This is a genomic window from Qipengyuania sp. CAU 1752 (assembly GCF_054482615.1).
On the sequence record NZ_JBTLRE010000001.1, the window covers coordinates 673109 to 783673 of the forward strand.

Genomic DNA, 110565 nt, shown 5'->3' on the forward strand with positions numbered 1-110565 from the left:
TCGACGAGCCGAGCGACTGGCTGAAGCAAGTTCACGTCGAGCCCGTTACGAAGCAGGTTACCCACGACGCCACCTGGCAGTTGCAGAAGCTAAGGGACCGGCTGGCCCAGAAGCACCGCGAGACATTCTGGGTGCATGCCCACTGCCGCGGGAAAGGAGAGGACGAGGAGTTCCACTACCACGCGGTCGAGCACACGCGGGCACCAAAGGTGAGGAACCTCGAGGCCTTGATCGAGGCCGGCGTCATCTCGATGGACTACACGCTCTCCAAGATTTCGGATACGCGGGCGAGGGACCATGGTTACCTCTTCAAGATCCACCCCTCGAACCTCGGGGCGCTCTTCCCGCCGTCGGAGCGATACGCGCTCGACGGACCGCCTGACCCCGGGGCAAAAGCGCAAGCTCACCCTGCTCGCCCGCGACCTGCGCCAGTGGTCAGTCCACGCGGGCCGGACGTTCCCGTGGCGGTCCAGCAAGACCTCGACTTACGAGGCGGTGGTGGTCGAGGTCCTGCTCCAGCGGACGACGGCAACAGCGGTTAGCCGTTTCTACGAAGGCTTTTTCGCCCGGTTTCCACGTTGGGATAGCCTCGCGGCGGCAACCGAGACTGACCTCCAGGTTTTTCTACAGCCGCTTGGCCTTTGGAGGCGCCGTGCAGCGTCGCTGGTAGGACTAGCTCGCTACGCGGTAAGCCGTGGAGGCAAGCTCCCCGCGGACCCGGCCGAACACGTGGAAATCCCAGCCGTCGGGCAATACGTGTCGAATGCCGTACTCATGTTCCAAGAAGGCAAGGCGACGCCGCTGCTCGACGTCAACATGGCGCGGGTGATCGAACGTTTCGTGCGGACCCGGCGGCTGGCGGACATCCGGTACGACCCGTGGTTACAATCCGCCGCGCATTGGCTTGTGCGTCGCGAGCCGGCGGCGACCAACTGGGCAGTGCTCGACTTCGCGGCACTGGTTTGCAAGGCGAGGGCGCCCCGGTGCAGCGAGTGCCCGGTGTCGTCTCGCTGCGCGTATTTTCAGTCGAAGCGCAGAAGCGGGTAACCGCCGAGGCTACGCGCCTCACCCCGCTGGGAACTTCTCTAGTTTCTTGGCCAGTGCCAGCTTCGAGGGGCGCTGTGAAGGCTTGGCCGGGTCGGCGATTACATGCCCCGCGTACTTGGCGTACTCGGTTTCTACGAGGCTCGCGACAACCGACACCGCGCGTGTCTCGGGGTCGATCTTCAAGAGCCCTAGGTCGAACAGCGTGTGGATGTCTGCACGTAGCAAGATCCCGTTCGAGACGTGGTTCGACTTGGGGCCATTGTAGGGCGCTACGTGCGCTGCTTGCAGCGTTGGTGCGACCGCGCAACCCGACACCGCGCAGGTGCCGCTATAAGCTTGCACGAGGTCGTCGCGGAACTTGGCCTGCCCTTGCCGCACGGCGACCTCCCGTAGGACCTTTCTCCTGCCGTCTTCCTCGTCGTCCGGCACGAACGGCGGCACTTGCTCGGCCTGCTCGGCGAGCTCGACCATGTTCGCAGCGTAACCGGCCTCGATCGCCGTTGGCCTGAGCATGCGCATCACCGGCAAGAACAATTCCAGCACGTGGACGAGCTCGTTCTCGAGCCGGTTACCGCCTTCCGCGACCTCCTCGAACCCGAGGAAGCGGTAGACCGAGCCGCCGCCCCTCGGCGAGCCTTGGCCCTTGAGATAGGAGATCACCGCGGGGAAGTCGGCAAACGAGGACACCGGTCCCTGCCGCGCTTTCTCCCCGTAATGCCAGCCTTGCTCGCTCGAGAGCACATTCTGGATTTCCTGCGCCAGCTCGCTCGTCGGCGAGGGCAGCTTGGCATTCACGAGCGGCACGATCGAGCGGTTCTTTCGCTTGAGCTCGGCGTTGAAATAGTCGTCCTCGTGGATGGTCACGGAGAACCCGACCTCGACCCCGTTTTCCGAGGCGATGACGTAGACCTGCGGGAACCTCGAGAAGGCATCGGAATCACGGTTGATAATCGATGCCCACAAGTCGACGGGCCGCTGGCCTTGCACGCCCCCGTCACGGCCGAACCGACAGTTCCAGTCGTCGAGCTCCGCGGCCGCTGGCGACCGCGCGATCGCGCCTGCCACCGCGCTGCGAAGGTGCTGGAAGACCCGTTCGTAGCTATCCTTGTCGGCCTCGCTGACCACCCCCTTGGAAAAGGCGTGACCGGGCGCGTCCTTGTAGGTCTCGAAGACCAGGAAGTCCTCCGCGTCGACGCTCACCGGGTTTTCCTTTCTTGGCCGGGCCCGTCGGCTGGAAACCGCTGCTCGTTAGAGGCGGTCTTCGCGAGCGCCGCCTCGACGGGATCGATCCCCAGGTCGCCGGCCAAGAGCACGAGGTAGATGAGGACATCGGCGATCTCTCCGGAAGCCTCCGCGAGGAATTCCTCGCTGGTCCGCCCGGCCTCGATGTCGGTCTCGGACTTCCATTGGAACAGCTCGAGCAGCTCGGCGCTCTCGATCGATACCGACATCGCGAGGTTCTTGGGCGAGTGGAACTTCTTCCAGTCGCGGCGGTCTCGGAACTCGACCAGGCGGTCGTAGAGCTCCTTGGTGGTGGTCGTGTTGTCCATGTGGTCCCCGTTTCGCGCCGCGCCTCGGCATGGTCACATTCTGCCAAGAACGCTTCCTTTTCAAGGCAATCGCTGTCTTTGCCGGTCGCTTCTCTGCAAGATGCGTCGACCCACGCGCGCTTGTAGACGAGAAACCGCGGTGTAGAAGCGCGCGGGGGGTCGCCGGTGTTTTTACAGCGGACGGGAACGAGGAGCAGGAAACCATGGCTAGGCTGGACGAGATCGCGGAGGGCTTGGCGCGCGTGCTGCAAGTCGCACCGGCGCCAGAGCCGCTGCCAGTGGACCTCGTCAACGAGACTCCCGCCGCGGCCACGGTGCTGGTGCGCGCGGTGATCGATTGCTGCAAGAGAAACGGCACGATGCTGTCGCGGGTCGGGATATGCCCGGTGCTTGGAGCCGGCCTACTGCGCGAGCACGGCGATGACGGTTACGAGGGCGTGGCGATATACGCCGACGTGGAGTTAGAAGGCCGGGTTGCCTTCTTCCGTTACCCGGCTGGCGGCGCACGGGGGAGGACTTGAGCGGACGCTGAGAATCGCCAGCGCGCTTGTCACGCGGGCACCTGGGGAGTACCCTTTGCAAGCGAGGAGAACGGCGTTTTCGAGGGGCGAATCCTCGGGGCCCGTATCGGGGCCCCGCATTTTGGGACTCCCATCTTCCTGATTTTTATCAAGTATTTGAACGACTTGTTCGGTGCCTCTTCTGGCACCATTAGCTTGTTCGCTGGTGCAATGCGTTTCTCACATTCCATGCCAATTTAGCACAGGCCGGATTTGGGCCTCAGACCGATCGAGCACTCCTGATAGGTTTTCGCAAAGAAATCCTGTGAGGTTCCGAGATGTTACCGGCGCTGTTTTTTGCCAGCCTTTCGATGCTGTGCTGCCTGCTGCTGCTCTATCCCTATCTTGTCTATCCGCTGTTGCTCGCTCGCTATCCGCGGCGGGAGGTTGCGCTACGTCCGGTCGATTTGCAGTTTTCGCTGTTGTTCTGCGTTTTCAACGAGAAAGCCTCAATCGCCGGGAAGATTGCAAATCTGCGCGAGTTGAAGGCGCGCACCCCCAACCTGCAGATCCTCGTCTATGACGACGGATCAAGCGACGGAACGGCCGAAGTGCTCGATCAGGCGAAGGACGTCGTCACATTGGTGCGGGGAGAGGGGCGACGCGGGAAAGCTGCGGGTATGCGGCGGCTGGCCAGCCTCGCAGTCGGCGAGATCCTCGTATTCACTGATGCCAATGTCCTGTGCCGTCCGGATGTGATCGAATGCCTTGCCCCCTATTATGGCGATGCCGGGGTCGGCGGCGTGTGTGGAACCCTGCGATACGAAAACGAGGAATGGAGCCCGACTGCCGAGATCGGGGCGCACTACTGGAGCATCGACGAAAGGCTGCGCAGCCTGGAATCGGCGACCGGCAACGTCATGGGAGCCGATGGATCGATCTTTAGCATCCGGCGCGGACTGTATCCGACATTTCCCGACACGGTACTCGACGATTTTGTTACTTCGATGAGTGTCGTTTTCGCTGGCAAACGGCTGATCAAGGCGCCCGATGTCATCGCCTTTGAGCAAAGCGTGGCGCGGGCCGACGAGGAATTCCGGCGCAAGATTCGTATCGGCACACGTGCAGCCCACACGCATCGGTGGATGCGCGAACACTTGCGCACCATGAGCAGGCTCGACCGGTTCAAATATGCTTCACGCAAGTTCCTGCGCTGGTTTGGTGGCGGATTCTTGGCGGCAAGCATCGCCAACAGTCTGGTGGCCATTGCCTTCGTTTCCGTGCTCGCATCGGCAATTGCGGCACTGGCTAGCCTTCTGAGCCTGGCAATCATCCTGACCGCGAAGAACGGACCTCTAGCGAAAGTCGGTGAGATCCTGAGAGCATTGATCGCTACTCAGATCGGAGTGTTGCGGGGGATGCGCGGCCAGACCGTGGTGACCTGGGCGCCGGCAGTGTCGCGATGATGCAGACACCGCAGCCCGTCGCACAAGACCAGCATGTGCCGCTGAGGATCGCCTACCTCATGCAGCAATATCCAGTGCCGACGCAGACATTCGCCAAGTCCGATATCGCTGCACTTCGCGAACAGGGTAACCGGGTCGACGTGTTCACGATCAAACCCGGCGCGACCGATAGCGGCAGCGATGTTGACGTGCTCCGTCCTAGCTGGCGCGGGATATTGCGATGGCCTTCGGCACTATGGGCAGTCAGGCGCGCTCTGCCGCTACTGGTCGCTGCCATTGCCAGACAGTTTCCGGTTGCTCCGAAGACCGCCATGGCGGCTTTGATGTGCCTGCCGCGTGCGGCGGAGATCGCAGCGACGATCAATGCCGAACGCTACGACGTGGCGCATCTGTTCTGGTCGCGCCATGCCGTGCTTGTTCTGGCCTTTCTGGAGCAATTCGAAACAACCACAATCCGCAGCGCTTTTATCGGCGCTTACGACCTTGTCGCCGACGATTTCCTGGTCGAGCTGGCCTTCGAAAACGCGCAGGTCATATTCAGCCACGCGCGAGCCAATCGTGAATTCTTGGAAGCGCGCGCGGATGCCGATACCAGGCTCGCGATCATCCCGCGAGGGATACCGCTGCTGCCGCTCGATCCGACAGCCCGGCCCAATCCGGCTTTGTGGGTGACCGCGTCGGGATTGGTGCGCGAGAAGAACGTCGAGGGGGTCCTGCGAGCCTTTGCCGCTGCGCGAGCTATGGAACCGCACCTTACGTTGGAAATATACGGCGACGGGCCCGACAAGCCCAGGCTGGAGCGGCTGGCCGGGACCCTCGGCTGCAAGCAAGACATAAGGTTTGAGGGCCATGTCGAGCGCGAGGAACTGTTTGCTGCCATGCAGCGCGCTGATATTTTCCTCCTGCTCTCGACCAAGGCATCCGAACGCCTGCCAAACGTGATCAAGGAAGCGTTGTGGGCCGGATGCCATATTATCTGTTCCAACTCTCCGGGAATCGACGAATTAGTGCCGAGCGAAGACTTCGGCCTCGTCGTGGACCCGCAGGATGAGGCCGCGATCCTAACAGGCATCCAATCGCTAATCCGGCGCGACAAGTCGGTCGACGAGGAACGAGCGCGTAGGGTGCGAGGCTTCGTCGCCGACCAGTTCAGCGCGGCTGTCAGCATGGGCCGATATGTCGATCAATGGCGCGAGATGATCGATCTTCAGGGCAGGATTGCGGCCGGAAGCGGAAGCACGCCGCGACCACCTGCTGATCAATCTTCCCTTGTCGAAGCAAGTCCACGATGAACCGCAAGCCACTCACGCAGGAAGCGGTCGGCAATGTTGGCTGGCAAGCGCTCGTCATGGGGTCCAATTTGATCCTCAAGGCAGGCATCCTGATCCTGCTCGCGCGGTCGATGCCGGCTGCGCAATTTGGACTGGTTGCGGCGGCAACGGTCATCACCAGTCTTGCAACCGACTTCAGCCAGATGGGGGTCCATCGCGCTTTGGTGCAGCGGCTGCGGCTCGATCCGGCGCATATCCGCACAGCTTTCGCGCTGTCGCTGCATTCCGGCATCGCGGCCGCCGTCCTGCTGTTCCTCGCCGCACCGTGGTTCGCTGATTTGCTGAGGATCGAAGGTACGCAAAGCCTGATCCGGTTTCTCGCCCTGACGCTATTCGTCAGCGGTATTTCATCGGTCTCGGCCTCGCTGCTGGAGCGCGAGCGTCGCTTCCGCACGCTCGGCCTGATCGACCTGGCGAGCTACTTCACCGGCTTCGGACTGGTCGCTCTGCCGCTGGCAATGTTCGACTATGGCGCATGGGCGCTGGCAATCGGTCATTTGACCCAAGCCCTGGTGCGCTGCATGGCGATGATGATTGTCGCTACGCCTAAGATGGCGCTGATCCCGCGCTGGCAGGAGAGCAAGGACCTGTTACGAACCGGGATTGGCTTCTCGGCCGGACAGATCGGCAATTACCTCGCCACACAAGCGGACTACTTCGTGGTCGGTCGGTGGCTCGGTGCCGAGGCACTCGGTCTTTACAGCCGCGCCTACCAGTTCCTGATGCTGCCGACCCACATGTTCGGCAAGGTCACCTCCACCGTGCTGTTCCCCACGCTCGCCTCGATCCAGGACCAGCCCGAGCGGGTTGCGCGTGCCTATGTCCGGGCGCTCGGCATCATCGCGTTGATGACCCTGCCGGTGGGTGGCGCGCTGGCCGTACTGGCGCCGGAATTGATCCTGGTCCTGCTTGGGTCGAACTGGACGGGGATGGTGCTGCCGTTCCAGATCCTAGTCAGCATGCTGCTGTTCCGCACCAGCTACAAGATCAGCGATTCTGTCGTCCTGGCGATGGGTTCAATGTATCAGCGAGCGAGGCTGCAATTCCTCTATGCCGGAGCGGTCGCGGGCGGTTCTCTGCTTGGCCTCGCCTATGGTCTGCCCGGAGTGGCTGTTGGTGTCGGCAGCGCAGTGGCGCTGAATTACCTGATGATGATGACCCTGGCGCGGCGGGTCACGGGGTTGCCGTTGGGCAAGGTCCTGGGGGTCCAGCTCAAGCAGTTGCCCGGTGCTGTCGCCATTGTCGCGCCACTTTGGATTGCCGCCACCGAAGCGCGACAGGCCGCATTTCCCGACCAATCGGTGCTGGGCCTTGCAATGCTTGCGGGATTGTTTTCGACTGCCTTCGCATGGGTTGTAGTGCCGGGCCTGTTCGGGGCCGAAGGTCGTTGGCTTCGAGACCTGGTGGTGGACCGGATCGAAACCTTGAGGTCGCGTCGCGGAACGGCGCCGGCCGAGTAATCAGGCGGTCCGGCGGGTCCTGAATGCACGGGGTGGACGCACCTGGCGCTGCTGGCTTTCGGCCATTGTGTCCCCCTCCAGCGCCGGTCGCATGGCCGAAATCGCGCCCACGACAAACCAGAATAACGTGTCGTTCCAGAATGGCCCGGTGTTGTGGAACAACGCATGGACGGCATAGGGAACGAAGACGATCGCCACATGGCGCGCTTGCCAGAGCAGCCGCCCGATGAGCGGCAGCGCAATCAGCAGGGTGAGACCGTAAGTCGTGAGCATGTTGAGCAGGTAGTTGTGCAGTTCCGCTTCGCGCACTTCGCCCGCGCCTTCAAAACGGTAGAGCTCCTGCCAATAGGGTGCCCAGTGTTCGTGAGATACGAAGTCGAAACCATATCCGAATGGGTTGTCCTGGAACAGCATCAGTCCGAAAGTCATTAGCGGAAGGCGACCGGCTGCCGAGTTGTCGCCGACACGGAAGACGCGGTTCTCGGCCCCTTGCATGGCATCGACAATCATCGGCGCCGCTATGACCAGCGCCACCCCCATCACCGCCGCCGACAGGATAGTCACGGCGGACCCGTTTCGCAGGGCGTAGATGGCGAGAAATACGGCAGCCCCCAGGATCGGGGAGCGGGTGGCAGACAAGAAGGCGACTGCGGCCATTACCGCCAGTGCCAATATGATTACCGGATCGATCCTCCCGGCCGTACCGCCGCTATATGCGCAAATCCGTAGCCGCCACGCGCCATAGGCGGCAAAACCAAGGCAGGCCTGCGTGGCGAGATGGATCGGTGAATAGGAAAGTCCCATCGGGCGGCGGTTGAGAAACGAGCTGTCCTCGTGCAACTTATGCCCCTGAAAGCGGCCCAGTGCTTCACGCAGGTTCCACCCTGCATCGAGGCCGATAAACTGGATAGCCGCAACAGCAGCGCTGATGACGAATGCAGCGCAGATGGCCAGCACGGCGGCGCGTGGCCCGGCGAGGTCGGCAAGCATGGCGGCCAGCAGCAAAGTCACCGCGATTTGCAGATGAACTTCCATCAACATCCGGCCCATGATCGCGGGATCGGCGCCGTTAATCAAGCTCACGAAAGTCCCCAGAAAGGCCAGCAGGCCAGCCAAAGCCAGGACTAGTCCGTGCCTGCGGATGGTATCGACGAAATGATCCGGCCGGACGAAGCCGAGCATTGCCAGCAGGCCAAGTGCCAGTCCCGACCGGATCGGGATCGAGGCAAAGTCTAGCGAGATCAGCGCGACATTGAATAGAACCAGCACGAAAATCCCGCCCGCCGCAGCGTGCCGGACCGCCGGAGAAATGGCGGGACGCGCAACGCGGATGGCTCGCGCGCTCATGTCAGGTGCGCGTGCCAGTTGCCCTTGCCATAACTATAGTAGCTTTCCGCACTCTGGCTGGCGCCTGCGCGGCGGGCATCATATTTTGTCAGGATTGCAGCCGCTGGAACTGTATCCGGGAGCCGTGCCAGTGCGGCATCGAGTTGTTGAACCTCGGTCCGGTTCGCCTCAACCACCATGATCACCGCCTCGACGCTTTCGGAGAGCAGCACGGCATCGGCCAAGCCCATGATTGGCGGGCCATCGACCAGGACGATGTCGGCGAAGGATTGCAGCTTGTCGATCACGGGCCGGACGCGCTCAGGAGCCAGCAGCGCGACGAGATCGCCGCGAGCATGACCGGCATCGATCGCGGCCAGGCCTGCCCGGTGGTTGACCCGCGCCAGTGACGTCAGGTCAGCTTCGCCCGCCAGAGCCTCGGCGAGTCCGGGGTCCGCGCTGGGATTGCGCAAATCGGCATGGACGACAACAACGCTGAAGCCGAGCGTTCGCAGTCCGCGAGCCAGGCCCCAGGCCGAGGTCGATTTTCCTTCGTTCGCGCTGGTGCTGGTGACGAGCATCGAGCGCGGCATGGTCGCACCGCCAAAGTGGCGCAGGGCGGCAGCGATGGATTTATAGGCTTCTGATTGGGGCGAGCCGGCCTGCCGCAGCGCGTCGGCCATCTCGCTCCCTCGCGCCAAAGCAGGGACCGCGCCAAGGGCCGAGAGATCGACCGCTCCCTCCAGATCGTCAAGCGAGCGGATTGGGCGACTGATGGCCTCGCGCAGTAGGGCAAGGGCCATGCCCGCGATAACGCCCAGCACCAACGCCAGCGCCATGATCCATGCAGGCCGGGCCGAGCTAGGGTCGAGCGGTGGCTCGGCGCGGTCGACCAGCATGACATTGGCCGATGGAGCACCCGACGCGGCGGATACTTCCTTGTAGCGTTGCAACAGTCCGTCATAAGCCATGCGGTCGGTTTCGACTTGCCGTTCGAGCGAATTGTAGCCGACACCGCGTTCCTGCTCGGCCATGGCCTCGCCGCGCAGCCGATTGATGGTCGCCTTGAGCTGTGCTTCCTGCTGCGCCGCAGCCTGGTAGCGCTGGCGGAATGAAGCCTTGATGTTGGCTGCAAGGGTGGCGATTTCGCGCTCGAGCTCGTCGACTTGAACCTTGGTTGCGGCCACGGTCGGATATTCGTCAGTATGGCGCTGGCGATCCTGCGCCAAATCGGCCTGCAATTGCGCCTTGCGGGCCAGCAGTTCCTGGTAGGCGCGATTTTCCTGCACTTGCGGCAATGTCCTGGCCGATGCACCCTGGACCTGCGCCCATTCCTGTTGCGCATCGATCCGCCGGGCCGTCGCTGCCGCCAGCGATGCCGACAATTGATCAACCTGCTGGCCGGGCATCGATCCGATCTGCGTTTCTTCTCCCGAAGTGGTGCTGGTGAGGCCAGCGGTGCGCGCATATGCGAGCATCCGGCGTTCCGATTCTTCGAGCTTGCTCTTGGTGTCGTCGAGTTGTTCGAGCAGGTATTTCTGTGCCTGGTTCGATGTTTCCACCTTGCCGCGGACATTGTCTGCCACCAGCGCCGCGGCATAGGCGTTGGCGATGAGTGCCGATGCGTTGGGACTGCGGCTGGTGAAGGAAATTTGTGCAAGGCGCGTATTGAGACCGAGGTCCGCCAGCACGCCTTCGCGCAGCGCCTCCAGCATTTCCTCTTCGGTCGGGTTTTCGAGGCCGAGTGCTACCTGCACTGCCGGCATCTGCGACAGGCGGATCATTTCGGCGACTTCCAGCGCCAAGGTCTTGCTGTGCACCCGGTCGAGCTGGGTTTGCAGGAAGCGGTTGGCATCTTCGGGTTCAGGATCAAGCCCGGGCGCTGCGATGATTTGCGGTGTTTGCTGTTCCAGCTGGACCGATGCTGTGGCTGTGTAGGATTGCGGCAGAAGCAGCACCGCCAGCAGCCCCAGCGCGAGTGCCGCGAGCAGCGACCCAAGCAGCACGAAACGCTGGCGATAAAGCACCGCCCGCAACTGTGCTGCCGCATTCGATCGCGGCGATGCGCGCATTATCGATGGCGCTTCGAGCGCCCGCGTCCCTATGGCAGGGATGACGGTCCGTTCCAAGGCTAGAGCATCCGGAAAAGGTTGAAGACCGGCGCGCCGAAATATTCGCGCCACGCTTGCTTCAGGGCGGAGAAACCGACCACGACTTCGTCGCCGGGCAGAAGAACCGGGTTGGGATCAATCCCGGCCCTGATGCGCCGGATGTCGAACCGGGCACCTGCACGTCGACCGTGGATGGTGCGGAACACGAAGATCTGGTCGTTGGCGGCGACGTGGGTCGGGCTTTCCGCCAGGGCCAGTGCCTCGATCAGCGTGGACGTGCCGCGGATCGGGAATACGCCGGGCTTGTTGACCGCCCCTTCGACCGTCACCGTCTGTCCGGACTCGACCAGCGCAATCGCGACCTGGGGCCGATGGATATAGCGGGTCAGCGCGCTTTCGAGATATCGGCCGAGCTCTTCGGGCGAGCGTCCCTCGGCTCGAACTGCGCCAAGCAGCGGGATCGAGACATTGCCGGCTGGATCGACCTGCAGCGATTCATAAGTTAGTTCGGGCTCGTTGAAGACCCGCAGGCTAATAGTGTCATTGGCACCGAGGAGATAACCGGCAGCCGCCAGTGAAGGATCGGCGGCTGGAATAACCGAATAAGCCTGGGCTCCCATCGGCAGCGGGCTCTGCACACCGCAGGCTGCAAGGCTGGCCAATGCGGCAAGTGCAAATCCCGTGTTGCTCGCGGAGCGAAGCGACAAGGATCGGCGGGCGGGGGTTGGACGTACCATTTTCAGCGCGCTCCGTGGGTCTTGAGCAGGGCGGGTACCGTCCGCAGGAGAATGGCCAGATCGAGCCGAAGGGATGCGTTGCGGACATAGGCGACATCGAGCGCAACGCGTCGCGGATAGGTGGTGTCGTTCCGGCCACTGACCTGCCACAGTCCGGTAAGCCCCGGCCTGACCGCAAGATAATGGCCCAGGTATCCCCGGTAGCGCGTGGCCTCGGTGGGAATGATTGGGCGTGGCCCGACCAGGCTCATGTCGCCCCTGAGGACATTCACGAGCTGGGGGAGTTCGTCGAGACTAGTCTTGCGCATGAGGCGTCCCAGACGCGTGATTCGCGGATCGTTGGCCAGTTTCTGGCGGCGGTGCCATTCCAGGCGAATACGCGGGTTTTCGGCAAGCAGCTTGCGCAGCACGGCGTCAGCATCGCTGCGCATCGTTCGGAACTTGTAGCAGTTGAACAGCTCGCCATTCTTGCCGATCCGCCGTTGGCGGAAAAGCGCCGGTCCGCCTTGCGCCACCAGCAAGCATCCGATCGCCAGCATGAGGGGGAACAAAAGCACGATCAGAGCGAGAGAAACGAGGATGTCGCAGGCCCGTTTGGACATCCGCTGGCTTGAGGGCCACTCTTCGCGTACGGCAATCTTGCGCAAGCCAGTCCGGTGACGATCCATGGGAATGACATCGCAGGATGGGACTTTTGGAGACGGGACAGAAGGCGAGAGCGGCTGAACAAGCGGATCGTCGATCGCGCTTGCGGAGACGAAGAACAGTGGGCTCTCTCCGTCGTCAACCCGGTCGGCCGGCGCGTTCTCCTGATCAAGGCCGGTTATTCCCAAATGCCGATCGGGGTCGCTGCCCTCCATGTTTATGGCCTTTCTGTCGCGCTGTGCATCGGGCTTGCGCGATGGGCGGATCGATGCCCTTTCGGTGCATCGACGGGCCCGGTCGCGCTAGCTACGCCGGTGCGTTATCTAATCCTGCTAACGGGTTACGCCGCGCGACTGGCTTTGGCAGTTTCGAAAAACCGGCTGTCTCTAAATGGAGCGGTTGACGCAGGGACTGTTGCCTGCCCCGTTCTGTCCGTCAGCGAGGCCAATGCTCGGGGCGGACTGCGCGCTGGGCGAGCGAAACTGGCGAAGGGTAGCGATGGTTCGCATATTCCGCGATCACACGGCCATCGATCCCGCCCGAAAAATACAGGCCCAGGTTCCAGTAGGATTGGGCGCTTTCATGCCCGATTGAGATATTTTCGCTATCGATGACCTGCTTGCCATCCAGCCAGACGGCCAAGCTGCCCCTGTAGGGGTGGATCACTATTCGATAGGTCAGGTCGTGACTTTCATCGAAGGAAAGCGGGGCTTCGTATCGGACGGTGCCGCCGGTATCGTGCTGGCCGCGCGTAGTGATGCGAAACAGGCCATCGCTTGTGCGGCGGAAAGCCAGCGCCGGCGATCCACCGAATTGCGAACCCATGTGAATTTGTCCGTACACGCCGCCGGTATGCCGCCGCATCGCGTCGGGGTCGGTCCACGCATGGTGGCGGAAGGAAAAGGCGCCCCATAAGGGCGTCGCGTTCACCAGCCGCTGCTTGTCGCCATACAAGCTGCCTGAAAGCTCGGCCCGCCGGACTGACGGTGCGTCGTTCGGTGACCGGTCGCGGTCGCTATTGCGCAATTCGAAGCGGATGACCTCGCCCGATGGGTCTGTCTGCACTGCATAGGCAAGATCGCCGTGTTGCACAGAACCAGCGTTCGCTCGCCAAATCCGCCCGCTCCAAAACGCCTCTGCCTCGGGCAGGGCCGCAATTCCAATGGCGCGAAACCCGCTCCGGTCCAATCGGGGAGGCTCGTTGATTTTGTCGGCAGATTCCTCGCCCGCCGGCACGCAGCCGGTCGAGAGGAGGATTGCGGATACGACGCAGAGCTTCCGCACAGGCCGCATCCTCATCGCGTCGCGCTTAATGCTTCGCTCGGCGTCGATAGATCGTCGAGCCACGCAAAGGCGGCGGAGGGACTGCGGAACTTGATCAAGTGCAGATGGGCATAGTCCGGGTGGGCAAGGACCTGCGCGTATTCGCCGCGTTCCGTCACGGTTTTCCTGAGCCGCACAAGCCGTTGCCGCCAGCTCGCGGAACCCGCCTTCGGATGCTCCGGACCGTGAGCGGCAGGGTCGGAACGACCGGCGAGATATCGCTTGAGTAGCTGGCGCGCCACCAGCGCGAGCGGGTAATCGAGATGGATTACAGTGTCCGCCCTGTACCAAACCAGGTGCCGAATGGCGCGGTAATGACCGTCGATAATCCAGCTGTTGCCGGAGACGGCCTGTTCGACTGATCGCACGAATGCGGGGGCGCGAGAGGAGTCGGTATTTCCAGATCCCTGGCGCATCTTATCCAGCTCGATATGCCGTAACCCCAGTTTACGCGCGAGCTCGCGAGCCAAATACGTCTTGCCGCTGCCGGTGCTGCCGACGATCGAGATGCGGCGGCCCGGAGCTCCGTGCTCCAAACCCGCGGTTTCTCGAATTTGTTCGCCAGGTTGAATTGGTTTCCTCCGCCTCAAATTACATGTCCACGAGCCTTAACAGCTTGGGAAGGGCTGCGAACGGCTTCGGATCCGACCGTCCCGGAATAGTGCAGGTGCCCGACGGCGTTGGCGCGGCAAGCGGGCATCGCATAGGATTCAGGTGCGTCACGATCGATTTCAAGCAATGGAGCAAGCACCTTCTTGGTTGCCAAACCATCCTCTGCCCACCGAACCACCCGGGTGGTCGAATTGTTCGGTCTTCCCGGCGCAGGCAAGACGACTCTTACCAATAGACTAGTGCTGCCCGGCGAGTTCCGCCGCCGCGAGGACCTGTCGCGTGCCTTGCGGAAACAATCGAACGCGCAATATGTCGGGCTCGCGCTGCGCACACTCGCTGATTGGCGCTGGCTGTTCGCGCTCGCAATTCTCGCCCTGAAAACGCCCATCTGGCGCTGGGAAAGCCTGCAAAGGCTGGTCCGTGTCGCCGTCCAAAAGACCTGGATGAGCTCGCAATCAGGGCTGGTAGTGCTCGATCAGGGGCCGCTGCAGGGCCTGTGGTCGATATTCTTCACCGAAAGTGTGTCCGACCCGCCAAGAGCGGCCTTGTCGCGGGTGTTGCGGCATCTTTACAGCGAAGTCGACATCACTGTGTTCGAGATCGATGTTGATCCCGAACTTGCTGCTCGCCGCGTGGATCTGCGCGATGTCGGGAACAGTCGACTTGACGATCTGCCGCTTGGGACCGTCCGTCGTAAGCTTGAAGAGGTCGCTGCACTTCCCCGCGCCATTATTGCCGCAGCCCAAGCGGGCGGAATTCCGGTAACGCGGCTGTCGGGAAAGGCTGATCCGGCCGTGTTGGTAAATCAGATCGAACAGGCGATTGGCAGCCCGGCGAGTGATCGGGTGGTCGTTAGCGGTTGATGGCGGCGAGGTGGTTCCAGCTTACTTCCAGCAAGTCGGCAAAGACCTGATCCTGTGCTTGCCGGGCGTCGACCGTAACGACTTGCGGATCGGCGCGGCGCATCCGTTCCATTAACGCAATTCGCGACGCGAAAGCGGCCGGTGCGATGTCGCCCGGCTTGCGCTGGTGCGACGTTTCGAAGTCGCAGTCGAGGTGGATGGCTAGCGACGGGTTTTGCGCAGCCATCGAGGCGTAGATCCGCCGTTCAGCTGACCAGATCAGGCGCGCGATGGGCATGCGGGCGGACGGTGCCACCGACGGCCCATCGAGAATGCCGGCCTCCAGGTCCTGCGGCCAACGATCGGCGATGACGATCACGCCTCTTGCGGCAAGACGCAGGGAACGGCGCTGGGCAATAAAGCGATTACACGCAATCAGCAGTCGCCAAAGCGCCGAGAGATGGGCGTGGAGCCAGCTGCGCCGATCAGCTTGGTTCGCGCCGGAGGACTCGTCTGAAACGACTTGCTTCCGAAAGAACGGCAGCCGCTGGCGGACACGCATCCAGCCCCCGTCGTTGGACCCGAGATAGATCGAAGCACAGCGAAACCTGCGCCCCAGGAACTTGGCAATCTCGCGGCTTTGCGTCGACTTGCCTACACCGTCGGGACCGATGAGTGCGATCACCGCGCCGGTGCGCAACCGGCGCTTGGTCGCGTTCGAGCCACCCGCCAGACGCGTTGCCCTCCGCCACAATCCAAAGCGGATACGGCGCCCAGCGTGCTGCATTATATGGCGAAGCGCGCCGAACCGGCTCGTTTCATTTGCCGCCCTGATAGCGCGGCGGATCGCCGCAAGGCTGCGTCGATAAACGAAAATACCCTCTTCGCTCCTGCGGATGCGACAGACGATATGCTGGTCACCCAGGCGCCAGGACAGGGCTGCGGTGCGAGAGAAAGGATCGAGGCTGGCAATGATTGCCTCGCGGCACTCGACCTCTTTCTGGAACAGGGAGCCCGGATTCCTGAAGGCGAGGCGAGCCAGAGCGAGCCGCGCCTCTTCGCCCGCTGGCAGAATGGGCATGTCGCCATGCCCGGCAATGGCTCGCGGATGCGACTTGGAAGGGTCGATATCTGCGATCCGGTAGGCCTTGCAGAACTTGGGGCCGACCTTGACGCTGTCGGCGATATCGAGATGCAATACCGTCTCGTTTGCGTCGAGCAGGTACCAATCCTCCCGCCCTGCCAGTGCGTTGTCGTAAAGCGGGTGCGGAAAGGCTCTTATCGCCCCTGCATCCAGCAACATGGACTGGAGCGCCGACATATCCTGGGTTCGTGCCAGCAGGTCGATATCCAGCCTCCCGGCAAGACCTTCGGGCAAGTGCCGCGTGTTCTTGTAAACCGCGACCGGTACCGAAGCTTTGCGCATTCTTGAGAGCAGACCATCAAGGGTCGTACGATCGCGGGTATGCTCCGAAAGCAAGGGCTTGCGCTCTCTTTCGACTTTGGATTGCTCGGTATTTGTCATGATCCGCACCGCAATCCGATGGTCGTTGGTGAAACAGGCATTGCCTGCCCCGCTATCAGAGGCGTGCAAGCAATTCCGCCGAAACCCACATGGCGTGTCGTTTTGGTGCAGTTGCAGCGAGGCTTTTAGCGCCGCATCAGTCGACGAAGTCGTCGACTCTCTCGACGATGATTGCCGGGGCCATCCCGCCGGCGGCGCACATGGTGACCAGCCCAGTCTTCTTACCCTGGCGTTCGAGTTCGTCGACGATGGTGCCGATCAGCATCGACCCTGTCGCGCCGATCGGGTGGCCGAGCGCAATCGCGCCGCCGTTCACATTGACCTTGTCCCAGTCGAGTCCGAGATCGCGTACGAATTTGGCGGCAACGACGGCAAAAGCCTCGTTGATCTCGAACAGGTCGATATCGTCCAGTTCCATCCCGGCCTTTTCCAACACGCGCTTGGCCGCCGGAACCGGAGCGTTGAGCATCAGGGTCGGATCGTCACCCATATTCGCTGTGGCAACAATGCGGGCGCGCGGTTTGAGGCCGTGCTTCTGGCAATATTCCTTGCTCGCCACGAGCACACCGGCTGCCCCGTCGACCACGCCTGAGCTGTTGCCGGCATGGTGGAAGTGCTCGATCTCGAGATCGGGATATTTCCGGTTGATCAGTCCGCGGAAGGTCGTGCCATCCTTGTCGAGCGGTATGTCGGCCAGCTTGGTAAAAGCCGGCTCGAGCTGGGCCAGCGTCTCCATGGTGGTTTGCGGACGCGGGAATTCCTCGCGGTCGAGAATGACCGTGCCGTCATCATCCACCACCGGTACGATCGACTTGTCGAAACGGCCTTCGGCGATCGCCTGCGCCGCGCGCTGCTGGCTGCGATAGCCGACTTCGTCAAGTTGCTCGCGGGTGAAGCCCTCCATGCTGGCAATGGCATCGCCGCACACGCCCTGGTGGCTTTGCGGATGGCTGGCCTGGAGGCGCTCATTGCCGCTACCCATGCGCGGAGGATCGATCCCGGCCTGCATCTTGGCCTTGGCCATCTCGGCGGTCAGGCTCATCATCTCTGTGCCGCCAGCCACCACGCAATCGGCCATGCCCGACATGACCTGCGCCGCAGCCAGATTGACCGAGGTGATCCCACCACCGCAGAACCGGTCGAGCGTCATGCCCGAGCTGGTCTCGTCGTAGCCTGCATCGAGCGCGGCCATCCGGCCAAGGTCGCCGGCCTGCTTGCCATCCTGCGTGCTGACCGACCAGATCACGTCGTCGACCGTGGCGGTATCGAGGTTGTTGCGATCCTTCAGCGCCTTGAGGACGGTGGCGGCGAGGTGCTGGGGATGCTCGTTTGCGAGCGCTCCCTTGCCGATCTTGCCAATCCCGCGCGGGGTCCGACAGGCGTCGATGATATAGGCGTCGGGCATGCTATCCTCTCCAAAGAATCGATTTTGGCTTGTGGCTTGACGTTTTCGTAAAGCTTGGCCAGCACCGACACAAGAAAAGTTTCAATTCGCAATGGAGAGGCGATCAATGAGCACCGAGACCACGAGCGAGCTGCTGACCGAGGAACGCGACGGCATATTGATCATCACGATCAACCGGCCCGAGGCCAAGAACGCGATGAACAAGGCCGCCGCCGAAGGCATCGCCGAGGCCCTTGATCGCCTCGACAGCGAGGAACACCTGCGCGTCGGCATTCTCACCGGGGCGGGCGGAACTTTCTGCTCGGGTATGGACTTGAAGGGCTTCCTGCGCGGGGAAAGCCCGGTCGTCGAAGGGCGAGGATTTGGCGGGCTGGTCCAGAAAAAACCGGCCAAGCCGTTGATCGCGGCGGTCGATGGCTATGCGCTTGCCGGGGGGCTCGAACTGATGATCGCCTGCGACCTGGTGGTGGCCAGCAGCGGTGCCAAGTTCGGCATTCCCGAGGTCAAGCGCGGCCTCGCCGCCGCTGCAGGCGGGTTGATGATGCTGCCCGACCTGGTGCCGCACAAGGTGGCGATGGAACTGGCCCTGACCGGTGAATTCATCACCGCCGAGCGGGCGCATGAGATCGGTCTCATCAACCGCGTGACCAATGGCGCAGCGATCGATGGCGCGCTCGAATTGGCCAGCGCCATCAACGCCAACGGCCCGCTGGCGGTGCAGATATCCAAGCAGATCATCGAGGAATCGCGTGGCTGGGACCTGGACGAGCGTTGGGACAAGCAAGCCCAGCTCGCGCCCAAGGTCTTCATGTCCGAAGATGCGCGCGAAGGCGCGGCGGCCTTTGCCGAGAAGCGCGCACCCAACTGGAAGGGCAAGTAATGGCGGACGTACAGGGCGGGCCGCTGTCGGGCATCCGCATTGTCGAGTTTGCCGGCATTGGTCCCGGCCCGTTTTGCGGCATGATGCTGGCCGATCATGGTGCCGAAGTGATCCGCATTGATCGCGCCTCGGGCCAGCGCGGCGGATCGCAGCCGGTCACCAGCAAGGACGTACTGGCGCGCGGACGCAAATCGATCGCGGTTGATCTCAAGAGCGCCGAGGGTGTCGCGCTGGCCCGCAAGCTGGCCGCCAGCGCCGACGGTATCATCGAGGGGTTTCGCCCCGGCGTGATGGAGCGGCTGGGGCTGGGGCCGGACGAATTGCTCAAGGACAATCCCAGGCTCGTCTACGGCCGGATGACCGGCTGGGGCCAGACCGGTCCCTATGCGCCCTATGCCGGGCACGACATCAACTACATCGCGCTCGCGGGTGCGCTGGCCCATTTCGGCCGGGCCGGAGGCAAGCCGACCCCGCCGATCAACATGGTCGGCGATTTCGGCGGCGGCGGGATGATGCTCGCCTATGGCATGGTCTCAGCCCTGCTCAACGTGGCGCGGGGCGGTGACGGCCAGGTTATCGACTGCGCCATGACCGACGGCACTGCGGTGCTGATGGGCATGATGCACGGGATGAAGAACATGGGCATCTGGTCGGAGCAGCTTGGCGCGAACATGCTCGATACCGGCGCGCATTTCTACGACACCTATGAAACGTCAGACGGCAAGTTCGTCTCCATCGGCAGTATCGAGCCTCAGTTCTATGCTGAGCTGCGGCGGCTGGCGGGGCTGCAGGAGGACGCTGATTTCGACGCCCAGCATGACCGCGGACAATGGGACGCGCTGAAGGACAAGCTGACAACGCTGTTCAAGAGCCGCAGCCGCGACGAATGGAACACGCTGATGGAGCATACCGACGTCTGCTATGCCCCGGTGCTGACCATGAGCGAGGCCGCGCAGCACCCGCACAACCAAGCGCGCCAAACCTTCATCGATGTCGGCGGCGATACCCAGCCAGCACCCGCCCCGCGCTACTCCGGTACTGCGAACACAAAGCCCGCGCCGGCTCCCATGCCAGGTGACGATACCGACGCGATCCTCGCATCACTGGGCATGGGCTCGGAGGACATCGGTAAGCTGCGAGAGGCTGGAACGGTGGCCTGAGGGGCTGCTCTGGGTCAAAACGCCCTCAAATGGGGAAAGTCCGCTAACGACCCAATTCGTGCAATAGCAGCCGAGTCCGGTGCCTACCAGAATCGGACTTGCCACCAGCAAATTCTTTGCGGTCGTTTTCCTAGCGATCCGGGCGCGGCGTGCGATCCGAGTTTCGCTTATCCGCAACGTAGCTATGGCCAGTCTCAGCCTTGAATATATCGAATAGACCAGTTGCCCCGAAAAGCTTCGGGAAGTTTTTTACGCCGTAGTTACGCGGATCGATCGGGGCCTGCCTCTTCGCTGCGCTGCCCGCGGCTGACATGGCCGCCCACCCATCGTCGTGAGCAGAGGCTTCGACTGCGCCCCGCAAGACGCGGATGAGCGCCGCATCCTGTGCAAGGATCTTAGCGGACTTCTGCGAACTGGTTGAAGGCTTCGAGACGGTTTCCGTACCGGTCTTACCCTTGGACCTTGGCTTAGCCGGAGGCTTTGAGTTGTCTTTTTCTTCCGGGTCTGCAGCGCTTTCATCGTCGAGACTGTCGAGATAGAGAAAAGTCGTACACGCGTTGACGAAAGGTTGGGGTGTTTTACGCTCACCAAAACCGTAAACTTCGTGCCCATTGGCCTTAAGCTGCATAATCAGCGGCGTAAAATCTGCATCGCTAGAAGCTATGCAAAACGCGTCCAGGTCCTGGGTGTAAAGCAATTCCATGGCGTCTATGACCAAGGCGATATCAGTCGCATTCTTCCCAGCTGAATAGCTGAACTGTTGTATCGGCCGGATCGCAGAATCGTGGAGTTTGCTTTTCCAGCCTTTTAATCCAGCACTTGCCCAATCACCGTAGGCGCGCCGGATGTTGGCCGTGCCGTACTTTGACAGCTCTGCAACTATTGCTGCGACTTTGGTATGCGACACATTATCGGCGTCGATAAGCAATGCGATCCGGCGGTCGGGTGTGCTGCTGGCGAGTTGATCAGGTTCCATGCTCATCTCTACATAGATAGCTTGTACGAATTGCGCCTACATTCGGCACACTTTCGCATGCGTCAACTCATCTTATCCGACATTCCTTCTAAGTTCCGGGCGAGAAATCGATCTCCCCAAGCTCACGTTCTATAGAGAGGTCAAAAAGCGGACATTCCGCTTTCCACCCAGACCCGGCCATTCGCGATTTTGGGGACGCCTCTTGCAAGCGGACAGGCTGTTCAGTCGATGAAGTCCTTCACTTCGATCAGGAAATCCTCGAACCGGTCGTGATGCACCCAGTGGCCGGCGCGCTCGTAGGCGCTGACAGTCACGTTGTCGCCGAAATGCTGCATCCGGCCGTCTTCCTGCGGGTTTGATGCCCAGCTGTCATCGCCGTAAACCAGCAGGCTGGGGCAGGTGATCCGGCCCCATAGCTCGGCCAGTTGGCCTTGCGAGATATCGTCGGGCGGCCAGGCGTGCAGGTGCGGGTCGAACTTCCAGCTCCAGGTTCCGTCCTCGTTGCGGATCGCGCCGTGGCGGGTCAGGTGCTCGGCCTGGTCGCGGCTGAGATAGCTGTTGGCCTCGTGCATCCGGTCGAGCGCGTCCTCGAAGGACTCGTAGCGGCGCGGCTGGCGGGCCGAGGCTTCGCGCTTCTTGTCGATCCACTGCTTGCGGTGTTCGTACCACGGCGTCTCCGCCATCTTCGCCTGCACCTTGGGGCTGGGGCCGAGCCCTTCGATCGCCACTAGCCGGCGCATCTTTTCCGGATACATCCCGGCATAGCGCATGGTGATGTTGCCGCCGAGCGAATGGGCCACGATCGTCACCGGGTCCAGTTCAAGCTGGTGTACCAGTTGGGCGAGGTCATAGACGTAGGAACTGATCGAATAGACGCCGGTATTGGTCCATTCGCTGTCGCCATGGCCGCGCAGGTCGGGGCAGATCACGTGCCAATCCTCGCGCAAGCGTTCGGCCATCCAGTCCCAGCTGCGGCAATGGTCGCGCCCGCCGTGCAGCAGGATCAGCGGCTGCGCGCCTTCATTGCCCCAGTCGGCATAGTGCAACCTTGTGCGCTGGCTGATGAGCGTCTGCGAGGTCGGGCCGATCAATTCCATTGTTTTCTCCGGCGAGGGCAGTCATTCGAATGCGTTGCAGTCCGCTACCGACATGATACGGTGCGAGGCAACAAGAAAAGGCGAGAGGACCCCAGCCAATGCCCGCGATCGATGTACCCCAGCCCGAATTCATGGAAGACGAGGAAATCTCGATATTCGCCGATGCGGTGGGCAAGTTCTATCAGAAACATGCGCCCGAGAAGCGCGTCCTCAAATGGCGCGCCGATGGCCAGGTCGAGCGTGAATTCTGGAACGAGGCGGGCGAAGCGGGGCTGCTCGGTGTGTCGGTGCCAGAGGAATATGGTGGCCACGGCGGCGATTTCCGCCATGACATGGTGGTGATCGACCAGCAGGCCAAGCACGGGGTAGAAGGCTTTGCGGCCAGCCTCCACAACACGATCATTCTGCCCTATCTGGTGCGTCACGGGACCGAGGAGCAGAAGAAGAAATACCTGCCCAAGCTGGTCACCGGCGAACTTGTCAGCGCCATCGCGATGACCGAGCCGGGAGTCGGCTCCGACCTCCAGAGCATCACCACCACAGCACTCAAGGACGGCAACGGATACCGGATCAACGGGGCAAAAACCTACATCTCGAGCGGACAGACCGCAGACTTCATCATTGTCGTTGCCAAGACCGATCCCAAGGAACGCGCGAAAGGCATTTCGCTGATGCTGCTCGAGACCGAGGGCGCCGAGGGCTTCCAGCGCGGCAAGAAGCTCGACAAGATCGGCCTGGATGCTGCCGACACCTCGGAACTGTTCTTCGACGACGTGTTCGTCCCGGCGGAAAACGTGCTGGGCGGCGTCGAAGGCAAGGGGTTCTACCAGCTGATGGGGGAGCTTCCGCAGGAACGGTTGATCATCGCCATGGGTGCGATGACCGGGATCGAGAAGGCGCTCGAAGTAACATTGGAGTTCGTCAAGGATCGCAAGGCTTTTGGCCAGACGATCTGGGATTTCCAGAACACGCAGTTCACGCTCGCCGACCTGAAGGCCCGCGGTACGGCGGCGCGGGTGTTCGTCAACGATTGCATCGCGCGCCACCTCAAGGGCGAGCTCGATGTCGCTACTGCCTGTATGGCGAAATACTGGGTTACCGAGCTACAGAGCGAGGTCGTCGACAAGTGCCTGCAATTTCATGGCGGCGCGGGCTATATCAACGATTACCCCATTGCGCGGATGTATCGCGACACCCGCATCGCCAGGATATTCGGCGGTTCGAACGAAGTTATGAAGATGGTGATCGCACGCTCGATGTAGGGGCGAGGGTAAGGGAGCGTCATTATCGCCGACAAGCCGGACAACCTCGGAGACCTACTCGGCAATGTCGAGGGCCTCGGCGAAAGCAGCGACAGGGTCTGCCTTGGCGATGCACTCGACGCGTTCGGGCGCCGCAGTTTCGCACCGCTGCTGATCGTCCTCCCGATTATCGCGATGACGCCGATTGGTGGCATTCCAGGCGTCCCGACGCTGCTCGCCGTCACAATTGCATTTATCGCCCTGCAATTGCTGATCGGGCGCGAGCATGTGTGGCTGCCTAATTTTGTCGAACGCCGTCAAACTGATGGCGCGGAGCTGGCCAAGGCGCTGCACAAACTCGATCGAGCTGCCAAGTGGATCGACAGCAAGCTGACTGACCGGTTCGATTTCTTCATTGAAGGGATAGGCGCGAGGGTCGCAGCTGCAGGCATCCTGCTGTTGTGCATCTCCGTTCCCCCGCTCGAATTCCTGCCCTTTGCCAGCGCGGTGCCAATGTTTGCAATCGCGGCGATCGGTCTGGCCTTGCTGGTCCATGACGGTCTGCTGATGATTGTCGCGCTGACGCTGGGGTGCGGCTCGATGATTTTCGCGCTCGCGAGCTTCGGAGGGGGGCTGACTTGACCAGCTTGTAGAAAGGAGCGACGCTGCATCGACTGGGGCGGTTTGATCGGAGGGGAACATGCGCAAGCGTTATATGGTGCTCGGTGCCGCGGTGTTGGCACTAGCCGGGGGCGCAGCCTGGTATACCGGCGTTTTCGAACCGACAGCGAGTGCAGCTCAGGCCGGGAACGGCGAGGGGACGGTAACGCTCGCCGACTATCCCGACCGGGTCTATTGGGGCGACACCCATTTGCACACCGACAATTCGGTCGATGCGTTCGGCTTCGGCGTCCGGCTTGGGCCAGAGGCTGCGCTGCGGTTCGCGCGCGGTGAAGCAGTTACTTCGACCACCGGACAGAAGGCGCAACTGGCTCGACCGCTCGATTTTCTTGTCATCGCCGACCACACCGATGCGCTGGGAGCAACCAAGCGGCTAATGAACGCGCCCAGGGCACTGGTGCGCGATCCCACCTTGCGGCGCTGGCAGAAAATGATGCGAGCAGGCGGCGACGAGTCGATTCGGGCGGTGGCCGAGTTGATCACCGCTGCTGCCAATGACACGGTGCCCGAGGCAATGCGTGATCCTGAGGCCAACCGTCAGGCCACAACCGACATCTGGCAGGCTCACCTGCGCACGGTCGACCTGTATAACGAGCCGGGCAAGTTCACCGCATTTGCGGGTTTCGAGTGGACTGCCATGCCAGACGGCAACAATCTCCACCGGGTGGTGATGTTTCGCGACGGCTTTCCCACCCTCGGCGATACCCTTCCTTTCCCCGGCCTTGGCAGCGACGTCGAGAGTCTGTGGGGCTACATGGCGGCCTATGAAAAGGGGACCGGAGGCCAGGCGCTGGCGATTCCGCACAATTCGAACCTTTCCAACGGCTTGATGTTTGAAATGACCGGCCCCGACGGCACGCCGATGGATGCAGATTATGCGGCCAAGCGGGCGCGGTGGGAACCGATCGTCGAAGTCACCCAGATCAAGGGTGACAGTGAAACGCATCCATTCCTGTCCCCGAATGACGAGTTCGCCGGCTACGGCGTGTGGGGTTGGGAGCTTGGCAATCTGCCGCTGACGGCCAACGCCACGCCCGATATGTATGCTGGCAGCTACGTGCGCGAGGCGTTGAAGCGCGGACTCTCGATCGAGCAGCGCCTAGGGGTCAATCCCTATCGCTTCGGACTGATCGGTTCGACCGATTCGCACACCGCGCTGGCCACAGCGGACGAGGACAATTTCTTCGGCAAGCACACCGGCAATGAGCCCAGTGCCGAGCGCGCCATGGCCGGGCAAAATCTTGGTACGCGCGAGGGGCGCTTCGGCTGGAATTACCTCGCCAGCGGCTATGCCGCAGCCTGGGCGCGCGGCAACACCCGGGCGGAGATTTTCGACGCCTTCAAGCGGCGCGAAGTCTATGCCACCACTGGATCGCGGATGAGCGTGCGGGTCTTCGGCGGCTTCGGGTTCGACGACGATAGCTTTGGCGCAAACTGGGTTGCCACCGGCTATGCCGACGGCGTCCCGATGGGCGGCGTTCTGGCGGATGCTGGCAATGCACCGACCTTCATGATCGAAGCGCTCAAGGACCCGGAAGGTGCCAATCTTGACCGCGTGCAGGTGGTCAAGGGTTGGGTCGACGCAAGCGGTGCCTTGCAGGAGAAGGTCTTCGACGTAGCCTGGAGTGCACGAACCATGGACGGCGCCTCTGACAGCCCGGTTCCGCCGGTAGGTAATACGGTTGATGAAGCCACCGCCACCTACACCAACACGATTGGCTCGGCGCAGTTGCGCGAAGTCTGGACCGATCCCGAATACGAGGCAGGCCAGCGCGCCTTCTACTATGTCCGGGTGATCGAGATTCCCACCCCCCGCTGGGTGCTGTTCGATGCCCTACGATTTGGTGCCAAGCTGGCGGATGACGTGGTCAAGACAGTGCAGGAACGCGCCTATACCTCGCCGATCTGGCTGCTGCCGCGGGCTGCTGCCCCGTGATGTCGAAGACTGTTGCGCAAGCTGCCTTGCGCGAGCCGTTGGTCCATTTCCTCCTCGGCGGGGCGTTGATCTTCGCATTCTTTGTGTGGCGCGGCGAGCCGGCTGATCCGGCCAGCCGAACGATCCTGGTCACGCCTGAAGTACAGGCCCAGGTCGCGTTGACTTACGAACGCACGATGCAGCGCCCACCGAGCGACAGCGAGCTGGATCGGCTAATCGACCAGTATGTGCGCGAGGAGGTGCTTTATCGCGAAGCATTGCGATTGGGACTCGACAGAGACGATCCCGTCGTGCGCCGGAGGCTGGCCAAGAAAATGGATTTCCTCGCCACATCCGCCGCCGAAACTGATGAGCCATCACAAGCTGAGCTCGAGGCATGGTACAACGATCATGCTGATCGGTTCTCGAATGGAACCCGTCTCAGCTTCGACCAGGTTTACTTCCCGAACCAGCCCGACCCGGTCGTCACGCGCCTCGAACTCGAGCGAGACTGGCGCTCGGTCGGAGAGCCATCTTCGCTTCCTGCCGCGGCCGAGGATCGATTGGCCGCCGATGTCGCGGCGCAGTTTGGTCAGGTCTTCGTCCAACGCCTGCTGGAGTTGTCACCTGGCACCCAGTGGCATGGTCCAATCCGTTCCGGGCTGGGCTGGCATTTTGTACGCTTGAGCGAGCGCAAGCCTGGCGTGCTACCGCCGCTCGAAAGCCAGCGCGGGCGCGTGAGCGAGGACTGGCGCCTCGGAACAGCCGAGCGGCGCAGGGACGAAGCCTATGCCATGCTGCGTGAGGCCTATTCGGTCCGGATCGACAGATGATCCGCGCCCTTCTGGCATTGGTGTTGCTGAGCCTTGGAGCACCTGTCGCAGCCGATGAGTTGCGGCCCGGCTACGTCGAATTCACCCAGCACAGTGCACAGGGTTGGCGCCTGGCCTGGAAACAGCCCCTGCCCGGACCAGGGCCAGCGAAACTGGCGTTACCGTTGCTTCCGGAAGGCTGCCTGGTCGAGGATGAGCCAATCGCCCGCCAAGCGGCGCTGGCGCTGATCGGGACGGCTGATGTGCTGTGCCGCCAATCCGTTGCGGGCGGTACGATCGGCTTTGCCTCGATATTCGGCGGCGGCGACACACTGCTTCGCGTTGTGCCGCTGGATCGCCCGGTACAAACCTATCGCCTGACCGAGAGCCAGCCGTCCGCCACCATCTATGCACGGCCCGACACCTGGCAGGTCTGGCGCAGCTATTTCACGCTTGGCGTCGATCACATTCTGTCTGGCTGGGACCATTTGCTGTTCGTCATAGCGCTCGTCTTGCTGGTGCGGCGCGGTTGGGCCGTGGCGGGGGCTGTTACCGCTTTCACGGTGGCGCACTCGCTGACGCTGGCCGGGGTATCGCTCGGGCTGATCGGCCTGCCAGGCAGGCCCGTGGAAGCTGTGATCGCGCTCAGCATCGTGCTGCTGGCTGTCGAAATCGTGCGGGGGAAAGAGCGGAGTTGGACCAGGCGCTGGCCGTGGCTCGTCGCATTTGGCTTCGGTCTCGTCCATGGCTTCGGCTTTGCCGGTGCGCTGCGCGCCATCGGATTGCCGGAAGGCGAAGTCCCGACCGCGCTGATCGCGTTCAACCTGGGGGTCGAGGCGGGGCAACTGGCGGTTGTTTTGACCGTGCTCGCCATTCTCGCAGCAACCCGCCGCTTGCGCCCCGCTTCACTGAATCCGGCGGTGCGGATGGCCAGCTATGCCATTGGTATCACTGGTTCCTATTGGCTGATCGACCGGCTGGTCGGTTGATCGCCGCCTAGCGCCAGCCACAAAAGGACACGCGCCCGTTCGGCTTGCCCGCGCGCAATGGCGACCCGCTCGCCGCTGGCATCGGCATTACGGCGCACTTCGAGTACGGTAAGGAAGTTCGACAGGCCGGCCTCGTAGCGGGTCTGGGCAAGCTTTGCAGCGCGGTTAGAACTGGCGAATTCGCGCGTTGCGGATTCCAATTGCGTATCAGCTGCCGCGACCAAGCCATAACCGGCCTCCGCCTCGCCGAGCGCCGTAAATACAGCTTCGCGATAGTTGGCGAAGGCAAGCTGCTTGCCCGCGGTGGAAGCATCGATCTCGGCCGCGATGCGTCCGAAATCCAGCAAGGGGCCCAGCAATCCGCTGCCGACGGATCCGACCAGCGATTTGTCGTTGAGAAGGCTGCCAAGATCGAATGCCAGCAGGCCAAGCGCGGCGGATAGAGTCACTTGCGGAAACCGCCGGGCCGCGCTGGCGGCAAGTTCGGCATCGGCCGCCGCGAGTTGAGCAGTTGCGGCTAGAATATCGGGTCGATTGGCCAGCAACTGTCCCGGAAGGGCTGATGGCGGCAAGGGCTGCGCGGAAACGGGAGCCGGTTGGACCAACACATCGAGCAGCCTTTGTGCAGGCTGTCCGGTCAGCGCCACCAGCCTGCCTGCCAGTCGCGCGCGTTCGCTGCCCAGTGCGGCGATCCGGCTGCGGCTGGCCGAGCTAACACTTTCGGCCCGCACCCGGTCAAAGCCCGGAGCGATACCCGCCCGTTCGCGCGATCCGGCCAATTGAGCCAGTCTTTCTGCGGAGGCGAGGTCTTCTTCGAGCGCTTCGAGCCGCGCTTCGAGCGTGCGCCAGTCGATCACGGCACCGGCAATCTCAGCCAGCAAAGCATTGCGAACCGCGGCGGCCTGTGCATCGGCGGCGTCGATCCGCGCCAGCGCAGCGCGTTCGCTTGCGCGCAGACGACCGAAGAAATCCGGTTCCCAACTAGCCAGCAAGTTGGCGCCGTAGCTGATCCGTTCGGAATCGAATGAGACACCTGGCGGCAGCGAAGCGCCGAATTGCGCCGGATTGCTACGCGAACCGGCGCTCGCGGCATCGGCAGTCAGCATCGGCAGCCGCGCTGCCCCGGCACCGCGAGCGCGCGCCCGCGCCTGTTCAATCCGCGCGGCGGCTTGCGCCAATGTCGGCGCATCGGCCAGTGCGAGCGCGGACAAGTCCTGGTATGCCGGATCGCCGACTGGCAGCAGCGCGGCGACCAAGGCTCCGACCGCCGCGTCGGGGGCGTAAGCGAATTGTCGGGGCAGCTCGGGCGGGGCGGTGGCAATCTCGGGCGGTGGACCGGCAACACAGGCCGCCAGCGCCATGGCTCCGACCAGCGGCACGGCCCGTCGAGCCATCATTCCCCGCGCTCCTCAGCCTTTGCCGGAATGAAGGCATCGACTTGCTGGCCGACCCGGAACAGTCCGTCGCTCTCGGGCAGGCGGTAAATCACCTGAAGCACGCGCACGTCGACCCGCTCGGCGGCGGCATTGGTCAACGAACGCTTGGGGACCACCAGTGGCTCGGCGCGCACGAAGTCGGCTTTCACCTGGCGGTTGGCCGCACCGCGAGGCGAGACAATCGCCTGGGCGCCCATGGCCAGGCGAGGCGCCTGCTCCTCGTCAATGTCTATCCGCACGTGCAGCGGGCGGGTCTGGCCCATCTCGATAAAGCGCAACGACCCGCCGCCAACGGTCGAGAGAAATTCTCCCGGCCGAATATTCACGGCCAGGATTTCGCCCGCAATCGGCGCCCGGACCGTGGCCCGGCCGAGCTCGGTCCGTGCCGAATTGCCCGCAGCCTTCGCAGCTTCGAGCCTGGCGCGGGCGAGTTGCAGCCTAGTACGCGCAGCACTGGCTTCGCCTTCAGCTCGGATGACTTCGGCGCGGCTGACAGCGGCCGGATCGTCGACCGAGCGATACAGCGCCAGTTGCCGACCGGCAGTTGCCTGCCCGGCCTGCGCTTCGGCGATTGCTGCTCGCGCTTCTGTGATAGACGCTTCGGCTTGGCGCAATTGCGACTCGATGGCGCGAGTGTCGACTGTGAAAAGCGGCTGGCCCTTGCTGACATAGTCGCCCGGTTGGACCCGCAGGTCGGTCACAAGGCCAGACAGGGCCGTGCCGATGTCGATGATTTCGCTCGACGGCTCTACTACGCCGGACCCGGCCACCCGCGCGGCATTGGCTAGTTCACCGGTCGCCCGCGGCGGTGTGCCTTCGGGTTGTGACAATTCGCGGTCGGGCTGACCGCTCCAGATGAAGAACACCGCCGCGAGCAGCCCGATTACGGCGATGATCGGCAGGCCCATGCGGGAGAAACTGAAATTGTCGGGAAGAAGCGCCATACGATGGGTCCTAGTGGCCGTCGGGCATCTCGGTGCCGTCATGGGTTATGTAACCATCCTCAAGCACGAGGATGCGGTCGGCGAGGTCGAATATGCGGTTATCGTGAGTAACGATGATGCAGGCCCTGTCGGGGGCCACCGCCACCTCTCGCAGCAGGTCCATCACGCGGCGCCCCGAACTGGCGTCTAGCGCCGCAGTGGGCTCGTCGCACACCACCAGTCGTGGTTCGTGCACCAACGCCCGGGCGATCGCGACACGCTGTTGTTGGCCGCCGGAAAGCTGGCTTGGCAATTTGTCGGCCTGGTCGAGGATATTGAGCTTGGCCATCAGCTCTTTCGCCCGCTCGCGCGCTTCCTCTCGCTTCATTCCCTGGGCAATGAGGGGCACGGCGGCATTGGCGGCAGCATCGATCGACGGGATCAGGTTGTACTGCTGGAAAATGAAACCGATATTGCGCAGGCGAAAGTCGACCAGCTCTGAATCGGAGAGCGCGTAGATATCGGTATCGAAGACCGTTACATCGCCCAGCGTCGGCCACAGGATGCCGCACATGATCGAGATCAGCGTCGTCTTGCCCGACCCGCTTTCGCCCACCACGAAGGTCATCTCGCCAGCGCGAATATCCGCATCGATACCGTGGAGCACGGTAATGGTCTGCTGGCCTGACTTGAAATCGCGGGTTACTCCGCGGGTGCGGATGGCGACGGTGCCGCCGTTGTCGAGCGTGGCGTCGAGACTTTGGAGTGGTGCCTGCTGCGCGCTCATCGGAAGACTGCCGCCGGTTCGGTTTTGAGAACATTGCGCAGGGCCAGCCACCCGGTCAGCGCCAGGATCAGGAACACCGCGACAAGACTCAGCAGTGGTATCTGCCACGGGATGTAAAATCCCTTGAAAGTCGGATCACCGGCAAAGACCAGGATGAACGCCACCGTGCCCAGGACGCCGAGGCCATAGCCGATCAGCCCCACCAGGCCCGCTTGCACCGCGACCATGCGGGCGATCTTGCCATTGGTCACTCCGATGGCCTTCAATGCGCCGAATTGCCTTATGTTGTCGCGAATGAAGAGACTGAAGGTAAGTCCGACGATCGCCACTCCGACTACGAAACCAAGAAACACGGTAATGCCAAAATTGAACGGAATGCCGGTATTCTCGATGATGAACTGCACCCCGTCGCGGGCAAATTCGTCGCGGGTCCGCGCCTTGAGACCGGTTTGCCTTTCGATCCGCTCGGACAGTGTCTTGGCATCAATCCCATCACTCGCGCCAACCAGCACGAAGGATAACCGGTTGCGGGTTCCCGGCACGTAGCGGAGCGCCTGACTGTATTTGGTATAGAGCACCACCGTGCTGGTAAAGCTGGGGATCGCGTCGGCCACACCGCGGATGACTGCGCGCTGGTCGTTTAGCTCCAGCCGCTCGCCGATCGGGCTGGCATCAGGGAACATGCGCGTAGTTCCGACATCGTCGATAATGACGCTGTCGGGCTGCGCGAGAACATCGGCATTGCCTTGGAGCATGCGTTTGGGGAGGCCGATCAGGGTCGCATCGTCGACCCCGATAATGGCGACACCTTCGAGGTCGCCGTCCTTGGTGCGGACCGATGCCTGCGCACGCAGATGCGGCACTGCCCACTCCACCCCCTGTACGGCGCGAACCCGGTCGAGCGCTGTCGAGGGCATGGCATAGGCGATGTCGGTAGTGCGGCTGACAGGATCCATCACCCAGACTTCGGCCTCGGCCACGTTGTAAGTGCCGCTGGCCCCGCGTTCGAGCAGGTTGACGAAGATCACCAATTGCTGGGTTATCAGCAGGGTCGAAAAGGCGATGCCGAACACCAGTCCATAGAACTTCTGCTTGTCACCGGTCAGCATGCGAATGGCGATCCAGAGCATGTGCCTGATCAATCCTTTGTCGGCGACGGGCTTGTCGAATCGAGCGCCAGGGGTCATTAGTGAACGGTATCGTTTAATTGAACGGAGCCGTTCACCTTGTCAACACAGCTTGAACCGCGGATCGGGCGCCCGACAGACTTGGCGAAGCGCACGGCGATCCTGTCGGCGGCCGCGCAGAGTTTCTTCAATGACGGCTATGCCGCCACTTCAATCGAGCAAATTGCGGCCGCAGCCGGCGTTTCAAAAGTAACAATCTACAATCATTTCAATGATAAAAGGGGGTTGTTCGCCGCCGCTGTCGAGCGCGAGTGCGAGAAGCTTCGTGGGGCCTTCAATCTCGAAGATTTCTCTCAGGGTAGTTTGCGGCAAAGGCTGACGGCTATCGGCGAAGCTGTGACCGGCTTCCTTGCGCGTCCGGAAATGGTTCAGTTCGAACGAAGAATTGCCGCTGAGACCGAGCATGAGCCGAGCATTGGCGAAGCCTTTCTCGAGGCCGGCCCACACCGCGTCAAAGCCGCTTTCGCTCAATTGCTGCGCGCCATGCACGAGGCAGGTGAGGTCGAAATCACAGACGCCGATCTGGCCGCCGAACAATTCGCTTCGATGTGCAAGGGCATGGGCGATCTCGACCGGCGGTTTGGCCGCCCGAGGGACGAGGCGCGCGACCGCGAGCGCATTGCCGGTGCAGTCGAGGTCTTTTGTGCCGCCTATGCGCGGTCCTCGCGGCAATCCTCCTAGAGAACCGCCCCGCGGCATTCGGACCTGCGAACCACTCGGTTCATAGAATGCCGCTCATGCGGACCATAGGCTAACTTGCCATTCACCCTGCCGTGCCTACATTGTCAGGGTAGGAAAGGACCTCCACCGCGATGAGTGACCAGAACAACCCGCAGGGCCCCGAACAGGGTGGCCCCAATCCGTGGATCAAGAGCCTGATGATGTGGGGGGGGATTTTCCTCGCCCTGCTGCTGGTCGTGTCCATGTTCGGCGGCGCCGGGCAGACTTCGGGCACGCAGATCAGCTATTCGGACTTTCGCGAGCAGGTCGCTGCAGGCGCGATAAAGCAGGTCCAGATTTCGCCTGAGGAAATTCGCGGGACCACAGCCGACAACGAGCCGTTCAGTACGGTCCGGGTCGAAGGCGATGATGGCCTGACCAAGCTTCTTGATGACAATGGCGTCGAATATTCGGGGGAGCCAGCCGAGCAGATGAACATCCTCTGGGTCATCCTGATCCAGTCGCTTCCCTTCATCCTGATCCTCAGCATCGCCTTCTTCGCCCTGCGTCAGGTGCAGAAGGGCGGCGGTGCTGGTGGAGCAATGGGTTTCGGCAAGTCGAAGGCCAAGATGCTTACGGAGAAGCAGGGTAAGGTTACTTTCGCCGATGTTGCCGGTATCGACGAAGCGCGCGAGGAACTCGAGGAGATTGTCGAGTTCCTGAAAGATCCGCAGCGCTTCTCCAAGCTCGGCGGCCAGATCCCCAAGGGCGCGCTGCTGGTCGGCTCGCCGGGTACCGGTAAAACACTGCTCGCACGTGCCATCGCGGGCGAAGCAGGCGTGCCATTCTTCACCATTTCGGGTTCGGACTTCGTCGAGATGTTCGTCGGCGTCGGCGCAAGCCGGGTGCGCGACATGTTCGAACAGGCTAAGAAGAACGCGCCTTGCATCGTTTTTATCGACGAGATCGACGCGGTTGGCCGCAGCCGTGGCCACGGCCTTGGCAATTCGAACGACGAGCGCGAACAGACGCTCAACCAGCTGCTGGTCGAGATGGACGGTTTCGAGGCTAACGAGGGCATCATCATCGTTGCGGCGACCAACCGGCCCGACGTGCTCGATCCGGCACTGCTGCGGCCGGGCCGTTTCGACCGCCAGGTGGTCGTGCCCATTCCCGATATCGACGGGCGCGAAAAGATCCTTGAAGTGCATATGAAAAAGGTTCCGCTGGCGCCCGACGTCAACAGCCGCACGATCGCGCGCGGTACGCCCGGCTTCTCGGGCGCGGACCTCGCCAATCTCGTCAACGAAGCGGCATTGCTGGCTGCCCGCCGCAACAAGCGCCTCGTGGCAATGCAGGAATTCGAGGATGCCAAGGACAAGGTCATGATGGGGTCCGAGCGACGCTCCATGGTTATGACCGAGGACGAGAAAAAGATGACCGCCTATCACGAGGCAGGACACGCGCTTGTGAGCATCAATGAGCCGGCATCCGACCCGATCCACAAGGCGACGATCATTCCCCGTGGTCGTGCGCTGGGGATGGTGATGCGCCTGCCCGAGCGTGACAATTACTCATACCACCGCGACAAGATGCACGCGAACCTTGCCGTCGCCATGGGCGGCCGCGTGGCCGAGGAAATCATTTTCGGACATGACAAGGTCTCGAGCGGTGCAAGCGGCGATATCCAGTACGCCACTGACCTTGCCCGCAACATGGTCACCAAGTGGGGCATGTCGGACAAGCTGGGCCCGTTGCAATACGAGCAGAGCCAGGAAGGCTATCTTGGCATGGGCCAGACCGCCCGCACAATGGGCGGGGCGGAAACCAACAAGCTGATCGATGCCGAGATCAAGGCCCTGGTCGAAAACGGTCTCGACCGCGCCCGCGAAGTCCTGACCAGCCAGGAAGACAAGCTTCACTTGCTGGCGCAGGCAATGCTGGAATACGAGACGCTGACAGGCGACGAGATCAACCAGTTGCTCAAGGATGGCAAGCTTGACCGGCCAGATGAGTCGAAGGGTAAGCCTATCGTCAAGCCGATTACCGGCGCGGCAGTCCCCAAGTCCGGCAAGAAATTTGGCGGCGGGCCAGCCCCTCAGGGTGCCTGAACCACACAAGCACAAGGTTAATGCCATGCGTTCCCAACTAACCGCCATGCTGGCCGCTCCGGTGCTCTTGCTCGCCAGTGCATGCTCGCAGGAGACAGAGGATAATGCGCAGCAGGCGGCCGAATATGCCGCCGAAGACGCCAAGGCCAATGCCGAGGTTATCGAAAACGAAGTTCGCGAAGGTGCGATCGTGGCTGCCGACAAGGTCAGCGAAGGTGCGCAGAAACTGGGCGAGGAACTGCGCAGCGACGAGCGGACGGATGCCGATCAGGGCGACGGACAACTCGACGGAACCGACTGAAGGGGCCGTAGCGGGTTATCGCGTATTCGCTAGAACGCGCCGAGCAACAGCAGCAGTTGCAGGAACAGCACGATGACGACGTTGATGAACACGATCAGCGCCGCCAATCGCCAGATAGCCGAGAAACGGCGCAACTCGTAGGTTCTTCGCAATTGCTTGTAGATGTGGATTGGTGGGATGATCGATCCTGCCACCAGCAGGGCCGGAAGCGGAACTCCGAGAATGCCGAGCATCGACAGCGCGATGAACAGCAGTGACATGAAGGCCAGCGAATAGGTCACGAAGATCGCGTGATCGTAGGCCCTGAATTGCCGCCGCCAGACGAACAGCAACCAGACGAACGGGATCGACAGCGGGATCAGCAACCAGCTGAATTTGTAGCTGTTGGCCTGAAGCTTGTAGAGCATGAGACTGGGGTTATCGCGCCATTTTTTCAGGATACCCTCGTCGAGAAATTCGATGCCGGTGACATTGAGTTCCATCGAGTCCACGCCATCACCGCCGATTATTGCGCTGCTTGCGGTTTCGAGTTGCTCGATTTCCTTGTCGAGCTCGTCCAGGTCAGACTCGATTCCTACCCGCTCAGTTGAGGCGGCAGGCATGGCGACAAGTTGCTCGGCCAATGCGCTGCGCTGAGATACCGCATTCTCGTGGGCAGACTTGAGGTTCGCTTGCAGCGTTTCGCGCGAACCGAAATCGGTCGGCGTGGAGATGCCCAGAGCTTGGAAAATTGCGAACATCGCGAAAACCGAGAACAGGAACATCGCCATCGGGCTGACGAAACGGGCGCGCTTGCCGTCTATGTATTCGCGGGTCAGCTGTCCGGGGCGCAATGCCAGCAGCGGCAAGGTTCGCCACAACTTGCCGTCGAGGTGCAAGACGCCGTGAACGATGTCGTGCAGAATTGCGCCTATCGTACGGTGGACATGTCCCTTCTGCCCGCACACATGGCAGTACGGTCCAGCCAATTGTGCCGAACAGTTGCGACAGTGATGGGGGCGGTCGTCCCTGGTTGGCAATGGCTCGCCGCGCTTGCGCCGAAAGACACGTGCGAACAATCCGCCTTCGCTGACCGTGCCCAAGGCTTCGCCAAAATCGCTCATCCACCCACCTCCGCGTCGGCACAGGTATAAGCGGTGCCTGCCAAGGTGCAAACAGCCGGGCTTGAAAGAGCAGGTGGGATGGACGATCTCGGTAGCAATGCAAATCCTCGGGATCGATGCCCCGATCGTGTTCTTCGCGATCACTGCCGCCACCTTCCTGCTGTTCGCGGGGCTGGAGATGGTGGTCCCGTTTCGCCGGCTGTCGCAGCCTCGCCCGCAGCGCTGGATCACCAATCTTGCGCTGTTCGTGATTGATACGCTGGCACTGCGGTTGCTGGTTCCGCTGGCGCTGGTCGGCATGGCAGTGCTGGCCGACGCGCGAAACTGGGGGCTGCTCAACCAGTTCGACTTGCCACTTTGGCTCGGCTGCGCTGTCACGATACTGGCGCTCGACCTGGCGCTGTGGTTCCAACATTGGGCTACGCATCGCGTGCCCGTCCTGTGGCGACTGCACCGGGTGCATCATGTCGATCGCGATTTCGACGTTACCACCGGAGCCCGCTTTCACCCGTTCGAGATTATTCTTTCGATGGGCTACAAGCTCGCGGTCGTGGCGGCGCTTGGGCCACCGGCGCTCGGGGTTTTCCTGTTCGAAGTAGCCTTCACCGTGGCGACCTTATTCACCCACTCGAACACGCACCTGCCCGGCTGGCTCGATCGACCAGTGCGCGCGCTGATCGTGACGCCGGACATGCACCGGATCCACCACTCGGCGCGGATGGACGAGACCAACAGTAATTACAGCACGTTTCTATCGTTCTGGGACCGCTTGTTCGGCACCTATGTAGATGAGGCGAAGGACGGCCAGCGCGGGCTTACCATCGGTCTATCTCAGTGGCAGGACGACCGACCCCGCAGGCTCGGCTGGAGCCTGTGGTTGCCCTTCCTTCCTCCCGCCGGCGAGAGAGATTAGCGGGGGGCGCAGGACACAAAAAAGCCGCCCTCGATGAGGGCGGCTTTTTGTTTTCAGCCACAACCGTGATCAGCCGTCGAAATCGGCCCCGATCGAGGTCGAGCGGGTCGGTGCCGAGGCAGTGATCCGCAGTGCTTCGGCCGATTGGCTGAGCGAGCCGACTTCGTCGAACTCGTCTTCATCGTCGGGCAGGATCTTCTGCAGGTTGGTGACAACCGCTTCTTGCAGTTCCTTCGGCTTGACGGTCTGCTCTGCGATTTCGCGCAGGGCGACGACCGGGTTCTTGTCCCGGTCACGGTCGATGGTCAGGTCTGCGCCGCCCGATATGTCACGCGCCCTCTGGGCCGCGAGCAGGACGAGATCAAAACGATTGGGAACCTTGTCGACACAATCTTCGACAGTAACGCGCGCCATATGGGGCACTCCGCAGCAAAAGTGATTTCGGGATTGAGCGCGAAATAGGCCGGGGACGGGAACGAGTCAAGGTTCTGATCGCTGGAAAGGCACGCGCTTGCAGGCTGGCCGGCATCGCGGCAAGGGAGAACCATGGAAACATCGCAGCCATCCCCGGGCTTCTCGTACCCCGATCCCTTCTACGCTGATGCACTAGGGCATAAGTTCTGCTTCATGCCCGACGGGGTGCACCGTTTCGATGCACTGCTGGAGATGATCCAAGAGGCGAAGCAGTCGCTGCACATGTTCTACTACATGTTTCAGGACGATCCGGCCGGCAATCCCGTGCGCGATGCCTTGATTGCCGCTGCCGGGCGGGGAGTAGAGATCTCGCTGATCGTCGATCGCTTCGGCAGCGATGCATCGGAGGAGTTTTTCCAGCCGTTGGTCGATGCCGGGGCCCGCTTCAGTTTCTTCAACGCCAAGGTTTCTCGCCGCTATCTGGTCCGTAACCACCAGAAGATGACGATTGCGGACCGTCAGACCGCCTTGCTCGGCGGGTTCAACATCTCCGAGCATTACTTCAACCCGCCAGCCGAAAACGGATGGTGTGATATGGGCGTGAAGGTTGCGGGCCCTTTGGTCGACGACCTGCTCGACTGGTTCGCCCAGCTGGAAAACTGGGCCGGAAACGAGCGCGCGCAGCTTCGCGCCATACGTCAGATGGTCGCTAACTGGGATCCGGGCGAGGGGCCTGTGAGATTGCTGGTGGGTGGACCGACGCGTAGCCCAAACAACTGGTCCCGGACGGTCAAACGCGATCTTGCCAAAGGTAGCCGGCTCGATCTCATCATGGCGTATTTTTCGCCGCCTCGCGCCTTCCGGCGCCACATACGCCGCCTTGCCCGAAGGGGCCATGCGCGCCTGATCATGGCGGCAAAGTCGGACAATAGTGCGACCGTGGCGGCTGCGCGCGCAACTTATCGCGCCTTGCTCCACGCGGGAGCGGAGATTTACGAATTCCAGCCCTGCAAGCTGCACATGAAATTGTTGGTCATCGATGATGCCGTCTATTTCGGCAGCGCTAATTTCGACCATCGATCAATCCGGCTCAACCTCGAGTTGATGGTCCGGGTGGAAGATGCCGGCCTTGCCAAGCAGGTGCGTTCATTCATCGACGAACTGTCGGAAGCGAGCCTTCCGATCAGTCCTGAACTGCATCGCGGCCGACACGGCATGTTGCGCAAGATCAAGGGGTGGATCGGCTGGTTTCTCGTCACAACCGTCGACTACACAGTGAGCCGCCGCCTCAATATTGGCGGTTGATGCCCGGCGAGAACCTTACTCCTCGTAACCCCAGTCTGTGTAATCCTTGAGGTTGGGCGAAGTGAACTTGGTGATCTCGCTCTGGAAGTGGAGCGGGACATTGCCGGTCGAACCATGACGCTGCTTCGAGATAATTAGCGTCGCCTTGTTCTTGAGCTCGAGATAGCGGTCTTCCCATTCGCGGTACTTGATCTCGTCGGATTCAGACGAGCTCCCGGTGGGCGGGTCGGGTCGGATCGCCTCGTGGTAATAGTCTGCGCGGTAGATAAACCAGACCATATCCGCGTCCTGCTCGATCGAGCCCGATTCACGCAGGTCGGACAGCATCGGCCGCTTGTCGTCGCGCTGCTCGACCGCGCGGCTGAGCTGCGACAGCGCGATAACCGGCACTTCAAGCTCTTTCGCCAGCGTCTTGAGGCCGCGGCTGATTTCCGAAATCTCGTTTACGCGGTTGTCGTTGGCACGGCCCGATCCTTGCAGCAATTGCAGATAGTCGACCACGATCAGGCCGATATCGTGTCGGCGCTTGAGCCGGCGCGCGCGCGCTCGCAGGCCGGCGATAGTCAGTGCAGGGGTGTCGTCGATATAGAGCGGCAGGTCTGACAAGTTCTGGCTCGCCATGGCAAGCTTCTGGAAATCATCACGGCTCATCCGGCCGCTGCGCAGGCTCTCGGAGGAAATCTCGGCTTGCTCGGCCAGGATACGCGTGGCCAGCTGGTCGGCGCTCATTTCAAGGCTGAAGAAAGCCACCGGCGCGCCGTAGTTGAACTCGCCCCCGTCGCGCTGCCACTTGAGGTGCTCCTCGGCGCAGTTGAAGGCGATATTGGTCGCCAGCGAGGTCTTGCCCATACCCGGACGTCCGGCGAGGATGATGAGATCGGAATCGTGCAGGCCGCTGGTCTTCTGGTCGATCACCTCCAGCCCGGTGGTCTTGCCCGATAGGCCGCCGCCAGAATTCATGGCTGCTTCGACCATTCGGATCGCGGTCATGGCGGCGCCCTTGAAATCCTTGGCCTCGCTGCCGCTGCTGGCCCCTTCGGCCACCTTGTAGAGCGAGGATTCGGCAGCTTCGATCTGGCGCATCGGCTCGACTTCGTCGCTGGTATCGAGCGCGCCCTCGACCAGCGTGCGGCCCACCGTCACCAGTTCGCGCAGCAGCGCCAGGTCATAAATCTGCTGGGACAGGTCGCGCGCAGCCAACAGGCCTTGTCCGTCTGCGGTCAGCCGCGCGAGATAGGTCGAGCCTCCCAGCTCCTTCAATTCCTCATCACCGTCGAAATAGGGCTTGAGCGTAACCGGGCTCGCTGTCGCATTGCGATCGATCAGGGTCAGAACGCGTTCGTAAATACGTTGGTGGATCGAGGCGAAGAAATGCTCGGACCGAATCGCTACCGGCAGATCCTCGACCACCCGGTTGTCGATCAGCACAGCACCCAGAAACGCCGCTTCTGCCTCGACATTGGCCGGAAGCGAGCGGGTTTTGGCGGCGTTTTCGGTGTCCCGATTTTCGCTGCGCTGGAGGAGATCGGTATCGGACATGGCGGCTGTTTGCGGTGTCGGCTCGGTGCGCGCAAGGGGCAGGACACATTCATTGCATGTGGATACTGGGGACGAGTTCGCAAGCGGCTTGCCGGAAGGGCGGGAAATCTGCGAAAGCATCACCCATCCGATGGCCCAGCACACAATCTCTCATATCGAACTCGACGAAGACACGATCCTGTGGCGCAACGCCGATATCGAGCAGGAACGGCGGGTGGCGATCTATGATCTGATCGAGGAGAATACCTTCAGGCCAGTGCGCGCCAGCGAAGCAGGGGCGACCGGGCCCTACCGGCTAAAGCTTTCGGTACAAGACGGCAGGCTTGCCCTCGATATTCGCAATGGGGATGACGAGCCGCTCGAACTGCTGGTATTGGGACTTGCCCGGTTTCGCCGCCCAATTCGCGAATATTTCGCTATTTGCGACAGTTATTACCAGGCCATCCGCAAGGCGACTCCGAGCGAGATCGAAACCATCGATATGGCGCGACGCGGGGTACACAACCATGCCGCCGAACTGCTGATTGAGCGGCTGGAGGGCAAGGTGGAAACAGATTTCGCCACCGCAAGACGGCTGTTCACTCTCATCTGCGTCCTCCATATCAAGAGCTAGGGTGGATTGATGGGGCGCAGAAAATCGACTTCGACGAGATGGTGGCTCCGCGGGCTGGCAGCTGCGGTGCTGGTGTTGGCCGGATTGCTGTTCTGGGGCTGGTGGGAAATCCAGCACTGGCGGCCATCGGAAGAAATCTATCCCGATCAGGGAGCGCTGGTCACCCAGCATCACGGCACCGTCAATTTCCGGACCGTCGCAGCAATCGGCGGGTCATTTGCTTATCTGGAAGCGAGCAGCGGCGCGGCTGCGCATGACGAACGGTTCGGACGCAATCTCGCCCGCGCTCGTGAAGCCGGGCTCAAGGCCGGCGCTGTCCACCGATATGATCCGTGCGAGAAGGCCGGCCCGCAATCAGCCAACTTTGTCACCATGGTTCCGCGCAGCAATGAAATGCTGCCACCAGTGATCGCGCTGGGTCCTACCGCCGAGATTTGCGAGGAAAGGGTCAGCGATGCGGCGGTGGAAAGCGAGTTGATGACCTTCATCAACCAGGTCGAGATGCATACCGGCAAGCCGGTCATCCTCAAGGTGGAGCCGCAATTCGAGGCATCCTACTCCATATCAGGCATGCTCGAGCGCCAGCTCTGGCTCAATCGCACAAGGTTCGAGCCAGCCTATGCGCAGCGTCCCTGGTTGTTATGGAGCGTCAACGAGGCGCTGGTGAGCGAGGCAAGCGAGGAGCCGCTGGAATGGGTGGTGGTAAGACCATGACCGAAACTGACGAACAGTTGGTAGCCGCCGCGCGCGAGGCTGCCGAGCGGTCCTACTCTCCCTATTCGGGCTATGCCGTGGGCGCCGCGCTGCGGTTTGCTGATGGCAGTGTGGTGACCGGCACCAATATCGAAAATGCCAGTTATGGGCTGGCCTTGTGCGCCGAAACAGTAGCGGTCGGGCGGGCGATGGCTGAGGGGCGGCGTGGCGGTCTCGAGGCAGTTGCGGTGATTGGACCGGGTGACAAGGGCGGCGGTGCGCCGATAACGCCTTGCGGTCGCTGCCGGCAGGTCCTCAACGAACTGGCGCAACTGGGCGGCACCGATCCGGAAATCTTGTGCGTCGGTAACGATAGGGTCGAGCGGGTGCGGCTGAGTGTCCTCTTACCCCACGCTTTCGGCCCGGCAGCGCTGGACTAGCGTTCTTCCTCTGAAACCAGACACAGCTGCGCACGCAGCGGCAGGTGGTCCGCGCCGACATGTTCCAACACGGTAAAGTCACGCACGGCGACCCCGTTGCGTACGAGGATATGGTCGAGCGGCCATCCCAGCCACGCCCAGTCGGCGTGGAATGTCGGCATGGTGCCACGTCCGACACGTGGGTCCTGGAACTCGCCCCGCTCGCGCAAGGCTGTCATGGTGTGCGACCATGGCACGTCGTTGAAATCGCCCATTAGCACGACATCCTTGGACAGCTTGCTGGTGGCATTGTCAGTGCGCAGGATCGCCTTGTCGCGCTCGTTGGTGTCCTGGTTGGGTCCCGGCGGACGGGGGTGGAGGCCGACGAAATCGAACGGCGTACCGCGCTTTCCGCGCATCGAAGCATACAGCGTCGGGGTCAGCACCCCTGCTTCGGACGAGATCGCTGCACGGTCCACCGGCAGGCGGGTGGCGAAGATCAGGCCGTAAGTGTTGTCGAGCGGCTCATCGACCCGCGTTTCGTAGCGAGCCAGTTGCGGCTCGAGCGCATCGGCCCATGCCTGGTCCGGCTCGAGCAGCAACAGGATGTCGGGATCCTCGCGGTCGATTAGCTGCGCGGTGCGAGCGTAATCGCGATTGTCCATGTAGACGTTGAGCGAGAGCGCGGTGAAGCAGTCGGCCCCCTCGTTTTCATCGAGCGCGATCTGGTTGGGGGCGATGGCGATAAAGGGCCACAGGGTGGCGATGTTGACTACCGCTGCAGCGAAGAAGCCACCCACGCTCCACCACGCGACCTTGCGATCAAACAGGGCAGCGGCAATCGCCAGCGCCACGCAGAGGTAGAGTGCTGGCTCGTGCACCATGTCGAGCGCGCGAATCCAGCCATTGTTTGACGGAATTTGCGAGATCAGGCTGGCCGCGAGCAATAGGATTGCCAGCACCAAAAATGCATAGCTGCCTACTGTTTTCATTTGCGACATTGCCATCCCCCCTCGTAGCCCGCGCCAGATGTCAGCGAGCTGTTGAGGCTAAAGCGATTGGGGGCGGCCGCAGTTCCCGCAGCATCGCCCCCGATGCGTCGGCTTACCTGTCGAGCCACTCCAGCAAAGCTGCCATGCAGTCGCTGCCCAATTGCTTGCAACGTTCGGGCGACCACTCCTGTTCGGGATCCGCACAGGCATCGTGGTCCTTGTAAGGCATCTCCAGCGTCATCGCGACAGCGCCGAAGCGATGCGCGATCTGGGTTGTCGCCATCGACAAGTTGGCCTTGCCGGGAGGCGCCTTGTCATAGCCAAGCTTGGTCTGGAAATCGGGCGTTCGCCGATCGAGCGTCTGTTCGAAGCTGGTGAAGCCCTCGTAATGCTCGTCGGTGAGGCCGGGTATGCCTTCATAGCCGGCCAGGAACACCGCCGGGATCGCTTCGTCGCCGTGAATATCCATGGCGAAATGCACCCCGGTTTGATCCATCCGGTTCCGGATCGCGAGCACTTCGGGCGATTTTTCGGGAGTCGGCTCGGCCCATTCGCGGTTGAGATTGCTGCCCACAGCGTTGGTGCGCAAATGGCCACGGCGCGAGCCGTCGGGATTGCAATTGGGCACGACGTGAAAAGTGCATCGTTCGCGCAGCGCCCGCGCGACCGAATTGGATAGGTCGGTCATGGTTTCAAGCATGCCTTCCATCCACCATTCGGCCTGGCTTTCACCGGGATGCTGGCGGGCGATCAGCCACACGGTCGTGTCGCCGGTGCCGAAGGTCAAATAGTCGATCGGCTGACCGTCGAGGGTTTCGCCCAGCCTTTCATAGGTCACGCCTTCCGACGCGGCGCACTCTGCTACCAGGTCGTGATGGCGCTCCATCGAATAGGGGGCGAAATAAGCGAACCAGGCGATATCGCTGGCCGGCGTATAGCGAATCGTCAGCGTGCCATCGTCGTCCAGTTGCTCGAACTCGCTGGCGGCGCGGACCCAATATTCGCGATCTTCCGAAACGCAGGCGTTATAGCCTGGCCAGCCAGCGGGATAGGCACTGGTGTTGAGGCCGGTAATCTTGAGCACCAGCTCGCGGCCGGCTGCACCGCTGACGCGGAAATGGAACCATTGCGCGAACTCGGACTGGTGGTCCGCCTTGATGGCGAGCTTCGCCGAGGCCCCGTCGGTTGCGAGAACCTTGATGTTGCCGCTGTCGAAACTGGAATCGATAGTGATTGTGTTCATTCGTTTATCCGGACCTCGAAGGTCTCTCCATTGCTACCCGGGAAAGAGCGGAACAGCGCATCGGCCATCACGCTCGCATTTTGTGCGCTGTCGGTCATGATCGATCCTGCGGGGGCATCGAAAATGGCTCTACCTTCCCACAGCGTCTTGTCGCTCGCCTTGTCGACGATACGTACCTCGAGCCGGGTCGAAAGCTGCTGCTTGCGGCCTCCGCCCAGATTGATGCCGATGCCAACGCCGGCCCCGCTGCCATAGCTGCCGACCGACCCGCCGCCACCGACTGATACCGGGCTGCGGTCCGCACCGACAACTGCCTGATCGATCCGCACCTGCGCCACCTGGCCGGCTTCTGCCAGCCCGGTTTCGCGATAGCCCAGCGAAGTGAGCTCGCGTGCGACCGCGGCCTGATAGGGCAGGAGCGCTTGCGTATCGGAGTCTTCAGTTTGAGCGGCGGTGACGAAGATCGTGCCGCTGCCGAGCAGGCCCTGGCGATCTTCGGCCACGAACCGGGTGACTTCCACCGGCCCGGCAGGCGTGGTGCAGGCACCGAGCGCCAGGCTGCCGGACAGCGCCAAGGCGAGTGCAAAACCTGATCGCGTCATGGTTAATCTCCTTGTTCCGGCAGCTTGCTAGCCTGAATGGCCGGGATCGGCCAGCACGGGCGCGCCCTTAATGTGGTGATAGTGACGATCCTATTAACTACTCGCTTGCGAGGTGATGATATGGCCTTGGCAATGAGTCAAAATGCAGACATTTCCGTTCTCGTCACCGGCGGTGCGGGTTATATCGGTAGCCATGCGGTGCTCGCCTTGCGCGATGCCGGCCGCAAGGTGGCGGTCATCGATAATCTCACCACCGGATTTCGCTTCGCGTTACCGGACGATGTGCCGTTCTACGAAGGCGATATCGAGGATGCGGATCTGCTGGCGCGTATCTTTACCGAACAGAAAATTGGCGCGATCATGCATTTTGCCGGGTCGATCGTGGTGCCGGAGTCGGTCGAGCGACCGCTGGACTATTATCACAACAACACGGTCAAGAGCCGGGCGCTGATCGCTGCGGCTGTCGCTGGCGGGGTTCGGCACTTCATTTTCAGTTCGACGGCGGCGACCTACGGCGTTCCCGAAACTTCGCCGGTGACCGAGGATACACCCAGGCAGCCGATCAATCCCTATGGATGGTCGAAACTGATGACCGAGCAAATGCTCGCCGATACGGCTGCGGCGCACGATCTGAACTTCTGTGCCTTGCGCTATTTCAACGTTGCGGGGGCTGATCCTCAAGCTCGCACAGGCCAGTCTACCGCTGGCGCGACGCATCTGATCAAGGTCGCGGTCGAAGCTGCGCTGGGCAAGCGAGAGAGTGTCGCGGTGTTCGGCACCGATTACGATACGCCCGATGGGACCGGGGTGCGCGATTATATCCATGTCTCCGATCTTGCCTCGGCGCATGTCCACGCGCTCGGTGCGTTGATCGCGCAGCCAGACCGGTCGCTGACAATGAATTGCGGTTATGGCCGTGGTTTCTCTGTCATGGAGGTGCTCGACGCGGTCGACCGGGTGACCGGTACGACCATCAAGCGGGAACTGGCGCCGCGCCGCGCAGGCGACCCGGCCGCGCTGGTGTCGGACCCCTCGCGGATTCGGGCAACCCTGCCGTGGGAGCCGCGTCATGCCGATCTCGACACCATTATTGAACATGCGCTGCAATGGGAGCGCGAACTGACGCGGATACGCGCCGGACGAGGCGCGCAAGCTTGACGGGGCGCGAATCTGCCCTTAAGCGCCCACCTTGTAATTCCGGCATCGGAGACCAACTCCGATGCCTGTTTGTTTTCAGGACGAGACCAATGAAAATTCGCAACAGCCTCAAGTCGCTGAAGGGCCGCCATCGCGATTGCCGCGTGATCCGTCGTCGTGGCCGCACCTATGTGATCAACAAGACCAATCGTCGCTTCAAGGCGCGCCAGGGTTAATCACCCTATTGGCGGGGGCGGCGTAGCCGTTCCCTGATCGGTGTCTCGGCCCGCTCTCCAAACCGGAGGGCGGGCCGGAGCCGTTTTGCGACAGGAGAAGGCGTGTGAACCAGCCCGTTGCGAGCGTCGATGCAGTGGTATTCGATGTCGGCCGCGTGATCGCGCAATGGGATCTGCGCCACCTGCTGGCCAAGTGTATCGACGATTCGGCGGAGCTTGAGTGGGTCGCCGATCATGTCGTCACCGAACGCTGGCACTTTCAGCACGATGCCGGCCGGCCGCTGGCGGAAATGATCCCCGAGCGCAAGGCGCTGTTCCCGCGCTACGCCGACGCGATCGATCACTATGCCACGCATTTCAACGATTCGATCCCCGGGCCGGTGCCCGGCACGGCTGCGCTGATTGAACGACTCGTCCAAAACGATGTACCGCTGTTTGCAATCACCAATTTCGGGGCCGATTTCTGGCAGCAGTTTCGCCCGACCTTCCCGATCCTTGACCACATGCGCGAGATCGTCGTGTCGGGCGTTGAGCGGGTGGCGAAACCCGATGCGCGCATTTTTCATCTGGCCGCCAAGCGGTTTGGTCATTCTCCTGAAGCGATGCTGTTCATCGACGACAATCCGGCCAATGTCGAAGCTGCTGCCGCGCTCGGCTGGCAAGTTCATCACTTCATCGATGCGCCCACGCTCGAGGCCGATCTGGCGCGGCGCGGCCTGGTCTGAACAAAAAAGGCCTCCAGCGGGGGGGTGCTGGAGGCCTTGGGAGTGACCGCCCGGACGGAGGAGAACGGGTGGTCGGGATCGTCTGGGGTCAGCCTTTGGCCTGGCACTGGGCCAGTTGTTCGGCTGGCAGCGCTTCGCCGTTGACAGTGAAATTCGTCACCGCGCCGGTTTTCTGGGCGAGGCGCTGGCAGATAATCAGCGGCCGCGAGGTGCCCTTGTCGGCGACACAGGTCGTGCCTTCACAGGCCCAGGCCGTGCCACGCACGACCTTGATGCCGCTATCGACAGGCTCGGCAAAGTCGGCTCGGTAATAGTGCCCGTCGAATGCGTTTGCGGGGGCAGGTGTGGTAGCCACGCCAAAGGTCAGCGCGGTGTAGAACACGGCGAAGCCGCCGACGGTGATGTTACGGGCGGCTTTGGCAAGAGTAATCATGGGAGAGGATTCCTTCTTCATGTATGCTCGTCAGCACGCCAGCCCTGGTTGATTGCAGGGTCAGGCGGGGGGTAATCGGCAGCTGGAATAACCAGTTGCGAATCACCACCTACTCTTATAAGTAGCAGGTTGCAACTTAAAACTTGTATCGAGTTTGCCGTAGCGGAAATCCGCGCTAGATAGGTTGCAGAAAAAGGACCGAATATATGGGTGGCCACGTCAGAGAACCGCTGCGCGAACTGCAGGAATGCGGTTTGCCGGAAGCATTGGAAGTGATGGGGGAGCGCTGGAGCTTCATGATCCTGCGCGCCAGTTTCAACGGCTTGCATCACTTCGAGGAGTTTCTCAACGAGCTGGGGATCGCCCGCAACATCCTTTCCAATCGACTCGGCAAGCTGGTCGCGCACGGCATTCTCGACCGCGAGCCGCACCCCGACGATCGTCGCCGGATCGAATACCGGTTGACCAAGAAGGGGCTCGACCTGCTTCCGGCCATGCTGGCCTTGCGCCAGTGGGGTCAGAAATACGGCCAGGATTTCGTCACCACCGATCCGGTGCTGGTCGACGAGCGTGACCGCCTGCCGGTCGGCCCTGTCGGGATTCTGTCGCACGACGGTCGCCTGCTCGGGCCAGCCGATCTCAACATGATCGCCCGCGCCGACCTGCCCGCCGACAAGCGCGATTGGCAGGAAGGGCGCATGCCCAATGCCAGCCGCGCGTGGATCGAAGATGGCGAAGGCGAAGGTGCCATCGCCGCCGAATAGCATGGCCCGCGCCGATCCGGTCGAGCGAACAGCCGACGGACGCTACATCATCGTCGATGGCCGCCTCTGGCGCGCCACCAATCCGCAACTGCCCGAGGACGAGCGGCAACGCTGGGTCAACGCGCTGATGAATGCTCGCCGCGCAGTCGGCGCCGCCACCCGCGCAAGCGACGAAGCTGCCGAAAAAGCCGCCCGCGCCAAAGTCCACGAGGCCAAGGTCGCGCTCGGCGAACGCGGCCCCGTCTGGTGGGACGACGGCGCGCCCGACTACAACCGCAAGCTGGTCAAGAACACGCCCTACGCGGCGCAGGATTGAGGACAGTTTCTGCGAGGAGTTGGCCACAATGGCAGGACAAATGCCCGTGGCGGGTCATTCACCGATCGATTCTTACAAATAGACTGATCCATGAGGCAAAACTGCCCAAATTGCTGCTCAGATGCAATGTCAGTTTCCCACCCGATACCTGACCTCGCGAGCCTTCAAGCCCGCGGCGGCTGTCGGCGGTAGCTTAGCGCTTCGGCGACATGGATGCGGCCGACTTGCTCAGCACCTGCCAGGTCGGCGATGGTCCGCGCGACGCGCAGCATCCGCGTATAGGATCGCGCGCTGAGGCGCATCGCTTCGGCGGCCTGCATCAGCAGCGTGCGACCAGCCTCATCGGGCGTGGCGAAGGTTTCGAGGCCGTCCCCATCGAGTTGGGCATTGGTGCGCGCCCCGGTCTGTTCGAGCCTTGCAGTCTGGCGCGCCCGCGCGGCGGCGACCCTTGCGGCGACCTCGGCGCTGCCTTCTGCGGGAGGGGGTAGCGAGAGGTCGGCGGCGCTGACCGGGTCGACATCGACATGCAAATCGATCCGGTCAAGCATCGGACCGCTGATCTTGGCCTGGTAATCGATCGCGCATTTGGGCGCGCGGCTGCAGGCCAGCGCCGGATCGCCGAGATAGCCGCAGCGGCAAGGGTTCATCGCCGCCACCAACTGGACCCGGGCGGGGAAAGTCACATGGGCATTGGCGCGTGCGACATCGACCTGTCCGGTCTCGATCGGCTGGCGCAGGCTGTCGAGCACCGCGCGCTGGAATTCCGGCATCTCGTCGAGGAACAGCACGCCCAGATGCGCCAGGCTGACTTCGCCCGGTTTGACCTTCAGACCGCCACCGGTCAGCGCCGCCATGCTGGCCGAATGGTGCGGCGCGCGGAACGGACGCTGGCGGCTTATCCGCCCATCCTCCAGCGTCCCGGCGACCGATTGCACCATGCTTACCTCCAGCGCCTCGGACGCGGAGAGAGGTGGCAGGATGCCCGGGAGACACGACGCGAGGAGCGATTTGCCCGCACCCGGCGGCCCGTTCATCAGCAGATTGTGACCACCCGCCGCGGCAATCTCCAGCGCGCGCTTGGCTGTTTCCTGGCCCTTGACCTGCTTCAGGTCAGGGCCGTGATCGGGTTCCTCCACCACGCCGGGCTGCGGGCCGGGAAGCTGGTTGGTCCCTTTGAGGTGATTGAGCAGGCCGACCAGGTCGGGCGCGGCGACGATTGGCACCTCGCTCGCCCACCGCGCTTCGCTGCCTTGCGCGGCCGGGCAGATCAGGCCGCAATCCTGCTCGCTGGCATGGATCGCCGCCAACAGCACGCCGGGCGATGCCACAACTCGGCCATCAAGCGCCAGTTCGCCCACGGCGATGAAATCGGCCAGTTGCTCGGCATCGGTCACCCCCATGGCGGCCAGCAGCGCCAGCGCGACCGGCAAATCGTAATGGCTGCCTTCCTTGGGCAGGTCGGCGGGCGAGAGGTTGATGGTAATCCGCTTGGGCGGCAGGGCGAGGCCCATTGAAGAGAGCGCGGCGCGGACGCGCTCCTTGCTTTCGCCCACGGCCTTGTCGGCCAGCCCGACGATGTTGAAGTTGGGCAGGCCCGGCGCGAGCGAGCACTGCACTTCGACGGCGCGGGCTTCGAGCCCGAGATACGCAACTGTCCGGACAAGCGCGACCACGCCAGTTCCCCCACAACCCATGTCCTCTGACAAGGGTTTCTGGAGGCAACGCTGCGCAAAGTCGATAACCTTTTGGAAACCTTCCCCTTTGCACTTTGTGAAAGGCGCAGTCGTCACAATGGCGCAATGCGCTGCCTTTTTGCCCTCGCAACCGCTCTTGCAGCGTTCATCAGTGCCCCCGCCACGGCGCAGGGGTACGTGGTGGAATACACCGTCACCGAGGAATGGGTCGAAGTCCCCTCGACTGCAGAATCGGCCGACCGCGCCATCGCCTTTCGCCGGGCTCGCACCCCCACCGCCATTGCTGCCTACGGTCCGTTTCGCGTCCTCGACGCAAAACGTGCCGCCTTGGTCGGCGTGACGGGCCCGGCGACCCCTGCGCAGTTCAAGGCCATGCTGCGTGATTATCCTGCGCTCGAGCAACTCGAGATGCTCGAATGTCCGGGCACCGAGGATGACCGAGCCAATCTGGCCACCGGGCGGTTGATCCGCGCTGCAGGTCTGGAAACTCATGTGCCTGCCGATGGCTCAGTCCGCTCGGGCGCGGTCGAGCTGTTCCTTGCCGGGGCCAAGCGCACGATTGCAGAGGGCGCGGAATTCGCGGTCCACAGCTGGCTCGACGATTCCGGCCTGCAAGCCGACGACTATCGCAACGATTCGCCTGAGCATGCCTATTACCTGCGCTATTATCGCGAGATGGGCATGTCGGCCGAAAGCGCTCGGGCATTCTATGAGATGACCAATTCGGTGCCGCATGAGACAGCACTCTGGCTTACGGCGCAGGACATGCGTAAATGGCTGGGTGAAGCGCCTCGCGGTACGGTTTTGGCGAGTAAATCAGCGGTCGCCGACAAGGCTCTGCCGCGCATCAGCTATCTTGACTTGACCCTGCCGAGCGACTAACCGCGCGGACCAGATGTGGTCGCCAGCCAGGTTACTGACAGGCAGGCGGCCCTTTTTATTGGTGCCACGGCACCGCCAGACACTTTTTTGATCAAGGACGATCCGATGAAACGGACATTCCAGCCCAGCAATCTCGTGCGCAACCGTCGCCACGGGTTCTTCGCCCGCAAGGCAACCGTCGGGGGTCGCAAGGTCCTGCGTGCGCGTCGCAAGCGCGGCCGCAAGAAACTTTGTGCCTGAGCACGACTGACGACCAGAAGATCGCGGTGATTCGTCGCCGCGCGGATTTTCTTGCAGCGAACCGGGGTCTGCGCGTGGCGCGCCCCGGTTTCGTGCTTTTGGCCCAACCCAATGGTGGCCAGGGCAAACGCTACGGCATCACCGTTACCAAGAAGGTCGGCAATGCCGTGGTGCGCAACCGCATAAAACGACGCTTTCGCGAGCTGCTGCGCGCCGCGCTTCCCGAACACGGCTTGTCGAACCATGACCATATTCTGATCGGCCGCAACGGCGGGATAGAACGCGATTTTGCAAAGTTGCGCGACGAGCTTTCCGATGCGCTGTCGCGTGCTGCCGCCGGTAAAGGTGACCCGCGCCGCAACCCGCGCCGGGGCAGGCGGAAGGGCGGTCGATGAAGACGCTGCTGATATGGATTGCACGTGGCTGGCAGATCGGGCCATCGCGCATCTTGCCGCCAACCTGCCGGTACCAACCCACCTGCTCGCAATTTGCCATCGAGGCATTGCAGAAACATGGGGCAATCAGGGGTGGATGGATGGCCTTGAAGCGTATACTGCGCTGCCACCCTTGGGGCGGGCACGGCTTTGATCCGGTGCCGTAGTACCTATATAACACACCTGACAGACGACACACGGGATCTTCATCTTGGACAACCAGCGTAATCTCATTATCGCCGTAGTGCTGTGCGGCCTGCTGATTATCGGCTGGGACGCGGCGATAAACCGCTTTTACCCGCAGCCGACCGAGCCCATCGAGGCGGTCGAAGCGGCCGAGCAGGCCGGCGTTGGCGCCACTGCGGCCACGCCCGGAGCGGCGATTGAGGGCGCGGCGCAGCCGGCAGGGCCGGTCGACCTGGCCAAGGCGCTGGGATCGCCGCAACGGCTGCGGATCGACGCGCCGCGGGTCGAGGGGTCGGTCAACCTGATCGGCGCGCGCATCGACGATATCGAACTGAAAGATCACCGCGCCACCATCAAGGATGATTCGGGCCCGGTTCAACTGTTCGCCCCGGAAGGGACCGAGGGACAGAAATTCGCCAGCTTCGGCTGGGTCGGCGGGGGCGCAAGACTGCCGGGCGAATCCACCGTCTGGACGGCCAGCGGCGATGTACTGTCGCCGACATCGCCGGTCACTCTCAGCTGGGATAATGGCGCCGGACAGCAGTTCCGCATCGCTCTCAGCATCGATGAAAATTACATGATCACCGCCGAGCAGACGGTGGCTAATACCGGCGATGGACCGATCGTGGCGCGCCCATACGCTACCATCACCAGGACCGATGCCAACGCGACTGACGATTTCTGGATCGCGCATTCCGGTCCGATCGGTGTTTTCGGCGATTCGGCCAACTACGACTACGGCTATTCCGAGCTGTTGGAAGATGGCCCGGCAGAGCCGGAAGGTCGCGCCGCTTGGCTGGGCTTTACCGACACATACTGGCTTGGCGCGCTGGTGCCCGAGACCGGTGCAGATACCCAGACCGGTTTCCGATCTCTCGGCAACGATCTCTACCGCGCTGACGTGATCTACGAGCCCGCCACAGTCGCGCCGGGTACCCAGGTCTCTCGGACCACCCAGCTGTTCGCTGGTGCAAAGGAAAGCATTGTTCTCGACGCATACGAAGAGGCCGGGATCGAGAAGTTTGCCCTCGCCATCGACTGGGGCTGGTTCCGCTGGTTCGAAAAACCGATGCTGTGGCTGCTGCGCCAGTTGTTCGAGCTGGTCGGCAATTTTGGCGTCGCCATCATCTGCCTGACTGTCATCATTCGTGGACTGCTGTTCCCGATTGCCCAGAAACAGTTTGCCAGCATGGCCGCGATGAAGGCGGTGCAGCCGAAGATGAAGGCGATCCAGGAGAAGTACAAGGACGACAAGCAGACGCAGCAGCAGAAGATCATGCAGCTGTACAAGGACGAGAAGGTCAATCCGCTCGCCGGCTGCCTGCCGCTGCTGATCCAGATTCCGATCTTCTTCGCTCTTTACAAGGTGCTGGTGCTGGCAATCGAAATGCGTCACCAGCCCTTCGCCTTGTGGATCGAGGATCTTTCCGCGCCCGACCCGGCCCATATCCTCAACCTGTTTGGCCTGCTGCCGTTCGAAGTGCCCGGCCTCATCGCAATCGGTCCGCTGGCGGTGCTGCTCGGCATTACCATGTGGCTGACCTTCAAGCTCAACCCGAGCGCGATGGACCCGGTCCAGCAACAGATATTCAACATCATGCCCTGGGTGCTGATGTTCGTTATGGCGCCGTTCGCCGCGGGACTGCTACTGTATTGGAACACCTCCAACCTTCTGACGCTGGCGCAGCAGAAATATCTCTATTCGCGCCACCCGCAGCTTAAGGCTGCAGCCGATGCGGAAAAGGCCGAGAAGGCCAAGGCGAAGGGATGACCGAGACATGATTGGCAATCCCGAAACGCAGGAAGAAAAGGAAGCCGCGCGGCTGTTTTCAGGCCGCGTCGATTTCCTGCTGTCCGCTCCGCAGCTGAAGTTCCTGCCCGAACCCACTGTGCCGGAAATCGCCTTTTGCGGACGCTCCAATGTCGGCAAGAGCTCGCTGCTCAATGCTTTGACCGGGCGCCGGGCCATCGCCCGCGCCTCGGTCACGCCGGGCCGAACTCAGGAGCTCAACTTTTTCGAAATCGGTGAGCCGACCGAGCTCCGCTTCGTCGACATGCCGGGCTATGGCTTTGCCAAGGCCCCAGTGAAAATCGTCGAACGCTGGAAGAACCTGGTGCGAACCTATCTCAAGGGTCGACCGGTGCTCGCCCGCACATTGGTACTGGTGGACGCCCGGCATGGGTTGAAGGACGTCGACCGCGAGATGATGAAGATGCTTGACGAGACCGCCGTGAGCTACCGCCTGGTCCTGACAAAGGCGGACAAGATCAAGGCCAGCGAGCTGGAAAAGACGGCCGCCGCAGTGGCTGAGGAAGCACGCATTCACCCTGCCGCCTTTCCCGAAATGCACATCACCAGCGCCGAGAAGGGGCTGGGCATCGCCGCCCTTCGTGCCGCGGTGTTGGCAGATGCCCGCGGACAGTAGTTCATTCAGCCTCGACAGCGAATTGCTGAATGGCTAGTTCCGCCGCGTAGTCATAGGTTGGTGGGCCTTGCATGAAACTGGTTATCGGTAACAAGAATTATTCGAGCTGGTCGCTGCGCGGCTGGCTCGCGGCCAAGCAGTCCGGCCTTCATTTCGAAGAAATTATCGTCCCGCTGTTTGGCGAGGAATGGCAGCAGAAAAAGCTGGTCGAAGAAGATGGACTGATGCCGTCTTCGGGCAAAGTGCCAATCCTGTGGGATGGCGAGACCGTGGTGTGGGACAGCCTCGCCATCATGGAATATTTGGCAGACAAGGTCGGGTCCGATCGGTTCTGGCCCAAGGATGATGCTGCGCGCGGCATGGCCCGTGCGATGGTCGCCGAAATGCACTCCTCCTACAACTCCTTGCGCAGCGAGTGCCCAATGAACATCCGCCAGCGTTTCGAGGGTGCCCAGATCAGCGATGCCACGCGGCACGATGTCGTCCGCATCCTCGGCCTGTGGGCAGAGGCCCGCGCGCGCTTCGGCAACGGCGGCCCATTCCTGTTCGGCACCTTCGGCGCGGCTGACATTTTTTACGCCCCGGTGGTGAGCCGTTTCCGGACCTATGGGTTCGGGATGCCCGGCTTTGCCGAAGCATACATGCAGGCGATGTGGGAACATGACTGGCTGCAAGCCTGGATCGCCGCTGCAGAGGACGAAGAATGGGTCATCGAACAATACGAAAGCGTGCCGGGCGCCTGATCGTTGCATTGGCGGCGTGCCTGGCGCTGCTGGCTCCAATGCCTGCGCAGGCATGGGGCTTCTTTGCGCACCGGGTGACCGGCGAAATCGCGCTCGCCAACATTCGCCCCGATACCCGCGCTGCGATGCAGCGGCTGTTTCGCGCAGAGGCCCTGCTGGGCACGCCTGATTGCGCGCTGTCGAGTTTGGAAGACGCGACCGTCTGGCCCGATTGCATCCGGCCACAGCGGGATCGCTTTGGCCACACCGCCGCGTGGCATTACCGCACGACGCCGATCTGCGAGGCCTATGACCCGTGGAAGAATTGCCCGGGCGGCAATTGCATCCTCGCCCAGATCGAACGCAACCAGCGGGTGCTGTCTGACGAAAGCCTGCCCGCGCAGGTGCGACTGCAGGCGCTCGCTTTCATGGTCCATCTCGTCGGTGATGTGCACATGCCGCTGCATTCGGGCGACAAGGACGATCGCGGGGGCAATGACCGCGAGGCGGCCTATGGCATCGCGCCCGGGCTCAACCTGCACTGGATCTGGGACGGCCCGCTGGCCGAACGCGCGATTACTTCGGCCCAACAGCCGGCGCTGGTCCGCCGCTACAGCGCCGCCGAACGCGACGAACTAGGCGGCGGTACCGCTGCCGACTGGGGCCGCGAGAGCTGGCAGATCAGCCGTGATTTCGTCTATCCCAACGCCTTCGACACCAATGCGCCTTGCGATAGCGAGTTGCCCGGAGAGACGGCGCTGTCGCAGGAGGATATCGTCAATGCTATCCCTGTCAGCCAGCGCCGGGTGACGCAGGCCGGCCTGCGCATGGCGCGCCTGCTCGACGAGGCATTCGCTACCGGCACGCTGACCGAGCCGGAGCGCAATTAGGGCAGGCGCGCAGTCTCGTACCGCGTGCCGTCCTTGCGGGCATAACCATCGGCATCGAAGATCATGTCGATATCAGGATATTCACCCGAGTCCTTTTCGGCATCTCCGGCGCTGATGGCAACGAACGCGCAGTCCGTGTCCGATCGGTTATGCAGGCGGTGGCCGTTCTCCACCCCGGCGGCCCAAGCCAGGATATCGCCCGGGTGCACCGGTGTTTCACCCTCATCCTCGATCAGCACGGCCTCGCCCTTGAGCATGATGACCATTTCGTCCTGCGAGCGGTGCCAGTGCCGCTGGGAGGAGTAGGAGCCGGGCTCCAGGACCACGTGGGTCGCGCCCATCCGGGTCAGGCCAGCAATCGGTGCCAGCCGGCGATACCGGCGCCCTGACACGTCGGCGTCGAACGGCGGCGGATAGCCGGTATTATTGCCTTGGGGGATGGCCTCGAAATCAAGCTTGGGCATGGCGGACACTCCTGTTAGCGACACACCATGAGCCAAGCCCTGCAATTCGCCAAGCGCCTGATCGCCGCGCCCAGCGTCACCCCCGCCACCGGCGCAGTGTTTGACGAGATGGAAGCGATGCTCGCCCCGCTCGGATTTTCCGTGCACCGTTTTACGCGCGGCGACGGCGCATCGGGCAGCGACGAGGCTCCGGTAGAAAACCTGTTCGCGATCCGGCACGGACCCGCTGGCTCTAAACATCTCGCCTTTGCCGGACATCTCGATGTCGTTCCGCCGGGCGAGGGCTGGACCAGCGCCCCGTTTGCGCCCGAGGAGCGCGGCGAACTGCTCTACGGGCGCGGCGCGGTCGATATGAAGGGCGCGATTGCCTGCATGGTCGAGGCGGTTGCCCATGTGCCGGCAGAGGCCGGGACCATCAGCTTCATCATCACCGGTGACGAGGAAGGCCCCGCGCTCCACGGCACCCGCGCATTAATCGATTACATGCGAGCCGAGAATATCCAGCCCGACCTGTGCCTTGTCGGCGAGCCGACCAGCGTCAACCGGCTGGGAGACATGATGAAGATCGGACGGCGCGGCTCGGTCAATATCTGGCTCGAGGTCGAGGGGACGCAGGGCCACGTCGCCTATCCGCATCTGGCCGACAACCCGATCCCCAAGCTGGTGGCCATGCTGGCCGAACTCGACGCGTTGGAACTCGACGCCGGCACCGACTGGTTCCAGCCGAGCAATCTTGAGATCACCGACATCGAAGTGGGCAATCCGGCGCACAACGTCATTCCCGCTAAGGCCAAGGCGCGGATCTCGATACGTTTCAACGATCTACATTCGGGCGCATCGCTGTCGGAGCAGGTCATTGCCATTGCCGAAAGGCACGGCGGCACCGCTCGGCCAATTATTTCGGGCGAGCCGTTCCTGACGCCGCCCGGCGAATTCTCCAGCATCATCGCCGCGGCGGTGAAGGCGGAGACGGGTATTGAGCCGGAGGCATCCACCACCGGCGGCACATCGGATGCGCGCTTCCTGCGCAGCGTCTGTCCGGTGATCGAATTCGGCCTGTGCAACGCCACCATGCACAAGCGTGACGAAGCCGTAGCCATGGCCGACCTCGATACGCTAAGCCGCATTTATACGGCGATCGCAAAAGCGGCGCTGACACAGGATTGAGAGGGTCCACCTGATGCTGCGAACCTGGTTCGAAATTCCGCTCTGGCAGCGCGTCATCACCGCGCTGATCCTTGGCGTATTGACCGGCTGGGCCTGGGGGCCGGAAGCCGAAAGCATCAAGTGGATCGGCGACTTTTTCATCAAGGCGATCAAGATGCTGGTCGTGCCGCTGATCTTCTTCAGCCTGGTATCCGGCGTTGCCGCCATTGGCGATTTGCGCAAGCTTGGCGCGGTCGGCGGGCGGGCGCTGCTGCTGTTCGTCGTCACCGGCCAGATCGCTGTCTGGCTCGGCCTTGCGCTCGGCACGCTGGTAGCGCCGGGAAGTGGGGTCGATACTTCGGCCCTCCAGATGGGCGAAACACCTGAGCCAAACCCGACAACTGCGGTCGACATGGTCCTCTCGATCGTGCCCGAAAGTCCGGTGCAGGTGATGGCCGATGTCGCGGTGCTGCCGCTGATCGTCTTCAGCCTGCTGATCGGGATCGGCATATTGATGGCCAAGGAAGACGGTCTGCCGGTGCAGAAGATCTTCGATAGCGGCGCGGTGATCATGCAGAAGGTCACGATGATCGTGATGGAACTGACCCCGTTCGGCGTTTACGCGCTGATGGCGTGGGTCGCGGGAACGCTGGGGCTGGATGCGCTGCTGGCGCTCGGCAAGCTGGTCGGGCTCAACTATCTCGGCTGCCTGCTGATCATCTTCGTGATGTATTCGGCGATGATCAAATTCATTGCCAAGCTGCCGGTGCGCGATTTCTTCCGCGGCATCATCGATGCGATGGCGGTGAGCTATTCCACCGCCAGCTCCAACGCCACGCTGCCGGTGACGCTACGCTGTGCAGAGCGCAATCTGGGCGTTTCCAACTCGGTCGCCAGCTTCGTGATCAGCCTCGGTGCGACGATCAACATGAACGGCACGGCGATGTATCTTGGCCTCGCCACGCTGTTCGGGGCGCAGATCTTCGGCGTCGACCTGACGATGGGCGATTATTTCCTGATCTCGATCCTGGCTACTCTCGGCGCGGTCGGTGCGGCGGGCATCCCTGGAGCAGGCCTCATCATGATGGCGCTGGTGTTCGGCGCGGTCGGCGTGCCGTTGGAAACGATTGCCTTCGTCGCCGGTGTCGACCGGATCATGGACATGATGCGGACCACCACCAACGTCAGCGGCGACGCCGCCGTGGCGACGACCGTGGCGGTGATGACCGGCGAGATCGACCGCGAGGAAATGATCAGCGCGGACGATGTCTGACCTTGCCCCGCACCGCCTCGATCCGCTGGTGCGCTTCGGAGTCAGGCACGAGCGCGCCATCGAGATCGTGGGTGGCATCTGGTTAGTTTTGAGCTGTGCGGTCTATGCGCGGTTTATCGATTTGCCCGACATTCCCTTTCTCACAGACAAATTGGCGCTCTACGGCTCGGCCGCGGCCAATGGATTGTGGTGGGGTTTCGTCCGGCCGGCATTCCTCAAGCGTCAAGCCGAGCTGTCGCAGGGCAGGGCTGGCGACTAACGCCCTTTCGGCTTCTCCGACACCTTCTTCCTAAAGCTGCACAAATCCACCACCGGGCAGCGCCAGCATTCGGGCGTTCGCGCCTTGCACACGTATCGTCCGTGGAGGATCAGCCAGTGATGCGCGCCGAGCCGGAAGGGCTGGGGCACGCGTTTTTCGAGCTTCACCTCGACCGCTTCGGGTGTCTTGCCCTTGGCAAGGCCGGTGCGGTTGCCGACTCGGAAGATATGCGTGTCGACCGCGAAGGTCTCCTGCCCGAACCAGCAATTCAGCACGACATTGGCGGTCTTGCGCCCCACGCCGGGCAGCTGGACGAGGTCTTCGCGCGTGTCGGGCACTTCGCCGCCATATTCGTCGACCAGCAGCTGGCTGAGAGCGATTACATTCTTGGCCTTGGAATTGAACAGGCCGATGGTCTTGATGTGCTCCTTCAGCCCATCCTCGCCCAGCTCGAGCATCGCTTGCGGCGTTTCGACTCTGGCGAACAGCGCCCGCGTCGCCTTGTTGACACCGACGTCGGTGGCTTGCGCACTCAGCGCCACGGCCACCACCAGTTGGAAGGCATTGCCATATTCGAGCTCGGTCTCGGGCGCGGGGTTGTCCTCTGCCAGCCGACGGAAGAACTCGAAAATCTGGTCTCTGGTCATGCTTGCGGCACCCGCAGTCCCTTCACCGCCGCGCGCAGGAGCGGCAGCGCACTGATGCCCCAAATGGCGGTCCAGATCGCCAACACCTTGCCGTGCTCACGCAACAACAGCGGATCGCTCACCAGCGGAATCCAGAGAAGAAGCGCGATTCCGGCCATAGCCCCGGTCCAGATTGCTCCCTCGCGCGGCCTTACGATGCGCTTTGCCAACCGCCAGTATGCAACGAAGATGGCGAGCACTGCGATTCCGCTGACCTGCAGGGGCAGGGCATAACTCGCCGGGCCTGCGGGGTTGGACATGGTCAGCCCGATTGTCACCAATAGGCCCGTCATCAGCAGGGCGCCCGCGAGAGCGAGCCACTTCACAATCCCAATACGTCCTGCATCGTGTACCGGCCTGCGGGCTTCCCGATCAGCCATTCGGCCGCCTTGACCGCGCCGCGGGCGAAAATCATGCGGTTCTCGGCACTATGGGCAAGTGTCAGCCGTTCCTGTTCGCCGGCAAGGATCACGCTGTGTTCGCCGGCCACCGTCCCGCCGCGCAGGGCGGCGAACCCGATCGCACCTTCCTTGCGCGCGCCGGTATGGCCGTCCCGTCCGCTTTCGATATTCTCGGCGAGATCGATTTCGCGGCCCTCGGCGGCGGCTTCGCCCAGCAGCAATGCAGTGCCGCTCGGCGCGTCTACCTTGTGGCGGTGGTGCATCTCGACGATCTCGATGTCCCACTCCGACCCCAGCCGCGATGCGGCTTCCTTGACCAGGTGTGCGAGCAGGGTGACGCCGAGCGAAGTGTTGCCGGTCTGCAGGATGGGGACAACGCGCGCGGCGTTATCGATGGCCCGGTGATGGCTATCGGCAAGCCCCGTGGTGCCGACCACCAGCGGGATGCCGGCACCCACGGCGGCGTGGAGATTGGCCTCGAGCGCGGCGGGAGCGGAGAAATCGACCAGCACATCGCTGCAATCGGCCAGCGCGGCCACGTCTTCGCCGGCGTCAATGCCGCCGGTCATCTGGTGCGCGCTAGTCTCCAGCAAGGCGGCAATAGCCTGTCCCATGCGCCCGGCGCTGCCGATGATTCCGATTCCTGCCATTGCGTCCTCCGGCTGAGCCATGCTTGATGGCCCGCATGGCTCAGATACGCAACATCGTCATCCTTACCGGTGCCGGGATATCCGCGGAAAGCGGGATCGACACCTTCCGCAGCGCCGGTGGGCTGTGGGAACAGCACAATGTCGAGGACGTCGCTACGCCCGAGGGCTTTGCCCGCAATCCCGACCTGGTGCTGGGATTCTACGACATGCGCCGGGCGGCGCTGGCCAAGGTGCGCCCCAATCCTGCACACGCAGCGCTGGCGCGGCTGCAGGCTGAGTTCCCCGGCGAGGTGTTGATCATCACGCAGAATGTCGATGACCTGCACGAACGCGCTGGCGCGCGCCGGGTGCTGCACATGCATGGTGAATTGGGGAGCGCGCTGTGCCTTTCCTGCGAAATGCGTTCACGCATCGAATCAGACCTGGCCGCGCGTCCACCGTGCCCGGTATGCCAGGCACGCAGCCTGCGTCCCGACGTCGTGTGGTTCGGCGAAATGCCGTACCAGATGGAGCGGATCTACGCCGCGATCCGCGAGGCCGATTTGTTCGTCAGCATCGGAACCTCGGGCGCGGTCTATCCTGCCGCTGGTTTCGTGCGCGATGCGCGCAACCTGGGGGTGCGGACGCTGGAGCTCAATCTCGAACGTAGCGAGGGTTCGCACTGGTTCCACGAGAGCCGACAGGGCAGGGCGGGCGAATTGGTCCCGGCATGGGTGGAGGAGTTGCTGCAATGAGCACGCACGAGGGACGCTGCCATTGTGGCCACATCCGTCTGGAATTACGCGAGCAGCCGCAAGCGGCGAGTGAATGCAATTGCTCAACCTGTCGCCGTACGGCCGGGCTCTGGCACTTGCGGCTGCACAACTTACTGGACCGCTATCGACCCAGACTACGATCGCATGGGTGTGAACCTGCGCATGTTCGAGCCGGCACTGTAGACCGACCTGCCGCATAAATTGATCGACGAGGCGAGCTTCTAGAGAGGCCTGCATCCCTTGCAACCCGGATCCTTGGGGATGGCAATCGAGCGCATCCCCGGCTTGAGTCCGTCCATCAGCTGCAACTGGCCCCATTGTGGATCGCCGAAACTGCTCACGCCATCGAGCAGGATGCGGACCACCTGCATGGCGGCGAAAGTGCCGACCCAGCCGACCATCGCGCCAAGTACGCCATCCTCGGCGCAGGTGTCGCAATCCTCGGCATCGAAGGCATCACCGACGAAGCAGCGATAGCAGGGCTGGCCTGGCAAATGTCCGGCAAAGGCGGCGACCTGCCCCTGGAACCGGCCCACGGCGGCCGAGAGCAACGGCACGCCAGCCGCGACGCAGGCGTCGGACACGGCCAGCCTTGTGGCGAAATTGTCGGTCCCGTCGAGCACCAGATCGGCGCTGGCCATCAACTCGCCGGCATTCCCCGCATCGATCCGCCGGTCGCTGATCGTAACCCGCAGCGAGCGATCGAAATTCTGCACCCAGCGCCGCGCCGCCACCGCCTTGCCATGGCCGATATCGCGTTCGGAGAAGATCGTCTGGCGCTGGAGGTTGCTTTCATCAACGCTGTCGCTGTCGACCAGCGTAAGCCGACCGATCCCGGCCCCGGCGAGGTATTGCAGCGCCGGTGATCCGATGCCCCCCAGGCCCACCAGCACGACATGGCTGTCGACCAGCCTGGCCTGCCCGGCTCCGCCGATCTCGGGCAAAACGATATGGCGGGAAAACCTATCGAGGCGTTCAGGGGAAAAGCTCATGCAAAAGCTGTTGGCAGCAAGTGCAAAGCCTGTCGACAGCCCTGTTCATAAGGCTGTCGAGCAAGCGTGGACAGGCTGTTGGCCTGCCGGTGGATGGGGTGTTGCCTGGCTGTGGGCGCGATCCTGAAGCGCCGAGTGTGTTTCGTCAGCTCTCCAGCTGTCGCAGCAGGCTGCGCACATCACCGTCCATGTCGGCATCGCGCTGGCGCAGGTCCTCGATCAGGCGCACCGCGTGGATCACCGTCGAGTGGTCACGGCCACCGAACTTGCGCCCGATTTCCGGGTAGCTGCGCGGGGTCAGGACCTTGGACAGATACATCGCCACCTGCCGTGGGCGAACCACTGCGCGGGCCCGCCGCTTGGACGACATTTCCGAACGGTCGATGCGATAGAATTGGCAAACCGTACGCTGGATCTCGTCGATGGTGATCCGGCGACGATTGGCCGAGAGGATATCAGTCAGCTGTTCTTCGGCGAGCTGGAGCGAGACCACCTGGCCCGTCAGCTGGGCATAGGCGATCAGCTTGTTAAGTCCGCCAACCAACTCGCGCACATTGCGCGTGATGGTGCGGGCCAGGAACGCGATCACGTCCTCGGGCACGTCGAGCGGTGCGAACCGAGTCAGCTTGCTTTCAAGTATCTTCTTGCGCAGCTCGATATCGGCGGCCTGGATATCGGCCACGAGGCCCATCGACAGGCGGCTGAGCAATCGTGGCTCGACTCCATCGAGAGCTTGCGGTGCGCGATCGGCGGCAAACACCAGTCGCTTGCCCTCGGCCAGCAGGTGATCGATCGTGTAGAGCAGTTCTTCCTGGGCGCTCGCCTTGCCGATGATGAACTGGATATCATCCACCAACAGCAGGTCGAAGCTGCGCAGCCGTGCCTTGAACTCGATCATCTGGTTGGCTTTGAGTGCCTGGACGAATTCGATCATGAAGCGCTCGGCGCTGCAGTAGAAAATCCGCGCTCGCGGATGGGCCGCGAGGTAGTGATGGCCGATAGCATGCATCAGGTGGGTCTTGCCCTGGCCGGTCCCCGCCTTGATGTAGAGCGGCGAGAACTGCGGCTGTTCGGTAGCGGCCATGCGCTGGGCAGCGTTGCAGGCGAGGATATTTGTCTCACCCGTGACGAAGGCGCCGAAAGTCAGCGATGCGTCGAGCCCGACCGAAGAGGTGAAGCCGCCATCGTTGATGGTGCCAGAGCCATAGACCATGATGCCCATACTGCCGCCGTCATTTGCCGGTCGGCGACCATCGCCAAGGGCAATATCGGCAACCTTGCGGCGTCCTGGGTGGACCTGGATGTTGACGTTGCGCACATTGCTGCGGGCAATCTTCCAGGCCAGCGACAGCCGGTCGGCAAAGCGGTCCTTGACCCAATTGGCAGAGAACTCGGTCGGCAGGTAAAGATTGAGCGTGCCGGTCTCTTCCTCGAAGCCGCCGACCTGGATCGGCTTGATCCACTGGCTGTGCAGCTGGTGCCCCAGATCCTTGCGCAGTCCCTGGCTGATATCTGACCAGTCAGCCGCCAGATTCACCGCCTCAAGGTCTTCCATCAGATCTTCTTTCGATTTGCGTTTGGCAATGCCCGTCCGCCCGTGACTATCAGTCATCAATCCCCGCCTTTTCAACCGGTCCGCAGACCGGCAAATTTCCCCGAAATTCCGATAAGCATAGCTTCGCCCCTAACCGGAATCCCGCTCCCGGCTTTGGTGCCCCCCATCGGCCTCATTTTGTAACGCCGAGCCTGTCCCGTGCTGCAGCGACTGTCCTTAAATCGGGTCCAGCGATTCTTCGCAAGAGGCAGGACCGTAATTTTTAAGAAATAAACTATTTGACAGCGCGCAAACCCGCAGGCCTGCGTTTAAACCACTGTTTATACTGAAAAAACGGTTACCACACCATGCGAATCGCGGGAAATCCAATACTTAACCATCTTTTGGTTCGACGATTGCGCGATGCAGCAAAAAGGGCCGACGTCCATGACGCCGACCCATCTTGTTTTGCTACCGATTTCGCCGCGGCGAAATCGCTCAAAGAGCAGCGACTCGCTTGCTCAGACGCGAATATTTGCGTGCCGCTGTGTTCTTGTGAAGGACGCCGCGCGAAACACCGCGAGCCATCTCGGGCTGGGCTTCCTTGAGCGCCGACTGGGCAGCTTCCTTGTTGCCCTCCTCGAGCGCGGTCTCGACCTTCTTCACGAAGGAACGGATGCGGCTCATGCGCGCGCCGTTTACTTCGGCTCGGCGGTCGTTGCGACGGATGCGTTTCTTGGCTTGCGGCGTATTGGCCATGTTCGTCCTTGTTGCTCGGTCGCCCGATGCGACCGGATGCTTACTATGTGTGATCTTCGAAAAACGGCGGCGTACCACCGGAAAGCGGCGCACATAGGTGGCAGGTGCCGAATCGTCAAGAAAAACCCTGTCTTCGGCTAGGGGGAGGTGCCCAGTGCGGCACTATCGCTGGCAGCGCGGGCAGTACCAGGTGCTGCGCCCGCCTTGCGCGACGCGGCGGATAGTGCCGCTATCGCCACGCAGGCACGCCTTCCCTTCGCGTCCATAAACCTGGAAGCGGGTGGCGAAATATCCCAGTTCTCCATCGGGCCGGGCATAGTCGCGCAAGGACGATCCGCCGTCCTCAATTGATTGTGCGAGCACTTGGCGGATTGCCGGGACCATGCGCTGAAGTGCGGCCAGCGAGACGCGGCCCCCGGCCCTTCGCGGATTGATCCTCGCCATGTGCAAGGCCTCGCAAACATAGATATTGCCAAGTCCGGCGATGATCGATTGATCGAGGAGGCAAAGCTTGATGGCCTGCTTTCGGCCCGCCAGCGTCCGGCGCAGATAGCCGGCGTCAAGATCGTCGCCCAGCGGCTCGGGCCCCATGGATGCAAAGGCCGGCCACTGGCCAAGGTTTTCCGTCTCGACGAGATCGACCCAGCCAAAGCGGCGCGGATCGTTGAGGGCGAAGCGGTTGCGCGCGGTTTCGATCAGCAAGTGGTCATGCCGGTCAAGGTCGTCGGGATCGATGCGCCAACGTCCGCTCATGCCCAAATGGAAAATCAGCGTTTGTGCGCGGTCGGTATGGACGAGGCCATATTTGGCCCGCCGCCCAAGCGTGGTCACTCGCGCGCCGGTCAGGGCTTGCCCAATCCCATCGGGAAAGGGGAAGCGCATGTCGGGGCGCCGCAAGGTCACGCGCGTGATCTGCTCGCCTTCCAGGAACCGGGCAAGCCCGCGCACCGTTGTTTCGACTTCGGGAAGTTCAGGCATTGCGCGACCCCACTAACACCCTTTGCCGGGGTGGCAATTGCCTCTAAGGCGCGAGGCACAATGAGCGATACAGTATCTTTCGGCTATGAAGACGTAGCCCCCGAAGAGAAAACCCGGCGCGTCGGCGCGGTGTTTTCCAATGTCGCGGCCAAGTATGACATCATGAATGATGCCATGTCGGGCGGTATGCACCGATTGTGGAAAGACCGCTTCGTGCGCCGCGTCAAGCCTCAGCCGGGCGAGGCGATCCTCGACATGGCCGGCGGCACTGGCGACATCGCCTTTCGCATGGCGGAGCGCGGGGCCGATGTGACGGTGGCCGACATCAACCAGGAAATGCTCGACGTCGGCGTTGAACGGGCGATGGAACGGGGACTGACGGGCTTGGTCTGGAGCCAGCAAAATGCGGAGGCGCTCGATTATATCGACCAGCAATTCGACGCCTACACGATCGCTTTCGGCATTCGCAACGTCACCCGTATCGACCTCGCGCTGGCCGAGGCACACCGTGTCCTGCGCCACGGTGGGCGGTTCTACTGCCTTGAATTCAGCACCACCGAATGGCCCGGCTTCAAGGAACTATACGACCTCTATTCGCATCGCCTGATGCCCAAGATCGGCAAGGCGATTGCCGATGACGAGGAAAGCTATCGCTATCTCGCCGAATCGATCCGCCGCTTTCCCAAGCCGCGCGCATTCGAGGCAATGATCCGCGATGCCGGTTTTGCCAATACGAGGGTCGAACTGATCCTCGGCGGCGCGGTGGCCATCCATTCGGGCTGGAAGATCTGATCGGGTGACCCGGCCGATCACCCACATCTGGCGGCTTCTCAAGTGGGGGCGGACCGCCGCGCGGCACGGAGCCTTGCGCGGGATCGAGCGTGACCCAAATACGCCGACTCCGGTCAAGCGGCTGGCACGGATCGCCCGGCTGGGTGCGCGGGTCCCGGCAGTACCCGACTATGCCGGTGCGTTCCAGGACATCGGTCCGGCGGCAATCAAGCTGGGGCAGTCGCTGGCGACTCGCCCCGACCTTGTCGGCCAAGAGGCAGCTGACAATCTGCTCAGCCTTCAGGACAGCCTGCCTCCGGTTCCTTTCGCCGAGATCGAGGCGTCGGTGGCGGCGACATTCGACCAGCCGCTCGAAACCCTGTTCACAGAGATCGATCCCGAGCCGATCGGCGCGGCATCCATCGCCCAGGTCCACAAGGCAGTTACCAGCGAGGGGCGCAAGGTCGCGCTCAAGGTGCTGCGACCAGGTATTCGTGAGCAATTCGCGCGCGACATCCAGACCTATGAATGGGCCGCTGCCCATGTCGAAGCGATGGGCGGGGAAGCTGCACGGCTGCGCCCGCGCCTGACGATTGCCAATTTCAAGCGCTGGACGAATTCCGAGCTCGACCTGCGGCGCGAGGCGGCTTCCGCCAGCGAACTGGCCGATTGCATGCGAGGTTTTCCGGGATACCGGGTACCCGCGATCGACTGGGATCGCACCAATGGCCGGGTGATGACCATCGAGTGGGTCGACGGCATCAAGATTTCGCGGCGCGACGAGCTGATTGCCGCTGGGCACGACCTGCCCGAATTGGCCGAGCGGCTCGTGCTGGCCTTCCTCAACCAGGCTATCAGCGGCGGGTTCTTTCACGCCGACATGCATCAGGGGAACCTGTTCGTCGAAGCTGATGGCACAATCGCGGCCATCGATTTCGGGATCATGGGCCGGATCGACCGCCGCGCGCGGCAATGGTTGGCTGAAATCCTTTATGGCCTGACCACCGGCAATTACCAGCGCGTCGCCGAGATCCACTTCGAGGCGCAATATGTGCCGAGCTATCACTCGGTCGGCGAATTCGCCACGGCCCTCCGCGCGGTCGGTGAACCGATGCGGGGCAAGCCGGTGAGCGAGCTGTCGGTCGGCCAGATGCTGGACGGGCTTTTCGCCATTACCCGCGATTTCGATATGCAGACCCAGCCGCACCTGCTGCTGCTGCAAAAGACCATGGTCATGGTCGAAGGGATCGCCACCCAGCTCAATCCGAAGATCAATATGTGGGATGTTTCCGCGCCCTATGTACGCAGCTGGATTCGTGACGAGCTTGGGCCGGAGGCAGCGCTGGCCGATGCGCTCAAGGAAAACGTCTCGACGCTACTCCGCCTGCCCGATCTCGTCCGCCGGGTCGAGGAACGCTATCCACCAAAGGGTGGAGCACCCGAGCCGCCACCGCTCCCTGAAGTCGAACTGATGTGGGAACGTCGCACCCAGCGCGAGGGGCGCGACTGGCTGGGTTATGGCTTAAGTGCTGCAATCGGTGCTGGCTCGGTCGCCGCTGCCCTCGCGCTCGGCTTGGTCGGCTAGCCGTCTTCGCGCAAGTCGTGATGCGGCAGCATTCGCCATCCTACCAGGCATAGCAGGACGGTCAGTGCCTCGACCGCCATCGGGAAGGCCGCGCCTTCATAGCTGCCATCCGCGAAGAGCGAGACGAGCCGACCGAGCAGGGCAATGCCGAACAGGGCGGCGCTGGCAACCAGAGGATCGCCGTTACGCTTCCATGCTCCCCAGATCATGCAGCCGCCGCCGACCCAGAAAAACGCGGTCAGATCAGCCCGGATCGAAGAGAGCCCGCGCGTCCCGACCGGCTGGAGGCCGAAATCGGTGCTGGCAGTGGCCGGGTCGAGCAGGAAGCCCGCACCCATGAACACAAAGAACAATCCGCCGACAAACAGCAGAGCGGTGACAACAAGACGCATGATGCTGATCCTCCCCCTTGGATGAAGTCAGACTATCGGCGGTCATCGCGCTCCGCTAGGCAAATCGTAACCATTGGACGCAAAGACTTTCGCGGATTTGCTCACGGCGCTAGGCTGGGCACAATTGCGAGACTTTCGGGAAGGGGCGTGATGACAGGCGGCGAAGGGCCGAAAATCCTGCTGGTGATCGGCGGCGGTATCGCGGCCTACAAATCGTGCGAGCTGGTGCGGCTGATCCGCAAGCAGGGCGGCACGGTTACCTGTGTGCTGACCGAAGGCGGGTCCAAGTTCGTCACCCCGATGGCGCTGGCCGCGCTATCGGAAAATCCCGTTCACACCACATTGTGGGACCTTCGCAACGAGGTCGAGATGGGGCATATCCAGCTCAGCCGCGAGGCGGACCTGCTGGTGGTCTGTCCGGCGACCGCCAATATGCTTGCCAAGATGGCTGCCGGCATTGCCGACGATCTAGCCACCACGCTTCTGCTGGCGACCGACAAGCCGGTGATGGTGGCCCCGGCCATGAATGTGAAGATGTGGCAACACGACGCTACTCAGATGAATGTCACCCGCCTGCGCGAAGCCGGTGTCGCGGTGCTCGACCCGGACGAAGGGCCGATGGCTTGCGGAGAGTTTGGTCCCGGCCGTTTGCGCGAGCCGGAGGATATCTGGAATGCGATTGCGGATATGCTCGGGGTGCAGCAGGTTGCCCCGCGAACCGATGCCGACCTGACGCCAGCCCCCACGCGCGCCGCGCCCGCAGTTGAAGCGCTCGAACCCGAGCCCGAAGTACAGAGCAAGGGGATGCTGGGCGGACTGCTGTCTTCTCTCATCCCGCGTTCCATGCCCAAGCGATCGATCGAGGAGATCGAGGCGCAGTGGGACGTTCCCGAAGAAGTCGAAGGCGAAGAATTGCCGGCAGACGACGCGGAGTGGGGTGATGAGCTGGCCGGGGACGACTCAACCGGACCCGACACCGAACCTGCCGAGATGCCGGTGGATGCTGGCCCCCTGCTTGCGAGCAAGGGGAAAGCTGCATCCGCGCCGCCGACCGATGCCGACGCGATCAATCACGAAGTGGTGACAGGTGCCGGCAAGCAGCGCCCCCAACCGATCGATGCGGGCGGACCGCTGGTCGAGGAGGAGCCCTTCGAGAACAGCCCGCTCGACGGACAGCCAGAATTCGATCCTGACCCCGAACACCGACCACTCTACGGTCGCCACGTGCTGGTCACAGCCGGGCCGACTCATGAACCGATCGATCCGGTGCGCTACATCGCCAATCGGTCGAGCGGGAAGCAGGGCTTTGCCATCGCTGCCGCTGCGGCTGCGGCGGGGGCGCGGGTAACCTTGGTGGCAGGGCCGGTGCATTTGAAGACGCCGCCCGGTGTCGACCGCATTGATGTCGAGAGCGCGCGCGAAATGGCCGAAGCCGTGCGCGGCGCGCTGCCGGCGGATGCGGCGGTGATGGTAGCTGCGGTCGCAGACTGGCGCACCCGCGATTTTGCCGGGCAGAAGATGAAGAAGCGCGGCTCGGCCCCGCCAGCGCTGATCCTCGAGGAAAACCCCGATATCCTCACCAATCTGTCTGTCGGCGACCAGCGTCCGCAATTGGTGGTCGGCTTCGCCGCGGAGACCGACAATCTGCTCGACAACGCCCGTTCGAAACGCAAGCGCAAGGGTGCCGACTGGATCGTGGCCAACGATGTGTCCGGCGACGTGATGGGCGGCAGCGACAACGCGGTGCATATTGTCACTTCGCAGGGCGTGGAAGACTTGCCGCAGATGCACAAGGACGATGTAGCCCGGGCGCTGGTGGAGCGCATGGCCGAGGCGCTCGCGCAGTCAGGTGAGGAAGAATGACGAATATCCCCGTCAGGGTAAAACGGCTCGCTCATGGCGAGGGGTTGCCGCTGCCCGCCTATGCCACCGACGGCGCTGCGGGCATGGATATCGTGTCGGCAGAGGATGTGACGCTGGCACCCGGTGCCCGCCACGCTGTGGCGACCGGCATCGGTGTCGCGATTCCCGAGGGGTATGAAATTCAGGTTCGTCCCCGCTCGGGCCTGGCGATCAAGCATGGCATCAGTGTCCCCAACACGCCCGGCACGGTTGACAGCGACTATCGCGGCGAGGTGAAAGTGATCCTCATCAACCACGGCGAAGATGCATTTGCCATCAGCCGGGGCGACAGAATTGCGCAGCTGGTGCTGGCACCCGTGACGCGGGCGACATGGGTTGAGGTGGAAGCACTCGACGACACTGACCGGGGTGCGGGTGGGTTCGGCTCGACCGGGGGGCACGCCGGGCTTTAGGCATCAGGCGAATAACCCCACGGCCAGTTCGGCCCAGATCACCAGGAAAATCGCTACCGCCCCCGCCATCAGCCAAGCGCGCATCGCTGCATTGCGACCGATTCGTGCTGCCCCTTCGAGCAGCAAGCCAAGCCCCGCGAACATGAAAGCAAAGACCAGGAAGTCGCCAAGTTTCCAGACCACTTCGCTGGTGAATTGCATCGCCACCAGCGGCGTCGCCAGCAGAAGCATCGCGAACACCACGTAGGTCCAGCGCCAACGTGCCGCATTCCGCAAAGGAAGAGGGGATAGACGGGCACTGGCCATAATCGTTCTCGCTATAACGTCGAACGAGACCGCCCGACTGGAGAGGTGTTGCCCGCAATTCTATCACTGCAGGTCCGAAACGCAAAAAAGCGGGCCCCGATGGGACCCGCTTCATTGGTTTTGCAGGCTCGAGGACACGCCTCTGCCGGAAAATCAGTCAACCCGGCGAACCTTGGTTTCTTCAGGCTTGATCGAGATGCGCAGGGTTTCGCCCGAGTGACCGGGGAAATCCGTGAACATGGCTTCGACCAAGTTGGGGACCAGATATTGCAGGCGGTTGCTGGTCGACAGGGCCTGCGCCTTGCCTTCGAACAGCCGTTTGCCGGTGGCGGTATCATCGATCTTCATGTCGATGCCGCTGGTATAGACGGTGTAACTGCGCACTTCCGGCCCGCCGAACCACGGATCGTTGAAGCCATAGCCCCAGGCTCCGGCATAGCGCGAACGGTGGAAGCGGCTGGGGTAATAACGATGGCGATAAAATCGGCTACGCGGGTGATAGCCAATCCATGGATCGTAGAACGGATCGGCGAAACCGACCGTGCGTACGCGTTCGCGGCCCCGGTCGACGCCGTAATCGAACCGCACCAGCAGGCTGGCGTTTTCGGGCGTACCCTCGGTATATCCCAGTTCCGCCATCCGCGCTTCCACGAGGTCGGCATATTGCGAAAACTCTAGGCTGCCAGCGAGCGCTGGATCATCGGCTACTACGGCGAAGGTCTGGCCTTGCGGCGCGGGAAGCTGCGTCGAGAAGCGGGTAACATCGGAATTGAACGCAGTTGCGCACCCGGCGAGGCCGAACAGCAAAAGCGGTGCAGCTGTAGCCTTGGCGACGCGCGAGAGGGATAAGGATTTGAACATTGTGCGGCCCCAGAATGAAGGAAACAAGAGACAGCGCAGCACGCCCACCAACGGGCCACAGTCGTCATTGATACCAGCTATCTAGGCCAATATCCATGAACCGCGTTTGAACATCCCATTTTACAATGGTTTAAGCAAACCTAGCCGGGATGGCCCAGTAGCCCGAGCGCTTCGTATGCGGCATGGAGCGTGGGCAAACCGCGCTCACGGGCCTTGGCCGCGCCCCTGGCCAGCACCGCGTCGATGAACTCGCCATCCCGCAGCAACGCATTGAACCGTTCGGAAATGGGGCTCAGCGTTTCGACCAGCGCCTCGCCAAGCGCCGGTTTGAAAGTGCCAAAGCCCTTGCCGCCGAATTCGCCCAGCACGTCATCGGCTTTCCGGTCGGTTAGCGCGGAGAATATGGTGACGAGGTTGAGTGCCTCGGTCCGTCCTTCCAGCCCGTTGATCTCGCTCGGCAATGGCTCGGGATCGGTCTTGGCCTTCTTGACCTTCTTCATGATGGTATCGGCGTCGTCGGTGAGGTTGATACGGCTCATGTCGGACGGGTCGGACTTGCTCATTTTGGCGGATCCGTCGCGCAGCGACATGATCCGCGCCGCCTGTGGCGGAATGAAGGGCTCGGGCAGGGTGAAGACGGGCCTGTCGTCATCCGCAAAGTCATTGTTGAACTTCTGCGCGATATCGCGGGCCAGTTCGAGATGTTGTTTCTGATCATCGCCGACAGGTACGTGTGTGGCTTGATAGAGCAGCACGTCGGCAGCCTGCAGCACCGGATAGGCATAGAGCGCGACCGACTGGCCTTCGCGGTTCTTGCCGGCTTTGTCCTTCCACTGGGTCATCCGGCCGAGCCAGCCCATCCGCGCGGTGCCCATCAGCAGCCATTGCAGCTCGGCATGGGCCGGGACCTGGGCCTGGTTGAACAGGACGCTGCGATCGGGGTCGATCCCGCAGGCGACAAGCGCAGCGGCCATTTCCAGCGTGTTGCGCCGCAACTCGACAGGGTCGTGGGACATCGAGATGGCGTGCAGGTCGGCGAGGAAGAACAGGCATTCGCTGCCTGCTTCCATTTCGTTCTGCATGCGGACCCAGTTGCGGATCGCGCCGAGATAGTTTCCAAGATGCAGGTTGCCGGTCGGTTGGATGCCGGAAACCACCCTCATCGTATCAGCGGACATGGATCAGACAGCTCGTTTCTTGGTGAAGGAAGCGATGCGCTGCCGGTCAACCGCGCCGATGGCCCAGGCGATCCCGAAATAGACGATCCCGGCGCAGGCGACGAGGACCAGCAGTGCGAACAGCCTTTCGAACAGGCCGGCGGAGTAAAAGGCGGATAGCAAATCGCGCGCATAGAACAAGGCTGCGCCCATCGCGGCGGCGGCGAGCAATTGCCGTGATATCCGGCCAAGCAGCGCCAGCGGCAGCCTGTAATGGCCGCGCATGCGCATGACGGCATAAAGGTAGCCGACATTGATCCAGGCGCCGATCACGCTGGCATAGGCAACGCCGATTACGCCGAACCGATGGACGAAGGCGATGTTGAAGGCGACAAACACCGTCAACGATATGAAGGCGGCATAGACCGGCGTGCGGGTGTCCGCGCGGGCGTAAAAATTGGGCACCAGCACCTTGACCAGCACATAGGCGGGCAGGCCCAATACCAGCGCGGCGAGGACATTGCCGGTCACCGCCGCATCGGAAATGTCAAAACGACCGCCCTGGAAAATCATGGTCACGAATGGCGTGGCGCAGATTGCCAACGCGACTGCCGCCGGAATGGTCAGCAGCATCGAAAGCTCGATCGCATCGGACTGGATCCGGTCTGCGCCTTCGCGGTTCTTGCTGCCTACGAATTTGGACAGCGTCGGCAGGATCGCCGTCGACAGGGCGATGCCGATGATCCCGAGCGGAAGCTGGTTGAGTCGGTCGGCATAATTCATGTAGCTGACCGAACCGCTTTCGAGCTGGTTGAGGAAGTAAAGCTGGACCAGAGTGTTGATCTGGTAGGCACCGCCGCCAATCGCTGCTGGCAGGGCAATAATCGACAGCCGCTTCACCTGCGGCGTGATACGCGGCCACAGCACCTTGGGGCGAAAACCCTCGACCCGGACCCAGATATAGAGCCACGCAAGTTGCATCACGCCTGCTCCGGTGACGGTCCAGGCGATGGCATATGCGACCTGTTCGACACTGGCCCCACTGTCCATCCAGCGTTCGCCGAGCAGCAGCGCGGCGATCAGGATGACGTTGAGGATGATGGGGAAGCTTGCCCCCGGCGCGAAGCGCGAGACCGAGTTGAGCATGCCGGTGAACAGCGTCACCAGGCTGACCAGCAGGATGTAGGGGAACATGATGCGGGCAAAATCAACCGCCATGTCGAAGCCTTGCGGATCGACCGGCTTTTCGGCCAGCACCCAGATCACTATTGGCATCGCCAATTCCAGCAAAGCCACCAGCGCAATCAGCACCGGCAGGAATACGCTTAGAACATCGTTGCTGAAACTACGCGCCTCTTCCAGGCCATCGCCGCCTTCGTCGGCGCCGTGCAGGCGTTTGGAGAACATCGGCACAAAAGCGGCGGAGAACGCCCCTTCGGCAAAAAGCCGGCGGAAGACATTGGGAATGATAAAGGCCTGGAACCAGGCATCGGTCACCGCATTGGCGCCGAGGACGCGCGAGAAGATCATCTCGCGCGCCATGCCGGCGATGCGGCTAACCATGGTCAGCCCGCCGATGGTCCCGACATTCTTGAGCAGGCTCACGGCACCGCGCCCACTATCGGGCCCGTGACCTAGGCGTTGCCAGCCGGCGTTTCGCCGCCCTGCGCCGCAGCTTCCTCAGCTGCTTTCTGTTGCAGGCGCTGCATATAGAGGCCGTTGAAGTCGATCGGATCGAGCATCAAGGGCTGGAAGCCCAGATCGCGGGTCGCATCGGCGATGACGCGGCGAGCGAAGGGGAACAGGATGCGCGGGGCCTCGGCGTAGAGGAACATGTGCGCCTGTTCTTCAGCCATGTTGCGGATGCCGACAAGCCCGGCGTAGACCAGCTCGATCAGGTAGAATGCGCCCTGTTCGGTCTTGGCCTCGACATTGACCTTGAGCTCGACCTCGGAGACCTCTTCATTCACCGGGGTTGCACCGATATTGAACTGCAGATCAATCTGCGGCTGTTCGTTCCACTGGTAGACACCCGGAGCATTCGGGTTCTCGACCGACAAGTCCTTGATATACTGCGTGATGAACCCCGCAGTGGGCTGCGTATCGGCACCGTTGCCGCCGGCGGCAGGGTCCATGTTGAGATCGGTGAGAACGTCGCCTTCGTCGGCCATGGTGTTACGTCTTTCGTCTAGCTTGAGAAAATCCCGGCCGGAGGGTTTGTGTCCGGCAACTTGCCCGCGCGCCTAGCATCGCTGGCGAATGCTCGCAACGTCGCTGATGCGGCCAGGGCATCCGACGCATGCAAGAGACGACCGGGCGTTGTGAATTTGTAATGGGCCCCTATGTAGGACTAGTGCGTTAGGCACAGGACTTACGCGGCAAAACATGATACCGTGACGCCAGTCAGCCGGCGCCGGACAAAGGTAAAAACACACGTGATTTACGAGATCGTCATCCTCGCCATGATCGCAGCCTTCTTGGGCATGCGCCTGTATTCGGTGCTTGGCCAAAGGGCGGAGCACGAGGAAGAAATCGTTCCCAATCGCTACGACTCGAACGATGCCGCAGCCTCGCAGGCTAACAATAATGCCAAGCCTGCGGCGCAGGTGATCGACCTGCCGCGCCACCCAAACCTTCACCCCTCGGTGGAGGAAGGCGTGCGTGCCATCGCTGCTGCCGACCGCAGCTTCGATCTCCTCGGTTTCCTCGAAGGTGCCAAGGGGGCCTACGCAATGATTCTCGAAGCGTTCTGGAACGGCGACAAGGACACGCTGCGCGAATTGTGCGAACTCGATGTCTACCAGAGCTTTGCCGGTGCAATCGACGCGCGCGAAGAAGCGGGCCATACCCTCGAGAATGCGCTGGTTCGGATCGAGGATGCGACCGTGCGCGGGGCTGAACTTGACGGACGCACGGCCCGGGTGTCGGTGCTTTTCGTGTCCGACATCGCCGCGGTAACGCGCGATGCAGATGAAAATGTCATCGCCGGTTCCCTCGACGATGCGATCGAGAGCCGCGACATCTGGACCTTTGCACGCAATATCGACGCCGCCGGCCCGAACTGGACTCTCGCCGAGACCGACGAAGGCTAACAGGTGGGAATGTAACAGGGGATTTGGATGCGTCGTTGGTTCGCAGCATTTGCCACGCTGGCACTGGGTGCCTGCACGATCATTCCCAACAACAAGCCGCCGAGCCCGCTCGAACCGGTGCCCGAGGCCGCCGTGCCCAACGCCACCTATCTCGACGTTTCGAAGGGCGCACGTGTCGGTTCTCTGGCCATTAGCCCGGAAGATGCGGACCAGGCGCTCGCCGCGTTCGTGGCCAGTTGTGACTGGCTGACCCGCAAGGAAGACCGATCTGGTCTGACAGATCCGAGCGACTGGCAACCTGCCTGCATTGCCGCCCGAACCTGGCCCTACAATGGCGGACGGGCATTTTTCGAACGCTATTTCGAAACCGTACGCATTGGCGACGGGAAGGCTTTTGCGACCGGCTATTACGAACCCGAGATCGATGGCAGCCGCACTCGCCGGCCCGGCTATGACGTTCCGGTCTATCGCGTCCCCGACGATCTCGTGCGTGGTTGGCCAGACGATATCCCCGAAAGCGAAAGGACCGGGCGCGCGCCGCTTGGTCGGATCGATCAGGCTGGTCGCCACATTCCCTACTATACGCGGGCCGAGATCGAGGATGGAGCACTGAGCGGGCGCGGATTGGAGATCGCTTGGGCCAAGGACTCGATCGAGATGTTCTTCCTGCAGATCCAGGGTTCGGGCCTGCTGCGCCTGCCCGGCGGGGAGATCATGCGGATCGGCTATGCCGGGCAGAACGGCCGCGGCTATACCGGCATTGGCGGGGTCATGCGTGAACGCGGGTTGATCGGTGACGGACCGGGGCAATACCCCGGTACAATGCAGGGCATCATCCGATACCTGCGTGAATATCCGGCTGATGGACGCGCTCTCATGCGCTCGAACGAAAGCTGGATATTCTTCCGAGAACTGGCCACCGACGGTCCGCTTGGGTCGCTGGGCTTACCGGTCCGGCGTGGCAACAGCGTGGCAGTCGATCCCAATTTCGTGCCCTATGGCGCGCCGGTCTGGCTCGATCTCGACCGCGACGTGGCCGACGGATTGTGGATCGCGCAGGACACGGGCGGTGCAATCAAGGGCGCCAACAGGTTCGACACCTTCTGGGGCAATGGCGGCGACGCAGCCGAGATCGCCGGTGGCATGAGCGGGCGCGGCGAAGCGCTGCTGCTGTTGCCGGTGGGCGTGGTCGATCGCCTGAATGCGCGCCAGCCGCCGCGGTGAGCCATCCGCGGGGATTGAGCGATGATGAGGCTTCGGCTTGGGAAACCCTGGCCGCAACGGTCGACCCCATCGATCCGGCCAGGAAGGTCAACAGCAAGCCTCGCTCCGCAGCCAACTCTTCGCCAGTCGTTGCAGGGAAGCCGCTCCAACCCGGCAAGAAACCCGCGGCTCGCGCGCCCGATCCGGCGCCATCCATCCCGCGGACCGCCCGACGCATTTCCGCGCCTGGTCATCTCGATTCGTACTGGGATCGCCGTTTGAAGTCGGGCGAAATCCCGCCAGACCTTAGCCTCGATCTGCACGACCACGGACTTGATGCCGCTTATTCCCGGCTGATGGACGGAATGGAGCAGGCGCATAGTCTCGGCGCGCGGGTTGTACTGATTGTCACGGGCCGTTCGCGCCCGGTCGACCCCGCCGACCGTTCAACGAAGCGTGGCGCTATCCGCGCCAAGATTCTCGACTGGCTGGCAGCAAGCGAACACGGCGCGCAAATCGCCGCCATCCGCAAGGCGCACCGCCGCCACGGCGGAGAAGGCGCGCTCTATGTCGTGCTGAGACGACAGCGATAATTGCAGCAGCCTGGCAATGAAAATGGCCCCCGACATCGCTGCCGGGAGCCCCTGATCTTTTGTTAAGTCCTGCGGTCTTATTTGCCGGATGTGACGTCGAACCGGTCTGCGTCCATCACCTTGGTCCAAGCTCGTACGAAGGTGTCGAGGAACAGCTGTTCATTACCGTTCTCGGCAAAGACCTCGGCCTGGGCACGAAGCTGCGAATTGGAACCAAAAACGAGGTCCGTCCGCGTGGCGTGCCACTTGGTCTCTCCGGTCTTGCGACATTTCCCGATGAATTCCTCGTCGCCGCTTTCGTCGACCACTTCCCAGACAACACCCATCTCGAGGAGGTTGACGAAGAAGTCGTTGGTCAGCTGGCCCGGACGATCGGTTAGAACGCCGATGCTGTTGCCGTGCTGAGTGTGCTTGGTGACCGCACCCAGCGCCCGCATCCCGCCGACCAGCGCGGTCATTTCGGGGATCGAGAGGCCCAGCAGGTGCGCCCGGTCGACCATCATGTCCTCGGTCTTCACATTCGCCTTGGTCTTGAGATAGTTGCGGAAACCGTCTGCGAAGGGCTCGAGCGGTTCGAAGCTCTCAGCATCGGTCTGCTCGGCAGTCGCATCGCCGCGTCCGGTGGTGACATCGACGCTGACCGAATGGCCGGCATCCCCTGCCGCCTTCTCGACGGCAGCCGCACCGGCCAGCACGATTGCGTCGGCCATCGACAGATTGCCGCGCAGTTCATCGAGCTTGGACAGAACCTTGCCCAGTTCCTCGGGATCGTTGACCGCCCAGTCCTTCTGTGGGGCCAGCCGCACCCGTGCGCCATTGGCTCCTCCGCGGTGATCCGAATTGCGGTAAGTCGAGGCCGAAGCCCAGGCCGCCTTGACCATTTCGCTGACGGACAGGCCGCTGTCGAGCACCTTCGACTTGAAGGAAGCCAGGTCGCTGTCTGACGGAGTGGTCCCTGCCGGGACCGGGTCCTGCCAGATCAGGTCTTCGGCCGGGACTTCGGGACCCTGATATCGGACCTTGGGTCCCATGTCGCGGTGGGTCAGCTTGAACCATGCGCGGGCGAAGGCATCATCCAGGGCCGCCTGGTCGTCGCGGAAACGCTCGGAAATCTTGCGATATTCCGGGTCGCGCTTCAGCGCCATGTCGGCGGTGGTCATGATGGTCGGGACCTTCTTGCTCGGGTCGCGTGCATCGGGCGCCATGTCGGCCTCTTCCGGGTCGATCGGGGTCCACTGATTGGCACCGGCAGGCGACTGGGTCAGCTCGTATTCGTATTTGAACAACAGGCGGAAATAGTCGTTGCCCCACTGCGTCGGGTTGGGCGTCCACGCGCCTTCGATGCCGGACGTGGTGATGTGACCCTTGCCGATTTCGTCGGGGTCGGTCAGCCAGCCGAAGCCCATGGAATGCAGGTTCTCGCCCTCGGGCGCCTTGCCGAACGTGTCCGAAGGCTTGGCCCCGTGGCATTTGCCAAAGGCGTGTCCGCCAGCGGTGAGAGCAACGGTTTCCTCGTTATTCATGGCCATGCGGGCGAAGGTTTCCTTCATGTCGCGGGCCATACCTTCGGGATCGTGCGGATTGCCGCCGGGGCCCTCGGGATTGACATAAATGAGTCCCATCTGGATCGCCGCCAGCGGGTTTTCGAGCGCTTTGCCTTCATCGGGTAGGATGCGGGTTTCGACACCCTCGTCGACCCACTGCTCCTCGCTGCCCCAATAGACCATTTCGGGCTCGAACACGTCCTTGCGGCCGCCGCCGAATCCAAACACCGGGCCGCCCATCGATTCAATGGCGACATTGCCGGTCAGGACGAACAGGTCGGCCCAACTGATATGACGCCCATATTTCTGCTTGATCGGCCACAACAGGCGGCGTGCCTTGTCGAGATTGCCGTTGTCGGGCCAGCTGTTGAGCGGGGCGAAGCGTTGCTGGCCGCTGGATGCGCCGCCGCGACCGTCTCCAGTGCGATAGGTCCCGGCCGCGTGCCAGGCCATGCGGATGAAGAATGGACCGTAATGTCCGTAATCGGCCGGCCACCAATCCTGGCTGTCGGTCATCAGTGCCTTGATGTCGGCTTTCAGGGCTGTGTAATCGAGCGCGTTGAAGGCTTCGACGTAGTCGAAATCTTCGCCCAATGGATCGGGGCTGCGGCCGCCTTCCTTCAGGATTTCCAGTTGCAGGGCATCGGGCCACCAGTCCATGTTGGTCCGGCCGAGCAATGAACGCGTCCCGCCGTTGCCCTGAAACGGACATCCGCCGCTGATATCACCGGTCTTTGCGTCCATCATCTCTCTCCTGATTTCATTTGATTATCGAGGACTCGGGGGTTTGAGTCCGAGTACCTGGCAAAAGTGGCCTTTTGAGGGTCATTCGTCCAATCGATTAAATATCATTTATTAATCGATTTTCTGGCCACTTCACCGAGGCATGCCTGCTCTATCGTTTCGCGCAGCGCCCTTGAGCCCTCCACCGTGTAATGAACCCCATCTTCGATGAAGGGGCCGGGGGGAGGCTGGACGAAAGCGTGCCCTCGGGCCCGCGCAAGGGCTAGGAGAAACTCGTTGCCGTTGTCTGACGCTCCAATGCCGATGATCCCGACCTCGCGCCCCTCAAGAAGGTCCAGAATCTGCGGGTAATCCTCTTCGAGACCAGACTGGTCTTCGCCGGAGGTGAAATAGTTCGTGCCCAGCGCCACGAACACGCGATCGGGATCGACCGCTTGCAAGATCGAGGGCAGTACCTGCATCGGATCGTGTATGCGCGCTCCGCCGATTCCGGCTTCGAATGTGCGTCCGCACGCATTTTCGAGAAAGGTTTGCTCGATCAGGCTGTCGCCAATGATCAGCGTGTCGGCCTTGCCGAACTGGGCGGCGCGATGCGCCAAGAAATGGAACCGGCCTTCGGGGTAGGAGAAAGCGGGCTGATAGACGGATCGAGCTTCGTTATAGCCGGCGCGATAACCACCATAGCCACCCATGGCGAGGCTAAGCAGCGCCAAGATCGATAATGCGCCCCACTTCACGATGAACAGCCGTCTAGCGCGACCGCCGCTCTGTCAAGCGGGTAAGTGCCGTCAGGCTGCCTCGGCAACCAGGTCTTCCGGAGCGTTTCGAATGAGGTAGTCGAATGCCGACAGGCCGGCCTTGGAGCCAGCACCCATCGCCACCACGATCTGCTTGTACGGTACCGTCGTGCAATCGCCAGCAGCAAGGATTCCGGGCAAGTTGGTGCGTCCTTCCTCGTCGACCACGATCTCGCCATGCTTCGATAGAGCAAGCCCGTTTCCGTCCAGCCATTCGGTGTTGGGCACGAGGCCGATCTGGACGAACACGCCGGCAAGTTGCAGACGATGCTCGTCGCCGCTCACTCGATCTCTGTAGACGAGCCCACCTACGCGGCCATTGGAGCCGGTGATTTCGCTCGTCTGTGCATTCACCAGGATATCGACATTGGACAGGCTACGCAGCTTGACCTGCAGGACCTCGTCGGCGCGCAGCTTCGCGTCGAATTCAATCAGCGTGACGTGCTCGACGATGCCGGCAAGGTCGATTGCAGCTTCGACCCCTGAATTGCCGCCGCCGACCACGGCCACGCGCTTGCCCTTGAACAAGGGTCCGTCGCAATGCGGGCAGTATGCCACGCCCTTGTTGCGATATTCGGCCTCGCCAGGGACGCCAAGCTCGCGCCAACGTGCGCCGGTGGCAAGTATCAGACTGCGCGCTTGCAGGCTGGCACCGTTGGTCAGTTCGAGCCGGTGCAGGCCGCCGCTCCGCTCGGCCGGCACAAGGCGGCTGGCGGCGGCAAGGTTCATCATGTCGATGGCGTTGTCGGCCACCTGCTTGCCCAGCTCGTTGGCCAGCTTGGGTCCCTCGGTATAAGCGGTGCCGGGCAGGTTCTCGATCCCGAGTGTATCTTGCAACTGACCACCGAACCGCTCTGCCGCGATGCCGGTGCGAAAACCTTTGCGCGCGGTATAGATGCCCGCCGCAACGCCCGCCGGACCGCCGCCGACGATCAGCACCTCGAATGGTTCTTTTGCGTCGAGCTTTGCTGCGGCCTTGTCGCCAGCGCCGTCGTCGACCCTGCCAAGCACTTCCTCAAGGCTCATCTTGCCGTTGAAGAACGGCTCGCCTCCCAGGAAGGTGGCGGGGACCGCCAACACGTCGCGGCGCTCTACCTCGTCCTGGAAGGTGCCGCCTTCGATCAGGGTCGCGGAGATCTGCGGATTTTCAAGCGCCATCAGCGTCAGTGCCTGCACTACATCGGGGCAGTTGTGGCAGCTGAGCGAGAAGAACATTTCAAAATCAAGCGGTCCTTCGAGCGCGCGGACCTGGTCGAGCAGGTCCTGTTCGACCTTCGGCGGATGGCCACCGGCCCACAGCAGTGCCAGCACCAACGAGGTGAACTCGTGCCCCATCGGCAGGCCGGCAAAGCGGACCGAGCGCGCGGGGTCCCTGGCGCGCTGGATGGCGAAGCTCGGTACACGCTCATCGGCACCATCGAACTGCGCGGTCACCAGCTCGTGCAGTTCGGCGATCTCTTCGATCAGCGTGCGCGTCTGTCGCGATTTCTCGTCCTCGCCCAGTGTCGCGACCAACTCCACGCCCTCGCGCAGGTTGCCGAGATAGGTCTGGAGCTGCTGCTTCATGGATGCGTCGAGCATGGGGGATCTCCGGTGGAGGTGGTGAGGAGAATGAAGAAGGCCCGGGAACGCAGGAGGGAGGGGGAAGGTGCGCCCCGGGCCTTCGGGCCACCCGCACGAATGCGAGCGGCCAAGCGGTATGTCGGCGTTTAGATCTTGCCGACAAGGTCGAGCGAGGGAGCCAGCGTGTCGCTGCCTTCTTCCCACGCAGCCGGGCAGACTTCGCCGGGATTATTGCGGACATATTGTGCCGCCTTGATCTTGCGGGTCAGCTCGTTGGCATTGCGGCCGACGCCTTCGCAGGTCTGCTCGACAATCTGGATCACGCCATCGGGGTCGACGACGAAGGTGGCACGATCGGCCAGGCCTGCGCCTTCGCGCAGAACGTCGAAATTGCGCGCCAGTTCGTGGTTCTGATCACCCAGGAACGGGAAGCTCAGCTTGCCGATCCGCTCGCTGGTGTCATGCCAGGCCTTGTGGCTGAAATGGGTGTCGGTGCTGACGGCGTAAACCTCGACGTCCATTTCCTGGAGCATCGAGTATTTTTCGCCCAGGTCTTCCAGTTCGGTCGGGCAGACGAAGGTGAAGTCGGCCGGATAGAAGAAGAACACGGCCCACTTGCCGCGCACGTCCTCGTCAGTGATGTCGAAGAAGTCCTTGCCGGCCTGGAAGGCGGTTGCCTTGAAGGGTTTGATGGTGCTTCCGATGATACCCATGTGTTTTCTCCGTGGTTCGGGTTGAAACTGATGGGTGCCAGATAGGTCGTGTTGCGGCGCACAAAAGCGCGTTCTTTCAATCGCAGCAATCGAAAGATTCAATCAATAGGCGGGAACTTATGGAAAGCGACAGTTTGCGCTAGCCACATTGCGCGCGGTGGAGCAGCTTGTGGTCGGCCAGAACCAGCGCCATCATCGCCTCGACCACCGGCGAGCCACGGATCCCGACACACGGGTCATGGCGACCCTTGGTGCGGATCTCGGTCGCCTGGCCGTCGCTATCGATGGTTTCGATTGGGGTCAGGATCGAACTGGTCGGCTTGAATGCCACACGGCAGGTGACGGGTTGCCCGGTCGAGATACCCCCGGCAATTCCCCCTGCATGGTTGGCCTCGAACTGCGGCCCGTCATCCCCGGGACGCATCGGATCGGCATTCTGTTCGCCTGATAGACGGGCGGCGCCGAAGCCATCACCGATCTCGACGCCCTTGACCGCGTTGATCCCCATCATGGCGCCGGCAAGTTCGGCATCGAGCTTGGCATAGACGGGCGCGCCCCAGCCGGCAGGCACGCCGGTGGCCCTGCATTCGACCACTGCGCCGAGCGAGGAGCCCGCTTTTCGCGCCTCGTCAACCAGCACTTCCCACCGCTTGGCGGCTTCCGGGTCAGGGCACCAGAAGGGATTGCGGCCAATCTCCTGCGGGTCAAAACGCGCCGGATCGATCCCGTCGCCGCCGATTTCGGCGACATAGGCGGTGATGGAGACTTCCGGCATGACCAGCCGTGCTACTGCGCCCGCAGCCACGCGCATCGCCGTCTCGCGCGCGCTTGACCGCCCGCCGCCGCGAAAGTCGCGAAAGCCGTATTTCGCATCATAAGCATAGTCGGCATGGCCGGGGCGATAGGCCTTGGCGACCTCCGAATAGTCCTTTGATCGCTGATCGATATTCTCGATCTGCAAAGAAATCGGCGTTCCTGTGGTCTTACCCTCGAACACGCCTGACAGGATACGGACCGTGTCGGGTTCCTGACGCTGGGTGGTGAACTTGTTTTGCCCGGGGCGGCGCGCATCAAGGTATGGCTGGATATCCCCTTCGGACAGGGCGATGCCCGGTGGACAGCCATCGAGCACGCAACCGATGGCGGGGCCATGGCTCTCGCCCCATGTGGTCATGCGCAGCACGCGGCCAAAAGTGTTCCAGCTCATAGACCCGCTTCATCCCCCAACTGTGGGCGCATGTCCATTGGCGCTGGACCAAATCCTTCTTGTGCCGCAAGAACAAAGCATGATTGCGAAGCTGAAGGGCCTGCTCGACGAAACCGGGACCGACTGGGCGGTGATCGATGTCGCGGGCGTGGGCTATCTGGTCCACTGTTCGTCCAAGACATTGTCCGCGCTGGGCGAGGTGGGGGAAGCCTGCACGGTCTATACCGATTTGCAAGTTTCCGAGAATGACATGCGGCTGCTGGGCTTTGCCGAGGCCGGGGAGCGCGACTGGTTCCGGCTGTTGACCCAGGTGCAGGGCGTGGGCAGCAAGGTTGCGCTGGCGATCCTGTCCGCGCTGTCGACGCATGAAGTGCAGACGGCCTGCGCCAATGGTGATGCGGCGATGGTCGCCCGCGCCCAAGGTGTCGGGCCAAAGCTGGCCGGACGGATCGTCAATGAGTTGAAGGACAAGGCCGGCGCATTGCCGACTGCTCCGGGCGGCGCGGGTCCATCGCTCACGCTCAAGGGCAGCGCCAGCGCCGATGCGGTCAGCGCCTTGGAAAACCTGGGGTTCAAACCCGCCACCGCCACCCGCGCCGTCGCCACCGCGCAGGGCGAACTGGGCGAGGGTGCAAGCGAAAGCGAATTGATCCGCGTGGCATTGAAGAGGGCTGCAGGTTAATGGAAACGATTATGCGATTTTTGCTGGCGATGGCGGCGTTGGCCTTCACGGCCCCTGCCTCGGCACAGGATTTCTCGGCCTTTCGCGAAGGGCCGGTGTTCACCGAGTTCGGAGCCGTGGCCCAGGTCGAGCCGGACCAGCCGCTGACCGCCGACATGCATTTCATGCACAGCTTCGACGTCGCCAAGGGTGCCGGCGATGACGTGATGAACCGGGGGATCGAATCCGCTGCGCGCTTCGTCAACATGATGGTGCTGCACGGCGTTCCGCGCGAGAATATCCATGTCGCGGTGGTGGTGCACGGCGCGGCCAGCCTCGACCTGCTGCACAGCGAAGCCTTCGCTGCCCGCTTCGAGGGCCGCGACAACCTCACCGCCGCGCCGCTGGCCGAGATGATGGAGAACGGCATCGAGGTCTATCTGTGCGGCCAGAGCGCGACAGCGCATGGCATTGCCAAGGCCGACCTGGTGCCGGGCGTCAAAATGGCCGTCTCCGCCATGACCGCCCACGCCCTGCTGCAACAGCGCGGCTACACGGTGAACCCGTTTTGAGCGAAGAAAGCATAGAATCACCTCCGACGGTGGACAACAACGCTAACGCTTGGAATCGCCAAGGTGCGCTTGAGGAAATTGAGAACCTTAAGGTAATGCGAGCCACTTCGTGGGAGCAGCATTCACATTCGTTCAAGTGGCTTACCGCATCGTTGTTGGCTTTGAACGCAGGGGGATTACTCGCAATGAGCCAAGTGCAGGCAATAGGTGTCGACGACAAACTCATTGCGGGCGGATGTTTCGCTGTTGGACTTTCATTCGCATTGCTTGTCGCCGTAATTGGGCAACGGTCGATTACTGCGACGCTGCTGCCCTTGCAAAGACACATCGGCTATTGGATGTCGGTTTCTAGGGACGGAGAGCGCAACGAGGGCTTCGAGAAAGAACTCGCAAAAGAATTCGAAAAGCCAACCATACTTGGAAAAATTGGGCAAGTAATGGGGTGGGGCTCGGCGTTAAGCTTTTTCGTCGCTATATATTTCGCGGGCGTTGGCTTGATGAATTTTGAAATAGAAGCGATGAATAGTGCGGATTTGGAGGTAGAGAGGCGATGACCGACCCCATTCCCCTCCACGATCCCGACCGGCAACCGGAAGACCCGGACGCGGCCTTGCGGCCCAAGTCGCTGGACGAATTCGTCGGGCAGGCGGCGGCGAAGGGCAATCTCGCCGTGTTTATCGAGGCGGCGCGTTCGCGCGGCGAGGCGATGGACCATACGTTGTTCTTTGGACCGCCAGGGCTAGGCAAGACGACATTGGCGCAGATCATCGCGCGCGAGCTGGGCGTGGGCTTTCGCGCCACCAGCGGCCCGGTGATTGCCAAGGCCGGCGACCTGGCCGCGCTGCTGACCAATCTCGAACCGCATGACGTGCTGTTCATCGACGAGATCCATCGGCTCAATCCGGTGGTCGAGGAAGTGCTCTATCCGGCAATGGAGGACCGCGCGCTCGACCTGATCATCGGTGAAGGGCCGGCGGCTCGCAGCGTGCGAATCGACCTGCCGCAGTTCACCCTGATCGGCGCGACCACGCGGCAAGGCCTGCTGACCACGCCGCTGCGCGACCGGTTCGGCATTCCTGTGCGGCTCAATTTCTACAGCGAGGACGAGCTGGAGAAGGTCGTCACCCGTGGGGCGAAGCTGATGGGGCTGCCCATCGATCCCGCTGGCGCCCGCGAGATTGCCCGCCGCAGCCGGGGCACGCCGCGCGTGGCTGGACGGCTGCTGCGCCGCGTGCGCGACTTCGCCGAGGTGGAGAAATCGGCCACCGTCACTGCTGCCATCGCCGATGCCGCGCTGACCCGGCTCGAGGTCGATCGCCTGGGCCTCGATGCAATGGACAGGCGCTATCTCGCCATGATCGCCGATATCTACAAGGGCGGCCCCGTCGGGGTGGAAACGCTGGCCGCCGGACTGGCCGAGCCGCGCGACACGGTGGAAGAAGTGGTCGAACCCTATCTCATCCAGCTCGGCCTGGTGGCCCGTACGGCGCGCGGACGCTGCCTCAATGATCGCGGCTGGGAGCATCTCGAACGGCGCCCGCCGGCCGGATCGCAGACCGGCCTGTTCGAGGACGAAGCTTAACCAAAGCGCAAGAATGCCATCGAATTCGGTCCCATGGCGGGACACAGTGCCGCCTGACGTCTGGTTCGGGAGAGAAAAACCGACCTTGGCTCCCGTTTTGATGGTTAATTCGATTGCCGGTTAAGGGGGTGACCTGTTCCAACAGGGACACGGGGATACACCCACGCCGGAAACGCCGGATGTGAGGAAAGCCCCAGCAGGAACAGAAGAGTTTGACCATGTCGGTAAAAATGGCCCTGGCGAAATTGTCCGCAACCGCTGCTGGCGGTGTGCTCCTCGCGGGCGGCGCGCTTCACGTCGCCGAACCGCAGGCAGCCGAAGTCACCTACAAGTCGGTCAAATCCGTCAAGTCGGTGAAGTCCCAGCCGGTCAAGTACATCAAACAGAAACCCAAGAAGCGCCACGTTGCCAAGACGCATAAGCGCAAGCGCCGGGTGGTTGAGCGCACGATCGAGTGCGTTCCCGCCAACATGGCAGCTGGTAGCGGCGCCCATATGGCTGGTGGACCTGGTGCTCATGGCGCGGCTGGTGCTCACGGCGTGGCTGGTGCTCACGGTGCTCATATGGCCGGTGGACCTGGTGTAGCCGGTGCTCACGGTGCTCACGGTGCAGGCGGTGCTCATGGCGCAGGCGCCTATCCTGGCGGTCCTGGTGCAGCAGGTGCTCATGGCGGACCGGGTTATCCTGGCGCTCCGGGTGCTCCCGGCGCCTATCCCGGCGGTCCGGGCGCAGCGGGTGCTCATGGAGGGTATGCCGGCGGCTATCAGGGCGGCGGCTATGCCGGCGGCTCTTACAGTGCATCGCGTACTATCTACACCGGCGGCTCTACGGTTGTCGGCGGCGGCGCAGGCTACGGTTATAACGGCTGCGGCGGCGGCGCGACCACGATCGTTACGGTTGCACCTGCCGTGCTCCCGGTTGGCGGCGGCTTTGTCGGCGGCGGCGGCAGCGGCGGCGGCGTGACCGTGATCGGTGGCAGCGGCGGCAGCTTCGGCGGCGGGTTCTTCGGTGGCTTCTTCGGCAGCAGTGGTTCGAGCGGCGGCAACGTCAACATCTCGTCGACCACGTCGACTTCTGGCAGCACCAGCGGTTCGAGCTCGGCGGGAATCATCATCGATATCGACAACTCGAACAATGGCGGATCGACTTCGACCTCCACTTCCGGCGGTTCGACCTCCACGTCGACCTCTACGGGTGGCCTGACGTCGACAACCACCAGCTCTTCTGGTGGCAGCTCGACCTCGGGTAATGTCTCCAGCTCCAGCTCGGGCAACGTCAGTTCATCGACATCGAGCTCCAGTTCGGGCAATGTGGATGTTGATGTGGACAATGATGTTGATGTTGATGTCGACGTCGATACCGACATCGAGAACACCAACAACAACAAGAATTACAACCACAACAACAATAACAACAACAACTCGAACGAGAACAATAACCACGTGTCGACCAGCACCAGCAGCTCGGGCAACATGACGAGCAGCACGAGCGGTGACTGGACGAACACCAGCGGCGGAACCAATGGGGGCACCACCGGGTCCACCTCGGGGTCGAGCGGCACGCCGGTTCCGGCACCGCCGATGACGATCCTGTTCGGCCTCGGCGCTGCGGCTATCTTCGGACGCCGCAAGTGGAAGCCCAAGAGCTAAACCTTCAAATCACGACCTGCTTGCAGGGCGCGTCCCCCACCGGGGCGCGCCCTTTTTTTTCCTAGCTGCCGACTTGCTGTTCGTCCGCCCAGGCCACCTCGCGAATCGCCACCACATCAGCCAGTTCCCAGATATTGGTAAAGCCATAGCCGTGCAGGTTGATGAAAGTGGGGATGTTGAGCGCGAGCTGTGCGCGCTTGGTTTCAACAGGCGCTGCGTTGTCGGAGAAATTGTTGGCGCAATAGATCAGGATCGGCCTCGTGCGATCCTCGCCCAGCACCCGGCGTAGCTTGGCGTCGGTGAAATCGGAGAATGGCAGGTTGATCGCTCCCGCCAGATGTCCTTGTGCAAAAGCGGCCGCACTGCGGGTATCAAGGATAATCGCGTCTTGTTCGCCGGCCTTGGCCAGGAATTGCGCATAGGGAATCCGCCGCGCCTCGCGCACCGGGCCAAGTTCGACGGTGAGTGCCAGGAACCCATCGTAGTCTATCAACTGATTGACGGGCGACTGGTCTTGCGCTGCCAGCGGGCCTGCCATTCCAGCGGTTAGCAGCAACGCAAAAAATCGAGCATTCATTAGTCCTCTCCTTCCCGGCGCAAGCGTGCGCCGGGAAGGATGGACATGGCCTTAATCGTAGGCGGCCGCGCTCAATTGGTCGCCAGCTTGCGGATCACGTACTGCAAGATCCCGCCGTGGCGGTAATATTCCAGTTCGTTCTCGGTATCGATTCTCGACAGCGCAACGAATTCGAAGCTGGAGCCATCTTCGCGGGTGACTTCGACCGTTACGTCCTGGCCCGGCGTCATGTCGGCCAGCCCCTTGATAGTGAAGGTGTCGGTCGGCTTGAGGCCAAGCGAGTTGCGGGTATCGCCCTGTTTGAACTGCACCGGCAACACGCCCATGCCGACGAGATTGGACCGGTGGATCCGCTCGAAGCTTTCGACGATCACTGCGCGCACGCCGAGCAGGATCGTACCCTTGGCGGCCCAGTCGCGGCTCGATCCGGTGCCGTATTCCTTGCCGCCAATGACGACCAGCGGGGTGCCGTCGTCCTTGTGCTTCATCGCCGCGTCGTAGATCGGCATCTGTTCACCCTGGTAGGAGGTGAAACCGCCTTCAACACCGGGGACCATCTCGTTCTTGATGCGGATATTGGCGAATGTGCCGCGCATCATCACGTCATGGTTGCCACGGCGCGAGCCATAGGAGTTGAAGTCCGCCTTCGCGACCTGGTGGCTCTTGAGATACTCGCCAGCGGGCGAGTCTTCCTTGATCGAGCCGGCAGGTGAAATGTGGTCGGTGGTGACCGAGTCGCCGAGGATTGCGAGCGGCTTGGCATCCGTGATGTCCTGCACCGCCTTGGGCGTCATTTCCATCCCCTCGAAGAAGGGCGGGCTGGCGACGTAAGTGCTGCCGGGGCTCCAGCTATAGGTGTCCGAAGCCTCGACCTTGATTGCCTGCCAGTGCTCGTCGCCCTTGTAGACGTCGGCATAGCGGCGCTCGAACATTCCGCGGTCGATATTAGCTACGCGGTGTTCGTACACTTCCTGGTTGGTCGGCCAGAGGTCGGCGAGCATGACATCATTGCCATCCTGGTCCTGCCCGATCGGCGTGGTGGTGATATCCTCGGTCACTGTGCCCTTGAGCGCGTAGGCGACCACCAGCGGGGGCGAGGCGAGAAAGTTGGCGCGCACATCCGGGCTGACGCGGCCTTCGAAGTTGCGGTTGCCCGACAGCACCGATGCGGCGACGATATCGTTGTTATTGATCGCCTTGCTGATCGGCGGGGCCAGCGGGCCCGAATTGCCGATGCAGGTGGTGCAGCCATAGCCGACGAGATCGAACCCGATTTCGTTCAGGTCTTCCTGCAGGCCCGATTTCACGAGGTAGTCTGTGACGACCTGCGAACCCGGCGCGAGGCTGGTCTTGACCCACGGCTTGGGCTTCAGGCCCTTCTCGACCGCCTTGCGCGCGACAAGACCGGCGGCAATCAGCACATCGGGATTGGACGTGTTGGTGCAGCTGGTGATCGCCGCGATCACCACGTCGCCATCGCCGATATCGTGGTCCTTGCCATCGACGTCGACTCGAACTGCTCCGTCCTTCTTGTAAACGCTCTTCAGCTCGCCGTTGAACAGCTCGGCTACTTCGGGAAGGATGACCTTGTCTTGCGGGCGCTTGGGGCCGGCAAGGCTGGGCACCACCGTCGCCATGTCGAGCGAGAGCGTCTTGGTGAAAACCGGCTCGTTTTCCGGCTCGAACCACATGCCCTGTTCGCGGCAATAGGCCTCGACCAGTTCGATTTGTGCATCGCTGCGCCCGGTCAGGCGCAAATATTCGAGCGTCTTGTCGTCGACACCGAAGAAACCGCAAGTCGCGCCATATTCGGGCGCCATGTTGGCGATAGTGGCTCGGTCGGCAAGGCTGAGATTGGACACGCCAGGTCCGTAAAACTCGACGAAACTGCCAACCACTCCAACTTCGCGCAGCATCTGCACGCAGGTCAGCACCAGGTCGGTGGCGGTAACGCCTTCGGCCAGCGCATTATCGAGCCGGAAGCCGACAACCTTGGGGATCAGCATGGAAATCGGCTGGCCGAGCATGGCAGCTTCAGCCTCGATCCCGCCGACGCCCCAGCCCAGAACGCCAAGGCCGTTGATCATAGTGGTATGGCTATCGGTGCCGACGCAGGTGTCGGGATATGCGGTGAGATTGCCGTCCTGGTCCTCGGACGACCACACGCCGCGGCCGATGTGCTCGAGATTAACCTGGTGGCAAATGCCGGTTCCCGGAGGCACAGCGGAGAAGTTCTGGAAGCTCTTGGAGCCCCATTTGAGGAAGTCGTAGCGCTCGGCATTGCGGGCGTATTCGAATTCGACGTTCTTTTCGAAGGCCTTGGGATGCCCGAACTCGTCGACCATGACCGAGTGATCAATGACAAGATTGACCGGAACCTGCGGGTTGATGCGGGCGGTGTCACCCCCCAATGCCTTGATCGCATCGCGCATGGCGGCAAGGTCGACAACGCAAGGAACGCCGGTGAAATCCTGCAGCAGGACGCGCGCCGGACGGTACTGGATTTCGCTGCCGGTGGTTGGATTTTTCTGCCAGTCGGCAACGGCCTGAATGTCGTCGGTCGAGACGGTAAAGCCGTCGTCTTCAAAACGCAGCATGTTCTCGAGCAGGACCTTCATGCTGAAGGGCAGCTTCGACACGTCGCCGATTTTTTCCGATGCCTTGGCGAAGGAGTAATAGGCATAGTCCTTGCCACCGACAGTGAGTGTGCTGCGGGTGCCGAGCGTGTCTTTTCCGACCTGGGTCATCCGGGGTCCTTTCCTGGCGTCTCTGGGAAGGCGGCGCGGGGGTGCTGGCGGCGCCTCGATATTTCGCTTGCGCACCTGCGCCAGCGGAGGCGTTTGGTCAAGGGGAAGGCGTGGGCGGGACGCTCCGACCGAGAGCTGCAGCGCGGGTTGCGATCCAGCATCCGAAGACAATCAACGCGGTGCCGGCGAGCGTCGGAATCGTCACTGCTTCGCGGAAGAACAGCCATCCGAACAGCGATGCCCACAGGAACCCGGAATATTCGATCGGCACCAATGCCTGCGCTTCGGCCCTGGCATAGGCCCATGCCAGCGCCATCGCACCGCCGACAGTCAGCAGCGCGGCCCAGCCGATATCGATCATGGTATCGGGGCTTGGGAGGGCGAGCAGCCACGGTGCAGCCACGCCCAACACCAGCGCAGAAACGCCGGAATGGAACGTTGCGATCTCGGTCGGTCCGGCCAATTGCGATTGCTGGCGAATGATGATGAAGTTCCACGCATAAAGCATGGCCGAAAACAGGATCGCCCCTAGCCCCAGCAATACGTCGTCTTCTGGTGCTTCGCTGCCGATCTTGCCGCCGATGATGACGATCGTCCCCGCAAAGCCGAGCAACGATGCCGCTACCGCCTGGCGCGATACCTTCTCGCCGAGCAGGACGGCCGCGAGATACAACGCAATCAGCGGCGCGATGAAGGAGATGGCAATCGCTTCGGCGATCGGCAGCTTGGTCAAGGCGAAGAAGAACGACAGCGCCATGAAGGCCGAAATCGTGCCGCGCAGCAGATGCAGCCGCAGTACCGCTGGACGGGGCCAAAGGCCCCCACGGGCCAACCAGACGGGTGCGATGATGACGAGGCCGAGCGCCGAGCGCAGCACCGCGGCGCTGTAAGCCCCGATTGCCAGCGACGCGCCTTTCATGAAGGCGTCCATCAATGACAACATTCCGACGCCAACCAGCGCGAGAACGAATGGGAGGAGGGGATGCTCGCTGCGCATGGTCAGCTGCTCCTTAGCGCGCTTTGGCTGCCGGTCATGCCAGTAATGTCACATCGTCCATGAAATTCAGGCTGCCGAAAGCGTCGATGCTTGAAGAGACTGGATGAATACGGCAAAATTGCCGGGCGTACGGGTGAGCCGCGTTCGCTCGCACCCACCATGAGGTCGTGAATAGCTATTATGATGAACCTGTTGAAGAATTCTTTGCTCCTTGTTGGTGCAAGCCTGGTTTTGCCGATGGCGGCAGGCGCGCAGAACGCCCCGGAAGACTTGCTCCCCCCTGAAACCGCGGTTGAGCCCGTGACTGCGCAGGATCCTGAGTATGACGCGCCGACCGATGGTTCGGTGCAGGAAGCATTCGACGGCGAATTCCGTACCGTCCAGCAAGTCGATCCTGTGGTGCAGAGCTGGACTGTCGAACAGGCCACCAGCCTTGTCGCCCTGATCGAAGGCATTGCGGCTGAGGGTCTGCGTCCGGCGGACTACGATGTGGCGGGCCTACGCGCATTGATCGCGACTGGTCCCGGTGAGGCGCTCAACAAGGGTGCCAGTCAGCGATTCGTCTGGTTGGTCGAGGATATGCGCGATGGCCGCACCCCGATGTCGGGCCGAACGCAATGGTTCGTGATGGACCCCGACGCCGACCGCTATCGCTCGGGCAGTGTGCTCGAGGCGGCATTGGAAACCGGCGACCTCAAGGCCGCGCTGGGCGAGGTTGCACCGTTGCATCCCGATTATGCCGTGCTGCGAAATGCCCTGGCCAAAGCCACTCCCGGCAGCGCGCGATACAAGCAGATCCAGGCGAATATGGATCGCTGGCGCTGGCTTCCGCGCGTCCTCGGCTCGCAATATCTGATGACCAATGTGCCCGAATATCAGTTGCGGCTTTCGGTCGATGACAAGATCATGGCGACCTATCGCACGATCGTGGGCAAGCCCGGCCGCACCGCCACCCCGCAGCTCGCTGAAGTGGTAGAGGGTGTGATCCTCAACCCGACCTGGACCGTGCCGCAAAGCATCGTCAAGGGCGAGGGATTGGGCAACAAGGTGCTCAGCAACCCGGCCTGGGCCGCGCGCAACGGCTACAAGGGCACGAAGGGTGCGAACGGCTATATCTCGGTGGTGCAGCAGCCTGGCCCCGGCAATTCACTCGGACGGATGAAGCTCGACATGCCCAACCGGCACGCGATCTTCCTGCACGACACGCCTGCTCGCGGCCTGTTCAACTCCGCCAATCGCGCGCTCAGCCACGGCTGTGTGCGGACTGAACGGGCAGTGGAACTGGCGCTGACGCTGGCGATCCTGCAGGCTGGTCTGACCGCCGACGAAGGCGTCGAGATCCTCAATAGCGGCGAATACACGAAGGTCGCGTTCGAGAAGAAGATGCCGGTCTACATCACCTATTTCACCATGGCTTCCGATATCGAGGGCAAGCTGTCGACCTTTGACGATGTCTACGGCCGCGACGATGCCGTGCTGGCATCGTTCAACGCTCCGCGCATGGCCAATCGCAGCCGGGTGACCGATGAACAGGTTATCGTGATCGAGGACGATCCGCGCGCTAGCGGAGCGTAATTGTTCGCTAGATGGGCGCGATGCCCGGGCGGTCTTAATAAACCCCCGGGTTGAGCCGGTCTTGGCCAGTTGCATCCTTGGCCATTAGCAGTTCGAGGTCGGGCGCCGGATCGTGCCGCACGACCTTGCTGCCGTCCTCGGCCAGGCCGAGGCTCTCGGCATAGAGCAGTCGACCACCCGAGAGCGTCAACAGTGCGGTGCGGAACTGTTCCTCGCCCATGGCGAAGCAGCCGTTCGACCGGCCCAGCCGGCCCCAGCGTGCGACATGCTCTGGCTCGGCATAGGCAGCGCGGTGCATGACGATATAGCGGCGTAGCGTATTGGAATTGGTCTCATCGAGTCCGCCCAGCCGGATCGAGGTGCCATAGCGCCCCTTGTACCATTCCCAGGTCACATAGGCCCCGCGGCTAGTGGCGTTGGAGCCTTCTTCGTTGGAATAGGAATTGAGCCAGCCGTCATGTTCCGGATCGGAGCCGGTGCCATGGCTGACGAGGTAGCTTTGCACTTCCTGTCGATCGAGGTTGACGAAGTGGAAACGCGGCAAGTCCGAGCGCAAGCCGAAATCGGCAATCCCGACAATGTCCTTCTTCCAGATGACGTCGCCAGCCTTGTCGATCTGCTCCTTGGCGATGGCAAACAGCTTGCGGTCGCGTGCGCTGCCGGCTGCCGGCTGAGCGAATACGCGCGTAGGAAGGGCGGCAACTGCGCCTGCGACCAGGCTGGTCTTGAGAAGGGTACGGCGGTCCATAGGTGGAGTATACTACATCAAAGCTGGCAGTGGTGTGAACAAGCAACGCAAGTCCGTTAGCCGGCGTTCCCTTCATGCAACGCCTTGGCCTGAATGCCTAGCTTGATCAGGCTCGGCATGCATTGCTGCGCGGCTTCACGAAATTCTTGCATTTTCATGAGCTTGGGACTGTTTTCTGCCATCAGTTTGGCAATCGTGCCAGTGGCAAGATCAAGGCGCGAGGATGCCAGCCAGGCCATGATGTCCGGATTCTGCGCCCAGGCACCCCGGTTCATCATGTTGACCATCTGGCTGTAAGGGAAAGTGGCCGGGGTGTCGGTGAGAGGCCCCGGCGCGCCCATCAGGTTTTTGGTATCGTCGTCGTCGAAATGGACTTCGAAAAAGGCGGTCAGCGCTGCGCTCAACGTGACCAGCGGCACGAAGATCGGTTGCAGCACGATGGTATCGCCACGGAACTGCGGCCCGGTGTTCTTGCGCGCCTCAAACGGAACGGCGGAAGCGGTGCAATCGATGAACAGCGTCTCGGGAGGGACGTCGACGGTTTCCTCACCAAAATGCATCCGGCTAGGTTCGATGGCCGTCACGCGGCCCTTGCGGACGACATTGGTGATGCGGCGAAGGATATCGATCTCGCCCTGGCTGATGGTGGCGAAATGGAACATCTCCGGCGCGATCGTTTCGTCGATGCGTAGATAATATCCGCCTTCACCGAGGATGCGCATCATCTCGGCCCCGTCGGAGGCCTTGGCGGCGGCCTTCAGGATCGCAATCTGCATGTCGAGCGTGTCTTCAATGAACAGCTCGCCTGGCTGGGTATAGCGCCGGTTCCACAGCCAGCTTTCGCGCGGGCGGACCCAGGTGATCTTGTCCGGATCGACACCGGCTTCGATGAGCCAGACGCCGGTATCCATCGCGGTCTTGCCTGCACCCAGGATTACGTAGCGTTCTGGCAGGTTTTCAGCGTCTAACCAGAGGTCCGGCAAGGCGCCGGGGGGTTCCAGATAGACGCCGGGCTCTACTTTGAAATTCAGTGTGTGCGTTGCAGGGACCGAGGTCTGGTAAAATGTCGCATCGACAAGTTTGCGGCGAACTTTGATTACCGTCTCTTCGCCTCCGAGGATCGAAATGATCCGCGCTTCGCCATCCCCGTCCATGCCCTTGAACTCGCTCAGGCGATGATATTCGACCCGGCCGGTTGGCAGCAGCCTGAGGTTCATGACCTTTTCGAAATAGGCTAGCACTTCGGTCCCACTGGCAAGCGCGAACAGTCCCTTGTTCGGACCATGCTCGTCGATATGCTCGGTCTGGAAAGGCATCGAATTAACGCCATAGGTCGCGCTCGGCTGGTGCAGGGCGACAAAGCCATAGGCATCGTTCCAGTGACCGCCAGGTTTGGAATGGCGATCGACGAAGGTGATGTGGCCATCGGGATCGAGATCGATCAGCGCATCGGCAAAGGCGAGGCCGACGGCCCCAGCACCAACGATCAGATAATCGGTTTCCTGCATGCTCATCGCCCCACCTCGGCTTGTCCAACCCTGTCCCTAGCATTCAGGGGTGCCGGATGCGCGCGATTTTCGGCCGCCATCGCCAGCATCGACCGGGCATGACGCGCCGCTACCTCGTGCTGGTCTGCCCCGTACCCACCGCCAAGTGCGCTGGCGACGGGCACTCCGCGTTGCCGTGCTTCGGCCACGACGAATTGATCGCGGGCGGTCAGCCCCTCGCTTGTCAGCTCCAGCCGGCCAAGCCTGTCTTCCTCGTGCGGATCGACACCGGCCTGGTAGAGCACCAGATCGGGCCGGACCTCGTCGAGCAGGCGCGGCAGGTGCACGGCCAGGACCGCGAGATATTCGCTGTCGCCCATGCCATCGGGCAGCGGCACATCGTGGTTGGAACGCGCCTTGCGGACTGGGAAGTTCTTTTCCGCATGCATGGAGAAAGTGACGATGTCGTCGCGCAAGGCGGTGAGGCTGGCAGTGCCATCGCCCTGGTGCACGTCGAGATCGACCACCAGGATGCGCTCCGCGTCGCCCTCGGCGATCAGCCGGTTTGCTGCGACGGCCAGGTCGTTGAACACGCAATAGCCTGCGCCGGTATCATACAGCGCATGGTGGCTGCCGGCGGCGCTGTTGGCGGCGTAGCCGTGCTTTGTTGCCAGCTTCGCCGCGAGCCAGGTGCCGCCACAAGTGTGGCGCACACGCGAGGCGATCTGAGGGGTGACCGGAAAGCCGATCCGTCGTTCTTTTTCGAGCGGAACCTGCACGGAGAGGACCTGTTCGACATAGTCGGGGCAATGCACTGCCTCCAGCCACTCGCGTTCGAGGGGATCGGGCGCATGTTCGACGATCGTCTCGCCGCTTGCGCGAACCGACGCCCTGAGCGCTTCCATGACGAGGAGATATTTGTCGAACCGGAACGTTCCGCGCTTCGGGCGCGGGGCCCTGTAATCGGGGTGGTGGACGACGTGCAGCACGTGTCCGTCAGCTTCCAGACCCGGCTATCGCGAAATTCCGCAGTTCTTCGAATATCTCGTCTTCTGACCGGCTGGCGGCATTGCGCCACGTCCTAGCAGTCTCGCCGTTTAGAAGGGTGCCGTCCGGCGCCACGACCAGGACCGTCGGCGTCCCGTCAATTTCCTCAATCCCGAAACGTTCGGCGATGTGCAGATTGTGGCCGTCCGCAGTTTGCGGATGGCCGACATTTATGAACACCAGCTCGAAGTGGTCGGAAACGAGCTGGCCGAAGCGCTCGGTTTGCGTCCAGCCGGCGAAGGCGCGGCTGTCATGGCACCAGTTTGCGCCCATCGCGATCAACACCAGCGCGTCTCGCTCGGCGGCTCGCGCGAGGGCTGCATCAACCGCAGCCTTGGCGTCGATGGAGGCGTCATAGAGGCGCGCTTCTGGATGCGCGGCATCTGCCAGCGCTGCGCCGCCAGTTGCAGGTTCAACCGCTCCGGCAGACGCTGAAACAGCGAGGAAGAGCGCGATCGATCCCAGCAAATTATTCAGCCGCAACGGTTTCTACTTCCTGCGCTGCCTCAATCTCGGCTGCCTTGGCCTCGACCAGTGAGACGATGTGATCGAGCATATTGGCATCTTCGACATGGTGGTCGGTCACGCCGGCGAGATAGACCATGTGCTTGCCCTTACCGCCACCGGTCACGCCGATATCAGTCTCGCGTGCTTCGCCCGGTCCGTTGACCACGCAACCGAGCACCGAGAGGCTCATCGGGGTCTTGATGTGTTCGAGCCGTTTTTCGAGCGCTTCGACCGTGCGAATGACGTCGAAACCCTGGCGCGAACAGCTGGGGCATGAAACGACGCGAACACCGCGCGTCCGCAGGCCCAGCGCCTTGAGCATTTCGAAGCCCACTTTGACCTCTTGCTCCGGCTCGGCACTCAACGAGACGCGGATGGTGTCGCCGATCCCGGCCCATAGCAGGCTGCCCATGCCGATCGAGGATTTGACCGTTCCGCCGATCAATCCGCCGGCCTCGGTAATGCCAAGGTGGAGTGGGCAATCGACCGTTTCGGCCAGCCCGTGATAGGCGGCCACCGCGAGAAACACGTCGGAGGCCTTCACCGCCACCTTGTATTCGTGGAAATCATGGTCCTGCAGCAGCTTGATATGGTCGAGCGCGCTTTCGATCAGCGCCTCGGGGCAAGGTTCACCGTATTTTTCGAGCAGGTCCTTTTCCAGGCTACCGGCATTGACCCCGATGCGAATGGCACAGCCATTGGCCTTGGCCGCGCGGACGACTTCGGCGACGCGCTCGCTGCTACCGATATTACCCGGATTGATCCGCAGGCAGGCCGCGCCGGCATCGGCGGCTTCGAGCGCGCGCTTGTAGTGGAAATGGATATCGGCGACGATCGGTACATTCGATGCGCGGGTGATCTCGCCGAAGGCCGCGCTGGCCTCCTTGGTCGGCACGGAAACGCGGATGATGTCGGCGCCGGCGTCTTCGCAGCGCCGGATCTGGTCGATCGTGGCGCCAGCGTCTTCGGTCGGCGTGTTGGTCATCGTCTGCACCGAAATCGGCGCATCACCGCCCACGGGGACGTTGCCGACCATGATCTGGCGGCACTTGCGACGCTCGATATCGCGCCAAGGTCTTATAGAGGACATGGCGGCGATATAGGCGAGGCCCGAAGGCGGGGCAATGATGGCGTGAGAAGGGGCTCGGCAGAGGCCTAGCCCGGCTTTACCGGACCTCGAGCCTTTTGCGAGGGAATGAACTCCTCGCGCACCGCCTTGCCGATCAATTCCAACGGGATAATGCCCTGTGCGAGCAGGAAATCGTTGAACGCACGCTGGTCGAAAGCATCGCCCAGAGCCAGCTCGGTTTCGATCCGCAGGTCGATCAGCTTGCGGTAGCCGTAGTAATAGCTTCCGGCCTGGCCCGGCATGCGGAAGGTGTAGCGGTCGAGTTCCTGCTTCACCATGCCGGCTGAAAAGCCGACCTCGTCGCGCAGCACCTTCCCCGCTTCGTCGCGGGTGATCAGGCCAAGGTTGAGCATCGGGTCGAGGAAAGCGCGGGCGGCTCGCAGCTGGCGAAATTGCAACGCGATCAGCTGGCCTTCAATCGGCTCGTGGGGCAGCATCTCAGCCTCGGCATAAAGCGCCCAGCCTTCGACATTGACGCTGTTGAAGGCATAGAGCAGCCGCGCGAGACTGACGCCCTGTTCGACCAGCGCGGCAAACTGCATTTCGTGGCCTGGCCGGGCCTCGTGCGCGCTCAGCGTCCAGGCGGCGGCGGGGAAATTGAAATCGTCATAGGCGTCGCCTTCGCCCGCGCTCGGATTGCCGGCCGTGAGAACGAAAGTCCCGCGTTCGCCGGTGTTGCCGACAAGGCGGGGCGGCGACATGTGCGGGGCGGGCTGGGCAGCAGCCTCGGCCGGGGTCGCGAGCCGCATCAGCAGCTCGAATTGCGGCAGCGAGACGATGTCTTCTGCGCGAATGACCTGCTCGAGCTGTGCGTTGATGCCGCGGTAATAGTCCTCGATTTCGCCTTGCGGAATGGTCTGCTGCTTGAGACGCTCGAGCACGCCGATGTAGTCGGTTTCCTCGAAGCCGAACTTGGCCGCTACCTGCGGCGCCAGCGCATCCATCTGGGCGCGCAATTCGTAATAACCGCGCCGCGCCCGGCTCATCGCCTCACGCGGGTCGATATCGATGCCGACCGAGCGCAGGCGCAGGGCATAGAGCTCTTCGGGTAGGCGGGCATCCGTGCGTGCGGCGGGGACCACGGTTCTGGTTGTCCACGCGCCATAGTCGGCGATCTGCTTGTCCATCGCCGCCAGCGCCTCGTCAGCACCTTCGATCTCGAACCGTTCGAACAGTTCGCGGATACCGGCCGAGAAAGTGGCGAAACGATCGACCGACTCCTTCACATCGACGATATAGGGACCAACCTTGCCCTCGCCACGGCTCGCCTCGAAGCGTGCCTTGGCCAGATCGACCAGCGGGGTCGTGTCTTCGTGCAGCCCGGTATAACGGCGAAGCAGTTCGATTGCTTTTGCTCGACGTCCTGACACGACTTGCTCGTCGAGGAGGTTGGACAAATTGCCGAACATGATTTGCGGCACATTGGTCCATTGCAACGTCAGCGCATTGCCCAGCCGCCGCGATTCCATGCTCAGGTCAAGCGAATCGATAAGAATTTGAAGGTCTTGCTGCACATTTCCGTCGGTCTCGGTCTTCAAAGCAGCTTCGAACTCGGTCTTTAACGCCGCAGCTCCTGCCAAATAGCGGGCATCGCTGTCGGGGGAGAGGTCCATCGCCAGCCCATCATAGTCTTCGTACCCTGCCGACGAGGCACCTTCGGGATAGAAGCTCGCATCGAAGGCTATCATCTGCGTGGTATAGGCGTTCGACGTCGCCACCCATTCGGGCGTTGCAGGCGCCTCGGCGGTCGTCACTTGGCTGGAGGAATCTTGCGCAAGTGCGGGTGAGGCGAGGGCGAGGGCAGCGGCGAGGGACAGGGTGGAGGTGACGAAACGCATGGAATTCTCCCTTGGAATGAAGGCGACGCTAGCAATTGGGCCGTGCGGCGCAAGCGGCTTGGGGCACGCAGCCTTGCAAGTCGGCCCGATTGGTGCAGGGTGCGAGCGATGATCGAGCAGAGCGAAACTGACGCCACTGAAGGTACCGATCCGCTGATCTTCGGGCGCGTGCTCGACGGCAAGGGTGGCGGCCGCCCGATCACCCGCGACGATGTCGATAAATGGCAGCCGGGCACACCGGGCGAGATGTTGTGGGTGCATTTGCGCCGCCATGTACCCGAGGTGCGCCCCTGGTTGGCTGAATTCCTTGGCATACCGCAGGCAACTGCCGAGTTGCTCGTGTCCGATTCAACGCGCCCTCGCGCACTACGCGAAGGTAATGCTTTGGTGGCGACCCTGCGCGGGATCAACTTCAATCCCCAGGCGCGACCGGAGGACATGATCTCGTTGCAATTGTGGTGCGATGGGAAGCGCTTGGTCACCTTGCGCAAGCTGCCCATGCAGACGCCTCGCGACGTAATCGGCCTGCTCGACCAAGGCATGGGACCGGTCGATGCAGGCAGCGCGATCACGCAAATCGTCGAGCAACTGGTGGCGCGGATGAATCAGTCGATGGTCGACATGAACGCCAAGATCGACGCGCTCGAGGAAGCTGATCCCGAAGGCGATACCGAAGAGCTGCTCGAGCACATTTCGGCGATCCGCCGCAACTGTCTCGCGCTCAAGCGGCACATGGCACCGCAGCACGAGGCTCTGGAGGAGATCAATCGCAGCGCGCCCGAGTGGTTCAAGGACCACGACCGGCGCGAGATCGAGGAATGCATCGCCCGTTTGCGACGCTATCTCGACGATATCGACATCAGCAAGGAAAGCGCGTTGGTGCTGCAGGACGAGTTGCGCGCACGCGCTCTCGCCAGCTCGGAGCGCACCAATTACCTCCTGACAATCGTCGCCGCGATCTTCCTGCCGCTCGGCTTCCTGACAGGTCTGATGGGGATCAATGTCGGCGGGATGCCCGGGGTCGACGATGCTCAGGGTTTCTGGATCGTGGTCGGCCTTTGCGCAGCCATCCTGACGGTGCAATTGGGGCTATTCTGGCGATGGAAGTGGCTATGAGGCCATTCACCATCGGATGATGCGCGGCAGCAAGATTAGCCCCGCAAGTCCAGCTACGAGCACGGGCAGGACGTGCCACACGCCCAGATGAGTAAGCGTATCGATCCGGCAGGACAGGCCGTAGGCGAAGCTGCCGATCGCACCGGCCGCGACACCGGCAAACAATCCGGCGGAAGCGGTCGAGACCGGGGCACCGCGCCGGAGCCAAGCTGCCAGCACTGCGAAACTAATTAGCGAAGCAGCCACAGCGGAGCCGAGGCAGTAGAAGCTATGGGGATCGACTAGCGAAGAAACGCCCCCGCCAAACGGCAAGACGCTAGCCACGGCTGTCAGCGGGAGGATGCCGACCATCGCGATGGCCCAGGTCGCAGCATCGGTACGCCGACCGATCGAGGGTCCGGCGAGCGCCACGGCCACTGCGGTCGCGACCATGCCGAGCACCAGCAACAAGCCGTTTGTTATGAAGAAGAAGGGGGAGGCTGCTCCGGCCGTGATCCCTTCGCGAAAACCTGCTGCCGACCATACAGCCAGAACAGTCGCTGCTGTAGCATGGGCCGCAAGCAGCAGGCCGTCGCGCGCCTTCATGGCGCGCACCGGCTCCAGCGTCTCGACGAGATCGGCAATTAGGGGAGCGTGGCTTCGGTTCATAGTCACTCTGCTTTCTCGACCAATGCGGCCAGTTTCTTGAGGCCGCGATGGATGTTCACCTTGACCAGGCTTTCGCTCTGGCCGCTTCGCTCGGAGGCTTCGCGGATGGAAAGCCCTTCGATCTTGACCATCTCGATCACCTCTGCCTGCGGATCGGACAATTGGACGAATAATCGATCGAGGCTGAGCCGCGCCAATATCGCGTCCTCTTCGCTGTCAACCGCGCCATCATGGTTCTCGAGTTGGGCCGTCTCGCTGCGATAGACCTTGCGCAGGTGGTCGATCCATCGATAGCGCGCAATCGCCGCCAGCCAGGGCAGGAAAGCCCGCGCCGGATCCCAGCTGCTGCGCTTGCGGTGCAGCGCCAGCAATACGTCCTGCACCAGATCGTCGAGCTGGTGCGGAGGCACGCGGCGCCGAAAATATCGCTGCAGCCAGCTGGCACATTCGCCGAGCAGCACCGCATAGGCGCGCTTGTCGCCCTGCTGCGAACACCGCATCAGTTGTGCCAGGATGGCTTCGTCCGCTTTCATCCGCGCTCCTTCCTGGGCGGTAACAATGTAACTGTCTCATTCGCAGCCGACACCGTACCGGTTACATCCTGGAGGGTCGGACCAATTAGGCGGGCGTCTTTTCTCCCACTAGCCGTTCCGAGAGCGTCCAGAGTTCCTCGGCATTTCGAGGATCGACGGCATAGCTTCGCACACCGCCAGTCGGGCTGTCATCGTCCACTTCGGCGACATGGCAATCTTCGAGATAGGAACCGCCTTGACCTTTCAGACTGGGCTCTGTGGCGGCGAAGCATGTCGTTGCCGCCCCTTGCGGGATGGTTTTGAAGCCCTCTCCGCCGCCCTTGGCGTTTTCTTCCATCCGCTTGCGCATCCAGGTCATGTCCTCTTCGGTCATGTGGCGGCCCAGATTGGTCATGATCCCGCCGGGATGCAGCGCCAGTGCGGTGATGCCTTTGTCTCCGAAGCGCTTGTCGAGCCCGACCGAGAACAGGATGTTGGCGGTCTTCGACTGGCCATAGGCAGGCCATTTCTCGTACTCGCGCTGTTGGTAATTGGGGTCATCGAAATGGACCCTGTCAAGATGATGGCCCCGGCTCGAGAGATTGATGATGCGCGCATCGTGCCCGTTTTCGGCCGACTTTTCGACAAGCGGCATCAGTTCCCTGGTCAGCTGGAAATGGCCCAGGTGGTTGGTGCCGAACTGCATCTCGAAACCATCCTTGGTCTCGGATTTGGGGCACGCCATGACACCGGCATTGTTGATCAGCAGGTCGATCCGGTCAAACCGTTCGCGCGCCTCGCGTCCGCAGGCGCGCACGGCGTCGAGCGAGGCGAGATCACAGGCAATGGTTTCGACCTGCGCATCATCAACGCTGGCGCGGATTTCCTGCGCAGCAGCATCCGCCTTGGAGAGGTCACGTCCGGCGATAATGATATGCGCGCCCCTTGCTGCCATCGCTCGCGCAGTTTCCTGCCCGAGGCCGGAATAGCCGCCGGTAATGAAGGCGATCGTGCCCGACAGGTCCTTGCCGTCGAGGACTTCGTCGGCGGTGCTTGAAAATCCGAATTGGGCCATGCTGCTCTCTCCCTGGTGAGCGAGCCGGAATGCGCCCGCTAGATTAGACGAAGCTCGTACAGGAACTCGTCGTCCCTGTGACTGCCGACATAGAAATCAATATCGGCGATCCTGGCGAAACCGTAGCGCTGATAGAATCTTTGCGCGCCATCGTTTTCCGCCCAGACCGATAGTTGGATTGCATCATGGCCGCGCCCGCGCGCATCGGCAATGGCCCATTCGAGCAGCGCCGCACCCACGCCCTGACCAGTGGCATCGGGCCGGGTATAGAGCTGCCCGAGCGCGATAGGGTTTTGCGCATCGGAATGTTCGGCATACCAGCTGGGGTAACGCAGCTTGACATAACCGAGCATTCGCTCGCCATCATCGGCAATACGATGGATGCAATCGTCGCCGATTACCTCCTCGCGCACCGATGGGTCAGAATAGACCTGCTCGAGGAAGGCTTCGAGATCGCCTTGTTCGTAAAGGTGACCGAAGGCTGCAATGAAGCTTTCCCGTCCAAGCCGGGCAAGAGCAGGGACATCTTCCAAAGAAACGGGGCGCAGGATCATGACCCTGCGCCCCTATCTTCTGCACGCTTCCGATTGAAGCGTTTTCGTTTACGCGCCCGGAGGCAGCGGTCCCTTGTTGACCGGAGCCGAACCGCGCGCGGCGCTGTCCATTTCTTCCAGCTTGCGACCGGCCCATTCACGCCCGCCCAGTCCGAAAGCGAGCGCACCCGCCACGGCCACGCCGGCGATCAGGATGGTCAGGATGTTGGTCGGGATCATTCCGCCGATGCCCATGAAGTTGATACCCATGAACACGAACAGGACCATGGTGATCCACTTGACGATCACTGCCGGGGTGGTTTCACCACCGTCACCCGAAATGATCCGCGCCAGCACGTTGGCGATCATGAAGCCAGCGGCGATGATGATCGCACCGAATACCACGCGTCCGCCAAGTTCCAGGATTTCGTCAAGGATGACGGTTAGTTCCGGGAAGCCGAGCAACCGGGTTGCCGCGATTGCGAAGAACAGCACGATTGCCACCTGCACTACGCGGGCGATGATATTGCTCGCGCTGGTGCCCTCAGCCATGAGACCGCTGCCCGAAAGCGCGCGGTCCACACCCAGTCCGGGAAGGATCTCGCTCAGCATCTGGGCGACGAACTTGGAGATCAGATAGCCGATGCCGAGCAGGATGGCGGCTGCCAGGATGTTCGGAATGGCCGCAAAGATCATCCGCAGCATGCCGCTGGCCGGATCGCTGATGGTCTTGATATTGAGCGCCTCGAGCGCCGCAATCGAAACCAGCAGGACGATCACGACATAAACGATCGTGGCAATAGTCTTGCTGATCGTGGAGTTTCCGGTGACATCGTCGACCCCGCCGCGATTGGCCCAGCTGTCGAAATTGACGGTGCCCAGCGCGGTTGTGATGAGGTCGCGCACGATCCGTGCGACCATCAGGCCGATGAAGAAGATCAGCCCGGCAGCAACGATGCGGGGAATGAACTCGACAACGTTCTTGAGCAAGGTGTCGACGGGGCCTGCAACCGTGCCCAGTCCGAGGATCTGGAGGATAGCGAGCAGGCCGAACAGCCAGATCAGCAGGCTGACGACCTTGCCGAGCGCTTCACCCAGCGACGTGTCGCTGCCGGTATTGCGCTTGAAGAACGAAACATTGTCGACAAGCTTGGCGAACGCCCACTTGGCGGCCTTGGCAAGCGCCCATGTAACCAGCAGGATGACGGCAGCCAAAAACAGCTTCTCGCCGATCTCCATCGCCAGGCTCTGATCGAACCGGTAATTTCCTATTCGCATCGTAAAAACTCCCCCAAAAAAAATTCCCTGCAGAATCTTATCATGGTGGTGGTTGGGTTCCAATCGATCATTGGATAGAACGCACAACTATCTTGCGCGCAACAATCGTTCGCTAATTAATTCTTGGCTTTTCAAAGGGGTTACCAGATGAAGTCCTTCGCGCTCCCTCTTGCTGTGCTGATCGTATCGGCTTTCTTGTCACCGCAATCTCTTCGGGCCCAGGGCAATTACGATCCGAACGAGCCGCGCTGGTCCTTCGCCATTCACGGCGGCGCCGGGACCATCGCGCGCGAGAACATGAGCGCAGAACAGGACGCCGAATATCGCGCTGCTCTGCAGGCTGCGCTCGATGCCGGAAGCGCTATCCTCGCTGAGGGCGGCAATGCAATGGACGCGGTTCTGGCCGCAATCGTGCTGCTCGAGGATGATCCCAAATTCAACGCCGGACGCGGCGCGGTCTTTACCTGGGAAGGCGAAAACGAGCTCGATGCGGCGCTGATGGACGGCAAGGACCGCAGCGCCGGCGCGGTGACCGGGGTCAAGTCGATCAGGAACCCGATCCTGCTTGCGCGCGAGGTGATGAAGGACAGCCGACATGTTTTCCTGAGCGGGGCCGGGGCTGAAGAATTCGCGGCCCAGAGGGGACTTGAAACCGCGCCTCCCGAATGGTTCGCCACCAAGGGTCGACGCGAAGCGCTCGAACGGCTCAAGAACGAGAAACTCTCGGCCCGGGACGTCGATGTGAAATTCGGCACCGTCGGCGCAGTCGCGCTCGACCTCGAAGGCAACATGGTCGCAGGCACCTCGACTGGTGGCCTCACCGGCAAGCGCTGGGGCCGGATCGGCGATGTGCCGGTGATAGGAGCTGGCACCTATGCCGACAATCGAGATTGCGCGGTCTCGGCGACGGGGCAGGGCGAGTACTTCATCCGCGCCGTTGTCGGATATTCCATCTGTTCCAGGCTCAGCCACAAATGGCGCGCCGAGGCGGCCGAAGCCGAAGCAGCGGTCCCGCGCGATTCACAGGGCAATCCGACCTGCGCGGTTCATGCCAGTGAGTTGTGGCTGGAAGAGGGAGATGTGCAGGCCGTCGCAGATGCGGTGATGGCTGACGTGAAGGACCTCGGAGGAACGGGCGGGGTAATCGTCGTCTCGCCCTTCGGTCCAGCGGTCTTCAGTTTCAACACGCCCGGCATGTATCGCGGTCGTGCGACCAGCGGCGGCATCAACGAAGTGGCGATTTACGGCGACGAATAGGGTTACATGCCCAGCCGGACTCCGCGAGCCTCCAAAATCGGTCGCATCTCGCGATAGGCCGGGCCGGTCTTGAGCAGCGGGATGTAGGGGTGCAGGTGGTGCACCACGTGGTATCCCATCCACATCGACAGCGGATCACCGAGCCGTGATTTCCAGCTGCGCGTGTCCCGGTATTTGCCAGTGACCAGCCCGGGATTGTGCGGCGCCCAGCTGAGGAAGAAGATGATATAGGTCATCGCCAGCTGGTAGGGCAGCCACCACAAAACGAAGGCCTCAATCGCCAGCCCATTCCACGCCAGCGCGAACAGGGTGAGGAAGAAGCCCAGCTTGTAAAGTGCCGTCAGTTTTACCAGCCCTTCGCGGTTGGCGCGTTCAAGGCTGGCCCGGTAATCCTGCGCACGCTTGCCATTGGGTTGGCGTTGGCGGATCGATTCCCACACCGCGCCCACCGCCGTATCGGCCCGGGTGGTGATGTCGCTGTCCAGCGCTTCATCATTGGTATGGCGGTGATGATCGAGATGGGTCACCCGCAAGGTGTTGAACGGCAACACCAGCAGCCAGCTTGTCCAGTGGCCGAGGAACTCGTTGAGCCAGCGCCACTTCGTGCCGGGACGTCCGATAATATCGTGCTGGGCATCGTGGTTGGGCGCGTAGGTGTACATCAAGGTCAGCGTCGCGATGATAAATCCCAGCCACAGCGGGATCACTTCAGTCAGCACCAGCGCCCAGTCGGCCAGCCACACCACCGGCATGGCCAGGCCCCATGCCACAGTGCCCCAAGGCACCTTGCCGGCATATTTGCGTGCGATTTCACGCTCAAGCCTAGTCAACTCCGCACTCGAGATCTGCGAAAGGTCGGCATCCTTGGTCATGGCAGTTTCACTCATGCGGCGACGGGCTCTTTGTCAGGGCGGGTGGCGCGGCGCAGCACATCGGCAAAGCCGTGCGCGATGCAGTCATGGCCAGCATAATACCCACGCTCCACCAGCAGCCGGTGCAACTGCGGCAGGCGATAGGGTGGCACGGCGGCGAAGATGTGGTGTTCGAGATGGTAATTGACGTTGCACGGACTGATGAACAGCCGCTCCCACCAGCGCGGTATCGTGGTGCCGGTGTTCAATCGCGCATCAAGGACATCGCGGTTGGGCACCACACCATGTTCGGAAATCTGCCGCAGGCGATGAATCGCGGGGTAAATGAATAGCCTCGCAGCCCAGAACAGTGCGTAGGCCCAGATTGCCCCCGATGCCGCCAGCGTCGCGGCGAGCAGGGCATGGAACAACAGGGTCGGTCCATTGGCGGCCAGCGAGAATGTCTTCACCTCCCGCAGCAAGTCTCTGAGTCCCGTCTGGCCCGTCAAGTCGCGGATGAATTTGCGCCTCAGCGAACTTCTTTTTACTGGATAGGCCTTGACCATCCACTTGTCGGGATCGTCGTCCGTCCCTGCATGGCGATGGTGTTCGAGATGATAGCGGCGATATGCCTCGAGCGGTACATGGCCTGCGGCTCCGACGATCCACCTGCCGACGAACCGGTTGAGCGACGGGCTGCGGAACAGCGAGCCATGCGCGCAATCATGCGTCATCACGCCAAAGGCTTGGATGCGGCCACCGATCAGCAGGATCGCGAGTGCGATGGCGAACGGATTAGGCCAGGCGATCACGAGCGCGAAGGCGGCGACAAATAGCGCCAGTTGCAAGGTCAGCGTGGCAAGCGCACGTGCATCGGACTTGTCGTAGAAGCGCGCAATTTCCTCGCGCTCGAGATAGTCATAGATGTCCCGGGCCTGTTTCATCGCGATCCTTCTCCCGCTCGCCGAACAAGCATAAGCGATAGCTGGACTTTCCGCAATTCGGTTGCAGCGAGGGACCGGAATCCGGTCAAGTCTGGCTCGCGTGGTTAGCCGCGCTCGCGAGCCATGCGATAGCTGCCCAGCACGCGCAGGCGCGCACAGTGGAATTCCAGCTCCTCTAGCGCGCGGTCGACCGCCGGGTCACCGGGCGCGCCGACGATGTCGGCGTAGAAGGTGCTGGCGGAAAAGCTCGCGCCTTCCTGGTAGCTTTCCAACTTGGTCATGTTGACGCCGTTGGTCGCGAAACCGCCCATCGCCTTGTAGAGGGCGGCGGGCACGTTCTTGACCGTGAAGACGAAGGTGGTGATCGCCGGCTCGTCCGCCAGCGTGGCCGGATCGACCTCGTCATTCGCAAGGATCACGAAACGCGTGGTGTTGTCGCTCGCATCCTCGACATTGTCCTCGACGATATCAAGGCCATACAACTCTGCTGCCAGCGGCGGAGCAATCGCCGCCAGCTTTGGGTCGCCGCGCTCGGCGA

115 protein-coding genes (2 of these 115 only partly in view) are annotated in these 110565 nt (G+C 62.3%); 55 read left to right on the forward strand and 60 right to left on the reverse strand.

Annotated elements, in window-relative coordinates; genetic code table 11:
- Both ACXYL9_RS03205 and ACXYL9_RS03210 read left to right on the forward strand, forming a co-directional pair.
- A protein-coding gene (locus ACXYL9_RS03205; protein ID WP_459038146.1) for an MvaI/BcnI family restriction endonuclease crosses the window boundary here: on the forward strand, positions 1 to 542 show its end. The gene continues 820 nt to the left of window position 1, outside the view; 542 of the gene's 1362 nt are visible here — the last part of the coding sequence; the start codon falls outside the window, past its left edge; the stop codon is at positions 540 to 542.
- Positions 499 to 1047, forward strand: coding sequence for an endonuclease III domain-containing protein (locus tag ACXYL9_RS03210; RefSeq protein ID WP_459038147.1), 549 nt, complete (start codon positions 499 to 501; stop codon positions 1045 to 1047). Before ACXYL9_RS03205 ends, ACXYL9_RS03210 begins: the two co-directional genes overlap by 44 nt.
- An 18-nt stretch (positions 1048 to 1065) precedes the next feature.
- Here ACXYL9_RS03210 and ACXYL9_RS03215 read toward each other — a convergent pair whose 3' ends face one another.
- Both ACXYL9_RS03215 and ACXYL9_RS03220 read right to left on the reverse strand, forming a co-directional pair.
- Positions 1066 to 2247: an HNH endonuclease gene (locus tag ACXYL9_RS03215; protein WP_459038148.1), complete on the reverse strand. Its 1182-nt coding sequence runs from the start codon at positions 2245 to 2247 to the stop codon at positions 1066 to 1068.
- Positions 2244 to 2597 carry a nucleotide pyrophosphohydrolase gene (locus ACXYL9_RS03220; protein ID WP_459038149.1) on the reverse strand — a complete coding sequence of 118 codons (354 nt, stop codon included), beginning with the start codon at positions 2595 to 2597 and terminating at the stop codon, positions 2244 to 2246. The genes ACXYL9_RS03215 and ACXYL9_RS03220 overlap by 4 nt, the downstream gene beginning before the upstream one ends.
- A 203-nt stretch (positions 2598 to 2800) precedes the next feature.
- Here ACXYL9_RS03220 and ACXYL9_RS03225 point away from each other — a divergent pair, with 203 nt between their 5' ends.
- The 4 genes from ACXYL9_RS03225 to ACXYL9_RS03240 all read left to right on the forward strand — a co-directional run bounded on the left by ACXYL9_RS03225 (position 2801) and on the right by ACXYL9_RS03240 (position 7354).
- A complete protein-coding gene (locus ACXYL9_RS03225; RefSeq protein ID WP_459038150.1) occupies positions 2801 to 3118 on the forward strand; it encodes a hypothetical protein in 318 nt (105 codons plus the stop codon).
- 317 nt (positions 3119 to 3435) lie between these two features.
- Entirely contained in the window at positions 3436 to 4563 is a 1128-nt protein-coding gene (locus ACXYL9_RS03230) for a glycosyltransferase (protein WP_459038151.1), read from the forward strand.
- Positions 4560 to 5855 (forward strand): glycosyltransferase family 4 protein, encoded by a 1296-nt coding sequence (locus tag ACXYL9_RS03235; protein ID WP_459038152.1) that lies wholly within the window; start codon positions 4560 to 4562, stop codon positions 5853 to 5855. Before ACXYL9_RS03230 ends, ACXYL9_RS03235 begins: the two co-directional genes overlap by 4 nt.
- Positions 5852 to 7354, forward strand: a complete 1503-nt coding sequence (locus tag ACXYL9_RS03240) for a lipopolysaccharide biosynthesis protein (RefSeq protein WP_459038153.1) — start codon at positions 5852 to 5854, stop codon at positions 7352 to 7354. Before ACXYL9_RS03235 ends, ACXYL9_RS03240 begins: the two co-directional genes overlap by 4 nt.
- Here ACXYL9_RS03240 and ACXYL9_RS03245 read toward each other — a convergent pair whose 3' ends face one another.
- The 6 genes from ACXYL9_RS03245 to ACXYL9_RS03270 form a co-directional block, all read right to left on the reverse strand.
- Positions 7355 to 8701, reverse strand: coding sequence for an O-antigen ligase family protein (locus ACXYL9_RS03245; protein WP_459038154.1), 1347 nt, complete (start codon positions 8699 to 8701; stop codon positions 7355 to 7357).
- Entirely contained in the window at positions 8698 to 10752 is a 2055-nt protein-coding gene (locus ACXYL9_RS03250; protein ID WP_459038155.1) for a GumC family protein, read from the reverse strand. The genes ACXYL9_RS03245 and ACXYL9_RS03250 overlap by 4 nt, the downstream gene beginning before the upstream one ends.
- Positions 10753 to 10811: 59 nt before the next feature.
- The gene (locus tag ACXYL9_RS03255) at positions 10812 to 11528 is read right to left on the reverse strand and encodes a polysaccharide biosynthesis/export family protein (RefSeq protein WP_459038156.1); all 717 of its coding nucleotides are present in this window, start codon (positions 11526 to 11528) and stop codon (positions 10812 to 10814) included.
- A 2-nt stretch (positions 11529 to 11530) separates the two neighbouring features.
- Positions 11531 to 12388, reverse strand: a complete 858-nt coding sequence (locus tag ACXYL9_RS03260; RefSeq protein ID WP_459038157.1) for a sugar transferase — start codon at positions 12386 to 12388, stop codon at positions 11531 to 11533.
- Between the two features lie 220 nt (positions 12389 to 12608).
- Entirely contained in the window at positions 12609 to 13472 is an 864-nt protein-coding gene (locus ACXYL9_RS03265; RefSeq protein ID WP_459038158.1) for a heparin lyase I family protein, read from the reverse strand.
- On the reverse strand, positions 13469 to 14032 hold the full coding sequence (locus tag ACXYL9_RS03270; protein ID WP_459038159.1) for a P-loop NTPase family protein: 564 nt from the start codon (positions 14030 to 14032) through the stop codon (positions 13469 to 13471). The genes ACXYL9_RS03265 and ACXYL9_RS03270 overlap by 4 nt, the downstream gene beginning before the upstream one ends.
- Positions 14033 to 14290: 258 nt before the next feature.
- On the opposite strand from ACXYL9_RS03270, the gene ACXYL9_RS03275 reads away from it, so the two are divergent.
- Entirely contained in the window at positions 14291 to 14971 is a 681-nt protein-coding gene (locus ACXYL9_RS03275) for a hypothetical protein (protein WP_459038160.1), read from the forward strand.
- Here ACXYL9_RS03275 and ACXYL9_RS03280 read toward each other — a convergent pair.
- The gene (locus ACXYL9_RS03280) at positions 14961 to 16376 is read right to left on the reverse strand and encodes a P-loop NTPase family protein (RefSeq protein ID WP_459038161.1); all 1416 of its coding nucleotides are present in this window, start codon (positions 16374 to 16376) and stop codon (positions 14961 to 14963) included. The two genes, ACXYL9_RS03275 and ACXYL9_RS03280, sit on opposite strands and share 11 nt — an antisense overlap.
- A 235-nt stretch (positions 16377 to 16611) precedes the next feature.
- Entirely contained in the window at positions 16612 to 17880 is a 1269-nt protein-coding gene (locus ACXYL9_RS03285) for an acetyl-CoA C-acetyltransferase (RefSeq protein WP_459038162.1), read from the reverse strand.
- A gap of 106 nt (positions 17881 to 17986) precedes the next feature.
- Between ACXYL9_RS03285 and ACXYL9_RS03290 the strand changes: the two genes are divergently transcribed.
- Complete coding sequence (locus tag ACXYL9_RS03290) at positions 17987 to 18760, forward strand: crotonase/enoyl-CoA hydratase family protein (protein WP_459038163.1); 774 nt, start codon at positions 17987 to 17989, stop codon at positions 18758 to 18760.
- Positions 18760 to 19920, forward strand: a complete 1161-nt coding sequence (locus ACXYL9_RS03295) for a CaiB/BaiF CoA transferase family protein (RefSeq protein WP_459038164.1) — start codon at positions 18760 to 18762, stop codon at positions 19918 to 19920. Before ACXYL9_RS03290 ends, ACXYL9_RS03295 begins: the two co-directional genes overlap by 1 nt.
- A 130-nt stretch (positions 19921 to 20050) precedes the next feature.
- On the opposite strand, the gene ACXYL9_RS03300 is transcribed toward ACXYL9_RS03295, so the two are convergent.
- Both ACXYL9_RS03300 and ACXYL9_RS03305 read right to left on the reverse strand, forming a co-directional pair.
- The gene (locus tag ACXYL9_RS03300) at positions 20051 to 20902 is read right to left on the reverse strand and encodes an NYN domain-containing protein (RefSeq protein WP_459038165.1); all 852 of its coding nucleotides are present in this window, start codon (positions 20900 to 20902) and stop codon (positions 20051 to 20053) included.
- 215 nt (positions 20903 to 21117) lie between these two features.
- Positions 21118 to 21993, reverse strand: a complete 876-nt coding sequence (locus ACXYL9_RS03305; protein WP_459038166.1) for an alpha/beta fold hydrolase — start codon at positions 21991 to 21993, stop codon at positions 21118 to 21120.
- Between the two features lie 98 nt (positions 21994 to 22091).
- Between ACXYL9_RS03305 and ACXYL9_RS03310 the strand changes: the two genes are divergently transcribed.
- The 5 genes from ACXYL9_RS03310 to ACXYL9_RS03330 are packed head-to-tail and all read left to right on the forward strand — an operon-like array spanning position 22092 to position 27631.
- Complete coding sequence (locus ACXYL9_RS03310) at positions 22092 to 23255, forward strand: acyl-CoA dehydrogenase family protein (protein WP_459038167.1); 1164 nt, start codon at positions 22092 to 22094, stop codon at positions 23253 to 23255.
- 24 nt (positions 23256 to 23279) lie between these two features.
- Positions 23280 to 23876 carry an exopolysaccharide biosynthesis protein gene (locus ACXYL9_RS03315; RefSeq protein ID WP_459039846.1) on the forward strand — a complete coding sequence of 199 codons (597 nt, stop codon included), beginning with the start codon at positions 23280 to 23282 and terminating at the stop codon, positions 23874 to 23876.
- 58 nt (positions 23877 to 23934) lie between these two features.
- The gene (locus tag ACXYL9_RS03320) at positions 23935 to 25851 is read left to right on the forward strand and encodes a DUF3604 domain-containing protein (RefSeq protein ID WP_459038168.1); all 1917 of its coding nucleotides are present in this window, start codon (positions 23935 to 23937) and stop codon (positions 25849 to 25851) included.
- The gene (locus tag ACXYL9_RS03325) at positions 25851 to 26663 is read left to right on the forward strand and encodes a peptidyl-prolyl cis-trans isomerase (protein WP_459038169.1); all 813 of its coding nucleotides are present in this window, start codon (positions 25851 to 25853) and stop codon (positions 26661 to 26663) included. The genes ACXYL9_RS03320 and ACXYL9_RS03325 overlap by 1 nt, the downstream gene beginning before the upstream one ends.
- On the forward strand, positions 26660 to 27631 hold the full coding sequence (locus ACXYL9_RS03330; protein ID WP_459038170.1) for a HupE/UreJ family protein: 972 nt from the start codon (positions 26660 to 26662) through the stop codon (positions 27629 to 27631). The genes ACXYL9_RS03325 and ACXYL9_RS03330 overlap by 4 nt, the downstream gene beginning before the upstream one ends.
- On the opposite strand, the gene ACXYL9_RS03335 is transcribed toward ACXYL9_RS03330, so the two are convergent.
- Genes ACXYL9_RS03335 through ACXYL9_RS03350 form a run of 4 tightly spaced genes read right to left on the reverse strand, consistent with a single transcriptional unit; the run spans position 27601 to position 31907 of the window.
- Positions 27601 to 29028 (reverse strand): efflux transporter outer membrane subunit, encoded by a 1428-nt coding sequence (locus ACXYL9_RS03335; RefSeq protein WP_459038171.1) that lies wholly within the window; start codon positions 29026 to 29028, stop codon positions 27601 to 27603. The two genes, ACXYL9_RS03330 and ACXYL9_RS03335, sit on opposite strands and share 31 nt — an antisense overlap.
- On the reverse strand, positions 29025 to 30011 hold the full coding sequence (locus ACXYL9_RS03340) for an efflux RND transporter periplasmic adaptor subunit (protein ID WP_459038172.1): 987 nt from the start codon (positions 30009 to 30011) through the stop codon (positions 29025 to 29027). Before ACXYL9_RS03340 ends, ACXYL9_RS03335 begins: the two co-directional genes overlap by 4 nt.
- A 10-nt stretch (positions 30012 to 30021) precedes the next feature.
- On the reverse strand, positions 30022 to 30777 hold the full coding sequence (locus ACXYL9_RS03345) for an ABC transporter ATP-binding protein (protein WP_459038173.1): 756 nt from the start codon (positions 30775 to 30777) through the stop codon (positions 30022 to 30024).
- Positions 30774 to 31907 (reverse strand): ABC transporter permease, encoded by a 1134-nt coding sequence (locus ACXYL9_RS03350; RefSeq protein WP_459038174.1) that lies wholly within the window; start codon positions 31905 to 31907, stop codon positions 30774 to 30776. The genes ACXYL9_RS03345 and ACXYL9_RS03350 overlap by 4 nt, the downstream gene beginning before the upstream one ends.
- Before the next feature lie 96 nt (positions 31908 to 32003).
- On the opposite strand from ACXYL9_RS03350, the gene ACXYL9_RS03355 reads away from it, so the two are divergent.
- The 3 genes from ACXYL9_RS03355 (at position 32004) to ACXYL9_RS03365 (ending at position 35036) form a co-directional block, all read left to right on the forward strand.
- Positions 32004 to 32645 carry a TetR/AcrR family transcriptional regulator gene (locus ACXYL9_RS03355; protein ID WP_459038175.1) on the forward strand — a complete coding sequence of 214 codons (642 nt, stop codon included), beginning with the start codon at positions 32004 to 32006 and terminating at the stop codon, positions 32643 to 32645.
- Positions 32646 to 32776: 131 nt separating this feature from the next.
- Positions 32777 to 34735 (forward strand): ATP-dependent zinc metalloprotease FtsH, encoded by a 1959-nt coding sequence (gene ftsH / locus ACXYL9_RS03360; RefSeq protein ID WP_459038176.1) that lies wholly within the window; start codon positions 32777 to 32779, stop codon positions 34733 to 34735.
- 25 nt (positions 34736 to 34760) lie between these two features.
- Positions 34761 to 35036 (forward strand): hypothetical protein, encoded by a 276-nt coding sequence (locus tag ACXYL9_RS03365; RefSeq protein WP_459038177.1) that lies wholly within the window; start codon positions 34761 to 34763, stop codon positions 35034 to 35036.
- A gap of 29 nt (positions 35037 to 35065) precedes the next feature.
- Here ACXYL9_RS03365 and ACXYL9_RS03370 read toward each other — a convergent pair whose 3' ends face one another.
- On the reverse strand, positions 35066 to 36139 hold the full coding sequence (locus ACXYL9_RS03370; RefSeq protein ID WP_459038178.1) for a DUF3667 domain-containing protein: 1074 nt from the start codon (positions 36137 to 36139) through the stop codon (positions 35066 to 35068).
- Between the two features lie 97 nt (positions 36140 to 36236).
- Between ACXYL9_RS03370 and ACXYL9_RS03375 the strand changes: the two genes are divergently transcribed.
- Complete coding sequence (locus ACXYL9_RS03375; RefSeq protein WP_459038179.1) at positions 36237 to 37052, forward strand: sterol desaturase family protein; 816 nt, start codon at positions 36237 to 36239, stop codon at positions 37050 to 37052.
- A gap of 69 nt (positions 37053 to 37121) precedes the next feature.
- On the opposite strand, the gene rpoZ is transcribed toward ACXYL9_RS03375, so the two are convergent.
- Positions 37122 to 37466, reverse strand: coding sequence for a DNA-directed RNA polymerase subunit omega (gene rpoZ, locus ACXYL9_RS03380; RefSeq protein ID WP_459038180.1), 345 nt, complete (start codon positions 37464 to 37466; stop codon positions 37122 to 37124).
- A 132-nt stretch (positions 37467 to 37598) separates the two neighbouring features.
- Here rpoZ and ACXYL9_RS03385 point away from each other — a divergent pair, with 132 nt between their 5' ends.
- A complete protein-coding gene (locus ACXYL9_RS03385) occupies positions 37599 to 38771 on the forward strand; it encodes a phospholipase D-like domain-containing protein (protein WP_459038181.1) in 1173 nt (390 codons plus the stop codon).
- Between the two features lie 15 nt (positions 38772 to 38786).
- Here the strand turns inward: ACXYL9_RS03385 and ACXYL9_RS03390 are convergent, their stop codons facing one another.
- Positions 38787 to 40310, reverse strand: a complete 1524-nt coding sequence (locus tag ACXYL9_RS03390) for a replicative DNA helicase (RefSeq protein ID WP_459038182.1) — start codon at positions 40308 to 40310, stop codon at positions 38787 to 38789.
- Between the two features lie 130 nt (positions 40311 to 40440).
- Between ACXYL9_RS03390 and ACXYL9_RS03395 the strand changes: the two genes are divergently transcribed.
- The 3 genes from ACXYL9_RS03395 to cdd are packed head-to-tail and all read left to right on the forward strand — an operon-like array spanning position 40441 to position 42056.
- Positions 40441 to 40923, forward strand: coding sequence for a UPF0262 family protein (locus tag ACXYL9_RS03395; RefSeq protein ID WP_459039847.1), 483 nt, complete (start codon positions 40441 to 40443; stop codon positions 40921 to 40923).
- A 9-nt stretch (positions 40924 to 40932) separates the two neighbouring features.
- Entirely contained in the window at positions 40933 to 41637 is a 705-nt protein-coding gene (locus tag ACXYL9_RS03400) for a glycoside hydrolase family 25 protein (RefSeq protein ID WP_459038183.1), read from the forward strand.
- Positions 41634 to 42056 (forward strand): cytidine deaminase, encoded by a 423-nt coding sequence (gene cdd / locus ACXYL9_RS03405; RefSeq protein WP_459038184.1) that lies wholly within the window; start codon positions 41634 to 41636, stop codon positions 42054 to 42056. Before ACXYL9_RS03400 ends, cdd begins: the two co-directional genes overlap by 4 nt.
- Here the strand turns inward: cdd and ACXYL9_RS03410 are convergent.
- From ACXYL9_RS03410 to ACXYL9_RS03420, 3 genes are all read right to left on the reverse strand, one after another.
- The gene (locus ACXYL9_RS03410; RefSeq protein WP_459038185.1) at positions 42053 to 43027 is read right to left on the reverse strand and encodes an endonuclease/exonuclease/phosphatase family protein; all 975 of its coding nucleotides are present in this window, start codon (positions 43025 to 43027) and stop codon (positions 42053 to 42055) included. The two genes, cdd and ACXYL9_RS03410, sit on opposite strands and share 4 nt — an antisense overlap.
- Positions 43028 to 43139: 112 nt before the next feature.
- A complete protein-coding gene (locus tag ACXYL9_RS03415) occupies positions 43140 to 44270 on the reverse strand; it encodes a M14 family metallopeptidase (protein ID WP_459038186.1) in 1131 nt (376 codons plus the stop codon).
- Entirely contained in the window at positions 44267 to 44872 is a 606-nt protein-coding gene (locus tag ACXYL9_RS03420) for a DUF4136 domain-containing protein (protein ID WP_459038187.1), read from the reverse strand. Before ACXYL9_RS03420 ends, ACXYL9_RS03415 begins: the two co-directional genes overlap by 4 nt.
- Positions 44873 to 45004: 132 nt before the next feature.
- Between ACXYL9_RS03420 and galE the strand changes: the two genes are divergently transcribed.
- From galE to ACXYL9_RS03435, 3 genes are all read left to right on the forward strand, one after another.
- Positions 45005 to 46030, forward strand: a complete 1026-nt coding sequence (gene galE, locus ACXYL9_RS03425; protein WP_459038188.1) for a UDP-glucose 4-epimerase GalE — start codon at positions 45005 to 45007, stop codon at positions 46028 to 46030.
- An 89-nt stretch (positions 46031 to 46119) separates the two neighbouring features.
- Complete coding sequence (ykgO, locus tag ACXYL9_RS03430) at positions 46120 to 46245, forward strand: type B 50S ribosomal protein L36 (protein ID WP_050599643.1); 126 nt, start codon at positions 46120 to 46122, stop codon at positions 46243 to 46245.
- A 104-nt stretch (positions 46246 to 46349) separates the two neighbouring features.
- Positions 46350 to 46970, forward strand: a complete 621-nt coding sequence (locus ACXYL9_RS03435) for an HAD family hydrolase (RefSeq protein ID WP_459038189.1) — start codon at positions 46350 to 46352, stop codon at positions 46968 to 46970.
- Between the two features lie 88 nt (positions 46971 to 47058).
- Here ACXYL9_RS03435 and ACXYL9_RS03440 read toward each other — a convergent pair whose 3' ends face one another.
- Positions 47059 to 47403 carry a CC_3452 family protein gene (locus ACXYL9_RS03440; RefSeq protein ID WP_459038190.1) on the reverse strand — a complete coding sequence of 115 codons (345 nt, stop codon included), beginning with the start codon at positions 47401 to 47403 and terminating at the stop codon, positions 47059 to 47061.
- Between the two features lie 206 nt (positions 47404 to 47609).
- Between ACXYL9_RS03440 and ACXYL9_RS03445 the strand changes: the two genes are divergently transcribed.
- Complete coding sequence (locus ACXYL9_RS03445; protein WP_459038191.1) at positions 47610 to 48167, forward strand: winged helix-turn-helix transcriptional regulator; 558 nt, start codon at positions 47610 to 47612, stop codon at positions 48165 to 48167.
- Position 48168: 1 nt separating this feature from the next.
- Complete coding sequence (locus tag ACXYL9_RS03450) at positions 48169 to 48483, forward strand: hypothetical protein (protein ID WP_459038192.1); 315 nt, start codon at positions 48169 to 48171, stop codon at positions 48481 to 48483.
- A 164-nt stretch (positions 48484 to 48647) separates the two neighbouring features.
- On the opposite strand, the gene ACXYL9_RS03455 is transcribed toward ACXYL9_RS03450, so the two are convergent.
- Entirely contained in the window at positions 48648 to 50156 is a 1509-nt protein-coding gene (locus tag ACXYL9_RS03455; protein WP_459039848.1) for a YifB family Mg chelatase-like AAA ATPase, read from the reverse strand.
- 126 nt (positions 50157 to 50282) lie between these two features.
- Between ACXYL9_RS03455 and ACXYL9_RS03460 the strand changes: the two genes are divergently transcribed.
- From ACXYL9_RS03460 to ACXYL9_RS03495, 8 genes are all read left to right on the forward strand, one after another.
- The gene (locus ACXYL9_RS03460) at positions 50283 to 51059 is read left to right on the forward strand and encodes an alpha/beta hydrolase (RefSeq protein WP_459038193.1); all 777 of its coding nucleotides are present in this window, start codon (positions 50283 to 50285) and stop codon (positions 51057 to 51059) included.
- A gap of 105 nt (positions 51060 to 51164) precedes the next feature.
- Positions 51165 to 51299: a 50S ribosomal protein L34 gene (rpmH, locus tag ACXYL9_RS03465; RefSeq protein ID WP_459038194.1), complete on the forward strand. Its 135-nt coding sequence runs from the start codon at positions 51165 to 51167 to the stop codon at positions 51297 to 51299.
- Positions 51296 to 51694 carry a ribonuclease P protein component gene (gene rnpA, locus ACXYL9_RS03470; RefSeq protein WP_459039849.1) on the forward strand — a complete coding sequence of 133 codons (399 nt, stop codon included), beginning with the start codon at positions 51296 to 51298 and terminating at the stop codon, positions 51692 to 51694. Before rpmH ends, rnpA begins: the two co-directional genes overlap by 4 nt.
- A complete protein-coding gene (yidD, locus tag ACXYL9_RS03475; RefSeq protein ID WP_459038195.1) occupies positions 51691 to 51900 on the forward strand; it encodes a membrane protein insertion efficiency factor YidD in 210 nt (69 codons plus the stop codon). The genes rnpA and yidD overlap by 4 nt, the downstream gene beginning before the upstream one ends.
- 44 nt (positions 51901 to 51944) lie before the next feature.
- Complete coding sequence (gene yidC, locus ACXYL9_RS03480) at positions 51945 to 53690, forward strand: membrane protein insertase YidC (RefSeq protein WP_459038196.1); 1746 nt, start codon at positions 51945 to 51947, stop codon at positions 53688 to 53690.
- Positions 53691 to 53697: 7 nt separating this feature from the next.
- On the forward strand, positions 53698 to 54345 hold the full coding sequence (gene yihA, locus ACXYL9_RS03485) for a ribosome biogenesis GTP-binding protein YihA/YsxC (RefSeq protein WP_459038197.1): 648 nt from the start codon (positions 53698 to 53700) through the stop codon (positions 54343 to 54345).
- Between the two features lie 71 nt (positions 54346 to 54416).
- Positions 54417 to 55088: a glutathione S-transferase family protein gene (locus ACXYL9_RS03490; RefSeq protein ID WP_459038198.1), complete on the forward strand. Its 672-nt coding sequence runs from the start codon at positions 54417 to 54419 to the stop codon at positions 55086 to 55088.
- Entirely contained in the window at positions 55049 to 55957 is a 909-nt protein-coding gene (locus ACXYL9_RS03495) for a S1/P1 nuclease (protein ID WP_459038199.1), read from the forward strand. The genes ACXYL9_RS03490 and ACXYL9_RS03495 overlap by 40 nt, the downstream gene beginning before the upstream one ends.
- On the opposite strand, the gene ACXYL9_RS03500 is transcribed toward ACXYL9_RS03495, so the two are convergent.
- Complete coding sequence (locus tag ACXYL9_RS03500) at positions 55954 to 56421, reverse strand: cupin domain-containing protein (RefSeq protein ID WP_459038200.1); 468 nt, start codon at positions 56419 to 56421, stop codon at positions 55954 to 55956. The genes ACXYL9_RS03495 and ACXYL9_RS03500 overlap by 4 nt on opposite strands.
- A 27-nt stretch (positions 56422 to 56448) precedes the next feature.
- On the opposite strand from ACXYL9_RS03500, the gene dapE reads away from it, so the two are divergent.
- The 3 genes from dapE to ACXYL9_RS03515 are packed head-to-tail and all read left to right on the forward strand — an operon-like array spanning position 56449 to position 59099.
- Positions 56449 to 57588, forward strand: a complete 1140-nt coding sequence (gene dapE, locus ACXYL9_RS03505) for a succinyl-diaminopimelate desuccinylase (RefSeq protein WP_459038201.1) — start codon at positions 56449 to 56451, stop codon at positions 57586 to 57588.
- A 13-nt stretch (positions 57589 to 57601) separates the two neighbouring features.
- On the forward strand, positions 57602 to 58840 hold the full coding sequence (locus ACXYL9_RS03510; protein WP_459038202.1) for a dicarboxylate/amino acid:cation symporter: 1239 nt from the start codon (positions 57602 to 57604) through the stop codon (positions 58838 to 58840).
- On the forward strand, positions 58833 to 59099 hold the full coding sequence (locus ACXYL9_RS03515) for a hypothetical protein (protein ID WP_459038203.1): 267 nt from the start codon (positions 58833 to 58835) through the stop codon (positions 59097 to 59099). Before ACXYL9_RS03510 ends, ACXYL9_RS03515 begins: the two co-directional genes overlap by 8 nt.
- Here ACXYL9_RS03515 and nth read toward each other — a convergent pair.
- Genes nth through dapB form a run of 3 tightly spaced genes read right to left on the reverse strand, consistent with a single transcriptional unit; the run spans position 59096 to position 60836 of the window.
- A complete protein-coding gene (gene nth / locus ACXYL9_RS03520; protein ID WP_459038204.1) occupies positions 59096 to 59746 on the reverse strand; it encodes an endonuclease III in 651 nt (216 codons plus the stop codon). The two genes, ACXYL9_RS03515 and nth, sit on opposite strands and share 4 nt — an antisense overlap.
- A complete protein-coding gene (locus tag ACXYL9_RS03525) occupies positions 59743 to 60078 on the reverse strand; it encodes a hypothetical protein (protein WP_459038205.1) in 336 nt (111 codons plus the stop codon). The genes nth and ACXYL9_RS03525 overlap by 4 nt, the downstream gene beginning before the upstream one ends.
- Positions 60079 to 60107: 29 nt before the next feature.
- Complete coding sequence (dapB, locus tag ACXYL9_RS03530; RefSeq protein ID WP_459038206.1) at positions 60108 to 60836, reverse strand: 4-hydroxy-tetrahydrodipicolinate reductase; 729 nt, start codon at positions 60834 to 60836, stop codon at positions 60108 to 60110.
- Between the two features lie 35 nt (positions 60837 to 60871).
- On the opposite strand from dapB, the gene ACXYL9_RS03535 reads away from it, so the two are divergent.
- Both ACXYL9_RS03535 and ACXYL9_RS03540 read left to right on the forward strand, forming a co-directional pair.
- Positions 60872 to 61570 carry an NAD-dependent deacylase gene (locus ACXYL9_RS03535; protein ID WP_459038207.1) on the forward strand — a complete coding sequence of 233 codons (699 nt, stop codon included), beginning with the start codon at positions 60872 to 60874 and terminating at the stop codon, positions 61568 to 61570.
- Complete coding sequence (locus ACXYL9_RS03540) at positions 61567 to 61791, forward strand: GFA family protein (protein WP_459038208.1); 225 nt, start codon at positions 61567 to 61569, stop codon at positions 61789 to 61791. Before ACXYL9_RS03535 ends, ACXYL9_RS03540 begins: the two co-directional genes overlap by 4 nt.
- Before the next feature lie 21 nt (positions 61792 to 61812).
- Here the strand turns inward: ACXYL9_RS03540 and ACXYL9_RS03545 are convergent, their stop codons facing one another.
- The 4 genes from ACXYL9_RS03545 to mutM form a co-directional block, all read right to left on the reverse strand.
- Positions 61813 to 62583, reverse strand: coding sequence for a HesA/MoeB/ThiF family protein (locus ACXYL9_RS03545; RefSeq protein WP_459038209.1), 771 nt, complete (start codon positions 62581 to 62583; stop codon positions 61813 to 61815).
- Between the two features lie 145 nt (positions 62584 to 62728).
- Entirely contained in the window at positions 62729 to 64195 is a 1467-nt protein-coding gene (dnaA, locus tag ACXYL9_RS03550; protein WP_459038210.1) for a chromosomal replication initiator protein DnaA, read from the reverse strand.
- A 420-nt stretch (positions 64196 to 64615) separates the two neighbouring features.
- Positions 64616 to 64876 (reverse strand): 30S ribosomal protein S20, encoded by a 261-nt coding sequence (gene rpsT / locus ACXYL9_RS03555; protein ID WP_459038211.1) that lies wholly within the window; start codon positions 64874 to 64876, stop codon positions 64616 to 64618.
- 162 nt (positions 64877 to 65038) lie between these two features.
- A complete protein-coding gene (gene mutM, locus ACXYL9_RS03560) occupies positions 65039 to 65854 on the reverse strand; it encodes a bifunctional DNA-formamidopyrimidine glycosylase/DNA-(apurinic or apyrimidinic site) lyase (RefSeq protein WP_459038212.1) in 816 nt (271 codons plus the stop codon).
- 60 nt (positions 65855 to 65914) lie between these two features.
- On the opposite strand from mutM, the gene ACXYL9_RS03565 reads away from it, so the two are divergent.
- Together ACXYL9_RS03565 and ubiB are read left to right on the forward strand one after the other, a co-directional pair.
- A complete protein-coding gene (locus ACXYL9_RS03565; RefSeq protein ID WP_459038213.1) occupies positions 65915 to 66646 on the forward strand; it encodes a class I SAM-dependent methyltransferase in 732 nt (243 codons plus the stop codon).
- Between the two features lie 4 nt (positions 66647 to 66650).
- A complete protein-coding gene (gene ubiB, locus ACXYL9_RS03570) occupies positions 66651 to 68210 on the forward strand; it encodes a 2-polyprenylphenol 6-hydroxylase (RefSeq protein ID WP_459038214.1) in 1560 nt (519 codons plus the stop codon).
- Here the strand turns inward: ubiB and ACXYL9_RS03575 are convergent.
- Complete coding sequence (locus tag ACXYL9_RS03575; protein ID WP_459038215.1) at positions 68207 to 68602, reverse strand: DUF4345 family protein; 396 nt, start codon at positions 68600 to 68602, stop codon at positions 68207 to 68209. The two genes, ubiB and ACXYL9_RS03575, sit on opposite strands and share 4 nt — an antisense overlap.
- Before the next feature lie 150 nt (positions 68603 to 68752).
- On the opposite strand from ACXYL9_RS03575, the gene ACXYL9_RS03580 reads away from it, so the two are divergent.
- Positions 68753 to 70465, forward strand: a complete 1713-nt coding sequence (locus ACXYL9_RS03580) for a bifunctional phosphopantothenoylcysteine decarboxylase/phosphopantothenate synthase (RefSeq protein WP_459038216.1) — start codon at positions 68753 to 68755, stop codon at positions 70463 to 70465.
- A complete protein-coding gene (gene dut / locus ACXYL9_RS03585; RefSeq protein WP_459038217.1) occupies positions 70462 to 70917 on the forward strand; it encodes a dUTP diphosphatase in 456 nt (151 codons plus the stop codon). The genes ACXYL9_RS03580 and dut overlap by 4 nt, the downstream gene beginning before the upstream one ends.
- Positions 70918 to 70920: 3 nt before the next feature.
- Here dut and ACXYL9_RS03590 read toward each other — a convergent pair whose 3' ends face one another.
- The 5 genes from ACXYL9_RS03590 to secB form a co-directional block, all read right to left on the reverse strand.
- Complete coding sequence (locus ACXYL9_RS03590) at positions 70921 to 71157, reverse strand: hypothetical protein (RefSeq protein WP_459038218.1); 237 nt, start codon at positions 71155 to 71157, stop codon at positions 70921 to 70923.
- 219 nt (positions 71158 to 71376) lie between these two features.
- Entirely contained in the window at positions 71377 to 72084 is a 708-nt protein-coding gene (locus tag ACXYL9_RS03595; protein ID WP_459038219.1) for a DUF4136 domain-containing protein, read from the reverse strand.
- 140 nt (positions 72085 to 72224) lie between these two features.
- Positions 72225 to 73247 (reverse strand): tryptophan--tRNA ligase, encoded by a 1023-nt coding sequence (gene trpS / locus ACXYL9_RS03600; RefSeq protein ID WP_459039850.1) that lies wholly within the window; start codon positions 73245 to 73247, stop codon positions 72225 to 72227.
- A gap of 18 nt (positions 73248 to 73265) precedes the next feature.
- Positions 73266 to 74846: a murein biosynthesis integral membrane protein MurJ gene (gene murJ, locus ACXYL9_RS03605; RefSeq protein WP_459038220.1), complete on the reverse strand. Its 1581-nt coding sequence runs from the start codon at positions 74844 to 74846 to the stop codon at positions 73266 to 73268.
- A gap of 29 nt (positions 74847 to 74875) precedes the next feature.
- Entirely contained in the window at positions 74876 to 75412 is a 537-nt protein-coding gene (gene secB, locus ACXYL9_RS03610; protein WP_459038221.1) for a protein-export chaperone SecB, read from the reverse strand.
- A gap of 264 nt (positions 75413 to 75676) precedes the next feature.
- Between secB and ACXYL9_RS03615 the strand changes: the two genes are divergently transcribed.
- The 3 genes from ACXYL9_RS03615 to ACXYL9_RS03625 are packed head-to-tail and all read left to right on the forward strand — an operon-like array spanning position 75677 to position 78129.
- Positions 75677 to 76333, forward strand: coding sequence for a Tim44/TimA family putative adaptor protein (locus tag ACXYL9_RS03615; RefSeq protein WP_459038222.1), 657 nt, complete (start codon positions 75677 to 75679; stop codon positions 76331 to 76333).
- Positions 76334 to 76360: 27 nt separating this feature from the next.
- Positions 76361 to 77557, forward strand: coding sequence for a murein transglycosylase A (gene mltA, locus ACXYL9_RS03620; protein WP_459038223.1), 1197 nt, complete (start codon positions 76361 to 76363; stop codon positions 77555 to 77557).
- 14 nt (positions 77558 to 77571) lie between these two features.
- Positions 77572 to 78129, forward strand: a complete 558-nt coding sequence (locus tag ACXYL9_RS03625) for a Smr/MutS family protein (protein WP_459038224.1) — start codon at positions 77572 to 77574, stop codon at positions 78127 to 78129.
- Between the two features lie 77 nt (positions 78130 to 78206).
- On the opposite strand, the gene katG is transcribed toward ACXYL9_RS03625, so the two are convergent.
- From katG to aroC, 5 genes are all read right to left on the reverse strand, one after another.
- Positions 78207 to 80417 (reverse strand): catalase/peroxidase HPI, encoded by a 2211-nt coding sequence (katG, locus tag ACXYL9_RS03630; protein ID WP_459039851.1) that lies wholly within the window; start codon positions 80415 to 80417, stop codon positions 78207 to 78209.
- A 104-nt stretch (positions 80418 to 80521) separates the two neighbouring features.
- On the reverse strand, positions 80522 to 81154 hold the full coding sequence (locus tag ACXYL9_RS03635; protein WP_459038225.1) for an SGNH/GDSL hydrolase family protein: 633 nt from the start codon (positions 81152 to 81154) through the stop codon (positions 80522 to 80524).
- Positions 81155 to 81205: 51 nt separating this feature from the next.
- Positions 81206 to 82795 carry an alkyl hydroperoxide reductase subunit F gene (ahpF, locus tag ACXYL9_RS03640; RefSeq protein WP_459038226.1) on the reverse strand — a complete coding sequence of 530 codons (1590 nt, stop codon included), beginning with the start codon at positions 82793 to 82795 and terminating at the stop codon, positions 81206 to 81208.
- Between the two features lie 128 nt (positions 82796 to 82923).
- Positions 82924 to 83490: an alkyl hydroperoxide reductase subunit C gene (ahpC, locus tag ACXYL9_RS03645; protein ID WP_459038227.1), complete on the reverse strand. Its 567-nt coding sequence runs from the start codon at positions 83488 to 83490 to the stop codon at positions 82924 to 82926.
- 139 nt (positions 83491 to 83629) lie between these two features.
- A complete protein-coding gene (gene aroC / locus ACXYL9_RS03650) occupies positions 83630 to 84697 on the reverse strand; it encodes a chorismate synthase (protein ID WP_459038228.1) in 1068 nt (355 codons plus the stop codon).
- A 79-nt stretch (positions 84698 to 84776) separates the two neighbouring features.
- Here aroC and ruvA point away from each other — a divergent pair, with 79 nt between their 5' ends.
- The 5 genes from ruvA (at position 84777) to ACXYL9_RS03675 (ending at position 89161) form a co-directional block, all read left to right on the forward strand.
- A complete protein-coding gene (ruvA, locus tag ACXYL9_RS03655) occupies positions 84777 to 85379 on the forward strand; it encodes a Holliday junction branch migration protein RuvA (protein WP_459038229.1) in 603 nt (200 codons plus the stop codon).
- Positions 85379 to 85930, forward strand: coding sequence for a DsrE family protein (locus ACXYL9_RS03660; protein ID WP_459038230.1), 552 nt, complete (start codon positions 85379 to 85381; stop codon positions 85928 to 85930). The genes ruvA and ACXYL9_RS03660 overlap by 1 nt, the downstream gene beginning before the upstream one ends.
- Positions 85927 to 86484 carry a hypothetical protein gene (locus tag ACXYL9_RS03665; protein ID WP_459038231.1) on the forward strand — a complete coding sequence of 186 codons (558 nt, stop codon included), beginning with the start codon at positions 85927 to 85929 and terminating at the stop codon, positions 86482 to 86484. Before ACXYL9_RS03660 ends, ACXYL9_RS03665 begins: the two co-directional genes overlap by 4 nt.
- Positions 86481 to 87512 carry a Holliday junction branch migration DNA helicase RuvB gene (gene ruvB / locus ACXYL9_RS03670; RefSeq protein WP_459038232.1) on the forward strand — a complete coding sequence of 344 codons (1032 nt, stop codon included), beginning with the start codon at positions 86481 to 86483 and terminating at the stop codon, positions 87510 to 87512. The genes ACXYL9_RS03665 and ruvB overlap by 4 nt, the downstream gene beginning before the upstream one ends.
- A 218-nt stretch (positions 87513 to 87730) precedes the next feature.
- Positions 87731 to 89161 (forward strand): hypothetical protein, encoded by a 1431-nt coding sequence (locus tag ACXYL9_RS03675; protein ID WP_459038233.1) that lies wholly within the window; start codon positions 87731 to 87733, stop codon positions 89159 to 89161.
- Between the two features lie 61 nt (positions 89162 to 89222).
- On the opposite strand, the gene ACXYL9_RS03680 is transcribed toward ACXYL9_RS03675, so the two are convergent.
- The 3 genes from ACXYL9_RS03680 to ACXYL9_RS03690 form a co-directional block, all read right to left on the reverse strand.
- Positions 89223 to 89738: a rhodanese-like domain-containing protein gene (locus tag ACXYL9_RS03680; RefSeq protein ID WP_459038234.1), complete on the reverse strand. Its 516-nt coding sequence runs from the start codon at positions 89736 to 89738 to the stop codon at positions 89223 to 89225.
- 71 nt (positions 89739 to 89809) lie between these two features.
- Entirely contained in the window at positions 89810 to 92485 is a 2676-nt protein-coding gene (gene acnA / locus ACXYL9_RS03685) for an aconitate hydratase AcnA (RefSeq protein ID WP_459038235.1), read from the reverse strand.
- Between the two features lie 97 nt (positions 92486 to 92582).
- On the reverse strand, positions 92583 to 93482 hold the full coding sequence (locus tag ACXYL9_RS03690; RefSeq protein WP_459038236.1) for a DMT family transporter: 900 nt from the start codon (positions 93480 to 93482) through the stop codon (positions 92583 to 92585).
- A gap of 180 nt (positions 93483 to 93662) precedes the next feature.
- Here ACXYL9_RS03690 and ACXYL9_RS03695 point away from each other — a divergent pair, with 180 nt between their 5' ends.
- Positions 93663 to 95057 carry a L,D-transpeptidase family protein gene (locus tag ACXYL9_RS03695; RefSeq protein WP_459038237.1) on the forward strand — a complete coding sequence of 465 codons (1395 nt, stop codon included), beginning with the start codon at positions 93663 to 93665 and terminating at the stop codon, positions 95055 to 95057.
- A gap of 34 nt (positions 95058 to 95091) precedes the next feature.
- Here the strand turns inward: ACXYL9_RS03695 and ACXYL9_RS03700 are convergent, their stop codons facing one another.
- The 6 genes from ACXYL9_RS03700 to ACXYL9_RS03725 all read right to left on the reverse strand — a co-directional run bounded on the left by ACXYL9_RS03700 (position 95092) and on the right by ACXYL9_RS03725 (position 101813).
- Positions 95092 to 95805 carry a murein L,D-transpeptidase catalytic domain-containing protein gene (locus ACXYL9_RS03700; RefSeq protein ID WP_459038238.1) on the reverse strand — a complete coding sequence of 238 codons (714 nt, stop codon included), beginning with the start codon at positions 95803 to 95805 and terminating at the stop codon, positions 95092 to 95094.
- 56 nt (positions 95806 to 95861) lie between these two features.
- Positions 95862 to 97319 (reverse strand): NAD(P)-binding protein, encoded by a 1458-nt coding sequence (locus ACXYL9_RS03705; RefSeq protein WP_459038239.1) that lies wholly within the window; start codon positions 97317 to 97319, stop codon positions 95862 to 95864.
- On the reverse strand, positions 97316 to 98281 hold the full coding sequence (locus tag ACXYL9_RS03710) for a histone deacetylase family protein (RefSeq protein WP_459038240.1): 966 nt from the start codon (positions 98279 to 98281) through the stop codon (positions 97316 to 97318). The genes ACXYL9_RS03705 and ACXYL9_RS03710 overlap by 4 nt, the downstream gene beginning before the upstream one ends.
- A 7-nt stretch (positions 98282 to 98288) precedes the next feature.
- The gene (locus ACXYL9_RS03715) at positions 98289 to 98822 is read right to left on the reverse strand and encodes a thioredoxin family protein (protein ID WP_459038241.1); all 534 of its coding nucleotides are present in this window, start codon (positions 98820 to 98822) and stop codon (positions 98289 to 98291) included.
- A complete protein-coding gene (gene ispG, locus ACXYL9_RS03720; RefSeq protein ID WP_459038242.1) occupies positions 98809 to 99936 on the reverse strand; it encodes a flavodoxin-dependent (E)-4-hydroxy-3-methylbut-2-enyl-diphosphate synthase in 1128 nt (375 codons plus the stop codon). Before ispG ends, ACXYL9_RS03715 begins: the two co-directional genes overlap by 14 nt.
- A gap of 65 nt (positions 99937 to 100001) precedes the next feature.
- Complete coding sequence (locus tag ACXYL9_RS03725; RefSeq protein WP_459038243.1) at positions 100002 to 101813, reverse strand: DUF885 domain-containing protein; 1812 nt, start codon at positions 101811 to 101813, stop codon at positions 100002 to 100004.
- 108 nt (positions 101814 to 101921) lie between these two features.
- On the opposite strand from ACXYL9_RS03725, the gene ACXYL9_RS03730 reads away from it, so the two are divergent.
- Positions 101922 to 102929: a zinc transporter ZntB gene (locus ACXYL9_RS03730; RefSeq protein ID WP_459038244.1), complete on the forward strand. Its 1008-nt coding sequence runs from the start codon at positions 101922 to 101924 to the stop codon at positions 102927 to 102929.
- A 6-nt stretch (positions 102930 to 102935) separates the two neighbouring features.
- Here ACXYL9_RS03730 and ACXYL9_RS03735 read toward each other — a convergent pair whose 3' ends face one another.
- The 5 genes from ACXYL9_RS03735 to ACXYL9_RS03755 form a co-directional block, all read right to left on the reverse strand.
- Complete coding sequence (locus ACXYL9_RS03735; RefSeq protein WP_459038245.1) at positions 102936 to 103577, reverse strand: NrsF family protein; 642 nt, start codon at positions 103575 to 103577, stop codon at positions 102936 to 102938.
- 2 nt (positions 103578 to 103579) lie between these two features.
- A complete protein-coding gene (locus ACXYL9_RS03740; RefSeq protein WP_459038246.1) occupies positions 103580 to 104110 on the reverse strand; it encodes a sigma-70 family RNA polymerase sigma factor in 531 nt (176 codons plus the stop codon).
- Positions 104111 to 104195: 85 nt separating this feature from the next.
- On the reverse strand, positions 104196 to 105164 hold the full coding sequence (locus tag ACXYL9_RS03745; RefSeq protein WP_459038247.1) for an SDR family NAD(P)-dependent oxidoreductase: 969 nt from the start codon (positions 105162 to 105164) through the stop codon (positions 104196 to 104198).
- A 38-nt stretch (positions 105165 to 105202) separates the two neighbouring features.
- Complete coding sequence (locus ACXYL9_RS03750) at positions 105203 to 105718, reverse strand: GNAT family N-acetyltransferase (RefSeq protein ID WP_459038248.1); 516 nt, start codon at positions 105716 to 105718, stop codon at positions 105203 to 105205.
- 48 nt (positions 105719 to 105766) lie between these two features.
- Positions 105767 to 106975, reverse strand: coding sequence for a mechanosensitive ion channel (locus tag ACXYL9_RS03755; RefSeq protein ID WP_459038249.1), 1209 nt, complete (start codon positions 106973 to 106975; stop codon positions 105767 to 105769).
- 147 nt (positions 106976 to 107122) lie between these two features.
- On the opposite strand from ACXYL9_RS03755, the gene ACXYL9_RS03760 reads away from it, so the two are divergent.
- A complete protein-coding gene (locus tag ACXYL9_RS03760) occupies positions 107123 to 108232 on the forward strand; it encodes an isoaspartyl peptidase/L-asparaginase family protein (protein WP_459038250.1) in 1110 nt (369 codons plus the stop codon).
- A gap of 2 nt (positions 108233 to 108234) precedes the next feature.
- Here ACXYL9_RS03760 and ACXYL9_RS03765 read toward each other — a convergent pair whose 3' ends face one another.
- The 3 genes from ACXYL9_RS03765 to ACXYL9_RS03775 form a co-directional block, all read right to left on the reverse strand.
- The gene (locus ACXYL9_RS03765) at positions 108235 to 109119 is read right to left on the reverse strand and encodes a fatty acid desaturase (RefSeq protein WP_459038251.1); all 885 of its coding nucleotides are present in this window, start codon (positions 109117 to 109119) and stop codon (positions 108235 to 108237) included.
- Entirely contained in the window at positions 109116 to 110027 is a 912-nt protein-coding gene (locus ACXYL9_RS03770; protein WP_459038252.1) for a fatty acid desaturase family protein, read from the reverse strand. The genes ACXYL9_RS03765 and ACXYL9_RS03770 overlap by 4 nt, the downstream gene beginning before the upstream one ends.
- A 104-nt stretch (positions 110028 to 110131) precedes the next feature.
- Positions 110132 to 110565 carry the end of a prephenate dehydratase gene (locus ACXYL9_RS03775; protein ID WP_459039852.1) on the reverse strand. The gene runs 460 nt beyond the window's last position, so the window shows 434 of its 894 coding nt (coding positions 461-894); the start codon falls outside the window, past its right edge; it ends in the stop codon at positions 110132 to 110134.

Bases quoted from the DNA above. Each gene is read 5' to 3' on its own strand.
- ACXYL9_RS03220 (WP_459038149.1), bottom strand. From the start codon at position 2,597: ATGGACAACACGACCACCACCAAGGAGCTCTACGACCGCCTGGTCGAG.
- ACXYL9_RS03225 (WP_459038150.1), top strand. From the start codon at position 2,801: ATGGCTAGGCTGGACGAGATCGCGGAGGGCTTGGCGCGCGTGCTGCAA.
- ACXYL9_RS03230 (WP_459038151.1), top strand. From the start codon at position 3,436: ATGTTACCGGCGCTGTTTTTTGCCAGCCTTTCGATGCTGTGCTGCCTG.
- ACXYL9_RS03235 (WP_459038152.1), top strand. From the start codon at position 4,560: ATGATGCAGACACCGCAGCCCGTCGCACAAGACCAGCATGTGCCGCTG.
- ACXYL9_RS03240 (WP_459038153.1), top strand. From the start codon at position 5,852: ATGAACCGCAAGCCACTCACGCAGGAAGCGGTCGGCAATGTTGGCTGG.
- ACXYL9_RS03245 (WP_459038154.1), bottom strand. From the start codon at position 8,701: ATGAGCGCGCGAGCCATCCGCGTTGCGCGTCCCGCCATTTCTCCGGCG.
- ACXYL9_RS03250 (WP_459038155.1), bottom strand. From the start codon at position 10,752: ATGCGCGCATCGCCGCGATCGAATGCGGCAGCACAGTTGCGGGCGGTG.
- ACXYL9_RS03255 (WP_459038156.1), bottom strand. From the start codon at position 11,528: ATGGTACGTCCAACCCCCGCCCGCCGATCCTTGTCGCTTCGCTCCGCG.
- ACXYL9_RS03260 (WP_459038157.1), bottom strand. From the start codon at position 12,388: ATGGAGGGCAGCGACCCCGATCGGCATTTGGGAATAACCGGCCTTGAT.
- ACXYL9_RS03265 (WP_459038158.1), bottom strand. From the start codon at position 13,472: ATGAGGATGCGGCCTGTGCGGAAGCTCTGCGTCGTATCCGCAATCCTC.
- ACXYL9_RS03280 (WP_459038161.1), bottom strand. From the start codon at position 16,376: ATGCGCAAAGCTTCGGTACCGGTCGCGGTTTACAAGAACACGCGGCAC.
- ACXYL9_RS03285 (WP_459038162.1), bottom strand. From the start codon at position 17,880: ATGCCCGACGCCTATATCATCGACGCCTGTCGGACCCCGCGCGGGATT.
- ACXYL9_RS03290 (WP_459038163.1), top strand. From the start codon at position 17,987: ATGAGCACCGAGACCACGAGCGAGCTGCTGACCGAGGAACGCGACGGC.
- ACXYL9_RS03295 (WP_459038164.1), top strand. From the start codon at position 18,760: ATGGCGGACGTACAGGGCGGGCCGCTGTCGGGCATCCGCATTGTCGAG.
- ACXYL9_RS03300 (WP_459038165.1), bottom strand. From the start codon at position 20,902: ATGAGCATGGAACCTGATCAACTCGCCAGCAGCACACCCGACCGCCGG.
- ACXYL9_RS03305 (WP_459038166.1), bottom strand. From the start codon at position 21,993: ATGGAATTGATCGGCCCGACCTCGCAGACGCTCATCAGCCAGCGCACA.
- ACXYL9_RS03310 (WP_459038167.1), top strand. From the start codon at position 22,092: ATGCCCGCGATCGATGTACCCCAGCCCGAATTCATGGAAGACGAGGAA.
- ACXYL9_RS03320 (WP_459038168.1), top strand. From the start codon at position 23,935: ATGCGCAAGCGTTATATGGTGCTCGGTGCCGCGGTGTTGGCACTAGCC.
- ACXYL9_RS03325 (WP_459038169.1), top strand. From the start codon at position 25,851: ATGTCGAAGACTGTTGCGCAAGCTGCCTTGCGCGAGCCGTTGGTCCAT.
- ACXYL9_RS03330 (WP_459038170.1), top strand. From the start codon at position 26,660: ATGATCCGCGCCCTTCTGGCATTGGTGTTGCTGAGCCTTGGAGCACCT.
- ACXYL9_RS03335 (WP_459038171.1), bottom strand. From the start codon at position 29,028: ATGATGGCTCGACGGGCCGTGCCGCTGGTCGGAGCCATGGCGCTGGCG.
- ACXYL9_RS03340 (WP_459038172.1), bottom strand. From the start codon at position 30,011: ATGGCGCTTCTTCCCGACAATTTCAGTTTCTCCCGCATGGGCCTGCCG.
- ACXYL9_RS03345 (WP_459038173.1), bottom strand. From the start codon at position 30,777: ATGAGCGCGCAGCAGGCACCACTCCAAAGTCTCGACGCCACGCTCGAC.
- ACXYL9_RS03350 (WP_459038174.1), bottom strand. From the start codon at position 31,907: ATGCTCTGGATCGCCATTCGCATGCTGACCGGTGACAAGCAGAAGTTC.
- ftsH (WP_459038176.1), top strand. From the start codon at position 32,777: ATGAGTGACCAGAACAACCCGCAGGGCCCCGAACAGGGTGGCCCCAAT.
- ACXYL9_RS03365 (WP_459038177.1), top strand. From the start codon at position 34,761: ATGCGTTCCCAACTAACCGCCATGCTGGCCGCTCCGGTGCTCTTGCTC.
- ACXYL9_RS03370 (WP_459038178.1), bottom strand. From the start codon at position 36,139: ATGAGCGATTTTGGCGAAGCCTTGGGCACGGTCAGCGAAGGCGGATTG.
- ACXYL9_RS03375 (WP_459038179.1), top strand. From the start codon at position 36,237: ATGCAAATCCTCGGGATCGATGCCCCGATCGTGTTCTTCGCGATCACT.
- rpoZ (WP_459038180.1), bottom strand. From the start codon at position 37,466: ATGGCGCGCGTTACTGTCGAAGATTGTGTCGACAAGGTTCCCAATCGT.
- ACXYL9_RS03385 (WP_459038181.1), top strand. From the start codon at position 37,599: ATGGAAACATCGCAGCCATCCCCGGGCTTCTCGTACCCCGATCCCTTC.
- ACXYL9_RS03390 (WP_459038182.1), bottom strand. From the start codon at position 40,310: ATGTCCGATACCGATCTCCTCCAGCGCAGCGAAAATCGGGACACCGAA.
- ACXYL9_RS03395 (WP_459039847.1), top strand. From the start codon at position 40,441: ATGGCCCAGCACACAATCTCTCATATCGAACTCGACGAAGACACGATC.
- ACXYL9_RS03400 (WP_459038183.1), top strand. From the start codon at position 40,933: ATGGGGCGCAGAAAATCGACTTCGACGAGATGGTGGCTCCGCGGGCTG.
- cdd (WP_459038184.1), top strand. From the start codon at position 41,634: ATGACCGAAACTGACGAACAGTTGGTAGCCGCCGCGCGCGAGGCTGCC.
- ACXYL9_RS03410 (WP_459038185.1), bottom strand. From the start codon at position 43,027: ATGAAAACAGTAGGCAGCTATGCATTTTTGGTGCTGGCAATCCTATTG.
- ACXYL9_RS03415 (WP_459038186.1), bottom strand. From the start codon at position 44,270: ATGAACACAATCACTATCGATTCCAGTTTCGACAGCGGCAACATCAAG.
- ACXYL9_RS03420 (WP_459038187.1), bottom strand. From the start codon at position 44,872: ATGACGCGATCAGGTTTTGCACTCGCCTTGGCGCTGTCCGGCAGCCTG.
- galE (WP_459038188.1), top strand. From the start codon at position 45,005: ATGAGTCAAAATGCAGACATTTCCGTTCTCGTCACCGGCGGTGCGGGT.
- ykgO (WP_050599643.1), top strand. From the start codon at position 46,120: ATGAAAATTCGCAACAGCCTCAAGTCGCTGAAGGGCCGCCATCGCGAT.
- ACXYL9_RS03440 (WP_459038190.1), bottom strand. From the start codon at position 47,403: ATGATTACTCTTGCCAAAGCCGCCCGTAACATCACCGTCGGCGGCTTC.
- ACXYL9_RS03445 (WP_459038191.1), top strand. From the start codon at position 47,610: ATGGGTGGCCACGTCAGAGAACCGCTGCGCGAACTGCAGGAATGCGGT.
- ACXYL9_RS03450 (WP_459038192.1), top strand. From the start codon at position 48,169: ATGGCCCGCGCCGATCCGGTCGAGCGAACAGCCGACGGACGCTACATC.
- ACXYL9_RS03460 (WP_459038193.1), top strand. From the start codon at position 50,283: ATGCGCTGCCTTTTTGCCCTCGCAACCGCTCTTGCAGCGTTCATCAGT.
- rpmH (WP_459038194.1), top strand. From the start codon at position 51,165: ATGAAACGGACATTCCAGCCCAGCAATCTCGTGCGCAACCGTCGCCAC.
- yidD (WP_459038195.1), top strand. From the start codon at position 51,691: ATGAAGACGCTGCTGATATGGATTGCACGTGGCTGGCAGATCGGGCCA.
- yihA (WP_459038197.1), top strand. From the start codon at position 53,698: ATGATTGGCAATCCCGAAACGCAGGAAGAAAAGGAAGCCGCGCGGCTG.
- ACXYL9_RS03490 (WP_459038198.1), top strand. From the start codon at position 54,417: ATGAAACTGGTTATCGGTAACAAGAATTATTCGAGCTGGTCGCTGCGC.
- ACXYL9_RS03495 (WP_459038199.1), top strand. From the start codon at position 55,049: ATGGGTCATCGAACAATACGAAAGCGTGCCGGGCGCCTGATCGTTGCA.
- ACXYL9_RS03500 (WP_459038200.1), bottom strand. From the start codon at position 56,421: ATGCCCAAGCTTGATTTCGAGGCCATCCCCCAAGGCAATAATACCGGC.
- dapE (WP_459038201.1), top strand. From the start codon at position 56,449: ATGAGCCAAGCCCTGCAATTCGCCAAGCGCCTGATCGCCGCGCCCAGC.
- ACXYL9_RS03510 (WP_459038202.1), top strand. From the start codon at position 57,602: ATGCTGCGAACCTGGTTCGAAATTCCGCTCTGGCAGCGCGTCATCACC.
- ACXYL9_RS03515 (WP_459038203.1), top strand. From the start codon at position 58,833: ATGTCTGACCTTGCCCCGCACCGCCTCGATCCGCTGGTGCGCTTCGGA.
- nth (WP_459038204.1), bottom strand. From the start codon at position 59,746: ATGACCAGAGACCAGATTTTCGAGTTCTTCCGTCGGCTGGCAGAGGAC.
- ACXYL9_RS03525 (WP_459038205.1), bottom strand. From the start codon at position 60,078: ATGACGGGCCTATTGGTGACAATCGGGCTGACCATGTCCAACCCCGCA.
- dapB (WP_459038206.1), bottom strand. From the start codon at position 60,836: ATGGCAGGAATCGGAATCATCGGCAGCGCCGGGCGCATGGGACAGGCT.
- ACXYL9_RS03535 (WP_459038207.1), top strand. From the start codon at position 60,872: ATGGCTCAGATACGCAACATCGTCATCCTTACCGGTGCCGGGATATCC.
- ACXYL9_RS03540 (WP_459038208.1), top strand. From the start codon at position 61,567: ATGAGCACGCACGAGGGACGCTGCCATTGTGGCCACATCCGTCTGGAA.
- ACXYL9_RS03545 (WP_459038209.1), bottom strand. From the start codon at position 62,583: ATGAGCTTTTCCCCTGAACGCCTCGATAGGTTTTCCCGCCATATCGTT.
- dnaA (WP_459038210.1), bottom strand. From the start codon at position 64,195: ATGACTGATAGTCACGGGCGGACGGGCATTGCCAAACGCAAATCGAAA.
- rpsT (WP_459038211.1), bottom strand. From the start codon at position 64,876: ATGGCCAATACGCCGCAAGCCAAGAAACGCATCCGTCGCAACGACCGC.
- mutM (WP_459038212.1), bottom strand. From the start codon at position 65,854: ATGCCTGAACTTCCCGAAGTCGAAACAACGGTGCGCGGGCTTGCCCGG.
- ACXYL9_RS03565 (WP_459038213.1), top strand. From the start codon at position 65,915: ATGAGCGATACAGTATCTTTCGGCTATGAAGACGTAGCCCCCGAAGAG.
- ACXYL9_RS03575 (WP_459038215.1), bottom strand. From the start codon at position 68,602: ATGCGTCTTGTTGTCACCGCTCTGCTGTTTGTCGGCGGATTGTTCTTT.
- ACXYL9_RS03580 (WP_459038216.1), top strand. From the start codon at position 68,753: ATGACAGGCGGCGAAGGGCCGAAAATCCTGCTGGTGATCGGCGGCGGT.
- dut (WP_459038217.1), top strand. From the start codon at position 70,462: ATGACGAATATCCCCGTCAGGGTAAAACGGCTCGCTCATGGCGAGGGG.
- ACXYL9_RS03595 (WP_459038219.1), bottom strand. From the start codon at position 72,084: ATGTTCAAATCCTTATCCCTCTCGCGCGTCGCCAAGGCTACAGCTGCA.
- trpS (WP_459039850.1), bottom strand. From the start codon at position 73,247: ATGAGGGTGGTTTCCGGCATCCAACCGACCGGCAACCTGCATCTTGGA.
- secB (WP_459038221.1), bottom strand. From the start codon at position 75,412: ATGGCCGACGAAGGCGACGTTCTCACCGATCTCAACATGGACCCTGCC.
- mltA (WP_459038223.1), top strand. From the start codon at position 76,361: ATGCGTCGTTGGTTCGCAGCATTTGCCACGCTGGCACTGGGTGCCTGC.
- katG (WP_459039851.1), bottom strand. From the start codon at position 80,417: ATGGACGCAAAGACCGGTGATATCAGCGGCGGATGTCCGTTTCAGGGC.
- ahpF (WP_459038226.1), bottom strand. From the start codon at position 82,795: ATGCTCGACGCATCCATGAAGCAGCAGCTCCAGACCTATCTCGGCAAC.
- ahpC (WP_459038227.1), bottom strand. From the start codon at position 83,490: ATGGGTATCATCGGAAGCACCATCAAACCCTTCAAGGCAACCGCCTTC.
- aroC (WP_459038228.1), bottom strand. From the start codon at position 84,697: ATGAGCTGGAACACTTTTGGCCGCGTGCTGCGCATGACCACATGGGGC.
- ruvA (WP_459038229.1), top strand. From the start codon at position 84,777: ATGATTGCGAAGCTGAAGGGCCTGCTCGACGAAACCGGGACCGACTGG.
- ACXYL9_RS03660 (WP_459038230.1), top strand. From the start codon at position 85,379: ATGGAAACGATTATGCGATTTTTGCTGGCGATGGCGGCGTTGGCCTTC.
- ruvB (WP_459038232.1), top strand. From the start codon at position 86,481: ATGACCGACCCCATTCCCCTCCACGATCCCGACCGGCAACCGGAAGAC.
- ACXYL9_RS03675 (WP_459038233.1), top strand. From the start codon at position 87,731: ATGTCGGTAAAAATGGCCCTGGCGAAATTGTCCGCAACCGCTGCTGGC.
- ACXYL9_RS03680 (WP_459038234.1), bottom strand. From the start codon at position 89,738: ATGAATGCTCGATTTTTTGCGTTGCTGCTAACCGCTGGAATGGCAGGC.
- acnA (WP_459038235.1), bottom strand. From the start codon at position 92,485: ATGACCCAGGTCGGAAAAGACACGCTCGGCACCCGCAGCACACTCACT.
- ACXYL9_RS03690 (WP_459038236.1), bottom strand. From the start codon at position 93,482: ATGCGCAGCGAGCATCCCCTCCTCCCATTCGTTCTCGCGCTGGTTGGC.
- ACXYL9_RS03695 (WP_459038237.1), top strand. From the start codon at position 93,663: ATGATGAACCTGTTGAAGAATTCTTTGCTCCTTGTTGGTGCAAGCCTG.
- ACXYL9_RS03700 (WP_459038238.1), bottom strand. From the start codon at position 95,805: ATGGACCGCCGTACCCTTCTCAAGACCAGCCTGGTCGCAGGCGCAGTT.
- ACXYL9_RS03705 (WP_459038239.1), bottom strand. From the start codon at position 97,319: ATGAGCATGCAGGAAACCGATTATCTGATCGTTGGTGCTGGGGCCGTC.
- ispG (WP_459038242.1), bottom strand. From the start codon at position 99,936: ATGTCCTCTATAAGACCTTGGCGCGATATCGAGCGTCGCAAGTGCCGC.
- ACXYL9_RS03725 (WP_459038243.1), bottom strand. From the start codon at position 101,813: ATGCGTTTCGTCACCTCCACCCTGTCCCTCGCCGCTGCCCTCGCCCTC.
- ACXYL9_RS03730 (WP_459038244.1), top strand. From the start codon at position 101,922: ATGATCGAGCAGAGCGAAACTGACGCCACTGAAGGTACCGATCCGCTG.
- ACXYL9_RS03735 (WP_459038245.1), bottom strand. From the start codon at position 103,577: ATGAACCGAAGCCACGCTCCCCTAATTGCCGATCTCGTCGAGACGCTG.
- ACXYL9_RS03740 (WP_459038246.1), bottom strand. From the start codon at position 104,110: ATGAAAGCGGACGAAGCCATCCTGGCACAACTGATGCGGTGTTCGCAG.
- ACXYL9_RS03745 (WP_459038247.1), bottom strand. From the start codon at position 105,164: ATGGCCCAATTCGGATTTTCAAGCACCGCCGACGAAGTCCTCGACGGC.
- ACXYL9_RS03750 (WP_459038248.1), bottom strand. From the start codon at position 105,718: ATGATCCTGCGCCCCGTTTCTTTGGAAGATGTCCCTGCTCTTGCCCGG.
- ACXYL9_RS03755 (WP_459038249.1), bottom strand. From the start codon at position 106,975: ATGCGAATAGGAAATTACCGGTTCGATCAGAGCCTGGCGATGGAGATC.
- ACXYL9_RS03760 (WP_459038250.1), top strand. From the start codon at position 107,123: ATGAAGTCCTTCGCGCTCCCTCTTGCTGTGCTGATCGTATCGGCTTTC.
- ACXYL9_RS03765 (WP_459038251.1), bottom strand. From the start codon at position 109,119: ATGAGTGAAACTGCCATGACCAAGGATGCCGACCTTTCGCAGATCTCG.
- ACXYL9_RS03770 (WP_459038252.1), bottom strand. From the start codon at position 110,027: ATGAAACAGGCCCGGGACATCTATGACTATCTCGAGCGCGAGGAAATT.